Below are 115343 nucleotides of genomic sequence, written 5' to 3' on the forward strand. Positions count from 1 at the left end.
TCGCCGAGCATCTGCTCAAGCATTCTAAGAACACGGTGATGCTGTCGGGCGGCACGATCTACCGCGAACAGAACATCATCCTGTCGCCCTTCGACAATGACGTGACGCGCAATTTCTATGCGCGCCGCATGTTCATGGGCGCACAAGGGCTGGGCCCGCTCGGCCTGATGGAAGGCGACCCGCTCTTGATCCAGGCCGAGCAGAAGCTGATCGACCAGGCCGACGAATTGGTGGTGCTGGTCGATTCCTCGAAATTCCGCATGCGCTCCAGCCTGATCCTGTGCGGTCTCAAGCGCATCGCGACCGTGATCACCGACGAGGGCATCGAGGACCGCGAGGCCAACATGCTCGAAACAGCAGGGGTGGCGCTGATCGTCGCCCGCAAACAGTCGACCGACAAGGAAGAATCTTCACTGCAGGCCTGAGGGGCCGGCAGCGGCGATGGAAATGCAAACGCTCAAGGGAGGATTTCGATGAGCTTATTGAAGAAACTGCTGGTCACGGCGGCCTTTTCCGCCGCCATGTTCGTGAATGCCGCCTATGCCGAGAACGTCAAGATCGCGCTGGTGGTGAAGTCGCTCGGCAACGGCTTCTTCGACGCCGCCAACAAGGGCGCCGAGGAAGCGGCCAAGGAACTGGGCGATGTCGACGTCATCTACACCGGCCCGACCAAGGCCACCGCCGAAGCGCAGATCGAGGTGATCAATTCGCTGATCGCGCAGAAGGTCAACGCCATCGCCGTTTCGGCCAATGACGCCGACGCCCTGGTGCCGGTACTGAAGAAGGCGATGGAACGCGGCATCACCGTGATTTCATGGGATTCGGGCGTTGCCAAGGAAGGCCGCCAGCTTCACCTCAACCCGTCCGATACCGGCCTGATCGGCGAGACCATCATCAAGCTCGCCGCCGACTATCTGCCGGAAGGCGGCGACGTCGCCATCCTGTCGGCCTCCTCGACCGCGACCAACCAGAACGCCTGGATCGAAGCGGCCAAGAAGGTGCTGCCGGAGAAGTTCCCGAAGATCAAGCTGGTCGCCACCGTCTATGGCGATGACGACTCAGCCAAGAGCACCGACGAAGCCAAGGGCCTGTTGAAGTCCTATCCGAACCTCAAGGCGATCATCGCGCCGACCACGGTTGGTGTTGTAGCGGCTGCCCAGGTCGTCACCGACGAGAACCTGATCGGCAAGGTCAACGTCACCGGCCTCGCGCTGCCTTCGGAGTTCAAGAAGTTCATCGACAACGGCGCTTCGCAGGCCGTCGCACTGTGGAACCCGATCGACCTAGGCTACTCGGCGATCTATCTCGCCCATGATCTCGCGGTGAAGAAGGAAGAGGCCAAGCCCGGCGCCACGCTGTCGATCGGCCGCGTCGGCAAGGTGACGCTCGACGACACCAACTCGGCTGCAATGGCTCCGCCCTTCCAGTTCGACAAGACCAACATCGAGAAGTTCTCCAAGATCTATTGATCCTGGTCGACTCCAAGCTCATGCGGCGGGGCAATTGTCCCGCCGCATCTTCAAACGGACCTTCTCTCAGGGCCTGATACGGATATGGACACGACAGCCCAGCGCAAAATGGAGACGGAGCGGTCCGAACCTGCAGGCCCGTCCCAAAGCTCATCTCCCCGCCTGACACTCACGGGCATCTCCAAGAGCTTCCCCGGCGTGCGCGCGCTGCATGATGTCAGCCTGTCGCTCTATCCCGGACAGGTGACGGCGCTGATCGGCGAGAACGGCGCCGGCAAGTCGACGCTGGTCAAGATCATGACCGGCATCTACCAGCCCGATGCAGGCGAGATCGGCATCGACGGCCAGGCAACGACGCTGCCCAGCGCGCATGCCGCCTTCGGCCATGGCATCACCGCCATCCATCAGGAAACCGTGCTGTTCGACGATCTTTCGGTCGCCGAAAACATCTTTCTCGGCCATGCGCCGCGCACCCGTTTCGGCACCATCGACTGGCGCACCATGCGCAAGAACGCGCGCGAAGTGCTGGAGACGATGCGCGCCGGCCACATCGACGCCGATGCGCGGCTGAAGGACCTTGGCATCGCCAATAAGCATCTGGTCGCCGTCGCCCGCGCTATGTCGATCGATGCGCAGATCGTTATCATGGACGAGCCGACGGCGGCGTTGTCGATGAAGGAGATCGAGGAGCTCTTCCTGCTGATCGAATTCCTCAAGAGCGAAAGCAAGGCGGTGCTGTTCATCAGCCACAAGTTCGACGAGATCTACCGCATCGCCGACCGCTACACCGTCTTCCGCGACGGCGAGATGGTGGGCGAAGGCCTACTCAAGGACACAGGCCAGAACGAGATCGTGCGCATGATGGTCGGCCGCAATGTCGACCACATCTTTCCGCGGCGCGAGCCGAAGATCGGCGCGCCCGTGCTGTCGGTCTCCGGCCTGTCGCATCCGACCGAATTCGACGACATCGGCTTCGAATTGCGCAAGGGCGAGATCCTCGGCTTCTATGGGCTGGTCGGCGCCGGGCGCAGCGAGGTGATGCAGGCGATTGCCGGCATCACCCGCACCAGCCGAGGCTTAATTTCATTGGACGGCAAGACGATCGCGCCGAAATCGGCGGCGGATTCGATCGAGGCCGGCATCGTCTATGTGCCGGAAGAGCGCGGCAAGCAGGGCGTGGTCATCGGCCTGCCGATCTTCCAGAACGTGTCGCTGCCGTCGCTGGCGCGCACCTCGAAATCCGGCGTGCTCAAGCTTGCGGAAGAGTTCGCGCTCGCCCGCTCCTACACGGAGCGGCTCGACCTGCGCGCCTCTTCGCTCAGCCAGGATGTCGGCACGCTTTCCGGAGGCAACCAGCAGAAGGTGGTCATCGCCAAATGGCTGGCCACGACGCCGAAAGTGATCATCCTCGACGAGCCGACCAAGGGCATCGACATCGGCTCCAAGGCGGCCGTGCACGGCTTCATGGCCGAGTTGGTGGCGCAAGGCCTGTCGGTGATCATGGTGTCGTCGGAACTTCCGGAAATCCTCGGCATGTCGGACCGGGTCGTGGTCATGCGCGAAGGGCGCATCGCGGCGACCTATGACAACAAGGGGCTCGATGCCGAGACGCTTGTGCGGACAGCGGCGGGGATCGCGGCATGAAGAGTTTCCTCAAATATCGCGAGCTCTGGCTGCTAGCCGGCATCGTCGTTCTGATCGGGCTGATCTCGACGCGCTTTCCGGGCTTCGCCGACCCAGCCAATCTGCGCCAGGTGTTCAACGACACCTCGATCCTGATGATCCTGGCGCTGGGGCAGATGGTGGTGATCCTGACACGCTCGATCGACCTGTCGATGGCGTCCAATCTCTGCTTCACCGGCATGGTGGTGGCGATGCTCAATGCCGCGCATCCGGCGATCCCGATCCCGGTGCTGATCGTCATCGCTCTGCTCATCGGGCTGGTGCTCGGCGCCATCAACGGCTTACTGGTTTGGCGGCTGAACATCCCATCGATTGTGGTGACTTTGGGCACGCTCACCATCTATCGCGGCGCCACCTTCGTCGTCTCCGGCGGCGCCTGGGTCAATGCCGACCAGATGAGCCCCGACTTCATCAATTTCCAGCGCGCCGCCTTGCTCGGTCTGCCGGTTCTGTCCTGGATCGCCATTATCGTGATCTCGCTGTTCTTCCTGGTGATGACGCGCACGCAGATCGGCCGCTCCATCTACGCCATCGGCGTCAATCCGACCGCGTCGGTCTATGCCGGCATCGATGTCGGCCGCACCAAGTTCATCGTCTTCTGCATCTCCGGCATGATCGGCGGGCTTGCCGGCTATCTGTGGATCTCGCGCTATGTGATCGCCTCGGTCGAGGTCGCCAACGGCTATGAGCTCAACATCATCGCCGCCTGCGTCATCGGCGGCATCTCGATCGCCGGCGGCATCGGCTCGGTCGGCGGCGCGGTGCTCGGCGCGTTGTTCCTCGGCATCATCTCCAACGCGCTGCCGGTCATCAACATCTCGCCCTTCTGGCAGATGGCGATCTCGGGCAGCGCCATCATCCTGGCCGTGGTGCTCAACGCGCGCGGCGAGCGCCGGCAGGGCCGCATCATCCTGAGAAAGGCGGAAGCGGCATGACCGACACCCCTGCCCCGCGCCATATCCCCGACCGGCTCGACGAGCCGCTGTCCTCGGCGATCTTTTCCTGGGAGGCGCTGCTCGTCGTCATCGCGATCGCCATCTTCATCGTCAACAGCTTCGCCTCGCCCTATTTCCTCGATCCGTGGTCGCTGTCGGACCTCACCTTCAACTTCACCGAAAAGGGCCTGATTGCGCTCGCTATGGCGCTGCTGATCATCTCCGGCGAGATCGATCTCTCCGTCGCCGCGATCGTTGCTCTCGCCTCGACGATGATGGGCATGGCCGTGCAGGTCGGCGCCGGCACGCCGGTGCTGGTGGCGATCGGAATTGCCGTCGGGCTTGGTTGCGGCGCCTTCAACGGGCTGCTCGTCACAAGGCTCGGACTGCCTTCCATCGTCGTCACCATCGGCACGATGAGCCTGTTTCGCGGCATCGCCTTCATCATCCTCGGCGACCAGGCCTACAAAGGCTATCCGGAAAGTTTTGCTTTCTTCGGCCAGGGTTATGTCTGGTGGGTCTTCTCGTTCGAGCTGGCGCTGTTCCTCGTCGCGGCGGTGATCTACTGGTTCGTGCTGCATCGCACGAGCTTCGGCCGGCGCGTCTTTGCCATCGGCAACAATCCGGTCGCCTGCCAGTTCTCCGGCGTGCGCGTCGACCGCATCAAGTTCATCCTGTTCTGCCTGACCGGCCTGATGTCGGGCATCGCCTCGGTGCTGATCACCTCGCGGCTCGGCTCGACAAGGCCGTCGATCGCGCAGGGCTATGAGCTCGAAGCCATCACCATGGTGGTGCTGGGCGGTGTCTCCATCCTCGGCGGCGCGGGCAGCATCCTCGGCGTCGTGCTCGCCGCCTTCATCATGGGGTTGGTGACTTTCGGCCTCGGGTTGCTCAACGTGCCGGGCATAGTCATGTCGATCTTCATCGGCCTGCTTTTGATCATCGTCATCGCGCTGCCGATCGTCTGGCGGCGGCTGCGCGAAGGACGCTTCGCCTGATGGAAAAATACGCCTTCAAGATGAAGCTCAATCCGGGCATGAAGGCCGAATACAAGCGCCGCCATGACGAGATCTGGCCTGAGCTCGTGGCGTTGTTGAGAGAGGCCGGCGTCTCCGACTATTCGATCCATCTCGACGAGGAGACCAATATGCTGTTCGGCGTCTTATGGCGGCGGGACCACCACGGCATGGCCGACCTGCCGAAACGTCCGGTGATGCAGCGCTGGTGGGCGCATATGGCTGACGTTATGGAGACGAAGGCCGACAACGAGCCGGTGGCAGTGCCGCTGGAAACAATGTTCCATATGGCATGATTGTCGCCGTCATCGATATCGGCAAGACCAACGCCAAGGTGGCGCTGGTCGATCTCCCGACGCTGAGCGAGGTCGCGCTGCGCCGCACGGCGAACGCGCCGCTGCGGCTGGGACCCTATCCGCATCACGATGTCGATGCGCTGTGGACGTTCATCCTGAACAGTCTGGCAGAGCTCAACCGCGAACGCCGCATCGACGCGATCTCGATCACCACGCATGGGGCGACGGGCGTGTTGGTGGACGCCGCCGGCGAACTCGTGCTGCCGGTGCTCGATTATGAGTTCGACGGTCCCGACAGGCTTGCGGCCGACTACGATGCCGTCCGCCCGCCCTTCGCCGAGACCGGCACGCCGCGGCTGCCGATCGGCCTCAATCTCGGCGCGCAGTTCTTCTGGCAGCAGAAGCGGTTCCCGGCGGAATTTGCCAAAGCAGCCGAGATGCTGATGTACCCGCAATACTGGGCACTGCGGCTGACCGGCATCGTCGCCAACGAGGTGACATCGCTCGGCTGCCACACCGACCTATGGGACCCGTGGCAGGCCGATTTCTCGTCGATGGTCGACCGGCTGGGCTGGCGCAAGCTGATGGCGCCGGTGCGGCCGGCAAAAGACCGGCTGGGTGAAATCATGCCCGCGCTTGCGGCACAGACCGGCCTCGATCCGCAGACGCCGGTGTTCTGCGGCCTGCACGATTCCAACGCCTCGCTGCTGCCGCATCTGTTGGCCGACTCTCCGCCCTTCTCAGTCGTCTCGACCGGCACCTGGGTGGTGTCGATGGCGGTCGGCGGCCGGAAGGTCGAGCTCGACCCGGCGCGTGACACGCTGGTCAACGTCAACGCGTTGGGCAATCCCGTTCCCTCGGCGCGCTTCATGGGCGGGCGCGAGTTCTCGCTGCTCACCGACGGCCAACCGCTGGAATGGCGCGATGATGACGTTGCCGCCGTGCTGGTTCGCCGCGCGCTGCTTCTGCCTTCCACCCAACAAGGTTCGGGGCCGTTCCCGCATCACGCCGCGCAATGGATCGCTGCCGACGCCTTGACCCCGGGCCAGCGTTTCGTCGTCATCTCGTTCTATCTGGCGCTGATGACGGCGACCTGCCTTGATCTTATCGGCGGCGACGGGCCGACGACGGTCGAGGGGCCGTTCGCGCAGAACCGGCCCTTCATTCTCATGCTGGCGGCGGCGGCGGGACGGCCGGTCGTCGCATCGGAGGCGTCGACAGGCACCAGCATCGGCGCAGCGCTGCTGGCGGCGGACGGCGGCCTGGCGACGCACAAAGGGGAGCGGACCGAACCGCCACAGGATCTGGCCTGGAGCGGCTATGCCCGCGCATGGCGCAAGGCAGCCGAGCAAGGATAACTATCTGTTTTTGCGCAATTCCGGACGGAAAACCGCTACACACTTTTCCTGGAATTGCTCGGTCAAAGTATCCGCTTGCCGAAGGCGGACATGATGAAATTCACCATATCCGTCGCAAGCCTCGGCTCCAGTTCGGCCGTCAGGCCGGACACGCTCATCGACAACAGCCCGCCGGACAGTGCGATTGCCTCCATTGCCTGATGCGTCTCGCGCACGGTGATGCCACCGGAACCAGGCCCCCAGCCGGCAAATTCGGTGACCTGCGGCGCATAGGCGACATGAAACCCTTGCGTGCCCGAAGAGGCTATGTGGATCGCCTCACGCATGACGTCTCCCATGCCCATGGCGTCGATGTCGATCATGGTGAAGGCTGAGACGCGCGAATCCGCCAGCACCCTCGCCTCGGCCGGATCGGCATTGCGCAGCCCGACGATGACGACGTTTTCCGGCGAGAGCTGCGGCAGCAAGGCGCCGGGCTTGTGGTCGAGGCCGAGTATGCGCGCCAGCACCGAGGCTTCGGTGAGGTCGATGCCTTCGATTTGTTCCGGTATCAGCGCCGCGATGGAATCGATCCAGATCAGGCCGAAGGAGTGCGTCGCGCGCGCAGTCGCCGCGAGCGCCTTATGCGCGCTGCGGCGGTCGGCTCCCACGCCGAGCCGGATCAGGCCGGCCGGCGGCCGCTCGGCATCGGCAAGCTCCACCACATCGAAGTTCAATGCTTCCAGCCGCGCCCCGATCGCCTCGCGGGCAAGGATGCTGGCCGCCTCAGGTTGGGCCGAGATCGACACCATCCTGCGGCCGGAATAGTCGGCGACGTCGTGCATAGGGGCCTTCTCGACATACTCCGACGTCATCGCCATCAGCATGGCGCCATAGCCCATGCGGAAGGCGATGCGGTCGCCAACCTTGGGCCGCGGATCGGCGTCCTCAACGTCGAGCAGCAGATGATCGCTGGAGGCGCCGAGCACGCGCACGCCTTTGGCGATCGGCATCAGCCCTTCGACCAGCACGTCCTCGCGGCCGATATTGGCGATGGCGCGCAAACGGTCGCCCTCGTCGGGAAACACCGGCTGGTTGCCGAAGGCGTCGTAGCCGGACTGGCCGATCGGCCGCGAGGGCTTGAGCTTGACCTCGATGATGTCGGCGGTGAGCCGGCAGGCATCGAGCTCGAGCGCCTGCCAAGGCGGGTCGCGAAAAGTTTCCAACCCGCCCTGCAGGATCGCCTCGCCGACCCTCAGATTGTTGATGCCGGCGGGCAGCCGGCCTTCGAGCAGCAGCGGCAGCGAGGATGACGCGCCGCCTGATATCCAGTCGAGGCTCTTTCCGGAGAGACGCTCGGTCTTGTAGGCATGGGCGACGAGTTGGCCGAGATTTTCCTCCGTCGGCATGATGGCGCCGAAGCAGCCGAGATTGGTGCCGATGCCGGCGATACGCACGCCTCGCATCTCCAGGATCTGCTCGACCGTCGGCACCAGGTCGTTCGGCCAGATGCCTTCCCTCAGATCGCCGAGATCGATCATCAGCATGATGTCGTGGACGCGGCCCATGCGCTCGGCGATGCGCGCGATCTCGCGGATGATCGTCAGCTCCGACTGCAGGCTGATGTCGACGGTGCGCACGACCTCCTCGACGCGGGCAATCGGCGGGCTGCGCAGCAACATGACCGGCGCATTGATGCCGCTGTCGCGCAGGCGGCGGATGTTCTCGAAACGCGATTCGGCGATGCCGTGGACGCCGCCGCGCAGCATGGCGCGCGCCACCTGCGGCATGCCGCAGGCGCCCTTGGTGACACCGAAGACCTTGATGCCGGCCTCGGCGCAGCGCTCGACGACCGTGCGCGCGTTGCGCTCGATACGGCCAAGGTCGATGGCGACTTGCGGTCCGGACATCGTCTAGTTCCTGTAAATCAACCCCTGCGGATCGATCTGCGGCTTGCGGCCGGCGACGACGTCGGCGAGGAACTGGCCTGATCCGCAGGCCATGGTCCAGCCGACATGGCCGTGGCCGGTGTCGAGATAGAGGTTGCGGTATTTTGCCTGGCCGATCACCGGGACCGAATTCGGCATCATCGGCCGCAGGCCAGCCCAGAGTTCCGCCTTCTTCTCGTCGAAAGCGCCGGGAAACAGGTCCTTGCCGGTGTCGATGATGGTCCTGAAGTCGCGTGGCTTGAAGCTGCGGTCGAAGCCGGTGAATTCGGCGGTCGAGGACATGCGCAGGCGATTGCCGAGCCTGGAATAGCCGATCAGCCGGTCCTCGTCGGCGCCACCCATGGTCGGCCCCTTGCTCTCGTCGTCCAATGGGATCGTCGCGGTGTAGCCTTTCACCGGATAGACCGGAAGGTCGATGCCGTAGCGGCGGCCGAGCAACCCGCTTTCCGGTCCCATCGAAATGACGACGGCATCAGCCGCGATCGGTCCGGCCGAGGTCATGACCGTGCGCACGCGGTCGCCTTCGATATCGAGGCCTTCGACCGTCGTGCCGAACAGGAACTTTACCCCGAGCTTTTCGGTTGCATAGGCGACGAGACTATCGGTGAACTGCTTGGAATCGCCGGTCTGGTCGATCGGCGAATAGATGCCGCCGGCGATCTTTTCCTTCACCCCGGCAAGCCCCGGCTCCAGTTCGACCAGGCGCTCGCGGCCGACGATCTCGATCGGCAGGCCGTGCTCTGCCAGATAGCGGTAATTGTCGGTGCCGGTGTCGAGGCTTTTCTGCGAGCGGAAGAAGTAGAGGATGCCCTTCTTGCGCTCGTCGTAGTGGATGCCGGTCGCTTCCGAAAGCGCGTTGATGCATGTGCGGGAATGGAGCGCCAATCTCAGCTTGATATCGGTGTTGGCGCGCAGGCGCTTCACCGTGCATTCGCGCAGGAAGCGCAAGCTCCAGAGGTAGAAATAGGGATCGAGGCGCAGTCTCACCTTGATGCCGAGATCGTGGTTCCACAGCGCGCGCAGGAAGGTCTTCAGCGCCGCCGGCGAGGCCCAGGCGGTGGCGTCGCCTGGCGAGACAAGGCCGGCATTCGACCGGCTGGTGCCGCGCGCCGCAGCTTCATGGCGCTCGATCACCGTCACCTCGTGGCCGTCGCTTGCCAGATAATAGGCCGCCGCCGTACCGACGACGCCGGCGCCGAGAACCAGGATTTTCATGCCATCCCTCAAGCATCACCACGGCGCGCCTTGGCACGCCGCTGCATGAGGCCTCAATACCGCGTCTAAACGCGCCGGACGAGTCCTTGGCCCAACAGTCGGACTATTTGTTTTGACGCAATTCCGGACGGAAAACCGCTTCACACTTTTCCTGGAATTGCTCAGTTCCTGACGGAGTTCTTAGTTGTCAGAATGCGTTCCCAGGCCAGCGCATCGTTGACGATCAGGTCGAGATCGTCGCGCTGCGGCGTCCAGCCGAGCTCCTTGCGGGCAAGCTCGGAATTGGCGACCACGGCCGCCGCGTCACCCGGGCGGCGATCGCCCATGCGGACGTCGAAATCCCGGCCGAAGGCCCGGCGTACGCTTTCGATGACTTCCAGCACCGAATAGCCGTGGCTGTAGCCGCAATTGGCGACGAGGCTCTCGCCGCCGGCGCGCAGCCGCTGCAGCGCCAGCCGGTGCGCCGCGGCGAGGTCGCTGACATGGATGTAATCGCGCATGCAGGTGCCGTCCGGCGTCGGATAGTCGGTGCCGAAGACCTGCATGAACGGCCGTTTGCCGAGCGCCGTCTCGCAGGCGACCTTGATCAGATGCGTGGCGCCAGGGGTCGACTGGCCGGTACGACCCTTTGGATCGGCGCCGGCGACGTTGAAATAGCGCAACGCCGTATAGCGGATGTCGTGAGCCAGGCCGGCATCGCGCAGCATCCATTCGCTCATCAGCTTGGACAGGCCATAGGGCGATTCCGGCGCCAGGCGGGCATCCTCGCGCACCGGTTCCAGCCCGGCGCCGCCATAGACGGCGGCGGTGGAGGAGAAAATGAAATGCGGCACGCCTTCGCGCACGGCGGTCTCGATCAGTGTGCGGGTCTTCGAGGTGTTGTTCTCGTAATAGGCGAGCGGATCGGCAACCGATTCCGGCACGACGATCGAGCCGGCGAAGTGGATGATGGCGTCGACATGATTGTCGCGGATGATCTGGCCGACCAGGTCGCGGTCGGCGACATCGCCGACGACGAGCTTCGCTTCGGGCGCCACCGCCCATTCGAAACCGGTGGAAAGCCGGTCGAGAACCACCACGCTTTCGCCGGCGTCGAGGAGCTCCCAGACCATATGGCTGCCGATATAGCCGGCACCGCCTGTCACCAAAACCGTCATGTCGTGTCCTCGTTGATCAAGATTTATAGGAAACTGTCTCAACAGCTGCCTTGCTGGAAACCCCGTCGCAAGCCCACTACACCCTGAATGTTAAATCCGTAACAGTTCCTCCGCCCCGAGGCATTGTATCGAAACGAAGTTCGTTCATACGGCCGGGAATAGGCCACGATCCGGGATCGTTAGGAACAGGGCCGGGGCGTGGCATTTTGACCGGTTGGGCCCGGTGGACGCGGAATTTGGCTGTGACTATGATCCGCGGCAAAATTGGGAAGCCGATATGAACTATCAGCGGTTCTTCGAAGACGCGATCGACCAGCTCCATGCCGAGCGCCGCTACCGCGTTTTCGCCGACCTTGAGCGCATGGTGGGCAAGTTTCCGCGCGCCATCTGGCGTTCCAACGGTCGCGCCCAGGAAATCACCGTATGGTGCTCCAACGACTATCTCGGCATGGGCCAGAACCCCGACGTCATCGCCAGCTTCCAGAAGGCAGCCGGCAAGATGGGCTCGGGCGCAGGCGGTACCCGCAACATTTCCGGCACCTCCAATCCGCTGGTCGAGCTCGAGCATGAGTTGGCCGACCTGCACGACAAGGAAGCGGCGCTCGTCTTCACCTCCGGCTTCGTCTCCAATGAGGCCTCGATCTCGACCATCGCCAGGCTTCTGCCCAACTGCCTGATCATCTCGGACGAGCTCAACCACGCCTCGATGATCGAGGGCGTGCGGCGCTCGGGCGCCGAAAAGAAGATTTTCCGCCACAACGACGTCGCGCATCTGGAAAGCTTGCTGCAGGCCGCGGGGCGCGAGCGCGCCAAGCTGATCGTGTTCGAAAGCGTCTATTCGATGGACGGCGACATTGCCCCGATCAAGCAGATCGTCGAGCTCGCCGAGCGCTACAACGCCATGACCTATATCGACGAGGTCCATGCCGTCGGCATGTACGGGCCGCGCGGCGGCGGCATCACCGAGCGCGAAGGCCTGGCCGACCGCATCGACATCATCGAAGGCACGCTGGCCAAGGCCTTCGGCACGCTGGGCGGCTATATCACCGGTACAAGTGCCGTCATCGACGCCGTGCGCTCCTATGCGCCGGGCTTCATCTTCACCACCGCGCTGCCGCCGGCGATCGCCGCGGCCGCCACCACCTCGATCCGGCATCTGAAGCGCTCGCAGGCCGAGCGTGACGCGCAGCAGCGCCAGGCGGCCAAGACCAAGCAGATCCTGTCCGCCGCCGGCCTGCCGGTGATGGAATCGGCCACCCACATCGTGCCTGTGCTGGTCGGCGATCCCGAGCTCTGCAAGATGGCCAGCGACCGCCTGCTCGGCGTGCACGGCATCTACATACAGCCGATCAACTATCCGACCGTGCCGCGCGGCACCGAGCGGCTGCGCATCACGCCGACGCCGTTCCATTCGGACGTGCTGATCGCCGAATTGCAGGACGCGCTGGTCGAGACCTGGGACGCACTGGGCATTCCCTACGGCTCAACCGGACGACCAGCCGTGGCGAAGAGCGACCGGATCGTTCCGCTTCTGGTGCCGAAGTCAGGCGGCTGAAGCCCGGTTTAAACTCTATTCCGGCGGCCAACTGGCGCCGCTTTCTGCGCTTCCAGTGCTCACGAACCTGAATGTCCGCTGCGCTCCGGTTCTCGAAATCGACGCCAGTTGACTCGCCGGAGCGAGTTTCAATTCGGGCTTCGAGACGGCTGGGCTAGACCGTCTTCATCCATTTCGCCAGGCGATGCGCCGCTTGTTCGAGCTGATCGAGGCGGCGGTGGAAGCATAGTCTGAGGAAGGCTTCGCCGCCGGGGCCGAAGGCGGTGCCTGGCGCGAGACCGACATTGGCCTTGTCGACGATGTCGAAGGCGGCGCCGCGGGAATCGGTGATGCCGTCGACCCGGAAGAACAGATAGAACGCGCCTTGCGGCACGGTGAAGCGCGCCTTGCCCGTTGCGCCCAGTATATCGCAGACGAGGTCACGCGCGGCGTGGGCCCGCTCGACCTGCTCCGTGATGAAGCCGTCGCCTTCGTCGAGCGCGGCGACCGCGCCGCGCTGCATGAACTGGGCGACGCCCGAGTTCGAATACTGGATCAGGTTCTCGAAAACCTGCTGCAGGCTCGGATGCGTCTTGATCCAGCCGACGCGCCAGCCGGTCATCGCCCAGTTCTTGGAGAAGGAGTTGACGAAGAGGATGCGGTCTTCGGGCTCCGCGATATCGAGGAAGGACGGCGCGCGACCGTGGCCGTAGTGGAAGAGCGAATAGATCTCGTCGGCGATGATCCACAGGCCCTTTTTGCGGGCCAGGTCGAGGATCGCCTGCAACGTCTCCCTGTCGGCAGTCCAGCCGGTCGGGTTGGACGGCGTGTTGATGAACAACAGCTTGGTGCGCGGCGTGATCGCGGCGGCGATCTTCTCGACATCGCAGGACCAGCCATTGCCGGACTGGTCGAGCACGACCGGCACCGGCACGGCGCCCGCCACACCCACCGCGGCAGCGAAATTCGGCCAGGCCGGCGAGAGATAGATCAGCTCGTCGCCGGCGCCGGCGATGGCGTCGATGGCGAGTTGGATGGCGTGCATGCCGGATCCGGTGACGATGAACTCTTCTGCAGTGAAGCTCTTACCGAAATGCCTGGCGTAATAGCTGGAAAGCGCCTGCCTGAGCTCTGGAATGCCCTTCTGCCAAGTGTAAAAGGTCTCGCCATTGGACAACCCTTTGGCCGCCGCATCGCTGATGAAGGAAGGCGTTGGCAGGTCGCCCTCGCCGGCCCAGAGCGGGATCAGGCCTTCGCGCAGCCGGCCGTAATTGACAACGGCGACGATGCCGCTTTCAGGCGCGGCGCGGGCTTCGGAGCGGAGGGTTTCGATTATGGTCATGGGCAAATCCGGTTTCTTCTCGCCAGCGCTCTTATCAGATCGCAGAACGGAAAACCCCGGCCGCAGGCGGCCGGGGCTTTGGTCCAGAACACCTGATCTCATTACCTCTTGGCGAGCAAATCGCGAATTTCTGTGAGCAACGCGACATCAGCCGGCGGCGGGGCTGCAGGTGCAGCAGGCTTCTCTCTTTCCAGCCGCCTGCGCAGATTGTTCATGGCCTTGACCATAAGGAAAATGATGAAGGCTAGGATCAGAAAGTTGATCACCACGGTGATGAAACTTCCATACGCAAAAACAGGACCTTCCTTGCGCGCGTCGACCAGATTTGTGGCATGCACGTTGGATGAAAGCCCAAAAAAGTAGTTTGTAAAATCGGCACTTCCGAGTGATCCGACGATCGGCATGATGATGTCGTTCACGAGCGAATCGACGATCTTGCCGAAGGCCGCGCCGATGATGACGCCGACGGCCAAGTCCATCACATTTCCCTTGGAGATGAATTCCTGGAATTCTTTCAGCATTCGACCCTCCTTGACGAGCCGCGCTGCCGCCTCACCAGTGTCCTTCGGCGCCGGCCCCGTGCCACCATAACAAAAACCCCCAGTTGCAAAACCGGAAAATAGGCCAAGGCACTGCTTTGTGTTTACGCAGCGTCATCAAGCACATATGCCCCGAAAGCCGCGATGGACTTGGGCGCCGAGCTGTGGTTGCGTCTGGAGCGGCCCGGCGTCTGATTGAAATCGCCGAGCCGCTCCAGGTATCTGCTCTTGCGCAATTCCGAATGGAAAACCGCTTGGCACTTTTCCTGGAACTGCTTGACGGCCGGATGAAGAACCGGCCAGGGAGGAAGTGCGGACCGTGCTGGGCTGGTTCGTCGTCATCATCGCGATCGCCTATGTGACGCTGCTTTTCGCCATCGCCAGCGTCGGCGACCGGCGCGCGGCGGCGGCCGGGTTCGGCCGGGCGCGGCCGTTCATCTATGCGCTCAGCCTCGCCATCTACTGCACCTCCTGGACCTTCTTCGGCTCGGTCGGCCTTTCTTCCGAGCGCGGCCTCGAATTCCTCGGGATCTATACCGGGCCGGTGCTGGTCTTCGTGTTCGGCTTTCCACTGCTCAATCGGCTGGTCAGGCTGGCGAAAAGCGAGAAGATCACCTCGATCGCCGATCTTCTCGGCGCCCGCTACGGCAAGAGCTTCACCGTCGCGGCGATCGCAACGCTGATCGCGACGATCGGCGCGGTGCCCTATATCGCGCTGCAGCTCAAGGCGATCTCCGGCTCCGTCAGCCTGATGGTCGAGCACTATACCGGCTCGCCGCCGTCCTTCGATCCTTTCGTCAGCGACATCTCGCTGGTGGTGGCGATGCTTCTGGCGCTGTTTGCCGTTCTGTTCGGCACCCGCCATGCCGATGCGACCGAGCACCAGGACGGCCTGATGCTGGCGGTCTCGGTCGAAACGGTGGTCAAGCTAGCCGCTTTCCTCGCCATCGGCCTGATGGTGACTTTCCTGATCTTCGGCGGCCCCGGCGACATGTTCGCCAAGCTTTCCGCCAACGGCCAAGTGCGGCGGGCGATGACATACAACACCTCCCTGGCCACCTGGCTGGTGCTGACCGGCTTGAGCGGCTTTGCCATATTAATGCTGCCGCGCCAGTTCTACGTCACCATCGTCGAGAACCGCAGCGAGGCGGAGCTGCGCACCGCGACCTGGGTGTTCCCGCTCTATCTGGTGGCGATCAACCTGTTCGTGCTGCCGATCGCCTTTGCCGGCCTGTCGCTGGTCGGCGAAAAGACCAGCAGCGACCTGTACGTGCTGTCGCTGCCGCTGTTCAGCGGCCATGACGTGCTGGCGATGGCGGCCTTCATCGGCGGCCTGTCGGCGGCGACCGCCATGGTCATCGTCGAAAGCGTGGCTCTGTCGATCATGATCTCCAACGACCTCGTCATCCCGCTGTTCGTGCGTCGCGTGATCAAGACCAGCGCTTCGGAGAACGAGGATTGGTCGACGCTGATCCTCAACGTGCGCCGTGCCTCGATCTTCATCATGCTGTTCATCGCCTTCCTCTATTACCGCGAGAGCACCGACAGCGCGCGGCTGTCGTCGATCGGGCTGATGTCGTTCGCGGCGATCGCGCAATTCGCGCCGGCGCTGATCGGCGGGCTGATCTGGCGGCGCGCCAACGGCCGGGGCGCGGCACTAGGCATGGTCGCCGGCATCGCGGTCTGGAGCTACACGCTGCTGCTGCCTTCGCTGGTCGGCGCCAATGCCGATATCCTCGTGCATGGCCTGTTCGGCTTCGAGGCGCTGAGGCCGCAGGCGCTTTTCGGCACGGTCGGCGAGCCGCTGAACCACGGCGTGCTGTGGAGCCTGTCGGTCAATGCGCTGTTCTTCGTGCTCGGATCGCTGTCGCGCGCGGCGGTGCCGCTGGAGCGCATCCAGGCGGCGATCTTTGTGCCCCGCGAGGCAGGCCCGCTGCCCAGCCTACGTCGCTTCCGCACCGCCGTCACCGTCAACGACCTGAAAGACACCATCTCGCGCTATCTCGGCGTCGAGCGCACCGAGCGTTCGTTCCAGTCCTTCGAGAAGAACGCCAAGGTCTCGCTCCACGGCAAGGAGCAGGCCAGCATGGATGTCATCCGCTTCTCGGAGCAGTTGCTGGCAAGCGCCGTCGGCTCGTCCTCGGCCAGGCTCATCCTGTCGCTGCTGTTTCGCCGCAACGACCGCGATTCCAAGGATGCCTTCAAGCTGCTCGACGACGCCACCGAGGCGCTGCAGCACAACCGCGACCTCTTACAGATCGCGCTCGACCAGATGGAGCAAGGCATCACCGTCTTCGACCGCGACTTCCGGCTGATCTGCTGGAACCGGCAATACCGGTCGCTGTTCGACCTGCCGGACGAGATGGGTCAAGTCGGCGTCTCGCTGGACCAGATCCTGCGCCATCTCGCCGAGCGCGGCGACATTGCCACTGAACAGCGGGTGACGATGCTGAACCGTCTGACCAGCTTCGCCGGCCCCTGGCAGATGGAGCTCAAGACCAGCGGCCGTATCCTGGAGCTGCGCTCCAACCCGATGCCGGATGGCGGCATCGTCGCCACCTATGCCGATATTTCCGGCCGCGTCCAACAGGACCTTGCGCTGAAGCGGGCGAACGAGTCGCTGGAGCAGCGGGTCAAGACCCGCACCATCGAGCTCACCCGCGTCAACGAGGAACTGGCGCAGGCGCAGATGCTGGCCGAGGAGGCCAATCTCGGCAAGACGCGTTTCCTCGCCGCAGCCGGCCACGACATCCTGCAGCCCCTCAACGCCGCGCGGCTCTATTGCTCGTCGCTGATCGAGAAAGCCGGCAAAGGTCCGGCCGGCAAGGCGGCGGTCAACATCGAATCCTCGCTGGAATCGGTCGAGACCATCCTCGGCGCCGTGCTCGACATCTCGCGCCTCGATGCCGGCGCGATGAAGCCGGAGGACACCGCCTTCAATCTCGGCGGGCTGCTAGCCCAGATCGGCAACGATTTTCGCCCCTTGGCGGCCGAAAAGAAGCTAGAGCTGAGGATCATGCCGTCGTCGCTCGGCGTCATGACCGACCGCAATCTGTTGCGCCGGCTGATCCAGAACCTCGTCTCCAACGCCATCAAATACACGCGCGAGGGCAGGATCCTGGTCGGAGTCAGGCGGCGCGGCGAACTGGCCGAGATCCAGGTGATCGACACCGGCATCGGCATTGCCGGCGACAAGCTCAACACCGTCTTCCATGAATTCACCCGGCTCGACGAGGGCGCGCGTGAGGCCGAGGGGCTGGGCCTCGGCCTCTCGATCGTCGACCGCATCGCGCGGGTGCTGCGGCTCGAGATCCGCATCTATTCCAATCCGGGCAAGGGCACGCGTTTCTCGGTCCTGCTGCCGGTGGCGGCGGTCGCGGCGCCGCCACGCGAGACCGCCAAGACGCCGGCGCGGGCCGCCTCCTCGCTTGCCGGGCTCAATGTGCTGTGCATCGACAATGACGCGCGCATCCTCGACGGCATGCGCCTGCTCCTGGAAGGCTGGGGCTGCCATGTCGAGACGGCTGCGGGAGCCCGCGATCTCATGAAGCCGGGCGCGAGACGGCCGGACATCGTGCTTGCCGACTATCACCTGGACGGCGAAACCGGGTTAGAGGCCATCGAAGCGCTGCGCGCCGTTTACGGGCAGGATCTGCCTTGCGTGCTGGTCACCGCCGACCGCTCCAGCGAAGTCCGCGCCGCCGCAGGCAAGCTCGACATAGCGGTGATCAACAAGCCGCTGAAGCCAGCGGTGCTGCGCTCGACGATGGCGCGCGTCAGGCCGCTGGCATCGGCGGCGGAGTAAGTTTAAAGACCCGGGATCCATCCCACCGAACGGTTGGCATTGGAGCTAGCCTGCGGTCTGCAGCGGGTCGCCGCCGATCTTCGACAGCTGGATCACCGCTTGGGTCCGGCTGTCGACGCCGAGTTTTTGCAGCACAGCCGAGACATGCGCCTTGATGGTGGCCTCGGAGACGCCGAGTTCATAGGCGATCTGTTTGTTGAGCAGGCCTTCGGCCAGCATGCCGAGCACGCGGGTCTGCTGCGGCGTCAGCGCCTGCAGCCGCTTGATCAGGTCGGAAATCTCCGGATCGCGCTCGACGCCGAGGTCGATGCCGGTGGGAGCGGCGATATCGCCGGCGAGCACCGCCTGCACGGCCGAGCGGATTTCCTCCATACTGGCAGATTTGGAGATGAAACCGGAGGCGCCAAGATCGAGCGCGCGGCGGATGGTGACGGGGTCGTCATGCGCCGACACCACAACCAGCGGCACCGCCGGATGGATGCCGCGCAGCGCAATCAGGCCTGACAGGCCGCTGGCGCCCGGCATCGACAGGTCGAGCAGCACCATGTCGATGTCTTCATTGGCCAGCACCAGCGCCTTGGCGCTCTCGAAATCGCCGGCTTCATGGATGGCGGCGACGTCGCCGATGCCGCCCAGCGCCTCCTTCAAGGCGCCGCGGAAAAGCGGATGGTCGTCGGCAATGACGAAGCTGTGGCCCGACGGCAAATATCCCTCCCCGATCCCATCATGATTTTCTGCTTGTTGCGGGGATCAGAATGATTATGCGGCGGCGCGCGGCGCCTTTTCAAGCGGCAAAGGCAGCGCGCTGGGTTTTCCCCAAAACGGTCGATCCGGGTCAGGTCTTCTGCTGGTTCAGCTTGGCGCCGCCGTCGTCCTTGTCCATGTCCTTCACGATGTCCTTGAAGGTGCGGAAGAACTGCTCCATGTAGCCCATCGTCTTGTTGAAATCCTCCTGGCTGGGCAGTTGGGATTCCAGCCGGGCGGAGAGCGAGTTCTCGAGCTTGGCGACGCGCTCGTCGAGCGCCTTGACCGAATTGTCGAGACGGTCGATCTCGTCCTGATAGGCGGCGCGCTCGTCGGCCGCCATTTTGCAGACGAGTTGGCCGGAGCGCTCCTCGCAGATCGACATGGCGCCGGTCCTTGTGTCCATGCGGACATAGCCGTCGGCGGATTTTTCCAGCCGGTAATGGTCGGTCTCTTCCGAATAGGCGGAAGCGGCGACCAGCGAGCAGAGCGCCGCCGGGATCAGTATGTGCTGAAGACGCATGTTGTTGTCCTCCATCAGCCATTGCGCAAAGCAGTATCGCAGGTTTGCGCCGGAAATGGGGAAGATCAGCGCTTGCGCCTTCCCCATGCCTTCCGTTCGGACTATAGCGCGAGAATGTCTCAGATTATCTACAAGATTGCACCCGAGGCGCTTTGGCGCGATGCCGAGAAGAACGGCAGCTTCACCGGCGCGCCGATCGACATCGCCGACGGCTTCATTCATTTCTCGACCGCCGCCCAGGCCCGCGAGACGGCGGCCAAGCATTTCGCCGGGCAGACGGACCTGCTGCTGATAGCGATCGACGCGGCGAAACTGGGCCATGCGCTGAAATACGAGGTGTCGCGCGGCGGCGCGCTGTTCCCGCATCTCTATGCGCCGCTTGGCCTCGACGCGGTCCGTTGGGTGAAACCATTACCGCTCGGCGCCGATGGCCGCCACGAATTCCCTGCGCTGGAGGACGAATGAGCGTGCTCGACCGGATCGGCCAGAAACTGCTTTTCTCTTTCGATCCGGAAACCGCGCATGGCATGTCGATCGCGGCGCTGCGTTGCGGCTTGCCGGTCGGCGCGACCGCGAAGCGCGACGCGCGGCTCGAGACCAGCCTCTGCGGCCTCGATTTCCCGAACCCGCTCGGCATGGCCGCCGGCTACGACAAGAACGCCGAAGTGCCGGACGCGCTGCTCGGGCTTGGCTTCGGCTTCGCCGAGGTCGGCACCATCACGCCGCTGCCGCAGTCCGGCAATCCGAAGCCGCGTATCTTCCGGCTGACGGCGGATGAAGCGGTGATCAACCGGCTGGGCTTCAACAATGAAGGCCATGCGGCGGCCGAAAAGCGGCTTGCCGCGCGCAAGGGACGGCCCGGCATCGTCGGCGTCAACATCGGCGCCAACAAGGACAGCGCCGACCGCATCGGCGACTATGAGCGCGGCGTCACCCGTTTTGCGGCTCTTGCCAGCTATCTCACCGTCAACATCTCCTCGCCAAACACGCCGGGGCTGCGCAACATGCAGGCGCGCGAGCAGCTCAGCGAACTTCTGTCGCGCGTCATGGCAGCGCGTGCGGCAGCCCCGGCGCTGCCGCCGATCTTCCTCAAGATCGCGCCCGATCTCGTCGACGCGGAGCTGGAGGACATCGCCGCCGAGGTCGCCGAGAAAAAGATCGATGGCGTCATCGTATCCAACACGACACTCGCGCGGGCGGGCCTGCGCAGCGGCGGTGCGACCAATGAGACCGGCGGTCTCTCGGGCAAGCCGCTGTTCGAGCGCTCGACCGCGGTGCTCGCCCGGATGCGCAAACTGCTCGGGCCTAACATCGCGATCATCGGCGTCGGCGGCATCGACTCGGTCGAGACGGCGCTGGAGAAGATCCGCGCCGGCGCAGATCTGGTCCAGCTTTACACGGGCATGATCTATGGCGGACCGGCGCTGCCAGGACGAATCGTCGCCGGCATGGCGCGATTTGTAGAGCAGGAGCGGCTTGGCTCGATCCGGGATTTGCGCGACACGAGTTGCGAGCGCTGGGCGTCAAAGCCGATAATCAGCTGAATGCTGTCCGCACCCTGAGCCTGAGTACACCGAGCAGGCTCAAACCTCTTACCAGCAGGAAAACGTGCAGCGATGCCCACAGCCCGTTGTTGCCGAAGACAGGGGCCAGCGTGACGAGCGCGGCGCTGAAGGCGAGGAAAGATATGAGCATCATGTTGCGCATGTCGCGCGACCAGGTGGCGCCGATGAAGACGCCATCCATCTGGAAGGCGAGCACGCCGCTCAGCGCCGTGAAGGCCGCCCAGGGCAGATAGGTATCGGCGACCGCGCGCACATCCGCCGACGTCGTCACCAATGCCACCAGACTGGCGCCCGCCGTCAGCAATACAAGCGTAGCGAAAGCCGCGAGGCCGAACCCCCAGATCAGCGTGAGCTGCACGGCGCGGCGGAAGGGCGCTGCCGCATGCGCGCCGATGGCCCGGCCGGTGAGTTGCTCGGCGGCGGTGGCGAAGCCGTCGAGGAAATAGCCGGCGATGAGGAAGAAATTCATCAAGACGGCGTTGGCGGCGAGCGTCACCGTGCCGAACTGCGCGCCCTGCCGCGTGAACAGCGCGAAGGCGGCCAGCAGCGAGAAGGAGCGGATCATGATGTCGCGATTGAGCGACAGCATACGCTTGTAGGCCGGCAGGTCGAGGATGCGCCGGCGCGACGGCCGCTCCAGTTTGCGGAACCGCAGCACCACGATCGTCAGGCCAAGCAGCATGGCCAGGAATTCGCCTGTGACGGTTGCCCAGGCGACGCCGGCAACGCCCCAGCCAAGCTCCAGGCCGAGCAGGAAGCAGAGCGCGATGTTGATGCCGTTGAGCACCGCCTGCAGCATCAGGCCCAAGCCGCCCTCGCCGCGCCCCAGCACGTAGCCCAATATGGCGTAGTTGATCAGCGAGAAGGGTGCGGCCAGCAGCCTGATGCGGATATAGATCGACATCGCCGCGCTGACCCGGGGCTCCGCGCTCATGAACCACTGGCCGCCCACGGCAAGGAGCGGCGCAAGCGCGGCAAGGATGATGCCGGCGACGACCGCGATCAGCACGGCGCGCCACAGCACCGCCTGCTCCTCCAGCGCATCGCCGCGGCCGAAAGCCTGAGCGACTAGTCCGGTGGTGCCGGAGCGCAGGAAGTTGAAAGTGGTGAAGACGACATCGAATACGAGCGATCCGGCGGCGAGGCCGCCGAGCAAGGCCGCGTCGCCGAATTGGCCGACCACCGCGGTATCGACAATGCCGAGCAGCGGCGTCGTCAGATAGGCGAGCGTCATCGGAATGGCGATCGCCAACACCGAGCGGTTGGTGACGGCAAAGGACCTGGCATTGGCCCGAGTTCCGTCCAAGGGGGTCGCATCCAAGGGGTTGCTGCCTGGCTGTTGCTGCTTGATCGAAAAGCCGATGTGCCTCAGTTTGCCGGCGTCGTGCAACCACCATCCAATCAACTGCCAACCGAATCTCAAAGCTGGCGCAGACCGCCTCATACATGCCGCTGCAGATTGTCCATCACCCCGACTATGACGCCGGTTTCGCCGTCAACCACCGCTTCCCGATGAGCAAATACCCGCTGCTGATGGAAGCGTTGCGCGAGCGCGGGCTGGCCGTGTCTGAAGCGCTGTCGGTGCCTGAACCGGCGCCGGCGGCATGGCTGAAGCTGGCCCATGCGGCCGATTATGTCGACCAGGTGATTGCCTGCCGCGTCCCGGAGAAGATCGAGCGCGAGATCGGCTTTCCGGTCAGCCCACGCGTGTCGCTGAGGGCACAATTGGCGACAGCCGGCACGGTGCTGGCGGCACGGCTGGCGTTGAGACATGGCGTTGCCTGCAACGCCGCCGGCGGCAGCCATCATGCGCGGCGCGCGCAGGGAGCCGGCTTCTGCACCTTCAACGATGTCGCGGTCGCTTCGCTGGCGCTGCTTGGAGAGGGCGCCGTCGAAAACATTCTGGTCGTCGATCTCGACGTGCATCAGGGCGACGGCACCGCCGACATTTTGCACGATGAACCCCGCGCCTTTACCTTTTCCATGCATGGCGAGCGCAATTACCCCGTGCGCAAGATCGCGTCTGACCTCGATCTCGCACTACCGGATGGGACCAGCGATCAAGCCTATCTGGAACGGCTCGCGAGCATCCTGCCGGAGCTGTCCGGGCAACGGCGCTGGGACATCGTCTTTTACAATGCCGGCGTCGACGTCCATGCCGAGGACAGGCTTGGCCGGCTGGCGCTGAGCGATGACGGCATCCGCGCTCGCGACGAGATGGTCATCGGACATTTCCGGGCACGCGGCGTGCCGGTTTGCGGCGTCATCGGCGGCGGCTATTCGACAGACGTGCCAGCGCTGGCCGCGCGCCACGCCATCCTGTTCGAGGCGGCGGCCGGCTACACTTGAATCACTTCCGGTAACTGGCAATCCGAAGCAGGACGAACACCGGCACGACGATCGCGGCGCCGAGCAGGATATAGCCGAGGAACCGGTCGATGGCACGGAAGCCGAGATTCCACAGGTCGATGAAAAATTGGCGGATGCCGTAGAAGACATCCATCGGCGACCAGCCGAAGGCATGCATGACGAGGCCGACGAGGAAGGAGATCACCAGCAGCTTCAGGAATACCCTGAGCGGCGAGTCGCCGAGAAATCGCGTCAGTGCGGACAAGGCTTCTCTCCAGATACTGGCTGTCCGATTCGAACCGTTGGCTCAGAAATACGCAGTTGCCGGCCCCGCTTCAAGCTTGGCCTGCAAGCTCGAGCCAAAGCCGAGCCGCCTAGTTCCGACTTTGCCACACACTGGCTTGACACATATGTTGCAGTGCAGCAAACTCAAGCCGTCATTCGTGGAGATCGGCAAACAAGACTCAATCGTATCAGCCGGACACCTCCGGCACTTTCGCTGCGATCTCCATCACGTTGTCCCAGTCGCCGCGCAGGCGCCGCCAGATGTTGTCGGTGAGTTTATTGGAATGAATTACAGGCGTGACATCGACGGCCTCAGGGCTGTCGCCGTTCTTCCGGTCGTGCTCTTTCACTTTGGCGTGTCGGCCCTGCCGGGCGGCTTTACCGGCGTGGATATCTTCTTCGTCATATCGGGCTACCTGATCACGGGAAGCCTGTTGGACGATATCGAGCGGGGCGAGTTTTCGATCGCCAGGTTCTACTGGCGCCGTTGCCGGCGCATCCTGCCGGCGCTGTTCTTTGTCGTGCTCCTCACATGCATCGCTGCCTGGTTCATCCTGCTGCCGTCGGACTTCGATGATTTCAGCCTGAGCGTGATAGCGGCCTCGACGTTCTGGTCGAACATCTATTTCTGGAAAACGACAAACTACTTCTCCATCGACGCAGAACTGCGACCCCTCCTGCATACGTGGTCGCTCTCGGTCGAAGAGCAGTACTATATCTTCTTCCCGATCCTGGTGTTCCTGATCCATCGCTATTTCTCGAAGCGATGGTTGACGGTGCTGGTGCCGATCATGCTTGCCAGCTTCGTGCTGGCGGTGTTGGCGACATCGATGGCGCCGACCGCGGGCTTCTACCTGCTGCCGACACGGTTGTGGGAACTCATGCTGGGCGCCGTGCTCATGCTGAAGAAACCGCCAGCCCTGAACAACGCATGGGCGATGGAACTGGTCGGCCTGGCCGGCTTCGGTTTGATCGCCTTCGGATTCCTCGGGCTATCCGAGAGCGATCCATTCCCGGGCTACAATGCTTTGTTTCCGTGCCTAGGAACCGCCCTTCTGATCTACGCAGGGCAGCCGGCGGCGACGAGACAAGCGACTACGAGGCGGGCTACCCTTGCCACACGCATACTCCAAGTTGGCCCGCTCGTCTGGATCGGCCTGATTTCATACTCGCTCTATCTCGTTCACTGGCCGATCAATTCGTTTGCCCACTATCTTTCGCTGCAGGCCATCGCCCCGTCGACGGCTTTCGCACTGGTGGTTGCCAGCATCGTGCTGGCGGCATTCTCCTGGAAATATGTCGAACAGCCCTTTCGACAGAAGCGATCGTTCACCGCTCCGCTGCCGATCTTCGCCTTTTCGGGCGCAGCGATTGCCCTGGCTTGTGCTTTCGGCCTGGCCGGAGCCATGGGCAACGGCTTTGCGCATCGATTCCCGGACTTCCGGCAGCAGCGCATCAGCGTCGGCGACTGGCGCAATGGCGTTTGTTTCAACGAGGGCGCGAGCCGGATAGAGGATTGGAATCTGGCCGATTGCACCCGCACGCATGGCTTTGCCACCAATGTCTTGCTGTGGGGGGATTCGTTTGCCGCGCACTATGTTTCCGGGCTCGATGCCAACATAGGCAGGATCCAGGCGAACGTCATTGAATACACCTATGCGGGCTGTCCCCCGGATCTCACCTACTTTTCCTATGCCCGCCCCAATTGCACGCGCTTCAACGAGCGGGCCTTGCAACTCATCCACGATGCGGGAATCAAATCGGTGATCCTGAGCGGCCGATGGACCGACTACGAGGTCAGAGGCTTCGACGGTCTGCAGAAGACGATCGACCGCCTTCGCGAGTTGGGTGTGCGGGTCTATGTGATCGGGCAATCTCCGGAATTCATAGCCGACGTTCAGAAGATCGCCTTCTTCGCCAGGCGCGGGAACGTCGAACATACATCCTGGCCCATGGCCATGGACCCCAAGATCAACGAACGGGTCATTTTGTTCACCAAAGGCGCAACGTTCATCGATCCGCTGGCGTTCCTGTGCGACGCCAAGGGCTGTTCCTACGCCGATGCCGGCAGCGGCAAGTTCCTCTACTTCGACTATGGTCATTTCTCGACCGCGGGGGCAGAGCTGGCAATTTCCAAATATTGGCCGCGTTTTACCGCCACCGATGCGGTTGCGACGGCGAAGTGACGATTGGATCGGCATGACGTTTCGTTGAAACCATCCGCCCCTGCCTCAGTTCAGGCTCCGAATCGCGACCGCCTTGCGATTGGCCGGCATTTCCGCGCTCCGAGACTGTCACAATGCGGGGCGGTCGCTTCAGGGCGTGGATATCGACCTGCGGAGGCCACGCAGATCACCGCCCGGCTTTGCCGATTGCTTGAGGGCGCGCCATCATGGTAACGAGGGTTCGCGCGGGTATGATGTAATGGTAGCCTGTCAGCTTCCCAAGCTGAACGCGCGGGTTCGATTCCCGCTACCCGCTCCAGCCTACGGCGAAATTCTGAGCTTCGGTTTTCGGCAATGCTGCGGTTGACATCGCATCCTGCGCGTCGACGGCTTTGAGCCGATCGCAGCTTGCGGTTGTTGGATTGGCCGCGGATGGATAAAAGGCGAAACATGCCGCGCGCTTTATCGAAATACACCGTCCGCGAATGGTTCAGACTACGGCCGTTGGTCGATCGCAAGAACCATGCTCGCTATCAAGTCAGGGAGCGGATCTCATTGGCCAGGAACGCCCGTCCGGTGCTTCTTCCTGCTATCCGCGACCGGAAAGCCCTGATCACGATCAGCTTCAACGACGTCGAGGTTATCGACTGGCAGACCAAGCTTGTCGCAATCAATGTTCCCGGCGCCGTCCACCTCATCGCTGACAACTCTACCGATCCGACAGCAAGGGCCGCCATCCGCGATATCTGCGCGTCGGCCGGTGTGACCTACGTCCCGCTCCCGTCCAACCCGTGGGCCGGGCGAAAAGTCGACGGAAGCAAATCGCATGGCTTCGCCCTTAACTGGGCCTGGGCAAACATTGTTCTTGCAAATCGTCCTTCTATGGTCGGATTTCTCGATCATGATATATTCCCTACGGAGAAGGCTGACCCATTTCGCCTGCTGGAGCGTGCCATCGTGGCCGGGGCGGTAAGAACAGCACCTGATGGGCGGTGGTATTTGTGGCCCGGCTTCGCCTTTTTCCATCTCGGCAAGCTGACGACTGACCGGCTCAATTTTGGCAAGGACTGGCTTGATGGTTTCGACACGGGCGGGTTGAATTGGGGACGTCTCTATCGATATCTCAATGACGTCGACCTTTGCGCGGCCAGTCATGAGCGATTGCCCATTGCGGACGATATAACTATCGACGACGCTCTTTCCGAGCGCATCGACAATTGGCTTCACGAAAGCTGCTATTCAACCACGGTCCACATGGACCCTGCACGCAGGCAACATCTGCTTGCGCTGAAACGAAACGGCACTCTCGAAACGCTACAAAAGTTTGACGGTATAGCTTTCCCGCCCCGTCTATCCCTGGGAAGCGATACAGATCCTGTCGAATTTTAGGGGCAAAGAGATCGCCAGATATGCCGCCGGCGCCGGATGCGACATCCCGAAGGCGAAAAACTGATCTCATGCATCGGGTCTTGCGCCTCGCAAGACCCGATGTAGAAAATGCTTTATTTACAGCCAGATGTTGATCCAGAAGCGCTCGCGCCAGCAGCGGCGGTGCCAGCGGCCATGACGCCAGTAACGACGGCACACACGCCTCCAGCCACGGCGACGGCGACGCCGACGGCGCCAATGTCCGTGGTAATGAGAGACCTGCTCGACTTCGGCCGGTTCGTCGCCATCGAAGACCGCATTGTCAGGCTTGTCGAGCTCGTCCAGGATTCCGTTGCCGGCGGGAATTCCGGCAACGGCCTTGCCAGGCCCGGCCAGGCTTGCAAGTGCGGCTGCCCCCGCAACGCCAAGCATTCCAGTCAGAAATAACCGACGTTCCATCAAAACCTCCCGAGCTGTTGAGCATCGGCGGCTCTTCCCTCACCCGCAACAGGCTCCAGCGAGCCGCCGATCGGTTTGAACGTACAAGTAGCATTCTCGTTCCATTACCCCACTTCGCGCAAGATGAAGTCGTGCAGCATTTTGGCTGCCGGGGAGAGGACACGGTTCTTTATGGTTATCAAACTGTAAGGCCGCACCTCGATGTCGAACTCGGTCTGCACCACGTCGATGGCGCCGGCCAGGCCGTCGGGACCCTGAATGAACTTCGCCACCTGGATCGAAACCGGCGCGATGGCGTCCGACTGCGCCACCATCACCAGGGTCAAAAGCAGCGAGGACGTGTTGAGGATACGGTCCGGCAGCGGGATGTTGCGGTTCAGAAAATTGCTTTCCATCGCCTGGCGCAGCGGCGAGCCGCCGGACTGGAAGACCCAGTCATAGGCCGCGGTGTCTTCCAGCCCGACCGCCTTGCCGCTCGCCAGCGGATGGCCGCGACGCACGATGAGGCAGGCTTTTTCGACGCCGATGACGCGCGATTCGAACAGCCGCGGATTGAGGTCGTCGGGGATGCGGGCGATGATGAAATCGTGACGCGACGCGATCAGCTCGCGGGCAAGCACGTTCGAGGTCTCGACCTGCATGTTGATCTCGATGCGCGGATAGATGCGACGTATTTCGCGGATCGCCGGCACCGCCAGCTCGATCGCCGGCGCCGTGACCGAGCCGAGGAAGACCGAGCCGCCCTTGCCGGCCTTCAGCTCGGAAATCTCGCGGTCGGCCTCGCGCATCTCGAGCAGGATCGAGCGGGCGCGCCTGGCGAGCGCCTGGCCGTAAGGGTTGAGTGTTACGCCGCGCGGCAGGCGCTCGCACAACTTCACGTCGAGCACCGCCTCCATCTCGGCGATCATGCGCGAGGCGGCCGGCTGCGAGATGTTCATGACCTGCGCCGCCGCGCTCACCCGTCCGTGATCGTCGAGAGCGGCGATCATACGCATATGGCGCAGGCTGAGGCCGCTGCGCAGCAGTGTTTCGCCGTCGCCCGGAAGTTTTTCGTAACCGCCTGAAATCGCTTCAGGATCACGCAATGCCGCCATGATTTCGAGCCCGCTCCGCCAGCCTGTTTTCGTATCGTAAACTATATCAGCTTCGGTATAGCAACCAGCAAAGATCGCATTTGACAGTTATGTCAAAGCGACCCACCCTTCGCCCGTTCCAAGGCGCAGGGGTCGACTACGAGTAAAATCGTATCGATTGAAACTGCGTCGTGGGGCCGATTGGGAGGATACCGGAGATCGATAAGGTCGACAGCAGCGCGCCAGCGCTTCTGCTCGACCGCGCGGCCCGCGAAGCCCCGAGGTGTCGCGTCCATCAACCAGGGAGAGTAATGTGAAAATCATCAAGACGCTGGCCGCCGTGGCGGCCCTTGGCATCGCCGCCATGTCCTATTCGGCGCATGCCGCCGACAAGGGCCTCATCGGCGTGCTGATGCCGACCAAGACCTCGCAGCGCTGGATTAACGACGGCGACGCCGTCAAGTCCCAGCTCGAGAAGCTCGGCTACACCGTCGACCTGCAATATGCGCAGGACGATATCCCGAACCAGCTCAGCCAGCTGGAAAACGAAATCACCAAGGGCCCGAAGGCGCTGATCATCGCTTCGATCGACGGCACCACCATGGCCGATGCGCTGCAGAAGGCCAATGACGCCGGCGTCGTCGTCGTCGCCTATGACCGCCTGATCAAGAAGACCGGCAATGTCGACTACTACACCACCTTCGACAATTTCGGCGTCGGCGTTATCCAGGCGAATTCGCTGGTCAAGGGGCTCAAGGAGCGCTTCCCGAACACCAAGCCGTGGAACGTCGAACTGTTCGGCGGCTCGCCGGACGACAACAACGCCTTCTTCTTCTACAACGGCGCCATGTCGGTGCTGCAGCCGCTGATCGACGACGGCTCGATCAAGATCAAGTCCGGCCAGATGGGCATGGACAAGGTCGGCACGCTGCGCTGGCTCGCCGCCACTGCGCAGGCCCGCATGGACAACCTTCTGTCGGCCAACTACTCGGACGGCAGCCGCGTCGACGGCGTTCTGTCGCCCTATGACGGCCTGTCGCGCGGCATCACCGCCTCGCTGCGCGCCGTCGGTTACGGCACCGACGCTCAGCCCTGGCCGATCGTAACCGGTCAGGACGCCGAGACCGCCTCGGTCAAGCTGATCATCTCGGGCGAGCAGTACTCGACTGTGTTCAAGGACACGCGCGACCTGGCCAAGGCCACCGTCGAGCTGGTCGACAAGGTGCTCTCCGGCGGCAAGCCGGACGGCCTCGACACCAAGACCTACAACAACGACGTCAAGGTCGTTCCCTCGATCCTTTTGACGCCGCATGAGGTCGACAAGTCGAACTACCAGAAGCTGGTCGTCGACTCCGGTTACATCAAGGCCGAAGACCTGAAGTAATCCAGTCTTAAAGGAAGGGGTCCTGCGCAACGCAGGACCCCTTTTCGTTCGGTAGCGAGCCCGGTATTGTTTTGCCGGCTTCTGCAGCGCCACGCGTCGATTGAAGAACGCGAAAACCGCCGCAGTATGTTGATTTCGCGCATGAGCATTTCCCGGAATCGATGCCGATTTGGGAGCCATGCGCCAGGGAGCGGAACCCGATGGCCTCGACGATTTTGGAGATGCGCGACATCACCAAGACGTTTCCCGGCGTGAAGGCGTTGTCGAACGTCAACCTCAGCGTCGAGGAAGGCGAGATCCACGCCATCGTCGGCGAGAACGGCGCCGGCAAGTCGACGCTGATGAAGGTGCTGTCGGGCGTCTATCCGGCCGGCACCTATGAAGGCCAGATCGTCTTCCGCGGCCAGGAATGCCACTTCAAGGGCATCCACGACAGCGAGCATATCGGCATCGTCATCATCCATCAGGAGCTTGCCCTGGTGCCGATGCTGTCGATTGCGGAAAACATCTTCCTCGGCAACGAGCATGCCAGCTACGGCGTCATCGACTGGAATGCCAACGAGACGCGAACGGCTACCCTGCTCAAGAAGGTCGGGCTGAAGGAAGACCCCAAGACGCTGATCACCAACATCGGCGTCGGCAAGCAGCAACTGGTCGAGATCGCCAAGGCGCTCAGCAAGGAAGTGAAGCTGCTGATCCTCGACGAGCCGACGGCCTCGCTCAGCGAGAAGGACAGCCAGGCGCTGCTCGACCTCCTGCTCGAGTTCAAGCGCCAGGGCATGACCTCGATCCTGATCTCGCACAAGCTGAACGAGGTGAACCGCGTCGCCGACAAGGTGACGGTGATCCGCGACGGACGCACCATCGAGACCTTGCCGCGCAAGGACATTTCGGAAGACCGCATCATCACCTCGATGGTCGGCCGCTCGCTCGACGACCGCTATCCGCCGCGCGAGCCGCAGATCGGCGACGTCGTGCTGGAAGTGAAGAACTGGTCGGTCTACCACCCGATCCATGCCGAGCGGCAGGTGATCAAGAACATCAGCCTCAATGTGCGCAAGGGCGAGGTGGTCGGCATCGCCGGGCTGATGGGCGCCGGCCGCACCGAGTTCGCGATGAGCCTTTTCGGCCGCTCCTATGGCCGGCGCATCAGCGGCGAAGTGCTGCTGAGAGGCAAGCCGCTCGATCTTTCGACGGTGAGCAAGGCGGTGGAAAACCGCATCGCCTATGTCACCGAGGACCGCAAGACCTACGGCCTCAACCTGATCGACCACATCAAGCACAATGTGACGCTCGCCAATCTCGGCGGCGTTTCCAGCCACGGCGTCATCGACGACATGCGCGAGATGAGCGTCGCCAACGACTATCGCAAGAAGACCAACATCCGCGCCTCCAGCGTCTACCAGCTGACCGGCAATCTGTCGGGCGGCAACCAGCAGAAGGTGGTGCTGTCGAAATGGCTGTTCGCCGATCCGGAAGTCTTGATCCTCGACGAGCCGACGCGCGGCATCGATGTCGGCGCCAAATACGAAATCTATACGATCATCGCCCGGCTCGCTGCCGAAGGTAAGGCGGTTATCGTCATCTCGTCGGAAATGCCGGAACTGCTCGGCATCACCGACCGCATCTATGTCATGAACGAAGGGCGCATCGTCGGCGAGATGGCGGCGAGTGACGCCAGCCAGGAGAAGATCATGCGCGCCATCGTTCGGGGAGAAGGAAAAGCATCATGAGCACAGACAGCGCTCCCGCACCGCAAAGCGGCGCTGCCGAGGACGTCAAGCAGCAGGGTCCGCGCATCGCCGTCTCGGCGCTGACGACGAACCTGCGCGAATACGGCCTGATCATCGCGCTGATCGTGATCATGCTGTTCTTCCAGTACACGACGTCGGGCACGCTGTTCAAACCGGTCAACCTGTCGAACCTGGTGCAGCAGAACTCGTTCATCATCGTGATGGCGCTGGGCATGCTGCTGGTCATCGTCTCCGGCTATATCGACCTCAGCGTCGGCTCGGTCGCGGGCTTCATCGGCGCGCTGGCGGCGATGATGATGGTGATCTGGCCGCTCGGCATATTCTCCAATCCGCTGGTGGTCTCGATCATCTGCCTGATCGTCGGGGCGCTCATCGGCGCGGCGCAAGGCTACTGGATCGCCTATCACAAGATACCGAGCTTTATCGTGACGCTCGCCGGCATGCTGATCTTCCGCGGCATCTGCCAGGCGCTGCTCGGCGGCGGCTCGTCGGTCGGCCCGCTGCCCGACAGCTTCAAGGCGCTGAGCTCGGGCTTCATCCCGGATGTGATCGGGCCGCTGACGCTGATCCCGCCGACCGTGAATGCCGCCGGCAAGACCATTCTCGGCAGCGGCTTAACGCTGCACATGACGACCATCGTGCTCGGCCTCGTCGCGGTGCTCGCCTATGCCTATTTCGGCTTCAGGACGCGTCGCAAGCGCGAACAGCATGGCTACGAGGCCGAGCCCTTCGTGCTGTTCGTCATCAAGACGCTGGTCGGCAGCGCGCTGGCGCTGTTCCTGGTCTTCCAGTTCGCCAGCTACCGCGGCCTGCCGGTCGTGCTGCTGGTCATGGGCGTGCTGATCTCGCTGTTCGTCTTCGTCACCAAGCGCATGACCATCGGCCGCCGCATCTATGCCATGGGCGGCAACGCCAAGGCGGCGCAGCTGTCGGGCATCAACACCGAACGGCTGACGCTGTGGGTGTTCATCAATATGGGCGTGCTCTCGGCGCTTGGCGGGCTGATCATCGCGGCGCGCCTCGGCCAGGCCGTGCCGGCCGCCGGGCTGGGCTCGGAGCTCGACGTCATCGCCGCCGTCTTCATCGGCGGCGCCTCGGCGATGGGCGGCGTCGGCCAGGTCATCGGCGCCGTGGTCGGTGGCTTCATCATGGGCGTGATGAACAACGGCATGTCGATCATGGGCGTCAACGTCGATTGGCAGCAGGTTGTGAAAGGCCTGGTGCTGCTCGGCGCCGTCATCTTCGACGTCTACAACAAGAACAAGGCCTAGGGCATGGTCCCGAAAAGTGGGAACCGGTTTTCGGAAAAGATCATGCTCCAGCTAGGCGCCGGGAGCGAGGTTCAGGAGGCATACGGGTTCTAGATCGCGACGCTGCCGGCAACCCGTCGGCGCCAAGAAGTCCAGGCAAGGACCAGGCTCGCGAGCGCAATCCGGACGAAGAGTTTCAACCGCGGCGGGGATCGATCCACGCCGCGCCGGTCAAGGCTTGCCCGCGGGCGGCCGGTAAAATGAGAGAGGGTTCGACATGCTGATCTCCCAGATCCTCGATGACGCCGAGACGATCCGCGTCGTTGCCCGCAATGGCGGCGGCAAGACCAGGATCATCAACGGCGCGCGCAGCGTCTATTCGCTGGCCATGGAAGCCGCGCGCACCGGCACAGGCCTCGAGGCACTGATCGAGCGCAAGGGCTATGGCGAGACGATCGATCTCGACGCCGTCTACAAGAAGGGCCGGCTGGTGTCGCCGATCAACCATCCCGACCCGGCGCATCTGCATCTTACCGGCACCGGCCTCACGCATCTCGGCTCCGCCGCGACGCGCGATTCCATGCACAAGAAGCTCAATGACGGCGAGGAGCAGCTCACCGATTCCATGAAGATGTTCCGCATGGGGCTGGAAGGCGGCAAGCCGGCCAAGGGCCAGGTCGGCGTCCAGCCGGAATGGTTTTACAAAGGCAACGGCACGATGGCGGTGGCGCCGGGCGCCCCCTTGATGTCGCCGGCCTTCGCGCAGGACGGCGGCGAGGAGCCTGAGATCGCCGGCATCTATGTGATCGGCGACGACGGCGCGCCGTTCCGCGTCGGCTTCACGCTGTCCAACGAGTTCTCCGACCATGTAACGGAGCGCGTGAACTATCTGTTCCTCGCCCACTCCAAGCTGCGCAACGCCTCGTTCGGCCCGGAGATCCTGATTGGCGACCTGCCGGCTGACATCCGCGGCGCATCGCGCATCTGGCGCGACGGCAAGCTCCTTTGGGAAAAGCCCTTCCTGTCGGGCGAAGCGAACATGTCGCACACCATCGCCAATCTCGAGCACCACCACTTCAAATATTCGGCCTTCCGCCAGCCGGGCGACGTGCACGTGCATATGTTCGGCACCGCGACTTTGTCCTTCGCCGACGGCATCAGGACCGAAGCCGGCGACACGTTCGAGATCGAGGCGCAGGATTTCGGCCTGCCGCTGCGCAATCCGCTGGAGATCGAAAAGCCGGTGAAGGTGGCGGTGAAGGCTCTGTGAGGTAACGCCAAGCCCGGGAGGATGAATGAAGCGGATCGGCACTGTGTTGATGGGCTTCGTGCTTGTCCTCGCCTGCATGTCCTCCGCGGCTTACAGTGCCGGGAAATGCAGCCCGAACTCCTATAGCCAGGCCCGATCGGCGATGACGGGCCGGCTTCTGGCTACCGGTTATTCGAAGACGCAGGTGAGCTTTCTGATGCGCAATGCGGATCGCATGACATCCGCGCTGCGCGCCGGGCAGCTGAACGATAAAGCCAAGGCCTGCGGCATCGACTCCGCGCGCGCCTATGTCTTTGGATGCCTCGACAAGCAATTGTTCCCCTTGCAGTCCGGCACACGCGCCTCGCTGGACAACGAGAAACAAACCAAAGGCTTTTGGGGCAGGAAACGCCTGACCGTGCGCGAGCTGGTCTTCATCAGCGATTTCCACGTCTGCCTTGGCGCGGCGAAGGAATATCTCTTTCGTGGCTAACGCCAAACGAGGATCAGCGCGCTGCTCTAAAATGCTTGGAGAGTTTTAGGCCCTGCGCCTGATAGTTCGAGCCGAGATCCGAGCCATAAAGCGCCTGCGGGCGTTTCAGCATGTGCTCGTAGACCAGGCGGCCGACGATCTGGCCGTGGTCGAGGATGAAGGGCACCTCGTGGCTGCGCACTTCGAGCACGGCGCGGCTGCCGCTGCCGCCGGCGGCGGAGTGGCCGAAGCCCGGGTCAAAGAAGCCGGCATAGTGGACGCGGAACTCGCCGACCAGCGGATCGAAGGGCGTCATCTCGGCGGCATAGAGCGGCGGCACATGCACCGCTTCGCGGCTGACCAGGATGTAGAATTCGTCGGGATCGAGCACCAATTCGCCGGCGCCGCTCTTATAAAGCGGCTCCCAGAAGTCGACGACATCCTGCGCGGCGCGCTTGTCGACATCGACGAGGCCGGTGTGGTGCTTGCCGCGATAGCCGATCAGGCCGTCCTTGTCGCCATCGAGGTCGATCGACAGCGCGATGCCCCCGCCGGAAATGTTGGGCGGCTCGGTGGCGACCAGCATCTCGGCGCGGTGGAGATCGCGCAGTTCGTTTTCCGACAGCACGGCCTGGCCGGTGCGGAAGCGGATCTGCGACAGGCGCGAGCCGGCGCGCACCACGATCGGGAAGGTGCGCGGGCTGACTTCGAGATAGAGCGGCCCGTGATAGCCGGCGGCGATCTTGTCGAACTCGTGACCGCGGTCGGTCATGACGCGGGTGAAGATGTCCAAACGCCCGGTCGAGCTCTTCGGATTGGCGGAAGCCGACACGTTGGCGGGCAGCGCCAGGCTTTCGAGCAGCGGCACGATGTAGACGCAGCCCGTTTCCAGCACCGCGCCCTCGGCGAGATTGACCTCGTGCAGCTTCAGCCGGTCGAGCTTGTCGGCGACGAGATGATCGGGCCCGGGCAGGAAGGAGGCGCGCACGCGATAGGCCTTGTCGCCAAGCCTGAGATCGAGGCTGGCCGGCTGGATCTGGTCGGCATCCAGCACGCGCGGCGACTTCAGCGCGCCGGACTGGAACAGCGCGGAAATATCCTGATCGGGAAGAATGCCTGTGTGCCGCAAAGCTCCGCTCCTGGGCCGCTGGTACAAACCTCTTAATGAAGCCGGCAATTGACGCAAGCGCGGCGCTCATTTAAAGGGTCGTTATCCCGTGGTGATTTGGCCGGTCGGCTTGCAGCCACGTTAAACAAGTCGCTAAAGGACCGTCGGGCCGCAAGGCCGTATGGACCGGTTGCGACTGTTCGCGGCCGGTTTTTTTGTGTCTGGAAGTAGAGCGATGACCAAGAAGCGTAACTGGAAGCCTCAAACGGCACTCGTGCATGGCGGAACGCTGCGTTCCGGTTTCGGCGAGACCGCCGAAGCAATGTATCTCACACAAGGCTATGTCTACGAGACCGCCCAGGCCGCGGAAGCCCGCTTCAAGGGCGAGGAGCCCGGCTTCATCTATTCGCGCTACGCCAATCCGACCGTCGACATGTTCGAAAAGCGCATGTGCGCGCTGGAAGGCGCCGAAGACGCGCGCGCCACCGCGTCCGGCATGGCCGCGGTCTCGGCCGCTCTTTTGTGCAGCGTCAAGGCCGGCGACCATATCGTGGCGGCGCGCGCGCTGTTCGGCTCCTGCCGCTGGGTGGTCGAGACGCTGGCGCCGCGCTACGGCATCGAGGCGACGCTGGTCGACGGCACCGACATCGCCAATTGGGAAAAGGCGGTGAAGAAGAACACCAAGCTGTTCTTCCTCGAAAGCCCGACCAATCCGACGCTGGAGGTGGTCGACATCGCCGCCGTCGCCAAGCTCGCGAATTCGATCGGCGCGCGCGTCATCGTCGACAATGTCTTCGCCACGCCGCTGCAGCAGAAGCCGCTTCAGCTCGGCGCCCACATCGTGGTCTATTCGGCGACCAAGCATATCGACGGCCAGGGCCGTTGCCTCGGCGGCGTCATCCTGTCGGACAAGAAGTGGATCGACGAGAACCTGCACGACTATTTCCGCCACACCGGGCCTAGCCTCTCGCCCTTCAATGCCTGGACGCTGCTCAAGGGGCTGGAGACGCTGCCGCTGCGCGTGCGCCAGCAGACGGAGAGCGCCGGCAAGATCGCCGACTTCCTCGCCGGACGGCCGGAGATCGCGCGCGTCATCTATCCCGGCCGCGCCGACCATCCGCAGGCCGATATCGTCAAGAAGCAGATGTCCGGCGGCTCGACGCTGATCTGCCTCGACGTCAAGGGCGGCAAGCAGGCGGCCTTCGCCTTGCAGAACGCGCTCGACATCGTGCTGATCTCCAACAATCTCGGCGACGCCAAGAGCCTGATCACCCATCCGGCGACGACGACGCACAAGAACCTCAGCGACGAGGCGCGGGCCGAGCTCGGCATCGGGCCGGGCACGCTCAGGCTGTCGGTGGGGCTGGAGGATGCGGACGACCTCCTAGAGGACATCGAACAGGCGCTGAAGGCCGCCAAGTAAGCTCGCGGGCGGACCAGATCGCTCGAGACGGCTCAGGCGATCTCCTCGAGTTCCGTCATCTCACGGGTGCGGATGGTCATGGCATTGCCGCGCCATTCGACCGAGCCGCCGAACCAGGCGCGCGCCCAGATGGCGGGCAGCATGGCGTCGCGCACGAGCATCGCGGTGATGCTGCGCGGCGACATGTACCAGCCTTTCGACCACGCCAGCAGGCATTCCGGCAGATAGGCAGCCGCAAGCACGCAGAGCGCCGTGGTCGGCAGGCTGATGCCGGCCAGTGCGGCGGTGATCAGCCCAAGAAGCAGCGGCATCGCAGCGCCGGTCAGGATCTCCGGCGCGAAGAACATTGGGAAGGTGACGCGGCGCAGCCGCGCCCAGCGCGTCTGGCGCGACCAGATTTCAGCGAACGTGCGTTGTCCGAGCGGCTGCTCGAAAGGCGAGGCGACGAGATTGACCTTGAGCCCCAGCCCGTTGACCAGCTTTGTGGCGGCGGCGTCCTCGGCGATCTCGGCGGCCAAGGCCTGGATGCCGCCATTGGCGTCGAGCATCGGCTTGTTCCACAGCATGCTCTTGCCCTGAGCAAAACCCAGGCCGAGCGCCTCGCCGGCATATTGCCAGCGCGCCTGCAGCGTATTGAGGAAAGCGCATTCGACCTCGGCCCAGAAACCGTCCGGAAGCGAGCCGGTCGGCGTCGAGCAGACCAGACCGGTATCCCGCCGCCATGCCGCCATCAGGTGCTGGATATAGTCCATCGGCATCAGCACGTTGGAATCGGCGAGGATGACCCAATCATGCCTGGCCGCCTGCCAACCCTTGACGCAGTTGTTCAGTTTCGGATTGGCGCTGATGCGGTCGTCGCCGATCAGGAGGCGCGCCGGGACTTTCGGGTTGCGCACGATCGCCGCGTCGATGAGTCTGACCACCGGGTCTTCGGCATGGGCGACGCAGAAGACCAGCTCATAACGCGGCCAGTCGAGCGAGAAGGCGCGCTGCAGGGTTTGTTCGGTGAAAGGCTCGACGCCGCGCGCGGGAACGACGATCGAAACCGGCGGCCGCGGGCCGGCAGGCGGCGGAATGACGCGCCTCGGCTTCAGCCGCGAGGCCGCCAGCGCGATGCTGGTCAGGTTGGACAGAACAAGGGCTGACGAGGCGAAGGCCGCTGCGATCGTGAGTTCCATCGAAATCCGGTCACTCCCGACACTTTTCCTGAAATTGAGCGCCCGAGTCGCCCGGCAGGTTTGTGCACACCAACATTGTCATGTGTCACTTAAATGACATTGTTTTTCGGCACCTGCGCTTAAGGTTGGCGGGTCGGCTCGCTTTTCATTGATAAAGGCGCGGTCGGCGACAATATTTCGTGCCCTCAGTGCCGGAGTCGTTCATGTATCGCGCCGTGACGCGCAATATCGAAGTGCTGGTAAGGCCGTTCTACCTGGAAGATCGCTCCGATCCTGCCGAGAACCGGTATGTCTGGGGCTATCAGGTGACGATCGACAATCGCTCCGACGATTTCGTGCAGTTGTTGTCGCGCTACTGGCACATCACCGACGGCCAGGGCCGCGTCGAGGAAGTGCGCGGCGCTGGCGTCGTCGGCGACCAGCCGGAACTCAACCCCGGCGACAGCTATCAGTATACATCAGGCTGCCCGCTCTCGACACCATCGGGGATCATGGTCGGCCACTACACGATGCGCAACGGCCGTGGCGAGACGTTCGACGTCGCCATTCCGGCGTTCTCGCTCGACCTGCCAGGGACAAGGCGGACAGTGAATTAGGCGACAGCGTCTTTCTCCCCGTTTCACGGGGAGAAATGTCCGGCAGGACAATGAGGGGCAGCGCCGGCTTCCCGAGATTCCGATGGAGCTCGACGACCGCTTCGCCAGCGCGGCGCTATGACCGCCAACGTTGGCGCCGCCCCTCATCCGCCCTTCGGGCACCTTCTCCCGGTGGAACGGGGAGAAGGAAAAAGGGCTTACTTCGCGAACTCGGCCGGATCGAAGTCGTATTGCGTGGAGCAGAATTCGCAGGCGACGTGGATGCCGCCGTCCTCGGTCGAATCCTTGATCTCCTCGGCCGAAAAGCCTGCGAGAATGCCGTGGATCTTGTCGCGCGAGCAGGAGCACTGGTCGTCGACCGGCACGCTGCGGAAGACGCGCACGCCGTGCTCGTGGAACAGGCGATAGAGCAGCCGCTCAGCGCCGACGGTCGGGTCGATCAATTCCGTCGGCTCGATGGTGCCGAGCAGCGCCAAAAGTTCCTGCCAGCTATTGTCGGCCGGCTGGTCCGTCAGCTCGCGATCGTCGCCATCGCCGCCCGAAATATCGGGAACGCGCATGCGCTCCGGCGCCTGCGGCAGGAACTGCGCCAGGATGCCGCCGGCGCGCCACTGCTCGCGCGCGCCGGCCGGGCCGGGCGTGACCAGCTTGGCGACCGACATCTTGATCTCGGTCGGTATCTGCTCCGACTGGCGGAAATAGGTGCGCGCGGCGTCCTCCAGCGAGGTGCCGTCGAGCTGGACAATGCCCTGATAGCGCTGCGTATGCGCGCCCTGATCGATGGTCAGCGCCAGCACGCCGTTGCCGAGCAGCGTCTGCTGCGAGGTCTCGCCGGCGGCGGTCAGCGCCTGCAGCCGGTCGGCGTCGAAGCGCGCATAGGCGCGTAGCGCATGCGGGGTGGTGAAATCGGCCACCAACATGTCGACCGGACCGTCAGTGCGGGTCTGCAGGATGAACTTGCCCTCGAACTTCAGCGAGGTGCCGAGAAGCACGGTGAGCACGCAGGCTTCCGCCAGCAGGCGCGCGACCGGCTCGGGATAATTGTGGCGGCTCAAAATAGCGTCGAGCATCGGCCCGAGCTGCACGGTGCGGCCGCGCACGTCGAGCGGCGCGACCTCGTAAGGCACGACATGATCGTCGCCGGCGAAGCCGAATTCACCGAGTTGAGGTTTGTGTTCAGCCAAAGTCTGGGTTTCCAACATGACAATACTCCGGGGCGCAGCCATGCCGCCCTGTGAGCCGCATGCGTCGAAGCGCGTTCAATTTACGTGATGGCCCGCAAATAGGCATCACATATCCCGGGATCAAGTCGACATATCCCCTTGAGTCGTGTGGGACTAAGCGCCCAGGCACCATGCCAGCACCGCCTTCTGGGCGTGCAGCCGGTTCTCGGCCTCGTCGAAGACCACCGAATGCGGTCCGTCGATCACCTCGTCGGTGACCTCCTCGCCGCGATGCGCCGGCAGGCAGTGCATGAACAACGCGTCCGACTTGGCCTTGGACATCAGCGCCGCGTTGACCTGATAGGGCAGGAAGACGTTGTGGCCGCGGGCGCGATGCTCCTGGCCCATCGACACCCAGCTGTCGGTGACGACGCAGTCGGCTTGGTCGACGGCCTCCTCAGCAGACCTGGAAAACCGAACCTTGCCGCCATGGGCTTTCGACCAGTCGACATACTTCTCGAACGGCTCGCTGCCTTCCGGCACCGCGACATTCACGTTGAAGCGGAAGCGCGCCGAGGCTTCGAGCAGCGAATGCAGCACGTTGTTGCCGTCGCCGGTCCAGGCGAAGGTCTTGCCGGCAACCGGGCCGCGATGCTCCTCATAGGTCATGATGTCGGCCATCAGCTGGCACGGATGGGTGTCGTCGGTCAGGCCGTTGATGACCGGAACGGTGGCGTTCTCGGTCAGTTCGAGCAGCCGGTCATGCGAGGTGGTGCGGATCATGATGGCGTCGACATAGCGCGACAGTACTTTCGCCGTGTCGGCGATGGTTTCGGAGCGGCCGAGCTGCATCTCGGTGCCGGTCAGCATGATGGTCTCGCCGCCGAGTTGGCGCATGCCGACATCGAAGGAGACGCGGGTGCGGGTCGACGGCTTGTCGAAGATCATCGCCAGCACCTTGCCGTCGAGCGGTTTCGAGCGCTCGCCGGCCTTCAGCCTGGTCTTTCGTGCCACCGCGTCGTCCAGCATGACGCGCAGGTCGCCGGCGGAAACGGCGGATAGATCGGTGAAGTGGCGGACACTCATCGGCGGGTTCCAGAAATTACTTGGCGGCTTCGGCCGCGATCGCGTCGGTCAGGCCCTTGGCGCCGCCTCGGATGCGCTGCAGCGCATCGCCGATCTCCTCGTCGGTGACGGTGAGCGGCGGCAGGAGGCGGATGACGTTGTCGCCGGCTGGCACCGCCAGCAGATGCTGGTCGCGCAGCGCCATGTTGACCTTGGTGTTGGGCATGGCACATTTGAGGCCCAGCATCAGGCCGGTTCCCCTTATGCCCTCGATGACCTCGGGGAATTCGTCGGCGACCCCGGCCAAACCCTGCTTCAGGAGCAGCGCCTTGCGCTGCACGTCTTCGAGGAAGCCGTCGGCCAGCACCACGTCGAGCACGGCATTGCCGACCGCCATCGCCAGCGGGTTGCCGCCGAAGGTGGTGCCGTGCACGCCGGCGGTCATGCCTGTTGCCGCCTCATCGGTGGCGAGGCAGGCGCCCATCGGGAAGCCGCCGCCGATGCCTTTGGCGATCGCCATGATGTCGGGCGCCACACCGGTCCATTCATGCGCAAACAGCTTGCCTGTGCGGCCGATGCCGCACTGGACCTCGTCGAAGATCAACAGCAGGCCGTGCTGGTCGCAAAGCTGGCGCAGGCGCTTCAAGGATTGCGTCGGCACCGGGCGGATGCCGCCCTCGCCCTGCACCGGCTCGATCAGGATCGCCGCCGTCTCCGGCGTGATCGCTTTTTCGGCGGCGTCGATGTCGTCATAGCCGACCTGGTCGAAGCCCTCGACCTTCGGGCCGAAGCCTTCGAGATATTTGTACTGGCCACCGGCGGCGATCGTCGCAAGCGTGCGGCCGTGGAAGGCGCCCTCGAACGTGATGATGCGGAAACGCTCGGGATGATCCTTGACGAAGTGATAGCGCCTGGCCGTCTTGATCGCGCATTCCAGCGCCTCGGCGCCGGAATTGGTGAAGAACACCTTGTCGGCGAAGGTGGCGTCGACCAGCCGCTCGCCCAGCCGGCGCTGCTCGGGGATCTCATAGAGATTGGAGACGTGCCAGAGCTTGGCGGCCTGCTCGGTCAGCGCGGCAACCAGGTGCGGGTGGCTGTGGCCCAGCGAATTGACCGCGATGCCGCCGGCGAAATCGAGATATCGCTCGCCCTTGTCGGTGACCAGCCAGGTCCCCTCCCCGTGGTCGAAGGCCAGGGGTGCGCGAGCAAAGGTCTCGTAAAGCGCCGAACCGCTCATTATATGCGTCTCCGGTACCGGAAATCAAAAAAGCCGCCAATGCGGCGGCCTTTGCGGCTTATCATGTTTTTCGGCCATGAAGTCAACGAAAACGTCGCGCAGAAGCGCGCGGCAAGCCTCCGACGCCACGCCGGCTCATCAGTGGACCGGCAAGTTGGGGAAAACCGAAAAAACCGAATCGTGTTGCCCTGGGGACTCTTGTCACCGAGTCAGCGCATAAGGTATTTGTAGTCGAGAAATAACTAGATTTCGTGCGGCGGACCTAAATCACCCGGTATATGTGGTGTTGTTTGCCCGGCGAGAGCCGGGTCGGGGACGGATTCTGACTGCCGCACGCTTCATAGGAGCGCGGTCTCATGAACTGGACTGACGAGCGGGTAGAACTTCTCAGGAAACTGTGGTCGGAGGGTCTGAGCGCAAGCCAGATCGCCGCGCAGCTTGGCGGAGTGAGCCGCAACGCCGTCATCGGCAAGGTGCATCGCCTGAAACTGTCGGGCCGCGGCCGCGCAACCGCCGCCCCGGCACGGCAGAAAAAGACGGTGCAGGGCGCCTCGATGCAGAAATCGGTGGCCCGCGCCGCGAGCGCGACACGCCATGTGACGGTCGGCGCCACCGCGCTGCAGGTGCAGTTCGACGCCGAGCCGGTGGCGCGCCACTACATCCGCCCAGTCGAGAACGTCGTCGTGCCGATCTCGCGCAACCTGCAGCTCGTCGAGCTGACCGAGCGCACCTGCAAATGGCCGAACGGCGACCCGCTGTCGGAAGATTTCAGCTTCTGCGGCACCGAGTCCGCCGAGACCGGGCCGTATTGCAAATACCACTCGCGCGTGGCGTTCCAGCCGGCGGCGGAGCGGCGCAGGGCACGCTGAGCGGGGTGAGTCAGTAGTCAATAGTCAACGAGGATGCCTACCATCCTCACTAATCACTACTGACTATTCACTACTCACCTACTCACAGCCATCCATTCTTCTTGAACCGCCAGTACAAGAACGAACAGACCATCGCGATCGCCACCAGCACCATCGGATAGCCATACGGCAGTTTCAGCTCCGGCATATTGTCGAAATTCATGCCGTAGATGCCGGCGAGCGCCGTCGGCACCGCCAAAATGGCGGCCCATGAGGCGAGCTTCTTGGAGATCGCCGTTTCCTGGCTCTGGCCGACAAGCAGGCTGGCTTCGAAGGCAAAGGCCAGAACCTCGCGCAAACTGTCGATCTTTTCCTGCACGGTGCGGATGTGGTCGGTCACGTCGCGGAACAGCGGATGCATGGCAGAGTGGATTTGCGGCAGCTCGGCACTGGTGAGCCGTCGGCAGACCTCGACCAGCGGCAGCGCGGCGTTGCGCAGCCTGAGAAGGTCGCGCCGCAGCATATACAACCGCTCGATGTCGGCGCCGGTCATAGGCTTCAAAAGCACCTTGTCCTCGATCGCCTCGACCTCGTCCTCGATCTGCTCCAGCACCGGCATGTAATTGTCGACGATGAAATCGAGGATAGCGTACAGGACGAAATCCTCGCCCTTGGCCAGCGAATGCGGGCAGCTTTCCCAGTGCTGGCGCACGGCGGCATAGGAGGTCGACGGGCCGTGGCGGACGCTGACGATGTAGCCGGTGCCAACGAAGAGATGCGTCTCGCCGAAGGTGACGCGGCCGTCGATCAACTGCGCGGTGCGCGCGACTATGAACAGCGCATCGCCATATTGCTCGATCTTGGGGCGGGCATGCGGATGTTCGGCGTCCTCGATCGCTAGGTCATGCAGATGGAATTGCGCCTGGACCCTGAGCAAAAGATTGCGGTCGGGCTCGAGCAGGCCGATCCAGACGACATGGCCGGGCTTGGCCGCCCATTCGCCGGCCTCTTCGACCGGGATATCGGCGACGCGTTTGCCGCCGGCATAGACGCTCGAAGCGATGATGCCCGATGTCGGCTGCGGAGCCGGGGTCAGGTTCCGAACTTGTTCCATCGCAAACCTCCCGAGACTGCGACTGACAAATCGCTGTGTCTGGAAGAGCTTAACCTAAATTAGAAAGCCGTTCGAGAGGCGCCTGTTCACTTAACCGGCGCCATGCCGGGGAGCACGACCTTGTCGGTCTTGTCGCTTTTCGGCCGATCGGCCGGCATCTGGTCGCCGGTGACGATGTAATAGATGGTCTCGGCGATGTTGGTCGCATGGTCGCCGATGCGCTCGATGTTCTTGGCGCAGAACAGAAGATGCGTGCAGGGGGTGATGTTGCGCGGATCTTCCATCATGTAGGTCAACAGCTCGCGGAACAGCGAGGTGTACATGGCGTCGATCTGGTCGTCGCGATCGCGCACGAAGCCGATCCTGTCGACCGAGCGCGAAGCGTAGACGTCGAGCACTTCCTTGAGCTGCGTCAGCGCCAGATTGGCCAGCGCCTCGAGGCCGCGGAACAGGCTGTTGGGCTGGCGGCCGTCGACAGAGGCGACGCGCTTGGCGACATTCTTGCCGAGATCGCCGACGCGCTCGATGTCGGCCGAGATGCGGATGGCGCCGACGATCTCGCGCAGATCCGTCGCCATCGGCTGGCGCCTGGCGATGATGACGATCGCCCTGTCGTCGATCTCGCGCTGTCCCTCGTCGAGGACGAGATCGTCCTGGATGACCTTCTGGGCAAGGCCATGGTCGGCGTTGACCAGAGCGGCAACCGCCTGCTCCACCATTCGTTCGGCATGCCCGCCCATTGCGGCGATGCGTTTGGAGAGGAACTTCAGTTCCTCGTCATAGGCACTCATGATGTGCACGGACTGCATGGACATGCCTTCCCGGTTCGCACCGGCTTGTTCGTTTCCTCAATCCGTCGCTGATACGCGAACCGCATGACAGAAAGACGAAAATGCCGGTTGGTAACCCATACAGGATCAGCGAGCCGGCAAATGAACCGTAAACGCCGCACCCTTGCCGACTTCCGACCTGATCGACAATCTTGCATTATGACGGGTCAATATATGCTTGACGATGGAAAGGCCAAGGCCCGTGCCTTTCTGGGTGCGGCTGCTCTCGACATCGACGCGGTAGAACCGTTCGGTGATGCGCGGGATATGCTCTTCGGCAATGCCCGGACCGAAATCCCTGATAGTGACGTCGACACCCTCCTCCCGGCCGCCCTCGCCGCCGGCAATCGAGACGGTGACATGCCCGCCCGACTGGCCATATTTGCAGGCGTTTTCCAGAAGGTTCTCGAAAACCTGGAACAGTTCGTCGCGGTCGCCGGGAACGACAAGCGGCCCGTCGGCGAAATCGCGCTCGATGACGACGCCGTTCTCATTGGCCAGCGGCGCAAGCGAGTCGATGACGCTGTCGATGGTCTGGCGAAGGTCCACCTCGGTGCCGGGCCGCAGATAAGGTTTCATCTCCAGCCGCGACAGCGAAAGCAGGTCGTCGATCAGGCGCGCCATGCGGCCGGTCTGATTCTGCATGATCTGCAGGAACTGGTCGCGCGCCGCCGGATCGTTGCGGGCCGGCCCGCGCAAGGTCTCGATGAAGCCGGCGATCGAGGCGAGCGGCGTGCGCAATTCGTGGCTGGCATTGGCGATGAAGTCGGCGCGCATGCGGTCGATGCGGCGCGTCTCGCTCTGATCCTTGAACACCAGCACGTAAAGGCCGGTGGCATGGCCGACCGTGGAGGCGCTGACCCGATATGTCCGCTCCACCGGCAGCTTTTCGGTGTAGTCGACGGCGTCAGAAGCCACCTCTCCCGCCAAGATGCCGTCGAGCAGCGCCTGCATTTCCGGAGCGCGGAACTTGAGTGACAGCGACATGCCCGGCGCCAGACCGCCAAAGGCCGCGAAGGCGGCGGCATTGGCGTGAACGATATTGGCCGACTGGTCGAAGATGATCAGGGGGTCGGCGACGGCTGCCGCCAGATATTCGCCGGAGAGCCGCTGCAGCCCGCTCGCCTCGATCGCGGCGGCGTCATTGGCCGACTGACGTTCGGCATCGACGGGAAGCATCGTGACGGCGGCCAGCACGGCGAGCGCCAGCAGCGGCACATAGATCGAGGCGCCCGCAAAAAAATACACGCCAAGGATCGCAACGGCGCCGATGGCCAGCAGCCAGCGGCTGCGCCATAGCCGCGCCGCCAGGGCCTGCCCTGTGCCGTTTTGTTCCGCGCTCGCCTCTGCCATACCCCGCATCCCGTCGGCTGGCCAGCGATAGACTGGACAGGCCCGGCGCACAGGCCCCTGAAAATCAGGATCGATTTTCGCAGGAGTTCATGCGCAAAATCAAAATGCTACGGCGACTTTGCTTCCGAAAGGGCGCATGTCGCTGCAGAGGCTCCATAGCATGAGTCCGCAAACTGGAAAGGTTCGTCTGGATGAAAAATGCCAAGCAAACGGCGGAGGCGGCGCCGGCCACGGGACCGATCAAGATCAAGATCGGCGGCAAGGAACGCGCCTTCGACATCGACGATCCGGTGCTGCCAGACTGGATCGATGACAACAAGCTGACCGCCGGCGGCTATCCTTACGACAAGAAGATGAAGAGCGAGGACTACGAGAAGGAGCTCGAGCACCTGCAGATCGAGCTGGTCAAGGCGCAAGCCTGGCTGCAGAAGACCGGCGGCCGGCTGATGGCGCTTTTCGAGGGCCGTGACGCCGCCGGTAAGGGCGGCACGATCTTCGTGCTGCGGCAATTCATGAACCCGCGCACCGCGCGCAACGTAGCGCTGACCAAGCCGACGCCGACCGAGACCGGGCAATGGTACTACCAGCGCTATGTCGATCATTTCCCGACCTCGGGCGAGTTCGTCACCTTCGATCGGTCTTGGTACAACCGCGCCGGCGTCGAGCCGGTCATGGGCTTCTGCACGCCGGAGCAGCATGAGAAATTCCTCGACGAAACGCCGCATTTCGAGCGCATGATCGTCAATGAGGGCATCCATTTCTTCAAGTTCTGGCTCAACATCGGCCGCGAAACGCAGCTCGAGCGGTTCCATGACCGCCGCTGGTCGCCGCTGAAGAGTTGGAAGTTCTCGCCGATCGACATCGCCGGCATCAACAAGTGGGACGACTACACCAAGGCGCGCGACCAGATGGTTGAGCGCACCCACAAGGAATTCGCACCGTGGATCATCGTGCGCGCCAACGACAAGCGACGAGCCCGGCTAGCTGTGATCCAGCGCATCCTTTTGTCGCTGCCTTACGATGGACGCGACCTCGACGTCATCGGCAAGCCCGACAAGAAGATCATCGGCGAAGGGCCGGATTTCTTGAAGGATTAGAAATATTACAGCGCCGCGCGCCTTCCGGCTTGCGCGGCGCTGAGTTTTTCATTGCCGGGCGATCAGGCCGCCAGGCGGGCGATCCGCTGCAGCCGCTTCAAGGTCGTGTCGTCCTGAAGCGCCTGCTGGAACAGCGTGATCTCATGGTCGATGCGGTCGCACAGCACGTCAGTGTCGCCCTTGAGCAGGCTGCGTGTCTGCAGCAATGCGGCGACCGGCTTCTTGGCGAGATGCTTCGCTCTCGCCAAGGTCGCCTCCTCCGCGCTGCCTTCCGTCACGATCTCGCCCACCAGCCCGAGCGCCTTGGCATCGTCTACGCCGAGCGTGTCGCCCAGGCAGAAGAAGCGGAAGGCGCCGGCATAGCCGAGCTTCTGGGGCGCCAGGATGCTGGTCGCCGCGTCCGGCACCAGGCCGAAATCGACGAACGGCACCCTGAAGGTGCTGCCCCTGGAAGCGATCACCATGTCGCAGTGGAACAGTATGGTGCAGCCGACGCCGACGGCATCGCCGTCGACGCAGGCAAGCACCGGCTTGGGGAAGGTCGCCAGCATGCGGAACATGTCGGTGACGGCGGCGATCAGTTCCCGGTGCTTGGTGGCGTCGAGGAACTCCGAGAAATCGCCGCCGAGGCAGAAGCAGCCGGCAAGGCCGCGAAGCATGACGACGCGGACCTCGTCGTTGACGGCTGCGTCGTGCAAGGTCATGGCAAGGCTCGCATAGGCGTGCCGGTCGAGCACCGGCCTTCCGTCATGCGAGGACACCGTGACGACCAGCGTGTGGCCGCGCAGTTCGGGTTCGGGATGAAAGCTCATGGCCGCCTCCATCACGATGCTTGCTTCAAGCCGAGCTGACCGGGATAACCCCGGGTCAACACCGGCAGATGGTGGTTGCGGCGCTGGCGCACGATATCGAGCGTATGCTCGGTGAAGGTGAGCAGCGTCGCCACGACCTGCTGGTTGCCGTAAGTGCGCTGGTAGCCGAGGGGCTTGGCCAGGAAATGCAGCTGCAGAGCCCGCAGCACCCACATCGGCTCGAACTCGATGATCACCTGGTTGACGTTGCGCTTCAGCCCCCATTCGACGAAGCCGGCGATAAGTTCGGTACCGACCGTCGAGACGCCGCGTTTGCCGTCACGAAAGCCGGGGGCCACCGCGTAGCGGGTCAGTTCCCAGACATTCGGTCCCGAGGGGGACGGCCCCTCGCAGAGGTCGAACAGCACGTCGCTCAGAAGATGCGGCCGCGTCGTCGGCAGCATGCGCTGGTAGCCGGCAAGCTCGCCATTGCGGATGACGAGGTGATGTTCGGCCTCGTCATGGTCGAACTGATCGATCTCGAGCTGGTCCGGACGATCGAGATCGGTCCATCCCATCTCCTCGACGAAGATCCTGTAGCGCAGCCGATGAACGGCCTCCCAGAGGTCGGGACGTTCCATAAGTTCCTGAGTGGTAAGGGCAAAAAGCATTAGCCGTCTCCTGGGCTTAGAGGAAGATACGGCCGTGATGTCCCTTAAAATATTGCGCGAACGCGCAGGCAAGAATTTCTAGGTCGGCACGGCCGACCTAGCTAATATAGCCGCGCCTAATGGCCTCCGCGACAGCTTGCACGCGGTTGGCCGCGCCCAGTTTGCTCTTGGCGTTAAGAAGATGTTTCTCGGAAGTATGTTCCGAGATGCCTAAAATTTGAGATATCTCCCATTCGGACTTGCCGACAGCTGCCCATTGCAGGCATTCCCGCTCGCGAGCCGTCAATTCTATGTGATCGATAAGCTTGTCGGCCTTAGTGTGCAGCTGCATGGCGCGGCCGATGGCATAGGTCGACGCTAGCGAAACCATGCCGAATTCCGCGTCCGACAATTCGACGGATTCGCCGCCGAGCGAAACCATGACGATCTGGCCGTCGAGCGTGACCAGCGGGAATGCCAGTCCGTCGCGCAGTTTGAACTCGCGCGCGTCGCCCATCACCTCGTCGCTGTCCTTGTCGATGACGATGTGCTGGGACGCTTCTCGCCACTGGAACGGCGCCTGCAACTGCTTCATGTGGCTGACGACCGGATCGTGGTCGACATAGTTGCGCGCCACGTAGCGCTCCAGCCAGTCGCCCGGCCAGTCGCACAGCAGCACATGTTGTTTCTGCTGGCCGCGCGGCGTGCCCGGTTGCGGCACGGTCCCAGCCATCAGCGCCGTTAGACCGAAATTGGAGGTGATACCCAGCAAGCGCTCGCACACCGCGGCCGCGGTGCCCGCTTGTTGCAATTGATCGATGTATTCCAGCGTTCTGTCGAACATGCCCATCGCAACATCTACCCCATGTTGCTTGTTTTTCTCGTTACCGATGGTAGATGACCGAACCGCCCTTCGCCATCAACCCCGGATTGCAGGCCGTTCATGCGCCGGTAAGCTTCCCCCTCCCGGCGCAAGCGAAATCACCTGCAAACTTTACAAATCATACGCTCAATTTGGCCGGATGAAATCAAAAACCGTTGTGCCGGCATCATTTTCATACGAAAAACCGTGCGGCAGGGATTGGCGGAGCCTCAAGTGACAATCCGGTGGATAGTTCTGACCATGCTGTCGCTCTTGGCCGGCGCACTGCCGTTTGCCGGCGCGACTCGGGCCGCCGAACCGCAGGTGCCGGTGCTGTGGGACGCCAAGGAGAGGCTGCCCAAGCCCGACCTCTCGGCGCTGCCGCGTCTCAGATTCCTCACCACAACCGATTTTCCGCCCTTCAACTTCCTCGACGGCTCGGGGCGGCTGTCGGGTTTCCACATCGATCTGGCGCGGGCGATCTGCGCCGAGCTCGACATCGTCGAAAAGTGCCAGATCCAGGCGCTGCCGTGGAACGAGCTGGACGCCGCGCTCGATAAAGGCGAAGGCGAAGCGATCATCGCAGGCATCGCCGCGACCCCGGAGAGCCGGGAGAAATATGCCTTCTCGCGCTCCTATCTGCAGTTTCCGGCGCGCTTCATCATGCCGAAGGCGAAGGCCTTCGCCGAACCGATCCTCGACAAGTTGCGCAGCAAGCGGGTCGGCGTCGTCGCCGGCTCGGCGCATGAGAAGATGCTGCGCGACTATTTCGGCACCCTCCAGGTCGTGCCCTTCGACAAGCCCGAGGATCTCTATGCCGACCTCAAGGCCGGCAAGGTAGACGCCGCCTTCGGCGACGGCATGCGCTTCGCCTTCTGGCTGGGCGGCTCGGACGCGGCCGGCTGCTGCCGCTTCGCCGGCGGCCCCTATCTGGCGCCGGAATATCTGGGCTCGGGCATGGCGATCGCCACGCGCAAAGGCGATACGGCGCTGGCAGCGGCCTTCGACTACGCGCTGCAGGAGATCTCGATCAAGGGCACTTTCGCCGAATTCTACCTGCGCTATTTCCCGGTGAGCTTCTTTTAGGTCAGCGTGCGCAGGCGCGCCTTGGCCGCGCGGGCGATCGCCGCGACGGTCAGCGTGTCGAGATCGAGCTTGAGGCGGATGAGCTGCAACACCCTGACCTCCTCCATGCGCATTTCGAGATCGACGGCGGCGACTTCGAAGGCAGCGGCATAGGCCGTGTCACCCAGCCGCTCGGGCAGCGATGCGGCAATGTTTGCCAGCACCCCATCCAGCCCATCCTTGTCGTGCAGCGCCTTCTGGCAGGCCTGCGCCACCTCAACCAGCCGGTCCCGGTTGAAATCGACGAAGACCGGCCACGTGCGGACGACGTCGCCGATCCGCGCCAGCTCGACATCGGTCATGTCGCGATCGGAGGCCGAGGTGATCACCATCAGGTGGATCAAGGCTTCATGCGGCGTCAGCAAAGGCATTCAAAACTCCTTGGTAATGGGCCTCGAAAGTAGGAAGGCCATTGTGGCATCGCAAGGAAAACCGCCGCAAATCGTTGACGCTCCGGTCTCGCGCGCCTAGAGACCGGTCGACAAATCCTTATCCGCCGCAAAGACGGCACATGACTGGAACTTCGACATGACGGGATCAAACATCATCGATCTCAATCCCGAGATGCTTGCGGCGGCGGCCGAGAGCAAGGCGTGGCCGTTCGAGGAAGCCAAAAAGATCGTCGCGCGCTACAAGGGCAAGGATTTCCCTGAAACCGTGCTGTTCGAGACCGGCTACGGCCCGTCCGGCCTGCCGCATATCGGCACGTTCGGCGAGGTGGCGCGCACGACGATGGTGCGCCACGCCTTCCGCGTGCTGACGCAGGACAAGGTCAAGACCAAGCTTCTGTGCTTCTCCGACGACATGGACGGCATGCGCAAGATCCCGGAAAACGTGCCGGACCGCGCCGCGCTGGAGCCCTATCTGCATATGCCGCTGACCGCGGTGCCCAATCCGTTCGGCGGCGACTATGCGAGCTTCGCCGACCACAACAACGCGATGCTGTGCCGCTTCCTCGACACGTTCGGCTTCGACTACGAGTTCGCCAGCGCGACCCAATACTACAAGTCCGGCCGCTTCGACGAAGTGCTGTTGCGCGCCGCCGAGCGCTATGACCAGATCATGGCGGTGATGCTGCCGACGCTCGGGCCGGAGCGTCAGGCGACCTACAGCCCGTTCCTGCCGATCTCCCCGAAAAGCGGCCGCGTGCTCTATGTGCCGATGAAAAAGGTCGACGCCAAGGCCGGCACCATCACCTTCGACGACGAAGGCACCGAGACGACGCTGCCAGTCACCGGCGGGCATGTGAAGCTGCAGTGGAAGCCGGATTTCGGCATGCGCTGGGCAGCACTCGGCGTCGATTTCGAGATGTTCGGCAAGGACCACCAGACCAATGCCGGGATCTACGACCGGATCTGCAACATCCTCGGCGGCCGCGCGCCGGAGCATTTCGTCTATGAGCTGTTCCTCGACGAGGAGGGCCAGAAGATCTCGAAGTCGAAAGGCAATGGTTTGACCATCGACGAATGGCTGACCTATGCGCCGACCGAGAGCCTCGGCCTCTATATGTACCAGCGGCCGCGGCAGGCGAAGAAACTCTATTTCGACGTCATCCCGAAGGCGGTGGACGAATATTACGCCTTCCTCGGCGCCTACCCGCGGCAGGACTGGAAGGAGCGGCTCGGCAATCCGGTCTGGCACATGCATGACGGCAATCCATCGGCAATCGACCTGCCGGTGCCTTTCGCGCTGCTGCTCAATCTGGTCAGCGCCTCCAACGCGCATGACAAGTCGGTGCTGTGGGGTTTCATCTCGCGCCATGCGCCGGGCGTGACGCCGAAGACGCATCCGGAGCTCGACCGGCTGACCGGCTACGCCATCCGCTATTTCGACGACTTCGTGAAGCCGACCAAGGTTTTCCGCGCCGCCGACGAGGTCGAGCGCGAGGCGTTGGCCAAGCTTTCGGACGCGCTCGGCGCATTGCCGCAGGGCGCCGACGGCGAAGCGATCCAGAACGCGGCGCTCAACGTCGCGCGCCGTATCGAGCGCTACCAGGACCATTCCAAGCAGAGCCCGGAAGGCGGGCCCGGCGTGTCGGTCGCCTTCTTCCAGATGATCTACCAGGTGCTGATCGGCCAGGAGCGCGGACCGCGCTTCGGCTCCTTCGCGGCGCTCTACGGCATCGCCGAGACGCGCGCGCTCATTGAGCGGGCGCTGGCTGGTCAGCTGGCGGCGTAACGGCGCCGTCGTCAGCCGGCAGGATGGAGTCCGGCGCGACCGGCGCCGGTTGCGGTGCTGCCGGCAGCGCCGACAGGCCGCCAAGGTTGGGCGCCGATCCGAAAATGCCCTTCTTTGCCGTGCGGGCCTTGTTCTCGGCCTCGACATAGGGACCGCCCTCGGCGGCGCGCGCCCAGCCGTTTTCGACCAGCCACTGGCCGACGTCCAGATTGCCGACATGGCACTCGGCGGAAATGGTGTCGCGCCCGCCTTCCGGCGGCAGCTTGCAGGCGACGGCACGGCCGCGCAGGAAAGCGCGGAACGCCGTCCTGGCGCGCGCGCCGCAGGCCCAGTCCTTGCCTTCGTCGCCGCAGGTTTCGTCCGCCTTGACGACATCGATACCGGTGATGGCGACCGCGTAGCCCTTCGCCTCGATCAGACCGGCGGCGGTGGCGACGGGCTGGAACAGCTTGGTGCCGTTCCAGTCGCCCGGCATCCTGGTCTTGGGCGGCTTGGGCGGGCCGGCCAGCGCCAGATCGCTGAGCGGCGCGCGCGGCTCGACGCGCTGCAGTTCATCCTCCGGGAGGTCCGGCGGGGCCACCATTTCGGGGTCGATCGCACGGGAATGCACAGCCGGCTTCTGCGGCTGCGGCTCCGATATGGCCGAGGTGGCCGACTCATGCGGCGGGGTGTCGGCTCCGGAAACGGGAGCCGTATCGCCACCGGCGAGCGTGTCGGCAACCGGATCGATCTGATCGACCGTGACGACGCTCTCGTGACCTTTCAGCGTGCGCCCCCCGGCCACCACAAGTGCGGCCATAACCGGGACCGCCAGCACCGCCAGGGTGAGTTGAAGAAAGCGCACCGGTCCGGACCTACTGGCTTGCCCAGACGATGCGCGCCACCCATTCGATCTCGCGCGCCGGGATATCTCGATCCGGATGGGCGGGATTGAGCGACACCAGAACGATCGATTTCACCGTCTGGCGGTCGAGCACCTTGGCCATCACCTCGCCGGCCGTCGTCTTGACGACGACACGGTCGCCTTTCCTGGTTGGCGCTCCGGGCTCGACGATCAGCACGTCGCCGTTGCGGTAGAGCGGCAGCATGGAATCGCCCTGCACCTGCAGCGCATAGGACGTCTCGGTCGCCCGCGCGGGAAGCTCGACAAGGTCCCAGCCCTGCCCTGCCGGGTAACCGGCATCGTCGAAGAAGCCGCCGGCGCCGGCCTGGGCGAAACCGAGCAGGGGCACGGCGCTGCGCTGTTGGGCCAACAGGGAGCCGCGTCCCTCGACCAGCCCGGTGAACTCCTCCAGCGAGGCGCCGGTAGCCTCGATGATCTTGGCCAGCGATTCGGTGGACGGCCAGCGCGGCCGGCCATCGGAGGACAGACGCTTCGATTTGTTGAAGGCGGTCGAGTCAAGCCCGGCGCGCCTTGCGAGGCCCGAGGCCGACAGCGAATAGCGTTCGGCGAGAGCATCGATGGCGGCCCATACGCGGTCGTGTGAGAGCAATGCCGCGCTCCTTCGAAACAGGAAAAAATGCCTCTGCCTGTCTAGCGCGCGACCGTCCCATTGTCCACCGGCGTCCGGCGGCTCATGACGCAGCCGTTCGTAAAATTAGCGCCCCGGCGTGGGGCCTATCCGATCCCGGCCAGCGCCCTGGGCAGGCCCTTCTTCAGTTCCTCGGCATTCATGACCGGCACGAAATCCACGGCGGCATTGAAGGCGAGGAAGAAGCGCTCGCCATAATAGGGCATGTCGGAACTGTCCTTGACGTCGACGAACAGATAGGCTGTGCGCTGCCCCTTCTCGGCGGTGAAATAGGCCGCCTCCGGTTTCAGCTCGGACAGGCTGTGTTCGATGAACTTGCCCATGCTGCCGTCCTTGAGCGCCTTGTTGCCTTCCACGGTTGGAACGGTGATTTTCAGCATCATGCGCATGATAGTCGCTCCCTCCAGCTCTTTTGTTAGCAATTGCTAATTTAACATCCGCACCCATCGCAATGAAGCCGACGCCGCCATGCTCTCGAAAGCGTGATCAAGCCAGCATCCGGATTGACCTTGGCGGCGGATTGATCTTATCGTCCGCGCGCGGTGCAGGCCGCATCCGGGTCCGCGGGAAGGGTTGAACCCACTTGCATCGATGAGCTGACAGCCAAACCTTTGTGCAGCCGGATTTGCGGACCTTCGGCGAAGAACGCACGGAGGTTTTCATGAGACAACTCCCCAATCGTCCCGATCTCGAGCTTCTGAAGAAGCAGGCCAAGGAACTGCTCGCCGCCTACAGGCGCGGCGCGCCGGATGCGCTCGCGCGCTTTCGCGAAGGGCTGCCATCGGCGGCGGGCAAAGACGACAAGGCGATCGCGGCGCTCGGCCTGCGCCTGCATGACGCGCAATCCTGCCTGGCGCGCGAGTACGGATTTCCGTCCTGGCGCGATCTGAGCAGTTTCGTTGCCGCGCGGCGTGCCTACGGCGCCGACCGCGCCTCCGCGATGCGCAACTGGGCCGGGCTCGTCTATGCCGGAGACATTAGCGGCAGCACCAACCGGGCGAGCCCGGATGCCGCCGCGCGCATGATCGAAGAACATCCCGAGCTGATCCAGGGCGACGCGTATCTGGCCTGCGCGGTCGGCGACTCGGCAATGTTGCGGGAGGCGACCAGCCGCGATGCCGGCTGGGTCAACCGCCCTGGCGGGCCGCTCAACCTGCCGCCGCTGGTCGCGGTGACCCATTCGAGCCTGGTGCGGCTGCCGCGCTTTAGCGGCGCGCTTCACGCCTCGGCAAAATTGCTGCTGGACGCTGGCGCCGATCCCAACCAGGCGGCCGGCAGCCGCTGGCCGCCGGCATCGCTGGAAAAACCTTCGGACGAATACCCACTCTCGGCGCTCTATGGAGCGGCCGGCCAGAACCATGATCCGGTGATGACGAAACTGCTGCTCGACGCTGGCGCTGATCCGAATGACGGCGAGTCGCTCTACCATTCGCTCGAGAACCCGGCCTGCACACGGCTGCTGCTCGCAGCCGGCGCTCGTGTCACCGGGTCCAACGCACTCTACCGGGTTCTCGATCTCGACAGCGCGGAGGCATTGAAGCTGCTGCTTGCGGCGCCTGACGCCGATCCCAACGAACCGGCCGGCAGCCAGCCGACCGCCGATTGGGGCAGGCCGCTGCTGTGGGCGATCCGCCGGCGGCGCTCGCCGGCGCATATCGAAGCGCTGCTAGCGGCCGGCGCCGACCCTTCGGCGCGGACGCCCGAGGGCCTGAGCGCCTATCAGGTCGCGCTGCGCTTCGGCCTGCCGGATGTCGCCGTGCTGCTGCGCCAGGTCGGAGACGACGACCCGCTTCCCGACGAGGAACAATTCGTCGCCGCCTGCGCGGCCGCCGAAAGGGCGACGGCGCAAGCGATCAAGACCCGCCGGCCCGACCTGCCGGCCTCGCTGTCGGAGCAGCAGTTGCGGTTGCTGCCGGAGCTTGCAGCGGAGGGCTGCGGCGACGCAGTGAAGGTGATGGTCGCAATGGGTTGGCCGATCGCCGTTCGCGGCGGCGACTGGGATGCCTCGGCGCTAAACCACGCCGTGTTTCGCGGCGATGTCGACCTCACCAGCTTCCTGCTGAAGCACGGCGCCGACTGGCGCGAGCGGCACGGCTTCGGCGGCGATGTGCGCGGAACGCTGGGCTGGGCATCGGTCAATGAGCCCGAACCGGAGGGCGATTGGTTGGGTTGCGCCGAGGCGCTTGTAGCGTATGGGATGCCGACCGGACGGCCGGCCCCCCAAGGCAGGCGGGCCGCCGTCGCCTTCGATGATGGGCTGCAGATCTTTTCCGACGAGGTGACCGATTTTCTGCTTGGCGTATCAGCCTGACGCAGCCGTACCGGATGCGCGTGATCGAGCCGTCCTGGCTTCGGCGACGCAGTCGATCTGGACAAAACCTTCCGCGCCGAGCATTGAAGCAGCCTGCCAGTGAATCGGCTTGATTGTCAGGCCGCCTTGGCCAGTTCGCGCAGGTTGCGGTGCGAGAGCATGAACGCCCGTTCGGCCTCTGTCGGCGGGCGCGGCGTGGCGGAGTGGCCAAGCGCCGCGACGACCTCGTCGATGTCGAGGAAGCGGCGGTTGCCGCGGTCATAGACGCCGCCGGTGGTCATGATCAGCGCCGCCGTCTCGCCATTGTCGAGGACGAAGCGATGCCTGCCGATGACGGAAGTGCCTTCCCAGGTCTCGATCGACGACGCCACCTCGAAGCGCCGCCACAGCCTGATCTCGCGCACATAGGCGACTTGCAGCCCGCCGATCATCGGTGCCCAACCCTTTTTGCGCGCCAATGCGATGAGGCCGATGCGCAGGAAGATGTCGATGCGGCCGAGATCGGCCAGCATCATGTAGCGCGCATTGTTGAGATGCAGGTTGAAATCGATGTCGATCGGCAGGCAGCGGAAGGCCAGCCGGCTCTCGTCGCCGACAAGATAAGGGCCACGGCTCGACGCCGTGGCCATCGTGCGCGCCATGCGCCCCCAGACATACATATCCGGTTCTTCAGGCGGCCTGCTTCACTTCGCCCTTCTGGTAGGGGTCGAAGCGCTGGTAGAAGGTCTCGTCCTTCTCGGCCATGTCGAGCAGGAGCTTCGGCGCCTTGAATTCGGCGCCGTATTTCTTCTGCAGGCCCTTGGCGATCTTGACGAAACGCTTGGCGCCGATGCCGTCGATATAGGACAAGGCACCACCGGTGAAGGGCGCGAAGCCGAAGGCCAGGATCGAGCCGACATCGGCCTCGCGCGGATCGGTGACGATGCCCTCTTCCATCACCCGCACCGCTTCCAGCGCGATGGTGACCAGCAGGCGCTGTTTCAGCTCCTCATAGTCGACCTTGTCGGGGTTCAGCTGCGGATAGAGGTCCTTGAGGCCCGGCCACAGCTTCTTCTTCGCGGGCTTGGCCGGATAGTCGTAAAAGCCCTTGCCGTTCTTGCGGCCGAAGCGGCCATGCGTGTCGACCATGGTGTTGATCAGCGCCATCTGCTTTGGATCGACGGCCTTTTCGCCGAGATCGCGAATGGTCTGCTTCATGATCTTCTGGGCAAGGTCGACCGCGGTCTCGTCGGTCAGCGCCAGCGGGCCGACCGGCATGCCGGCAGCCTTGGCGGCATTCTCGATCATCGGCGCCGGAACCCCTTCGATCAACATCTTGTAGGCTTCCGACATGTAGCGCAGCACGCAGCGGTTGACGTAGAAGCCGCGCGTGTCGTTGACGACGATCGGCGTCTTCTTGATGGCGCGCACGAAGTCGAAGGCGACGGCAAGAGCCTTGTCGCCGGTCTTCTTGCCGAGGATGATCTCGACCAGCATCATCTTGTCGACCGGCGAGAAGAAGTGGATGCCGATGAAATTCTTCGCCCGCGTCGAATTCTTCGCCAGCGCCGTGATCGGAATGGTCGAGGTGTTGGAAGCGAAGATCGCCGACGACTTCAGCACCGCTTCGGCCTTCTCGGTCGCATCCTTCTTGACGCCGGAATCCTCGAACACCGCTTCGACGACGAGGTCGCAGCCCGCGAGATCGGCATAGTCGGCCGTCGGCGTGATCAGCGACAAGAGCTTGTCCTTGTCCTCCGGCCTGGCGCGGCCCTTCTTGACCTGGTCGGCCATCAGGCTCTCGGAATGCGCCTTGCCCTTCTCGGCCGAGGCCATGTCGCGGTCGAGCAGAACGACCGGAATGCCGGCGCGTGCCGTGACATAGCCGATGCCGGCGCCCATGAAGCCGCCGCCGCCGAGGATGCCGATCTTCTTGAACTTGGTGTCCGGCACGCCGGCCGGGCGGCGGGCGCCCTTGTTCAATTCCTGCAGCGAGACGAACAGCGAGCGGATCATCGCCGCCGCTTCCTTGCCCTGCATGATCTCGGTGAAGTAGCGCTGTTCGATCTTCAGCGCCGTGTCGAACGGCACCAGCAGGCCTTCATAGACGCATTTCAGGATCGCCGCAGCGGCCGGATAATTGCCGTAGGTCTCGCGGCGCAGGATGGCGATGGCCGGCGGCCAGAGATTGGCGCCGGCAGCCGAATAGACCGGGCCGCCGGGCAGCTTGAAGCCCTTCTCGTCCCAGGGTGCGACTGGCTTCAGGCCGTTCTTGATCATCGCCTTGGCGGTCTCGACGAGCTTCGTCGGCTCGGCGATCTCGTGGATCAGACCCATCTGCTTCGCCTTTTGCGGCGTCAGGTTCTGGCCGGTGGTCAGCATCTGCAGCGCCTGCTGCTGGTCGGTCAGGCGCGGCACGCGCTGGGTGCCGCCGGCGCCCGGGAAGATGCCGATCTTCACCTCGGGAAGCGCCATCTTCACCTTGTCGCTGTCGGCGGCGACGCGGCCATGGCAGGCGAGCGACATCTCGAAAGCACCGCCCATGCAGGTGCCGTTGATGGCGGAGACCCACGGCTTGCCGCACGTCTCGATCTTGCGGAACAGGCCGTTCATGGCGCCGGCATTGTCGAACAGCGTCTTGATCGCCTTGTCCGGATCCTTGCCGTTCTCAGCGGCGAAGGCGGCCAGCATCTTTTGCAGCATGGTGATGTCGGCGCCGCCCGAGAAGGTGTCCTTGCCGGAGGTGATGACCGCGCCCTTGATGGCGGCGTCGGCCACGACCTGATCGACGATGGCGTTGAGCTCGCGCATCGCCTCTTCGGTGAAGACGTTCATCGAACGCTCCGGCATGTCCCATGTGATCAGCGCGATGCCGTCGGCGTCGGTGTCGAGGGTGAAATTGGTGTAGCTCATCTTTTCTCTCCCCGTCAGACGCGTTCGATGATGGTGGCGGTGCCCATGCCGGCGCCGATGCAGAGCGTGACCAACGCGGTGTTCAGGTCGCGGCGCTCGAGTTCGTCGAGCACCGTGCCGAAGATCATCGCGCCGGTGGCGCCCAGCGGATGGCCCATGGCGATTGCGCCGCCATTGACGTTGATCTTGTCGTGCGGGATCTCGAAAGCCTGCATGTAGCGCAGCACGACGGAGGCGAACGCCTCGTTGAGCTCGAACAAATCGATGTCCGACAGCTTCATCTTGGCGCGCTTCAACAGCTTTTCGGTGACATCGACCGGACCGGTCAGCATCAGCACCGGCTCGGAGCCGATATTGGCGAAGGAACGAATGCGCGCGCGCGGCTTCAGCCCCATGGCCTTGCCGGCCTTCTTCGAGCCAAGCAGAACGGCGGCGGCGCCGTCGACGATGCCCGACGAGTTGCCGGCATGGTGGACGTGGTTGACCTCCTCGACTTCCGGGTGCTTCTGCACGGCAACCGCGTCGAAGCCGCCCATCTCGCCCGGCATGACGAAGGACGGGTTGAGCGAAGCCAGCGACTGCATGTCGGTCGAAGGCCGCATGTGCTCGTCATGGTCGAGGATCGTCAGCCCGTTCTGGTCCTTGATCGGGATGACCGAATTCTTGAAGCGGCCATCGGCCCAGGATTTGGCGGCGCGCTTCTGGCTCTCGACCGCATAGGCGTCGACGTCGTCACGGGAAAAGCCGTATTTCGTGGCGATCAGGTCGGCCGAGATGCCCTGCGGCACGAACCAGCCGGGCAGGCCGACGGAGGGATCCATGAACCAGGCGCCGCCCGACATGCCCATGCCGACGCGCGACATGGATTCGACGCCGCCGGCGATGACGATGTCGTCGGCGCCCTGCGCGATCTTGGCGGCGCCGAAATTGATGGCGTCGAGGCCGGAGGCACAGAAGCGCGAGATCTGCATGCCGGGCGCCTTGGTGTCGTAGCCGGCCTCGAAGGCGGCCGCGCGCGGAATGACCGAGCCCGCCTCGCCGACCGGATCGACGCAGCCGAAGATGATGTCGTCGACAGTGCCGGTGTCGAGGCCGTTGCGGTCGCGCAGCGCCTCCAGTGTCCTGGCGGCGAGCCGCACCGCCGGCACTTCGTGCAGCGATCCGTCCTTCTTGCCCTTGCCGCGCGGCGTGCGCACGGCGTCATAGACGTAAGCTTCAGCCATTTTCGTGCTCCTTGGCTTTGCCGGCCGTCGCGCTTAGAGAGAGCGCCCGATCAGCAATTTCATGATTTCGTTGGTGCCGCCATAGATGCGCTGGACGCGAGCGTCGCGATACATGCGGGCGATCGGATATTCATTCATGTAGCCATAGCCGCCATGCAATTGAAGGCATTCGTCGACGACTTTGCCCTGTAGGTCGCTCAGCCAGTATTTGGCCATCGAAGCGGTGACCGGATCGAGGCCGCCGTCGATGTGGCGGGCGACGCAGTCATTGTAGAAGACGCGGCCGATGGTGGCTTCGGTCTTCAGCTCGGCCAGCTTGAACTGGGTGTTCTGGAAATCGATGACGGCCTTGCCGAAGGCCTTGCGCTCCTTGACGTAGTCGATGGTCAAGGCCAGCGCCCTTTCGATCATGGCAATGGCGCCGGTGCCGATCTGCAGCCGCTCCTGCGGCAATTGCTGCATCAGTTGGACGAAGCCCTTGCCCTCTTCATGGCCGAGCAGGTTCGACGTCGGCACGCGCACGTCGTTGAAGAACAGCTCCGACGTATCGTTGGCCTTCAGCCCTATCTTGTCGAGGTTGCGGCCGCGCTGAAAGCCTTCGACCTCGTCGGTCTCGACGACGATCAGCGAGGTGCCCTTGGCGCCCTTTTCGGGATCGGTCTTGGTGACGACGATGATGAAGTTGGCGAGCTGGCCGTTGGTGATGAAGGTCTTGGAGCCGTTGATCTTGTACTGGTTGCCGTCCTTCTCGGCGCGGGTCTTGACGCCTTGCAGATCGGAGCCGGCGCCGGGCTCGGTCATGGCGATGGCGCCGATTAGTTCGCCGGTCGCCAGCTTCGGCAGCCACTTCTGCTTCTGCTCCTCGGAGCCGTAATGCAGGATGTAGGGCGCGACGATCGAATTGTGCAGGCCGATGCCGAAACCGTCGACACCGACATGGCCGATCGCCTCGATGATGGCGCTCTCATGCGCGAAGCTGCCGCCGGAGCCGCCGTATTTCTCCGGCATGGAGGCGCAGAGCAGGCCGGCGGCGCCCGCCTTCAGCCAGCTCTCGCGGTCGACCATCTCGTTCTTCTCGAACTCGTCGTAGCGCGGTGCGATCTCTTCCGACATGAAGCGCTGCGCCATGTCGTAGAGCATGCCGACCTCGTCCGCCGCCCAGGCGGGCTTCGGCAGGCCAAGAATTTCGGCTGGATTTGTCGCCACGATTTCCTCCGCGTTCCGACAAGTGTGGGCCGGTGCTGCCGGCCCGCCAAACCTAGAACGCTTCCGCCGGCAGTGCCATTAGCGTGTCCGCGCCACTGGAAATGCGGGCAAGCCGGATCGCGGTCTCCGGCATGATGCGCTCCATGAAGAAGCGCGCCGTCGTCAGCTTGGTGTCGTAGAAGGACGCCGAGCCGTTGGCGCCTTCCGCAAGCTTGGCTTCAGCGGATTTGGCCATCTGCGCCCACATGTAACCCAGCGCGACCAGGCCGAAGAGATGCATGTAGTCGGTCGAGGCCGCACCGCCATTGTCGGGCTTGGCCATGGCGTTCTGCAGCAGCCACATGGTGGCCGCCTGCAGGTCATTGAGGCCTTTCTTCAGCGCCTTGGTGAAGGGCGCCATCTTGTCGTCGGCGCGGTTTTCCTCGCAGAATTCACCGACCTCCTTGAAGAAGGCCTGAACGGCGCGGCCGCCATTCTGCGCCAGCTTGCGGCCGACGAGATCAAGCGCCTGGATGCCGTTGGCGCCCTCATAGATCATGGCGATGCGGGCATCGCGCACGAACTGGCTCATGCCGTGCTCTTCGATATAGCCGTGGCCGCCGAACACCTGCTGCGCCATCACGGCGTGGTCGAAGCCCTTGTCGGTCAGCACGCCCTTGACCACCGGCGTCATCAGACCGGTGTAGTCGTCGGCCGCCTGGCGGTCCTTGTCGTCGCCCGAGCGGTGCGCGACGTCCGACTTGATGGCCGTCCACAGCGCCAGCGCGCGGCCGGCCTCGTTGAAGGCCTTCATGGTCATCAGCGAGCGGCGGATGTCGGGATGGACGATGATCGGATCGGCTTTCTTGTCCGGTGCCTTGGCACCCGACAGCGAACGGCCCTGGAGCCGGTCCTTGGCGTAGGAGACGGCGTTCTGGTAGGCGATCTCGGACACCGAGAGCCCCTGCAGGCCGACGCCCAGGCGAGCCTCGTTCATCATAGTGAACATGGCCTTGAGGCCGCCGTTCAACTCGCCGAGCAGCGTGCCCTCGGCCTCGTCATAATTCATGACGCAGGTCGAGTTGCCGTGAATGCCCATCTTCTCCTCGATCGAGCCGCAGGAGAGCGTGTTCTTCTCGCCGGGATTGCCGGAAGCGTCGAGCTTGAACTTCGGCACGATGAACAGTGAGATGCCCTTGACGCCTTCCGGCGCGCCCTCGGCGCGGGCGAGCACCAGATGGACGATGTTGTCCGACATGTCGTGCTCGCCGGCCGAGATGAAGATCTTCTGGCCGGAAATCCTGTAGGTGCCGTTGCCGTTGGGAACGGCCTTGGTGCGCAGCAGGCCGAGATCGGTGCCGCAATGCGGCTCGGTCAGGTTCATGGTGCCGGTCCAGATGCCGTCGATCATCCTGGGCAGCCAGGTTGTCTTCTGCTCGTCGCTGCCATGGGTGACGATGGCCGCAATCGCGCCTTGCGTCAGGCCCGGATACATCATCAGAGCCATGTTGGCGGAGATCATATATTCGGAGACCGCGGTGTGGACGGCGTAAGGCAGGCCCTGGCCGCCGAACTCGGCAGGCGCGGCAAGCCCCATCCAGCCGCCTTCGCGATACTGGTCATAGGCGTCCTTGAAGCCCTTCGGGGTCGTCACCGAGCCGTCGTCATGGCGCACGCAGCCTTCCATGTCGCCAACGCGGTTCAGCGGATGCATGACGTTCTCGGCGAACTTGGCGCCTTCGGCGAGGATCGCCTCGAGCACGTCGGGCGTGGCGTCGGAGAAACCCGGAAGATTCGAATAGCGCTGGTAGCCCAGCACGTCGTTGAGAACGAAGAGCGTATCCTGGACCGGCGCCCTGTAGACCGTCATGGCTTCCTCCACCCTTTTTTGTCTCGGCCGGCCAGCAAGTTCCCATCCACTCCTGAAGGGGGCCGGGCCAATCTCCGATGCCCCGATAACAAATATTGACGTTTGCGTAAACGTCAACAAGGTCGCAGGCAGAAAAAATTTGGCGCGCGGCCGGATAGTGGCGACAAAAAAGCCGCGCGGCTACTGCCACGCGGCTTTCATTTCCGGGGCCGTCCTCGATGGCGGCGCGATCAGCCGGCGGCGCTTGCCTGCGGTTGCGCGCTGCGCTCGCTCAGCATCTGGCGGACCGCCGTCATCGAGGTGCTGAGCTCATTGATGGCGTCGTCGATCAGCGCCCGCTGCTTCTGCAGGCGGGCAAGCTGCTTCTCCGACTTGTCGAGCGCGAGCCGCAACTGCTTGGTGTTGGAGCCGCTCGGATCGTAGAGGTCCATCATCTGCTTGACGTCGCGCAGCGAGAAACCGACCTTGCGGCCGAGCAGGATCAGCTTCAGCCGAGCCTTGTCACGGCGCGTGTAGAGACGGGTCGAGCCGTCGCGCTGCGGATTGAGCAGGCCCTTGTCTTCATAAAAACGCAGCGTGCGCAGGGTCACGCCGTACTTCTTGGCCATTTCGCCGATGCGGGCGAGTTCCTCGCCGGCCTCGGCCGGAATGCTATTGGTATTGGCCGCGGCTTCGCCGGGCGAAACAAGTTTCATGGTCACTGGCTTTCCCCTGGTGGCGTCGCGGTCGAAGACCAAGCGTCGCTTGAGTGGAAGCGGGGGCGTGCTTCCAATCGTGGTTGCAACAAGTCAATCACAAAAGGCACGGCTTCGCACCTTTTACGTTTACGTCAATCCTATACCGAGAGCCGCAGGGTGACGCAAGGGCGTTGTCGAAACGGAGCTTTATGCCGCACCCGGTTGCCCGGGGTGTCAGGCGGTTCACGATTTATGCGCGACTTCTTAAGCTTGGTTAACGCCTTGTTTACCACGTTGGGCGAATTGTGCGCATGTCGGTCACCCGTGGTTATCCTGTAGCGAATTTTTCACGGTTTTTCGAAGCGCGGGTGAAAACCCTGGAAGCTCGTCTTCCTCCGCGGCAAAACCGCTCGCTCCGCTTCGTTCCCGGCAGGCTACTGGGAAACCGGCCATCGGCCGGCCATTCAGAACACGGGCGCATCGATGAACAGCAAGCGGTCCTATCTCGATACACTCAACGCCGGCCGGCAGCGTCGGCCGCATGCCTCGCTCGAAGAACTGAACCGCTCGCTGGAAACGCTGGAGCAGCGGCTGGACCAGACGCGCGCCGACATGCCCGAGCGCCCCGATCCGCGGCGGCCGGCTGTCGAACCGCGCTATGCCGCGGCGCAGCCTTACGCCCAGCCGCGCTGGTATGAGGACCCTTACGCCGCGCAACGGCCGCAAAATCCGGCCCAGCCGAATCCAGTGCCGCAAAGCCGCGCGCCGCAGAGCCCGGCGCCCGCCGCTTCCGCCTTCGGCCAGAACTACCAGGCGATCGCCCGCGACATCGACCGCGTGCGCGGCCAGGAAGACAGCGTCGCCATGGTCGGCAAGATCGCCGTCGAACTGCGCGGGTTGCGCGAGGAACTGCGCCACCAGATGACCGCCGGGCTGCAGCGCGAATTCGAAACGTTCCGCCAGGATATCGACCGCGCCATGCAGGCCAACAGCCAGCGCGGCGCCGTCCCGGGCGCCCTGCCGGACAAGAGCAGCGCCGAGCTCGGCCTCGAATTCGAGCGCCTCTCCGGCGCCATCCAGACGCTTGCCGAAAAGAGCGACGACCGCAGCGTAAACCTGCTGCGGCTCGAGCTGGAGCAGGTGAAGGGCGCGCTCGACACGTTGGCGCGCGAGGAGAGCCTGCAGAAGGTCGACCGCCGCTGGGACGATTTCGACCGCCGCTGGAGCGCCTTCGAGGACCGCGTCGACGCCGACCAGCGCCAGCGCGCCGAAGGCCCTGGACTTTCGGTGCTGACGGACCGGCTCGAACAGATCGGCAATGCCGTCAACAACCTGCCGGAATCGTTATCGCTGCGCTCGCTGGAAGAGAAGGTGCGCACGCTGGCCGGCGCGGTCGACCGTTTCGCCGGTCAGCAGACCGCGCGCGGCGGCGAGACACTCGCCATGATCGACGAGCGGCTGGACGAGATTTCGCGCGCCATCGTCGCCTCGACGGTGGCCGCGCAGGCCAATGCCTTCGACCCCGAGAGCTTCGGCCGGATCGAGAAGCGCATCGCCTCGCTGGCGGTGCAGATCGAGGAGGTCGCGCAGGCACGGCCCGGCGCCGAGGTCATCGACCGCCTCAACCTTCTCTCTAGCCGTGTCGACGAGCTCGCCGGCCGCGCCCACCTGCCGGAACAGGCGATGGAGCGGCTGGGCAAGCAGATCGCCTCGATCACCGACAAGATGGACCGCGCGCCGGCGATGCCGGACGCCGACCAGATTTTCCATGGCCTTGAGCAACGCTTCGACGCGCTGTCGATGCTGTTCGAGCGCCGCCAGGGCGACGCGATCGAACAGGGTAACATGCTGTTCCGCGATCTCGAAAAGCGTCTGGACGAAGTCGCCGACCGGCTCGACCAGCGCATGCGGCAGGACGACAGCGCCGGCATCATGGAAGCGATCGACGCCCGCTTCACGGCTTTGGCCAAGCGCATCGAGACGCGCACGCCCGATCCCGCCAACGAAATGGCGATCCGCGGCCTGGAAAGCCGGCTCGAGGACATTTCCAGCCGATTGGAGACGTCGGCGCGGCAGGTCGCCGGCATCGACCCGGCGCTGATCCGCAGCCTGGAAGCCCAGGTCGCCGGCCTGTCGGAACATCTTTCCAAGCCGAGCACGCCGCTGCCGGACTTCGAGGACATCAGCCCGCGCCTCAACGAGATAGAGAAGTCGCTGGCCGGCACGCGCGATTCCATCCTGACCGTAGCGCGCGAGGCGGCCGAGAGCGCGGTCAAGTCGCTGGCCGGGTCTAGCTCCGACACGGACCAGTCGAACGCGACCGCCGTCGCCAGCCTCGCCCAGGACCTGAAGACGCTCGAAGCGCTCACCCGCCGCTCCGACGAGCGCAATTCGCGGACCTTCGAAGCGATCCACGACACGCTGCTCAAGATCGTCGACCGGCTGGGTTCGCTGGAAACAAGCGAAACCAGCGAAGCGGTCAGCGAACTGGTGGATCCGGCGCCGGCCGGCATGCGCGGCGGCCGCAAGATCGCGGTGCAGGACGCGCCGTCGATGGACATCGACCAGCCGCTGCCGCTCAGCGGAGACATGGCCGACCTGGAAGGTCGCGCCGCCGCCATCATGCGCGACGAACCCGTCCAGCCGCGCACGCCGGCCGAGGCCGCGGCGGCGGCCGCCATGGCGGCGCTCGGACCCGATGCGATCGCCGAGAAGGGCGACAAGGGCCGCAGGAAATCGATGTTTTCCGGGCTGACCCGGGCCTTCAAGGGCAAGAAGGACGCCGAGACGCCAGCGCTTGCCGGCTCGGCGCCGTCGGCAGACATTCCAAGCGTCGACATCGACGAGCCGCTCGACCCCAAGGCGGCCAATAGGCCGCTGGAGCCGGGATCGGGCGCGCCGGACCTCAACGCCATCATGAAGCGCGTGCGCGACGAGCGCGGCGGCCAGCCGGCCAAGCGCCCCGAGACCGACGCCGCAAAGTCCGACTTCATCGCAGCAGCGCGCCGCGCCGCGCAGGCCGCGGCCGCCGAAGCCGATGCGCTGAAGCGGCAATCGACGATGAAGGGGCCGGTGAAGGCGCTCCGAATAGGCGACCTGCTCAAGGCCCGCCGCAAACCGATCCTGATGGCCGCCGCGGCGATCATGATGGCGCTGGCCGGCCTGCAGCTCGGCAAGGCGTTCCTGGCCGATCCGGCGCCTGTCGCCAGCAATGACGAGGCGCCGGTCATCTCCACGCCGGCGGTCGAAACCGCCTCGCTCAACGCCAACAGCGCGCCGAAGATGGACGCGGATGCCGCCCAGCCGGACAGCGCACCGGCGCGCGTGGTTCGCCAGGCTGAACCCAGCAAGGATAGCGCGCCACCACAGGCCGCGGCTGAACCGTCAATTCCCGAGGCACCGGCCACCATGGCGCCCGCTGCACCGGCGTCCGCGCCGGTGGCGCTTGCGGCCCCTTCAGAGCCGGCACCAGCGCCGATGGCCTCGGCGACGGCGTCCGAACCCATGGCAGCGACCGCGACCGATATGGATGGCGACGCCCAGCCGATCGCCAAGGAACCGGCAGCAGTAACTCCCGCGGCAGCCGCCACGCCGGCAGGCACGGGCGCCGAGACCACCGGCACGGTACCGCCGGCGGACAACCAGGCCGCGACCGCCGCTGGAGCCAAGATCGACATTCCTTCCGAAATCGGCCCGATCGCGCTGCGCGACGCTGCCGCCGGCGGCGACGCCAAGGCGCTGTTCGAGATCGGCTCGCGCTACGCGGAATCGCGCGGCGTCAAGGAAGACATGAAGGCGGCGGCCAAATGGTATGAGCAGTCGGCCGAGCTCGGCTTCGCGCCGGCCGAATACCGCATCGGCAATTTCTACGAGAAGGGCATCGGCGTCGCGCGCGACATCAAGAAGGCCAAGAACTACTACCAGCTCGCCGCCGAGCAGGGCAACGCCAGCGCCATGCACAATCTGGCGGTGCTGTTTGCCATGGCGGCGGACGGCGTGACCGACAATGAGTCCGCCACGCGCTGGTTCCAGGAAGCCGCCGATCTCGGCGTCAAGGACAGCCAGTTCAATCTCGGCATCATGGCCGCCAAGGGCGTCGGCATGAAGCAGAACCTGGAAGAGTCCTACAAGTGGTTCGCGCTGGTCGCCAAGACCGGCGACAAGGACGCCGCCGCCAAGCGCGACGAGATCGCCAATGCGCTGCGGCCCGAGCAGCTCGAGCGGGCGCGCGCCGCGACCGAGTTGTGGAAGGCCAAGCCGCTCAACGCCGCCGCCAACTCGGCGGACGTGCCGGAATCCTGGCAGGACAGCGCGCCGCAGACCACCGCCAGCATCGACATGAAGAAGGCGATCAAGAACATCCAGCTGATCCTCAACAAGAACGGCTACGATGCCGGCGGCGCCGACGGTGTGATGGGCGGCAAGACCAAGACCGCCATCATGGCCTTCCAGACCGACAACAAGATGAAGCCGACCGGCGAGATCGACGCGCCGCTCGTCAAGGCGCTGTTGGCGAAGAAATAACGGCAGGCGCGTCGCATCCACGACGCCCTGCCACACATTTGCCTGTTAACTGATTGAGATGGTTTTTGTTTCGACGCGGCGGCGGGCTCTGAACCGCCGCCGCATCGACGCAAGAAAAAATTGGCTTTTCGGTGCGACACTGCTGGGGACGGCGGCATGCGCCGATACGCAAACTGATCGAGACAGACGGGTGGGCATCTATCTCCCGATCGCGGAAATTTCCGTCAATGTCTTCGTGCTGCTGGCGATGGGCGCGGCGGTGGGTTTCCTGTCGGGTATGTTCGGGGTCGGCGGCGGCTTCCTAATCACGCCGCTGTTGATCTTCTACAACATTCCGCCGGCGATCGCGGTCGCCACCGGCGCCAACCAGGTCATCGCCTCCTCCTTCTCGGGCGCGCTGTCGCACTTCAAGCGCGGCACGCTCGACTTCAAGCTGGGCGGCGTGCTGCTGGCCGGCGGCATCGTCGGCTCGACCGCCGGCATCTATGTGTTCGCGGTGTTGCGCCGGGTCGGCCAGCTCGATCTCTTCATCTCGCTGCTCTACGTCGTGCTGCTCGGCACCGTCGGGGGGTTGATGCTGGTCGAGAGCATCAATGCGCTGCGCGCCTCGCGTAGCGGCGCCGCACCCGTCCTGAAGAAATCCGGCCAGCACAACTGGATCCACCGGCTGCCGTTCAAGATGCGTTTTCGAGCCTCGAAGCTGTTCGTCAGTGTCATCCCGGTGCTCGGCCTGGGTGCCGGCATCGGCTTCCTGTCGTCGATCATGGGCGTCGGCGGCGGCTTCATCATGGTGCCGGCGCTGATCTATCTGCTCAAAGTGCCGACCAATGTCGTTATCGGAACCTCGCTGTTCCAGATCATCTTCACCTCGGCCTATACGACGCTGGTGCACGCCACGACCAACCAGACGGTCGACGTGATCCTCGCCTTCCTGTTGATGGCCGGCGGCGTCGCCGGCGCGCAATACGGCGCCAAGGCCGGCCAGAGGCTGCGCGGCGAACAGCTGCGGGCGCTGCTGGCGATGCTGGTGCTGGCCGTCGCCATCCGCCTTGCCATCGATCTCTTCGTGACGCCGCCCAATCGCTATTCGCTGACCGCCGCGGGCCTCAACTGATGGCGGCACGACAAGCATTTGCGGCCGCCCTATCGCTGTCGATGCTCCTTGCCCTTTCCCCGGCGACAGCGCAGACGCCGCCCGTGGAGAGCATCCAGATCGGCCTGTCGACCGACGCCATTTCGATCACGGCCGGTTTCTCCGGCGCCGACCTGACCATTTTCGGATCGCTGGAAAACCCCGACCCGCTGGTGGCGCGCCAGGGACGCTACGACGTCATCGTCGTGCTAGAAGGCCCGCCGCGCCCGGTCGTCGTGCGGCGCAAGGACCGGGTGCTCGGCGTCTGGATCAACCTGGAGTCGGAGACCTTCGAGAACGTGCCGGTCTCCTATTCGGTCGCAACCACACGGCCGCTGCAGGACATCGCCGAACCGGCCAAATACAAACAGCTCTCGCTCGGCGCCCAGAACCTCTACATGAAACCCGTCGACGAAGCCGACGCCCCGGCGACCATCGAGGAATTCACCGCGGCACTGCGCGACCGCAAGGCGGCGACCGGGCTCTACAGCGAGAATGTCGGCGGCGTGCAGTTCCTGTCGCAGAACCTGTTCCGCGCGACCGTGCGGCTGGCGCCGAACGTGCCCGTAGGAACCCACAAGGCCCGCGCCTTCCTGTTCAAGAGCGGCCTTTTCATCAAGGAAAGCTCGGCGCAGCTCGAAATTCGCAAATCCGGCTTCGAGCAGTCGATCTTCCGCGTCGCGCATGATTATTCCTTCCTCTATGGCGTGTTCGCCATATCGCTCGCCATGCTGACGGGCTGGCTTGGACGGCTCATCTTCCGCAAGGATTGATGCTGCTGGGAAAAATTGGGGTTCCCCTTTTCCCGGTTTTGCGATAAATCGCCGCCTCCCAACCTCAGGGCCTAGCAGACAATCAATTCGGCAGAACGTTCCGGCCATCCGGATCACGGCGCGCCATGCGTTTGCCCTGCCGCCACGAAGCAATCATAGGAGGCTGCGATGCAGACAGCATTCGGCGGCATCGATTTCGGCACGTCCAATTCCACGGTGGGCGTGATCCGCAACGAGCGCGCGCGACTGGTGGCGCTGGAAGGCGAGCAACCGACCTTGCCGAGCGCCGTGTTCTTCAACTTCGAGGATGGCCACACCTATTTCGGCCGGCGCGCAATTGCCGACTACACCGACGCCATCGAAGGCCGGCTGATGCGGTCGCTGAAGAGCGTGCTCGGCAGTTCGCTCGCACACGAGAAGACGCGCATCAAGGCGCGCCAGATCGGCTTCATCGACATTGTCGGCATGTTCGTCGGCCATCTGAAGAAGCGGCTCGAGGAAGACGCCGGCACTCCGGTGGAGAACGTCGTGCTCGGGCGTCCGGTGCAGTTCGTCGACGACGACGCGGCCGCCGATGCCAAGGCGCAGGGCGAATTGGAGAAGGCCGCCCATGCGCAAGGCTTCAAGCACATCGCCTTCCAGTTCGAGCCGATCGCGGCGGCGCTCGATTACGAGCAGAATGTTGCCCAAGAGGAGCTGGCGCTGATCGTCGACATGGGCGGCGGCACGTCCGACTTCTCGATCGTGCGCGTCTCGCCGGAGCGCGCCCGCTCGAGCGACCGCAAGGCCGACATCCTCGCCAATCGCGGCATCCATATCGGCGGTACCGACTTCGACCGGCTGCTTAGCATTGCCCATGTCATGCCCGAACTCGGCTATCTGACGCGGACCAAGGATCACAAGCGCAACCTGCCGGCCGCGTATTTCATCGACCTCGCGACCTGGCAGCGCATCAATCTTGTCTACACCGCCAAGGCGATGACGGACCTGAGGCAAATCCGCTACGAGGCCGAGCGGGCCGACCTTGTCGACCGCTTCATCCATGTCGTCGAGCATCGCTACGGACATGCGATGGCGGGACTTGTCGAAAGGGCCAAGATCGCGCTGACCGACCAGGCCTCGGCCGATGTGAAAGTGTCGCTGCCCGGCGCCCGCTTCGCCGCCGAGATCACGCGCGCCGGGCTGGAGGAGACGATCCATGGCGACATCGACCGGGTGACAGCGACGGTGCGGCAGACGATCGCCGACGCGGGCATCGATGCCTCCGCCATCACCGCGGTGTTCCTCACCGGCGGCTCGACCGCCATCCCGCTGGCGAAGCGCGAAATCCTTTCGCTGGTGCCCCAGGCCTCGGTCATCGAAGGCGACATGTTCGGCTCGGTCGGCCTTGGCCTTGCGCTCGACGCGCGGCGCAAGTTCGCGTGAGCGCAAGTTAGCTGGGAGTGAGCGCATCCAGCAGTAGGCGGTATGCCCAGGAGATTGGCCGAAACGCCCGTTACTTCGTCATCCACGGGCGGAGCAAGGAGCGAAGCGACGCGCGCAGACCCGAGGATCCATGCCGTGACGTCCGAGCGCTGCTGCGATGCAGAATTCTGCTCCGCTGCATTCTACGGCCAAGGTCACGGAATGGATCCTCGGGTCTGCGCTCCGCTTCGCGTCGCTCCGCCCGTGGATGACGAAGGTCGGAGGCCTCGGCTAATCGCGAACGTTTGCGATGATCAGTGTTCCAACAACATAGTCCGGCTGCCCTCTGAGGTCAGCCCGCCTTCTCCACCAGATGCGCCTTCAGCGCCATCTGCGCCAGGCTCGCCTGGCGGTCGCGGTGCGTGATCATGGCGAAGTCGCGCTTCGGCAAGTCGACCGGAACGGACCGCAAGCTGCCTTCCGTCAGGGAGCGCGCGACGACGAGCTCCGAAATGATGGTGGCGCCGGCGCCGGCCTCCACCGCCTGACGCACAGCTTCGTTGCTGGGCAGCACCAGGAATATCTGCAGCTCCGCCGGGGGCACACCCTCTTTACGCGCGAAATCCTCCAGCGCCTCGCGCGTGCCCGAACCGCCCTCGCGGATGATCCAGCGCAAGGCGCCGATGTCGAGGTGACCGTCCCGCGTATGCGGGATCTCGGGATGCGCTTTGGCCACCACCAGCATCATGCGATCCTCGTCGACCCTGGCGCGGCGCAGGAGATCGGATTCGGTGCGCCCCTCGACCAGCCCGAAATCGGCCCGGCCGTCCAGCACATTGGTCTCAACCTGGCGGGTGTTGCCGATGGTGACGCTGAGCCGTACCGCCGGATAAGCCTCGTGGAACGATGCCAGGCGGCGCGGCAGCCAGTAGCTGGCGATGGTCTGGCTGGCCGCGATCGACAGGCTGCCGGTGACGGTCTGCGAGACATCCTCCAGCATGCCGCGCGCCGCCGCCGCGCGGTCCAGCACCGCCTTCGCCTCAGGCAGGAAGCGGTGGCCGGTCTGCGCCAGTTCGATGTTGCGGCCGACGCGGTTGAACAGCCGCACGCCGTGCTGGCTTTCGAGCGCGCGGATGGCGGCCGAAGCGGCGGACTGCGAAATGCCGAGGCGTTCGGCGGCCTTGGTCATGTGGCCGAGCTCGGCGACCGCGACGAAGATGCGCAACTGATCGAGTGTCATACGACAACTAAGAAGCAAAATCGATCGGAATTACAAGAGCAGCTTGTTAGACGCATCAATTGCTTCGTTCTAAGTTTTTGCCGGAAGTTGGAAAAATTTGGCTGCCTTGCCGCCAAGGTTTGAAATGATCGGGCGCTTCAAATCCCTGTTCGCGCATTGGAACCGTCGCCTGAAGCGGCAGTTCGCCGGCGAGCGCTATCATCCCGAACTGCACTATATGCGCGGTCCAGGTCCGAAGACGAAGGCCAAGCTGGCAAACGGCAAGAGCGTTCGCCAATCATGAGCAAAGCCGCGCCGCGCGGCGCCAATTCCGCACCCTCGCAGCGGCCATTGGCTGACAGCCGGGCGCCGCATGAAGGCGACGGCGTCGAAACCTCGCCCCATGTCTCCGACCGCATCGCCAAGACCACCTGCTATATGTGCGCCTGCCGCTGCGGGATCGACGTCCACATCAAGGACGGCAAGGTCCGCTACATCAACGGCAACAAAGACCATCCGGTGAACCGGGGCGTGATCTGCGGCAAGGGCAGCTCCGGCATCATGCAGCATTACAGCCCGGCCCGGCTGCGTAAGCCATTGCTGCGCACGGGCCCGCGCGGCTCGGGCGAGTTCCGCGAGATCGAGTGGGAAGAGGCGCTGACCATCGCCACGGAACGGCTTTCGGCGATACGCCATGGCGATCCCAAAAAACTCGCCTTCTTCACCGGGCGCGATCAGTCGCAGTCGCTGACCGGCTGGTGGGCTTCGAAATTCGGCACGCCCAACTTCGCCGCGCATGGCGGCTTCTGCTCGGTCAACATGGCAGCCGGCGGGCTCTACACGATCGGCGGCTCGTTCTGGGAGTTCGGCGAGCCCGACTGGGACAATACGAAATACTTCATGCTGTTCGGCGTTGCCGAGGACCATGATTCCAACCCGATCAAGATCGGGCTGGGCAAGCTCAAGGCGCGCGGCGCCAAGGTTCTTTCGATCAATCCTTGCCGTACCGGTTACAACGCGATCGCCGACGACTGGATCGGCATCCGGCCAGGCACCGACGGGCTGTTCGTGCTGGCGCTGGTCCACGAATTGCTCAAGGCCGGCCGCGTCGATCTCGACTATCTCCTGCGCTACACCAACGCGCCGGTGCTGGTCGTGCAGGAGCCGGGCGCTGCCGATGACGGGTTGTTTGTGCGCGACATCGACGGCAATCCGCTGGCATGGGACAGGGTGGCGAATACGCCGGTCAAGGCGGCCGACCCGCAAGCGAAGCCGGCGCTGACGGGCAGCTATTATGTCGGCGGCCGGCGCTGCGTGCCGGTGTTCCAGCTCATTGCCGAGCGCTACCTGGACGAAAGCTATTCGCCGGATGCCGTCGCCAAGCGCTGCGGCGTCGACGCCGCCACCATCCGCCGCATCGCCGCGGAACTGGCGCATGTCGCCTTCGAACAGACGATCGAGCTGCCGGTCGCCTGGACCGATTGGGCGGGCCGCCGGCACGAGACGATCAAGGGCCGGCCGGTCTCGATGCATGCGATGCGCGGCATCTCGGCCCATTCCAACGGTTTCCACACCTGCCGCGCCATCCATCTCTTGCAAGTGCTGCTCGGCACCGTGGACGTTCCCGGCGGCTTCCGCTTCAAGCCGCCCTACCCTCGCCAGGCGCCCCCCGGACCGAAGCCGGCCGGCAGGAATGTTCAGCCGATGACGCCTCTGGACGGCATGCCGCTGGGCTTCGTTTGCGGCCCGGACGATCTGCTCGTCGACGAGGCCGGTACGCCGCTGCGCATCGACAAGGCCTATTCCTGGGAAGCGCCCCTCGCCGCGCACGGCCTGATGCACACGGTCATCCGCAACGCCTGGGCCGGCGATCCTTATCCGATCGACACGCTGATGATGTACATGTCGAACATGGCATGGAACTCCTCGATGAACACGGTCGAGACGATCCGCATGCTGACCGACAAGGATGCGTCGGGCGCCTACAAGATCCCCTTCATAATCTATTCCGACGCCTATTATTCCGAGACGGTGGCCTTCGCCGACCTGGTGCTGCCCGACACCACCTATCTGGAGCGTCACGACTGCATCAGCCTGCTCGACCGGCCGATCAGCCATGCCGACGGCCCAGGCGACGCCATCCGCCATCCTGTCGTCCAGCCGGACCGCGACGTGCGGCCGTTCCAGTCGGTGCTGATCGAGCTCGGCGCGCGGCTCGGCCTGCCCTGCTTCGTCGACACGGACGGCTCGGCGAAATACCGCGACTATGCCGACTATATCGTCAACCACGAGCGCTCGCCCGGCATCGGCCCGCTGGCCGGCTGGCGCGGCAAGAATGGTGGATCGACCGGCAGAGGCGACGTCAATCCGGACCAGCTGCAGCGCTACATCGACAATGGCGGCTTCTGGCACCACGATTTCGCGGCCGACCAGCGCTACTACAAGATGGGCAATCGCTCCTATCTCGATTTCGCCGTCGAGATGGGTTTTGTCCCGAATGCCGAACCGATCTTCTTCCAGCTTTATTCCGAACCGATGCAGCGTTTTCGGCTCGCCGCGCGCGGCCACGGCAAGGTGCGACCGCCGGAGGCCGAGCGGAGCCGCATCGAAGCCTATATGGACCCCTTGCCGTTCTGGTACGCGCCCTTCGAGGACGACGCCGTCGATCTCGAAAGATATCCGCTGCACGCGCTGACCCAGCGGCCGATGCATATGTACCATTCCTGGGGCTCGCAGAATGCCTGGCTCAGGCAGATCACCAGCCAGAACCGGTTGTTCGTGCATCACCAGACCGCCGCCAAGCTTGGCCTTGCTGACGACGACTGGGTGTGGATCGAGAGCATCAACGGCCGGGTTAAGGGGCAGATCAAGCTGATCGACGGCGTGAACCCGGACACGGTGTGGACCTGGAACGCGATCGGCAAGCGGCGCGGCAGCTGGGGCCTGAAAGACGACGCGGCGGAGAGCAATCGCGGCTTCCTGCTCAACCACATCATCGGCGACCAGACATCGGCCGACGCCAACGGCAAGCGCTATTCCAACTCCGATCCGGTCACCGGACAGGCAGCATGGTTCGACGTGCGCATGCGTATCGTGAAATGCGCTCCCCAAGAAGCCGGTTTCACCGAGCCGCAGTTCGAGCGTTTCAGGCAGCCGCCGCATTTTCCAGCTCCGCCCGAGGTGCTGCGCTTTGGCGCGGAGTTTCATGCAAAGAGGGAAGCCACCGAATGACCTGCCTTCCCGCCCGGACCGAGAAGAAGCTCGGCCTCGTCATCGACCTCGACACCTGCGTCGGCTGCCAGGCCTGCGTCACCGCCTGCAAGGAGTGGAACACCGGCGGCCATATGGCGCCGCTGACCGACATCGACCCCTATGGCGGGCATGTCGACGGCGTCTGGTTCAACCGTGTGCACGCTTACGAGCACACGACGGAACTGGGCGGCCGGACAGTCAACTTCCCGCGCTCCTGCCTGCATTGCGAGACGCCCGCCTGCGTCACCGTCTGCCCGACCGGCGCTTCCTACAAGCGCGCATCGGACGGCATCGTGCTGGTCGATGAGAGCAAGTGCATCGGCTGCAAATTGTGCAGTTGGGCATGCCCCTATGGCGCGCGCGAGTTCGACAGCGATGTCGGCGTGATGAAGAAGTGCACGCTCTGCGTCGACCGCATCTACAACGACAATCTGGCGGCGGAGGACCGCGTGCCGGCCTGCGTCGCCGCCTGCCCGACCAGCGCCCGGCATTTCGGCGATCTCGGCGATCCGGCCTCGGCGATCTCGCAACTGGTCGAGGAGCGCGGTGGCGTCGCGCTGATGCCTGAACTCGGCTACAAGCCGACCAATCGCTATCTGCCGCCACGCGCGCGCAGCGAACGCGCCGCGAAGGTCGACGCGCTGGCGCTGGAGCCCATCAAGGCGGAGGGCGGTTTCCTCGGCTGGATCGATCGCATGCTTTCGAGCTAGCAATCATGCATCCCGCCTTTTCCGTCGTCTTCTTCACCACAGCGACCGGCGCCGGCTACGGCCTGCTGGCGCTGCTCGGCATGCTGGGCGGGTTCAGCTTGATCCCGGCCGATTTCTGGCTCGGCCTCGTCGGCATGGCGCTTGCGCTCGGCCTGATCGCGGCGGGTCTTTTGTCCTCGACAGGCCATCTCGGCCGGCCCGAACGGGCCTGGCGCGCCTTCTCGCAATGGCGCAGTTCCTGGCTGTCGCGCGAAGGCGTGGCCTCGGTCGCGACTTTCATACCGGCTTGCATCTTCGGCATCGGCTGGGTGTTTCTCGGCCGCAGCGGCGGTTGGGTGGCCATCGCCGGCCTGCTGGCAGCTATAGGCGCGGCGGTAACGGTCTGCACGACCGGCATGATCTACGCCTCGCTGAAGCCGATCGCGCAATGGCACAGCCGCTATACGTTGCCGGCCTATCTGATCTTCGCGGCGATGACCGGCAGCGTTCTGGGGAATGCCCTTCTGCAAGGCTTCAACGTCGGTTCGAATGCGATGCTGATCTTGGCGCTACTTGCCACGCTTGCCGGCTGGGGCTGGAAGCTGGCGACCTGGCGATACAATGACCGCCTGGAGATCTCGACCACCGCAAACACGGCGACGGGCCTTGCCGGCGGCCTTGTCCGGTCGATCGAATGGCCGCATACGGAAGAAAACTATCTGCTCAAGGAAATGGGCTTTCGCATCGCGCGCAAGCACAGCGCCAAGCTGCGGCTGATCGCGCAGGCGCTGGCTTTCGTTGTGCCTCTTGTCCTGCTTGTCCTCGTCTTCGTGGCGCCATGGCCTTTGGCGGCATTGTCGTCCGCGCTGGCGGCGATCGTGCAATTCGCCGGCGTGCTGGTCGAGCGCTGGCTGTTCTTCGCCGAGGCGAAGCACACGGTCACGCTCTACTATGGACTGGAGTAGCGCCTCAGCCCGGCCGCAGCATCGATCCTGAGATGGCGAAGATGCGCTCGGCGCCGAGCATATAGGCAACCAGCGTTTCCAGCCGGAACAAGCCGGCATAGGCGCGGTCGAGCACATTAAGCGAGCCGGTATAGGCGCCGAAGGCCGGCATGATCATGCGGCCGCCATCTGCCGCGAAGCAGCGCCGCCTGACCGAGCGGCCGCGCTGGACGATGCGCGCGCAAGGGTGGAGATGCCCCGATATCTCGCCTTCGATGCGTATCTTCGACGGTTCATGGCGGAAGACCAGGGAGCCGATGGCAAGTTCCTTCACCGTGTCGCCGGGCAGATCGGCAGGAGCGTCGGGATCGTGGTTGCCGGCGACCCAGAACCAGTCGCGGGCGGCCATCATCGCTTCCAGCTGTTCGCGGAAACTCTGATGCATGCGCTCGGCGCCGCCGCCATCGTGAAAGGAATCGCCCAGGCTGACGACGATGCGCGGCTGGTAATCGGTTATGACCGACTGCAATTGCAGCAAGGTCGCGCCGGTGTCGTAGGGCGGGATCAGCGCGCCGCGCCTGGCGAAGGACGAGCCTTTTTCCAGATGCAGGTCGGACACCGCCAGCAGGCGCAGATCGGGGAAATAGAGCACGCCGCGCCGGTCGCACACCGCGCGCTCGCCGGCGATGCCGACAAGGTCGGCCTCGGCGACCAGCGTTGCGCGCGACAGCGAAAAATTCATCCCCTCTGCACTCTCAGCTCGTCTAACTTCGGCCCATCGCTTCTTCGACCAGGTCGGCGGCTTCCATCAACAGCGTGTCGTTGGCGCCGCCATTGACCGATTCCTTGCCGATCTCCAGCATCACCGGCACCGCCAGCGGCGAGATCTGGTCGAGATGCTTATGCATGATTCGACCGCGCACACGCGAGAGCATCTCGCCAAGTCTGCTGACATCGAGCAGGCCGGCCGAGGCGTCGGTGCGTGTCGCCTGCAGCAGGATATGGTCCGGCTCGTGGCTGCGCAGCACGTCATAGATCAGGTCGGCCGAGACGGTGACCTGCCGCCCGCTTTTCTCCTGGCCCGGAAAACGTTTCTCGATCAATCCGGCGATGACGGCGCAGGTGCGAAACGTGCGCTTCAGCATCCAGCTCTCGTTCAGCCAGTCCTCCAGATCGTCGCCCAGCATGTCCTCGTCGAAGAGCTGGCCAAGCGAGGGCTTCCTGGCCTTGAACAGCGCCGCCATATCGTCGAGCGCCCAGACGGCCAGAGAATAGTCGGTGGCGACGAAGCCGAGCGGCCTGGCATGAGCGCGCTCCAGCCGGCGTGTCAGGAGCATGCCCAGCGTCTGATGCGCCAGCCGGCCCTCGAAAGGGTAGGCGACCATGTAATGGCGGTTGCCGCGCGGAAAGGTCTCGACCAGAAGCTCGCCGCGCTTCGGCAGCACCGACTTGTCTTCCTGGATGCGAAGCCAGTCGGCCACCTGCTCCGGCAGGAGCTTCCAGCGGTCGCTGTCGGCTAGCATGCCGCGCACCTGCTCGGCTAGGTAAGTCGACAGCGGGAATTTGCCGCCGGCATAGGACGGCACGATGATGTTGGCGCCGGCGCCGTTGGAGACGACGCATTCATTCTCGCGGATGCCTTCGAAGCGCAGCACCTTGCCGGCAAACAGGAAATTGTCACCCGGGCGCAGCGTCTCGGCGAAATACTCCTCGATCTTGCCGAGCACCGGCCCGCCGCGGCCGGCCATGCCCCGCCCCTGCCGGACATAGCGGACGTTCAATTCCGGCATCTCGACGATGGTGCCGACATTCAACCGATATTGCTGGGCGACGCTCGGATGCGAGATGCGCCAGAGCCCGTCCTTGTTGCGGCGGATGCGGGCATAGCGCTCGTAATTCCGCAGCGCGTAGCCGCCGGTGGCGACGAAATCGATGACGCGGTCGAAGGTCTCGCGGTCGAGGCCTGCGTAAGGGGCAGCGCGGCGCACTTCCTCAAACAGAAGATCCGCGTCGAACGGCCCGCCACAAGCGACGCCCAGCACATGCTGCGACAGCACGTCAAGCGCGCCCTTGATCAGCGGCGGCGTGTCCTGCGCGCCGAGATAGTTGGCGTCGAGCGCGGCGCGGCATTCCAGCACCTCGAAGCGGTTGGCCGGGATGAGGATCGCCTTCGACGGCTCGTCCATGCGGTGGTTGGCGCGGCCGATGCGCTGCGCCAGCCGGCTGGCGCCCTTCGGCGCGCCGACATGCACGACCAGGTCGACATCGCCCCAGTCGATGCCGAGATCGAGCGTCGAGGTGGCGACGATGGCGCGCAGCGCATTGTCGGCCATCGCCTTCTCGACACGCCGGCGCTGGCCGACATCGAGCGAGCCGTGATGCAGCGCGATCGGCAGCGAGTCCTCGTTGGCCCGCCACAGTTCCTGGAACAAAAGCTCGGCCTGACTGCGGGTGTTGACGAAAAGCAGCGTCGTGCGGTGCTTCCTGATCGCCTCATAGATCTCGGGAATGGCGTAACGGGCCGAATGTCCCGACCACGGCACGCGCTCCTGCGAATCGAGGATGGAGATGTCGGGCTTGGCGCCGCCGACGACCGTGATCAGCCCGGCCATATCAGGGCTTTTTGAACCTTCGGGCTGGTTCTGCTCGACCAGCCAGCGCCGCAATTCGTCGGGCTCGGCCACGGTGGCCGACAGGCCGATGGTCTGCAGGTCCGGAACGAAGGCGCGCAGCCGCGCCAGGCCGAGCGCCAAGAGATGCCCGCGCTTGGAGATGACCAGCGAATGCAGTTCGTCGAGCACGACATAGCGCAGATCCTCGAAGAAGCGCTTCGCGTCGTTCGAGGCGATCAGCAGCGCAAGCTGCTCGGGCGTGGTGAGCAGGATGTCGGGCGGCGCCAGCTTCTGGCGCTGGCGCTTGTGCGAAGGCGTGTCGCCGGTGCGCGTCTCGATGGTCAACGGCAGGCCGATCTCCTCGACCGGCTTGCCGAGATTGCGCTCGATGTCGACAGCCAGCGCTTTCAGCGGCGAGATGTAGAGCGTGTGGATGCCGCGATGCGCCTGCCCCGGCTTGCGCTTGGGTCGGTTGGCCAGTTCGGTAAGCGATGGCAGGAAGCCGGCCAGCGTCTTGCCGGCGCCGGTCGGCGCGATCAGCAGCACGGATTGGCCGGCTCGAGCCTTGGCCAGAAGATCGAGCTGATGGGCGCGCGGCGACCAGCCTTTCGCGGCGAACCATCTGACGAATGGTTCGGGCAGCAGGACGGCGGCATTTTCCTCGGCAAGGCGCGGCTGCTCGGTCACCCGCAAGAGGTAGCGCGGCGGCGCGCAATCGCCAAGGAAAATCGGAACAAAAGGGGATCGCTCTTCCCTTCTCCCCTTGTGGGAGAAGGTGGATCGGCGCGCAGCGCCGAGACGGATGAGGGGTGTTCCAGCTTGGCGCCAAGCTACCCCTCACCCGGATTGCCATCCGATTTGTGAAGAACAAATCGGGGCAATCCGACCTCTCCCACAAGGGGAGAGGTAGGGGGCGCTACGGCCTCCGAAACCCCGTCGGCCCACCGTAGAGATACCCTATACGTTCGACCGCCTCTTTCAGCCCTTCGCGCGAGACCAGCATGGTGTGGCCGTTGGCGTGGATCATCTCGTGGGCGTCGGTCATGATGGCGACATGGCCCTTCCAGAAGACGAGGTCACCGCGCCGCAGGCCGGAATAGTCAGGACCCGGCTCGAGCGGCGCTCCGATGCTCGCCGCCTGCATGTCGGAATCGCGCAGCACATCCTTGCCGGTCATGCGCATCGCCAATTGCACCAGGCCGGAGCAGTCGATGCCGAAGCCGGAGTTTCCACCCCAGAGATAGGGCGTTCCGAGGAAGCTTTCCGCGACCGTGACGTAGTCGTCGGCCAATTCGGCGACTGGCCGCAGATGGCCGGCGATGATCGCCTGGCCGGAGGGTAGCAGCGCATAATGTGTGCCGCGCGTTTCGGCCGAGCCGGTGACCGTTACCGTCGAGCCCATCGACAGCTGCCCGACGATCGGAAAGCGCAGGTCGGGTCCCGGATAGAGGAAGGTGCGCGGCACCGAGACGATGTGGGTGGGCGCGTGCTCCCTTGCGCTCAGCAGATTGTCGGCGACATAGCCGACATAGCCGTCGCGTTCGGCCTGCACCCAGGCCCAGCCCTCGGCATCCTCGAATACCAGCACGTCGTCGCCGAACAGCGCCTGCGTGTTGACGCCGGCATCGGGGCGCGGCGCCTTGCGCAGGTCGGCGACGGAAGTGGTGATGCGCGCCGGACGGCCGGCAACGAAACGCTCGGCCGTCACCTCGCCCTTCAGCCTGGCGTCGGCGAGGTCGGAACGGAAGGCGTGAAGGCGGGCATCCCTGGCGGTCAAATCGAAAATCCAGTTGTTGGCAGTCGGTCAGATGGGCAGGTCATGCGCCCGGGCAACGATACCATCGCCGAAGCGCTCGACAAAGAGCGCGCCTTCGACCGTGCGTCTGATGAGCACGTTGCGCTTGTCGAGCTCGTCGCGGTGGCGCGAGACCAGCTTCAGCGCGCCCATCGTGTCGAGCGCGCGGGTGATGACCGGCTTGGTGACGTTGAGCTTGGCCGCCAGCCCGCGCACCGTGTGCGGCGGCGGGTCGAGATAGATTGTGAACAGGATCGTCGTCTGGCGCATGGTGAGATCGGGCGCGCCGTCGCGCACCTGGCTCAGCATCACCTGCTGCCACAGTCGCAAGGCCTGGCTCGGTCGCATCGAGATCGACATGCGCATAAGCATGCCGGCAAATTGTTTCGGTTCCGTTTCAGTGGCGAGGTTTGGCCGCTATGCGCCGAAACGCCCCGCGATAACTCGTTCCAGCGCACGGATGCCTTGCGCCTCGCCGCCGGTCGGGCCGTAAGGACGGTCGGCGGGGTTCCAGGCGAAGATGTCGAAATGCGCCCAGCCAGGGGTCTTCTCGACGAAGCGTTTGAGGAAAAGCGCGGCGGTAATCGATCCGGCAAAGCCGTCGGTGGTGACGTTGTTGATCTCGGCGACCTTGGAGGAGAGCTTCGCGTCGTAAGGGTGCCACAACGGCATGCGCCACAACGGGTCCTCTACCGCAACGGAAGCGGTCGCCAGTTCGGACGCCAGCGCCTCGTCGTTCGTGTAAAAGGGCGGCAGGTCGGGACCCAGCGCAACGCGGGCGGCGCCGGTTAGCGTCGCCATGTCGATGAGCAGCGCCGGCTGTTCCTCGTCCGCCAGCGCCAGCGCGTCGGCGAGGATCAGCCGCCCTTCGGCGTCGGTGTTGCCTATCTCGACGGTGATGCCCTTGCGGCTTCTCAGCACATCGCCCGGACGGAAGGCATTGCCGGCGATCGAGTTCTCGACTGCAGGGATCAGCACGCGCAGCCGGACATTCGATTTCGCGGCCATGATCATCGAGGCGAGGCCCAGCACATTGGCGGCGCCGCCCATGTCCTTCTTCATCAACAGCATGCCCGACGACGGCTTGATGTCGAGACCGCCGGTGTCGAAGCAGACGCCCTTACCGACCAGCGTCACTTTCGGCGCATCGGCCGGCCCCCAGTTGATGTCGACCAGCCGCGGCGCGTCGGTGGAGGCGCGGCCGACCGCGTGGATCATCGGGAAATTACGCGCCAGGAGATCGTCGCCGCGGATCACCGAGATATCGGCATCGTGCGCGGCGGAAAGTTTCCGGGCTGCTTCCTCCAGTTCGTCCGGCCCCATGTCGTTGGTCGGCGTGTTGACGAGATCGCGAACCAGGAAGACCCCGTCGGCGATTCGGCCGACATGGGCGCCGTCGGCGCCTTCCGGAAGCGCGAAGCGCAAGACCTTGCCGGGCTTCTTGCCGTATCGAGTGAAGACATAACCGCCGAGCACCAGCGCGAGCGCCGCAAGGTCGGGCTGCCGCGCCTCGGAGGCGAAATGCCAGTCGCCTTCCGGCAAAGCCCTTGCGAGAGTGCCCGTGCCGAGAACGCCGTCGCCATCGCCGATGCCGAACAAAGCGCCGGCGATCGCGCCATTGTCGCCTGGCAGCAGCAGCGTGCGTCCGGCTTCGCCCGAAAACCCATTGGCGGTCGCCCACCCCATTGCGGTCGATGAAAGGGGGAGACCGTTCAGGCCGTCCTTTCCCACAAGGTAGACCGGCAAGGCGGCTTGCGGCTTCTGTTCAACGAGTTCCACAGGCATTCGATGGTCTCCAGCCGAGCTTCGAGTCGGCGCTTCTTAACGGTCCGTTAGGGTTAACAGAATATTTCTGCGGGAGGGAAGACGGCCAGCCAATGGCCGCGCAGGAATGGAGACCGGTTGCGATGCCGTCCAAAGCTTTGACCTTCACGAGCAAGCGTCTGATCACCACGGCTTTTATAGCGGCACTTGCCGCCAGTGTCGCGGGCTGCGGCAGTACCAGCAGCATGACCACCGGTTCCATCTCCCGCTCCGACAGCAGGCCGCTGGAGACGATGTCGGCCACCGAGCTGCACACCGCCACGACGAGGCTCGGAGAGTCCTACGCCAGGAACCCCAACGACAAGCGGCTGGCGATGAATTTCGCGGCGGCGCTGCAGATGGATGGCGATGCCGACCAGTCGCTCGCCGTGATGCGCAAGCTGGCGATCGCTTATCCGAAGGATCGCGACGTGCTTGCCGCCTATGGCAAGGCGCTTGCCGCCAACGGCCAGTTCGAGCCGGCGCTGGACGCCGTGCGCCGCGCGCAGACGCCGGAGTATCCGGACTGGAGGCTGGTGTCGGCGGAAGCCGCGATCCTCGACCAGATGGGGCAGAAGGACGAGGCACGCCAGGACTACCGCAAGGCGCTGGAGCTCAAGCCGAACGAACCCTCGGTGCTGTCCAATCTTGGCATGTCCTATGTGCTCGAGGGCGATCTGCGCACCGCCGAGACCTATATGCGCACCGCCGTGCAGCAACCCAATGCCGACAGCCGCGTGCGGCAGAACCTGGCTCTGGTCGTCGGCCTGCAGGGCCGGTTCGACGAGGCCGAGAAGATCGCCGCGCAGGAGCTTTCGCCCGAGCAGGCGCAGGCCAATGTCGCCTATCTGCGCCAGATGCTTGCCCAGCAGAACGCCTGGAACCAGCTCAAGGATCAGGACAAGAGCAAGGCGAAGACCGCGACCAACTGAGCGAGACGATCGAATTCCAACGAACCAGAAAGCCGCGCGGCCGTCGCCGCGCGGCTTTAATCTTTGCTTTGATGCATCTCGTTGTCCTAGAACCGCTACACACTTCTGGGCGACATGCATTGGTTTGATGCGGACAGGGCCGCCTATTGGCTCGACGAACTGTGCTGATCGCCGAAGATGCCGCGCTGGCTGACCTGGATGCCGGCCGGGCCAAGGATGATGGCGAACAGGACCGGCAGGAAGAACAGGATCATCGGCACGGTGAGCTTCGGCGGCAACGCGGCGGCCTTCTTCTCGGCCGCGTTCATGCGCATGTCGCGGCTTTCCGAGGCGAGCACGCGCAGCGCATGCGCCACCGGCGTGCCGTAGCGCTCGGCCTGGACCAGCGCCTGGGATACCGACCGCACCGATTCCAGGCCGGTGCGGCTCGCCAGGTTTTCATAGGCGACCTTGCGGTCCTGCAGGTAGGAGAGCTCGGCGTTGGTGAGCACGAACTCTTCCGCGAGCGCCACCGACTGCGCGCCGATCTCGTCGGCGACCCTGCGAAGTGCCGCTTCCACCGACATGCCGGATTCGACGCAGATCAGCATCAGGTCTAGCGCATCCGGCCATGCCATCTGGATCGATTGCTTACGCTTGGACGCGCGGTTGTTGACGTAGATGATCGGCGCGTAGAAGCCGCCATAGGCGACGACGACGCAGACGAAGAGCTTGACGAAGGCCGGCTGCAGCGGCAGGCCGCCGAGCAGGAACAGATAGACGGCCGCGAGCGCAAAGCCAACGAATGGCAGGATCAGGCGGAAGAACAGGAAACGCGTCAGCGGATTCTGACCGCGGAAACCGGCCACCTTGAGCTTTTGCAGCGTGCTTTCATCGGCAAGCGCACGCCTCAGATCCAGACGATCGACGATGTTGCGCATGCCGACCGACTGCTGCTCGCGCAGACCCCTGCGCCGATTGTCGGCCTCGTTGGCCAAACGTTGACGCTGCTTGGCGCGCAGCTCGTCGCGCTCCAGCGCCACGCTTTTCATGCGCGCCTTGAGCGAATCGCCGCCGAGCGCCGGCATGACCGTGAAAACGGTCGCGAACACAGCGATGCCGACCAGAAGCGCGATCAGAAAGGAAGGGTCGGTGAGGGTTTTGATGACCTGGTCTGTCATTGGTTCCGCGCCCTAGACTTCGAAGTTCATCATCTTGCGCATCACCAGGATGCCAATCGACATCCAGACGCCAGCGCAGCCGAGGATCAGGTTGCCGACGTTGGTGGTGAACAGCGGCATGATGTAGTTCGGACTGGACAGATAGACCAGGAAGGCGACGACGAAAGGCAAGGCGCCGATGATGATGGCGGATGCCTTGGCTTCCATCGACAGCGCCGCCACCTTGGCCTTCATCTTCTTGCGGTCGCGCAGCACGCGCGACAGGTTGCCCAGAGCCTCCGACAGATTGCCGCCGGCCTGCGACTGGATCTGGATGACGATGCCGAAGAAGCCGGCCTCCGTGCATGGCATGGTCTCGGACATGCGCATGGCGGCGTCGGGTACCGACATGCCGAGTTGCTGGGAATCGACGATGCGGCGGAACTCGGACCGGACCGGCTCCGGCGATTCATTGGCGATCAGGCGGATCGCGTCGTTCAGAGGCAGGCCGGACTTGACCGCGCGCACGATGATATCGAGCGCATTCGGAAACTCTTCCAGGAACGCCTTCACCCGGCGTTTGCGGCGAAACGAGACGAACCAGCGCGGCACGCCGAGCCCGCCCACCAACAGGGCGCCCGGCAGAACCCACAAGGGCGCCTTGACGAAATAGAGAAGAAACGTCAGCACGATGCCGCAGACAGCCGAATAGATGTAGAACCGCTCGATCGAAACTTGCATACCGGCCTGGCGGATCTGAACCTTCAGCGGCGGTTTGCGCATGTTGCGGTCGGTGTTCTTCTGCTTCTCGTCGAGCTGCTTCAACGAGTCCTGGACGTTCTTGCGCCGCTTTACCGCTTCTGCGGCGCGGTCGCGCGTGGCCTTGACCACCGACCGGTCGGTCTCGGCCGTCTTGACGGTCTGGAGCCGCTTGCCGGCCTGCTTTTCGTTGTCGATACGATTGAACAGGAAAGCATAGGCCACCGCGCCGGCGCTGAAGCCGGCCAGCACGACAAAAGCCAGTACGGTGGTTTCAATTCCGAACATCGACCGGTGCCCCTGCGTCAGTCAGCGCGCTTCTCCATGGCTTCGAGCGCGTTGGCAAGGCGCTGCTCCTCGCCATAGTAGCGGGCGCGGTCCCAGAAGTGCGGTCGGCCGATGCCTGTCGACACATGCTCGCCGACCAGCCGGCCGCCCGCGTCCTCGCCCTTGATGTTGTAGAGGACGAGGTCCTGGGTGATGATCACGTCGCCTTCCATGCCGATCACCTCGGTGATGTGGGTGATGCGGCGCGATCCGTCGCGCAGGCGGGCGGCCTGGATGATCACGTCGATCGAGCCGACGATGATTTCGCGCACCGTGCGCTGCGGCAACGAATAGCCGCCCATGGCGATCATCGATTCCATACGGTTGAGGCATTCGCGCGGGCTGTTCGAGTGGATCGTGCCCATCGAGCCGTCATGGCCGGTGTTCATCGCCTGCAACAGGTCGAACACCTCGGGTCCGCGCACTTCGCCGACGATGATCCGCTCGGGCCGCATGCGCAGGCAGTTCTTGACCAGGTCGCGCATGGTGACCTCGCCCTCGCCCTCGAGATTGGGCGGCCGGGTTTCGAGACGGACCACATGCGGCTGCTGCAATTGCAGTTCCGCCGAGTCCTCGCAGGTGATGATGCGCTCCTCGCGGTCGATGTAGTTGGTCAGGCAGTTGAGCAGCGTCGTCTTGCCGGAGCCGGTGCCGCCCGAGATGACGATATTGCAGCGGACGCGACCGATGATCTTGAGAATGTCGGCGCCCTGCGTCGAGATGGCGCCGAATTTGACCAGCTGATCGAGCGTCAGCTTGTCCTTCTTGAACTTGCGGATGGTGAGCGCGGTGCCGTCGATGGAAAGCGGCGGCGCGATGACGTTGACGCGCGAGCCGTCGGGAAGGCGCGCATCGCAGATTGGGCTCGATTCATCGACGCGGCGGCCGACCTGGCTGACGATGCGCTGGCAGATGTTGAGCAGTTGCTGGTTGTCGCGGAAACGGATGCCGGTCTGTTCGACCTTGCCGTTGACTTCGATGTAGACGTTCTTGGAGCCGTTGACCATGATGTCGGCGATATCGTCGCGGGCGAGCAAAGGCTCCAGCGGCCCGTAGCCGAGCACGTCGTTGCAGATATCCTCGAGCAGTTCCTCCTGCTCGGAAATCGACATCGCGAAATTCTTAATCGCGATGATGTCGTTGACGATGTCGCGGATTTCCTCGCGCGCGCTCTCGGGATCGAGCTTTGCAAGCTGCGACAGGTCGATCGTGTCGATGAGCGCCGAAAAGACCTGGCTCTTGGTGTCGTAGTAGGTCTCCGAGCGTTCGCGCTGAACCCTTCTCGGCGGTTCGGGCGCCATGGGCGGCGCCTCGACCGGACGACGGGCCGGCGGCGCGGCGGCAGGCGCGCCGGGCGATGGCGTGGCGGGCCGCTCGGGCGCGATCGTCGCGGCGGCGGGAGCGGATGCTGGCGGACGGAATTCGGGCGTTGCCCGGTTGCCGTCGTCGGTGCCTCTTCTACCAAACATGATCGACTACCCGATGCCGCTCGATCAGCGTCATTTCTTGTTGCGTGAGAGCTTGCCGAGGATCGAGCCCAGGCCTGCTTTTTTCTTAGCCTTGATCTCGCTGCGCCCGGTCAGCACATGCGCAATCTCGTTGATGGTGGCGACGACCGGGTTCTTGGCATCCATTTCGCTGAGCATGCGGCCGTTGTTGGCCGCATTGCCGAACAGCAGCGGTTCGAAGTTGATCACCGCCATCGGCGTGATGCCGAGCGGCTCGGCGAAATCCGAAGACGCGATCTCGGGCCGTTTCGGCACGCCGGCCTGGTTGATGACCAGCTTCGGCGGCGGGTCGTTCGGACGCAGCCGCTTCAGCATATCGACCATGTTCTTGGTGTTGCGAAGATTGGCTAGCTCGGGCGTGGCCGTGATGACGACCTCGTCGGCCTTGATCAGCGTGCTCTTGGTCCATCCGCTCCAGACATGCGGCACATCGAGCACGAGCAGGGGCGCGCTGCGCTGCGCCGTCTCGATGATCTGCGAGAAGGCCTCGGAGTCGAAATCATAGACCCGCTCCAGCGTCGAGGGCGCGGCAAGCAGCGACAGGTGCTCGGCGCATTGCGCCAGCAACCGGTCGAGATAGACCTCGTCGACCCGCTCAGGCGAAAACACCGCTTCGGCGATGCCTTGCGCCGGGTCCTGGTCGAAATTGATGTTGGCGGTGCCGAAAGCGAGGTCGAGATCGGCGATGACGACCTCGGACTTGAACAGCGAAGACATCGCCCAGGCAACGTTGTGAGCGATGGTCGAAGAACCGACGCCGCCCTTGGCGCCGATGAAGGCGATGGAGCGGCCGATCGGCTCCGATTCCGGATCGACGAAGATCGACGACACGACGCTGACGATGTCGGTCATCGAGACCGGGGCAATGACATACTCGGAAATGCCGGAACGGATAAGCTCGCGGTACAGGCCGACGTCATTGTAGTGGCCGATGACCACCACTTTGGAGGACGGATCGCAATATTCCGACAGCTGAGTAAGCTGTTCAAGCAACTGCTTCGGCTCGCTGCGCGATTCCAGCAGGATCAGGTTCGGTGTCGGCGCGGTCTGGTAGAACTCGATCGCCGTCGGGATGCCGCCCATATGTACCTTGAGATGCGCCTTAGCCATGCGGCGGTCCTCGCCGGCGCGCTCGACAGGATTGGCGACGCCCTCGGTCTCGCAGAAGGCCTGGATCGAAATGCGCGGCACCGGACGCAGCGCCTGCATGGCGGCAATGTCCTGCTGCGATATCTCGCCGGTATCCGCAGGCGTGTCGTAGGCAAGATTGCTCATCGTCATGCTCTTCCCGTGACCCTTGTTTCCCTCATTCGACGCGGCTTCAGTAAGTCACTTCCGAATTGCCGAGGAACTCGTTCGAAATGCCCCTTGCACGGTAGACGTCGATCACCGCGCCGCGATTCTCGGCGTCGATCTCGGACTGCTTGCGCGGCCCGATCAGATCGTTCGGATTGGCCACCTGAGCCGCAAGGTTGTTCTGATAGGAGCAGCCGAAGTCGGCATAGTGCTTGTTCTCCGACGTGTCGGTCAGATCATCGGGCCAACGCCCGCATTTGTCGGTCTGGGCGCGCACCGCGACAAAGGCGACGCGCACCGGCGCGGACGCCTCGGGCACGGCCGACTGATAGGACGTCATGACGATACGGTTGCGCTTGACGCCGGCGGCCATGGCGAGCCTGGCGAAATCACGACCCGCGGCCCGGGCGGCCGCTTCGTTGGCCGATCCGGCCGGCATCGCAATCGTCAAAGCAGGCGCGGCGCTCTTGTCATAGCCGTCGAGAAAGCCGAGCAGCGCATCGCGCTGGGCGCCGGTCATGCCGCGGTCGCCGGCGCCGACCGGCAGATCGATCTTCTGATTCTTTTCGGCAATGACGATCGGATGGGTCGTGCGGTAGTCGTCCGGGACCGATCCGACGGTGATGCTGTCGCGATTCGCGCAACCGGCGAGCAAGGCCGTGACGGCGATCGCCAGTACCGGAACCGCAGACCGGCGGATCCTTGCGATGCCGGCTGGAGCCCGGACCGTCATGTGCTTCGATGGAGACTTGGACATATCCGGATTCCCGCTCACTTGTAGATGAAGCCGACGACGCCGTGGTAGCGACCGGCCGGCTTGTCGGTCTGCATGGTGCCGTAGACGCGATTGACCTTGCCGAGGAACATGCCGGCGCCGTCGCTCGCAGGATTGAAGTTGTCGTCCGGCTTGGCCAGGTCGTTGCGCGCCACCGGCCGCGTCAGATAGGGCGTGATGATGATGACGAGCTCGCTCTCGTTGCGCACGAAATCGCGGCTTCGGAACAGCGTGCCGAGCACGGGGATCTTGGTCAGGCCGGGCAAGCCCGCGACAGCCTGTCTGACATCGTCGCGAACCAGGCCGGCGATCATCATGGAACCACCCGAGGGCAGTTCGACCGTGGTGTCCGCAAGGCGTTTGCGCAGCGACAGGACATTGGTACCGGGGCTCGTTACGCCAGAGGAAAGCGACACGGATCCTTCGGTTGTCGGCTCGGAAACCGCGGTTCTGACCTTCAGGCTGATGCGTCCCGGCGACAGCACCACCGGCTGGAACTCCAGGCCGATGCCATACTCGATCTTGTCGACGGTAAAGGTCTTCTGACCCGTCTGGTTGTCGGTCGACACGTTGCTGGTGACGCCGCTGACCAGGTTGTATTCGCCGCCTACCTTGAACGTGGCCTTCTCGCCGGAAACGGCGGTCAGGGTCGGTTCGGCCAGCGTCTTCATGACCCCGGACTCTTCCATTGCGTTGATGTAGGCCGTCAGGGATGAGTTGCCGATGTTCAGGCCTGAATTCGACAGCTGTTTGCCCAGCCCCGTGAAATTGTCGCTGATCGCGCCATAGCTGATGCCGTTGCTGCCGCCGTTGCCAACCATGTTGACGCCGAGCTGCTTCATTACCGAACGGCTGACTTCGGCTACGGTCACCTTGAGTGTAACCTGGTCGTCGCCAATGATCTGCAAGAGGTTGACGATCTTGGAGGTGCGGCGTTCCTGGTCGGGGTTGTTGATGTCGACGCCGCCATTTACCGAACCGCCGGCCGCAGTCTGCGAGTACTGGCCCGTCGTCGCTTCACCGCCGGACACGAAGATGGTCGCGAGGTCGACGGCGCGCTTGGCATCGAGCGGCGTGTCGACCGTGCCTGTCAGGACAACGTTGTCGTTGAGCAGCTCGACCTTGATCTCAGAGGACGGGATGTAGCGCTTCAAATAATCTTCCAGCCCGGCGACGTCGCGTTCGACCGCCAGGTCCAGGCTGACGATCTGTTCGCCATTGGGGCCAAAAACGAAGATGTTGGTCTCGCCGACCGCCTTGCCGAACAGATAGATGCGCCTTGCCGTCCTGGTGACCGCATCGGCGACCGCCGGATTGGCGACAAGGATGTCATAGGCGTCGCTCGGCAGGTCGATGACCACCGACTTGTTAAGGCCGAGCTTGACGCGCTGCGAGGCAACGGAAGCCGAAACGCCCGCGCTTGCCGCCTTGGCCTCAACAGGGCCAGGCGCGTCGGCGCCGATCAGGAACAGGCCGATCGCCGCGGCCGCCAGGAAGGCCAGTTTACCGTTCAGCCTCATTTCCTTGCTCCCACCTCGGAAACCTCGCCCGACTTGATCAACCGCACCGTGCCGCGGCGACCGTTGCCGCTGACCAGATAGTCGGCCTCGCCGAGATTCTTCTCATGAATGTCCGTGATCGGCCGCAGGGCCAGCGTCAGGCGGTCCGCCATCTGCTGCGCCACGGTGATGATTTCGGCCTGCTGCGGCGTCAGCTCCAGCGTCGCCGTCTGGCCGACCCTGGTCTTCTTGCCTTCCTCGTCTTCCTGGATGGTCTGGTCGATGGCCAGGACGCGGATATTCTTGAGGATGGTCTCGGTGTTGAAGCCGCTGCCGCCGTTGCCGGTGTCGGCGCGCCGGGTCATGATGACGTCGACGAAATCGTTGGGCAGGATGAATCCGCCGGCGGAAGTGTCGGCCGAGATCGCGGTGGCGACGGCGCGCATTCCCGAAGGCAGGATCGACGACATGAAGCTCTGCCCTTCGCCGACCAGCTTGGAGCGCCGCAACGGCTCGCCGGTGTACATCGCAACGCGCGCCACGGAGCCCTTGAGCTTTTCGACCGCGTCGGGCTCTGCGGCACGGGTGATGAAATTGGCGTTGACCCCCTCGGCCGGCCATTGCTCCCAACTGATGTTGGAGCCCAGCTGACTGCCCATCGGCACGTCGCCGGAAAGCACCAGCACGTCCTGCAGGGCGATTGCCGGCTGCGCGGGCGCATTGACGACCACCTGGGGTGGCGGCGCCACGACCATGTTCTTCGCAACATAGCCTGCGCCGCCCGCCGCGACCGCAGCCACGCTTAGAATGATCAATCGGGATGCTGGCATTCGTCCGAAACCCTTCGCCTCGTGGCAAACCACCTCGCCAGGCCGGACTTTGCAGCTGCAATCGTCAAAACAAGGTTAATGCAATGCTTACGATCGTGATTAATTTAAGGTTTACTCAAATTCGATGGAACGGCCCGCTGCCAACGAAAAAGGCGGCACCGCCGCCTTGCAGGACCGCCAGATAGGATATTGCCGTGCGCTAGGCGGCGAGCCGTTCCAGCGCCCAGATCATCAGCGGCGAATCCGGAAAGGTGATCAGTCCGCCGAGCCCGAGCGCTATGCCATAGGGGACGCCGACCTTCTCGTCGGCAAAATGGCGCAGGAAGCGGCTGTGGCCGGTGTAAACCGACAGCGGCGATTTCCTGTAAACAAGAATTGCAAGGGTGAGCATGCCGCCGATGAAGGTCGACATCACCAGATATCCGAGAAGGTTGACGTTGAGACCCATCCAGACGGCCGTGGCGGCCAGAAGCTTGGCATCGCCGCCGCCCATGCCGCCCAGCGCAAAAAGGCCGAATGTCACGGCAAGCACAAGACCGCCGGCCGCGAAGTGCCAGCCGTAGCTCCCCCAATCCATGCCGGTAAGCGGGGCGACCACGGCAAAGGTCGCCAGCAACAGTACGGGCACGCGGTTGGCGATCGTCATCGAAAGCGTGTCGGAGATAGCCGCATACAGCATGCAGAAAGGGAAGACGACGAAGATGACAGCTTCGATCATGGACGCGGCGCCTGCGATAAAATCCGGCCGTCAGATTAGCCAGGTTCGATTAACGATTGATGAGGTTGGTCGCCGTTGACGGAATGGACCCCGGGAAACATTCTACCGCTTTGGAGATGCGTCCGTCCGGCTCCGTCCAAAATACAGAAGGGCCGCTCGATGGCGGCCCTTCATTGTTTAAATAGGCGACTTGCCTACCGCGCTTAGCCGCCAGCGCCGTTGAGGGTATTGGCAATGTTCTGGAACTTGGCGTTCAGGGCAGTGCCGAGCGCGCTGGCGCCGACCATGATGGCGAGCGCGATGAGAGCGGCGATCAGACCGTATTCGATGGCGGTCGCGCCGGATTCGTCCTTCACGAAACGTGCAACGAGATTAGACATTCGAGAGCTCCTACTCCACGTGTTACAGCACTTCCGTCAACTTCTCTTGCGGTTGATCGGAATACAGCCAATCTAGGGAGAAGCCGTTTCAATCGGCTTAATAAACAGCCTTACCGATTCCTTTCCCGTGGCGAACCCTTTGCGTGGTTAACTACCGCCTAAATGCCGACGATTGGGCAGGAAACCCGGGAAACCGCCGCATCGTGCAATATTGCTAAAATGGCATGTGCGCTGACGAATGACGCGCGAGGCGAGACAGATCCTTATCGAGGCTACGTATGGCTTAACCGTTGGTTCACCAATCTCGTTCATGTTCCGTTGAAGAATCTGCCGTCCGGAGCGCCTCAATGACCCTGTCGAGATTTCCAGTTGCCATGCTGCTGGCGACCGCTGCCCTCGTCATGCCAGCCAAGGCCGGCGCGGGCATCGAAGTCACCATGAATCAGGCAAAGATCGTCAAATTGTCACGCGCGGCCGACACGGTCGTCGTCGGCAATCCGGCCATCGCCGACGCTTCGGTGCAGGATGCCTCGACGATCGTTCTTACCGGAAAGGGCTTTGGCGTCACCAATCTGGTGGTGCTCGACACGGACGGCAGCCCGATCATCGACGAACAGGTGACCGTGGTACGACAGGCGGCGTCTTCCATTCGCATCTACAGGCGCGCCGACGTCCAGACGATGTCCTGCACGCCCTATTGCGAAAGCGCGTACAAGACCGAAGCCGAGAAAGCGTCCGAAACCGAAATGAACACTTCCCACTAGATCGGGATCGCGCCCTGGTGCATGTCGCTCGGAAGTGCGCAGCTGTTCCGAACCCGCTTCAACACGACGCGCTTCGAGCAAAACACGCTGCCAATCCTGCGGGTGTTAAAGACAGGTTAAATGACGTTCGACGAATTTAACGATCATCCAAACCGGAACTCAATTGGTTTTCGCTAACGTTGCCGCCGGTACTGCAAAGCGATCGGCAGGAACGCAAAATGAGCATGGACCCGACATCCGGCGAAGGCATAGGCAACAGGGCACCCCTGAAACCCCGCCCTGGCTTCTTCAGCGACAAACGCGGCGGCACGGCTATTGAATTCGGGTTGCTGGCCATCCCGTTCGCGCTGCTCGTATTCGCCATCCTCGAAAGCTGCATCTCGTTTGCAGGCCAGGAGGTGATGGCCAATGCGACCGATGACGTGGCCCGTCAGTTGCGGACCGGGCAGCTCCAGCAGAACAACGTCAATATGGACTCGATCAAAACGGCGATCTGCAACCGCCTGCAGATCATAGTCGCCAATGGCTGTCCCGGTCTGTTCGTCGATTTGCGCGAGTATACGAGTTTTGCCGACGCCGCCACCGCAGGCTTCACGATTGTGGGCAACAATATCCAGTTGACGCAAGGTGGGAGCAACATGACCTTCCAGGCCAAACCAGGGTTGGCGGAATCCATCAACATGCTGAGGGTGTTCTACAAGTGGCCGGTGATGACGAACATCCTGGAAAAGCAGATGCAGAGTTTCCCGGACGGTACCACGCTGCATTTTGCCTCCGTGACCTGGCAGAGCGAACCATTCAACGACAATTGATACCGGTGGACGGCCGCGACAGCGGCCCGGAGGATTAGGATGTATCGTGCGGGGGCACATTCGGGATTTTCGGCCATTGTCGCGAGAGCGCGGCGATTTGGCCACGATCGCCGCGGCGTCGCGGCCATCGAGTTTGCGTTCATCGTGCCTGTGCTGCTCGTCATGTATTTCATCACGATGGAAGCCTCGCAGGCCATCGAAACAAGCAAGAAGGTCAGCCGAATCGGCAGCATGGTGGCCGACCTGGTCACGCAACAGCAGACCGTCGTGAAGGCGAACCTCGAAGCGATGATGAAGATCGGGTCCACGACGCTTCTGCCCTACAACCGCTCGACGCCGAAGATCATCATCACCGCGATTCAGATCACGGACGAGACGGCGCCGAGAGTTCTGGTCGCATGGTCGCGCAAGCTGGTGGGCAGCACCTACAGCGTCGATGCCGCGGCCGGCACCACGACAACCGTTCCGTCGACGCTCAACATTCGCAACACTTTCCTGATCCGCGTGGAAAGCGACCTTGCCTACACGCCGGTCATCGCCTGGGACGGGCAGTCCAACCAGCAGAAAGCGCTTGGATTGCTGTCGACCTTCAGCAACATATCGATGAGCGAGACTTATTATCTCAGGCCTCGCCGTAGCACGACGATACCCTGTAGCGACTGCTGACGGTCATTCCCGGGTGGTGAAATTCGCCGCCTCACGGAAACGGCGAACTGACACAACCACCGACGGAAAACCACTCACACTTTTCTTGGAATTGCCTTAGCCGCCAGATGCGCGCTGAACAATGGCAAGGGCCATGGCGTAATCGCTGGGCGCGGCCGGCACAAAGCCTCCGGAATGCGCCGCCTCCAGCAGATCGTAGACGTCAGGCGTCTGGGATTTGAGATTGGTCAGGAAGACGGTCAACCGGCGCTTTGCCTCGGGATCGAGATCGCTGCGGACAGCATGCGGGCCGTAGCGCAGCAGGCCCGAGGTCCATAGCACGCGCAGCGACGTGTTCGGGATGCCGAAAGCTTCCAACCTTGCGATGGTGCCACCCGAACCAGTTGGCTGACCATCCGCATTGGCGGGTTCCCAGCCGAACAGAGCGTCGGCCTCGCCGTCGCCCAGCATCGTCTCGGCTGCGGTGGCGGTGGCGGCGCGCGCCAGGAACGGCGATCCTTCCGCTATCTTGACGCCTTCGGCCGACAGCCCGGTGAGCGGCAGCAGCGCCCCGCCGACATTCTCGACGGGGGCGATCGCGATCCGATGTGCGGCCATGGCGCCAAGGTCCGGCAGCCTGCCGTCGCGGGTCACCAGCACGGAGCGGATGCCGACGGCGCCGTCGGCATCGACCGGCGCGACCAGCGGCTCGACGCAACCGCAGCGTTCCAAGGCCGTCGCATAAGCGAGCGCCGTATAGATCGCATATTGCACGCGGCCGCTCGCCTGCGCCTCGATCAATGTCGCATAGTCGCGGGCAACGACGAATTCGACCTTCATGCCGAGCGCGTTGGTATAGGCCTCCGTCAGGCGCGCCAGACCCGGGACCGTGTTGCCGCCGCCCGGCTCCGCAACGATGCCGATGCGGAAGACGCCGATGTCTTCGCGCCAGTCGGCACGCGCCGGCCAGCATGCCGCCAGGACGGCGAGCGCCGCCGCGCAACCCTTTACTGCCGCGGTTTTGCCGCGTCCCGCCATCCGTCGCTCCAGCCAAGATCGGTTGCGGCCCAATATGAAGCCAAGCCGTTGCGGTTTGGTTTCCGATTTGCCAATGCCGCCGGCGAACCTTATGTCTGGCTCTCCAGACTGGCAACGATGACACAAAATGGCGCGCGCTTTCCTGTTCGTTCTCGATTCCTTCGGCATCGGCGGCGCGGCCGATGCCGAGCGTTACGGCGATGCCGGAGCCGACACTTTCGGGCACATCCTGCGAGCCTGCGCCGAGGGACGCGCCGATCGGGAGGGCCTGCGCGAAGGACCGCTTGCCGTGCCCAACATGATGTCGCTCGGGCTTGGCCGGGCGTCGCAGGCTGCAACAGGATCGAAGCCCGACATCGATGCGCCGTTGCTCGCTTCTTCCTTCCAAGGCGCGGCCCAGGAAGTGTCGAGCGGCAAGGATACGCCTTCCGGCCACTGGGAGATCGCTGGCCTGCCGGTGCGTTTCGACTGGGGCTATTTTCCCGACACGGTGCCGGCCTTCCCCGCCGACCTGACGCAAGCGATCATCCGCCAAGGCAAGGTGCCGGGCATCCTCGGCGATTGCCACGCGCCGGGAACCGAGATCATCGAGCGCTTCGGCGAGGAGCATATCCTGACAGGCAAGCCGATCTGCTATACGTCGGTCGATTCCGTGCTGCAGATCGCCGCGCATGAAACGCATTTCGGGCTGGAGCGGCTTTACGAGCTCTGCCTGACGGTGCGCCGGCTGGTCGACCCGCTGAAAATCGGGCGGGTGATCGCACGGCCCTTCGTCGGCGAGACGCTGCCCACATTCCAGCGCACCCACAACCGCCGCGACTACGCCGTGCCGCCGCCGGAGCCGACCCTGCTCGACCGGCTGACGGAACGCGGCAGCAAGGTGATCGCCGTCGGCAAGATCGGCGACATATTCGCCCATCGCGGCATCTCGGAAGTCCGCAAGGCGGGCGGCAACATGGCGATGTTCGACAAGGCGCTCGGCGCCATGGACGATGCCGGCGAAGGCGACCTGGTCTTTGCCAATTTCGTCGATTTCGACACCGAATTCGGCCACCGGCGCGATGTCGCCGGTTACGCGGCGGCGCTGGAAGAATTCGACCGGCGGCTGCCGGAGGCGCTTGCCCGCCTCCGGCCGGGCGACCTTCTGATGCTCACCGCCGACCACGGCAACGATCCAACCTGGCGCGGCACCGACCACACGCGCGAGCGCGTTCCGATCATCGGCATCGCGCCCGGCCTGAGGGGCGGCGACATCGGGCTGCGTCCGACTTTCGCGGATATGGGGGAAACGGTCGCCGAACATCTCGGGCTGGCGCCCGGCCGCAACGGCGCCTCCTTCCTTACAGCTATAGGTGGCCTTGCGACGATAGGTGACCATGCCTGAATTGCCCGAAGTCGAGACGGTCCGACGCGGACTGCAGCCGGTCCTGGAAGGCGCGCGACTGGTCCATGTCGAGGCGCGCCGGCCCGACCTGCGCTTTCCCTTTCCGGAACGCTTTGCGAAGCGCCTGACCGGCCGGACCGTAACGGCGCTCGGGCGGCGGGCAAAATACCTGACCATGCATATGGATGAAGGCCCGGTATTGATCTGCCATCTCGGCATGTCGGGTTCTTTCCGCATCGAGACCGCCGATGCCGACGACGTGCCCGGCGCTTTCCATCACGAGCGTTCGAAAAGCGCGGCGCACGACCATGTCGTGTTCGACGTCGTCTCGGCCAAGGGCGAACGCGCCCGCGTCGTCTTCAACGACCCGCGCCGCTTCGGTTTCATGCTGTTTGCCGAAGGCGCGCCGGACACGCATCCGATGCTTGCCGGGCTCGGCGTCGAACCGACCGGCAATGCGCTTGACGGGGCCATGCTCGCTTCGCTGCTCAAGGACCGTAGATCGCCGCTCAAGGCCGCCCTACTCGACCAGCGGCTCATCGCCGGGCTCGGCAACATCTATGTCTCGGAGGCGCTGTGGCGCGCCGGCCTGTCACCGCTACGCGAGGCCGGCACCATTGCCGGCTCGACCAAAAAGGCGAAGCAGCAAAGCGAAGATCTGGCGCAAGCGATTCGCTCGGTGATCGCCGACGCGATCGCCGCCGGCGGATCCTCGCTGCGCGACTATGTCCATACCGACGGATCGCTCGGCTATTTCCAGCATTCCTTCGCGGTCTATGATCGCGAGGGCGAGTCCTGCCCGAAGCCCGGCTGTCGCGGCCATATCGAACGCATCGTGCAATCGGGCCGCTCGACCTTCTATTGCCGGACCTGTCAGCGGTGAGTTAGACCGATCTCCTCAATCGGAACGAGGAGACGCAGCCATGGCCTATGAAACCATCATCGTCGAGACGCGTGGCAAGGTCGGCCTGATCACGCTGAACCGGCCGCAGGCGCTCAATGCGCTGAATTCGCAGGTGATGGCGGAAGTCGTGGCCGCGGTGAACGCTTTCAGCGCCGATCCCGGCATCGGCGCAATGGTGCTTACCGGCTCGGAAAAGGCGTTTGCCGCCGGCGCCGACATCAAGCAAATGCAGGCGATCGCCTTTGTGGATGCCTATACGCAGGACTTCTTCGTCGGCTGGGAGGAACTCACCCGCGCGCGCAAGCCCATCATCGCCGCCGTGGCGGGCTATGCGCTCGGCGGCGGCTGCGAACTGGCGATGATGTGCGACTTCATCATCGCCGCCGACAGCGCCAAATTCGGCCAGCCTGAAATCACGCTCGGCGTCATGCCGGGTATGGGCGGGTCGCAGCGGCTGACGCGTTTCGTCGGCAAGTCGAAAGCCATGGACATGTGCCTGACCGGCCGGATGATGGATGCAGCCGAAGCCGAGCGCTGCGGGCTCGTTTCGCGGGTGGTGCCTGCCGCGGATTTGGTCGAGGAAGCGCTGAAGGCGGCGGCGAAGATCGCGGCGTTCTCGCTGCCATCGGTCATGATGACCAAGGAAGCGGTGAACCGTGCTTACGAGACAACGCTTGCAGAGGGATTGCGGTTCGAGCGCCGGCTATTCCACTCGCTGTTCGCCCTCGACGACCAGAAGGAAGGCATGGCCGCCTTTGTCGAGAAGCGGAAGCCGAATTTCAGCAATCGCTGAAATGCCTTGCGCGGATACATATAGCGGCAACGCATTTCAGCCTTTTTTATTGATGCACAATTTTGGGCGACATCCATTGGAGCCTTTCAAAAAGACGACCAAGTGGCGTTGACGCGCCGGAAAAGCTGAACTATAAGCCGCACCAACCGAGGCGGCCCTGTGGCTGCCCGTTTGTTTTTTGCGCCTAGCAGCAACCGCTGGCGCCCACCAGATCAGAAGAGAGGCATCATGGCCAATACTTCCTCGGCCAAAAAGGCAACGCGCAAGATCGCCCGCCGCGCCGCGGTCAACAAGAATCGCCGCTCGCGCGTCCGCACCTATGTCCGCAAGGTCGAAGAGGCGCTGGCCGCCGGCGACAAGGCCGCTGCGGTCGAAGCCTTCAAGGCTGCCGAGCCGGAATTGATGCGCGCCGCCAGCAAGGGCGTGGTCCACAAGAACACGGCGTCGCGCAAGGTTTCGCGGCTCGCCCAGAGGGTCAAGACTCTGTCGGCCTGATCGACTTAAGGCCTTCCGCAATCTTCTTCGAACCCGGCCGAATAGGCCGGGTTTTTTCGTTTGCCGGCAAGCACTTAAAAGAATGCCTCCAAACCTCTCTTGCGGCTGGATTTCAGAGCTGCGAATATTTTGCCGGCACATACGCGCTCACTAATGTCGAAGCGCCCGCGATGCGGCGAAGGCCTTAATCTAGCCTGTCACAAATTCCCTATATATTTCAGCTGCTTACAGCCGGTCATCCACAGCTTGTTCAACTCACGGACGAGCAATGGGGGAGAAGTAGCTGTCAAGAGAATTATTTCAGAATATTTCGTTTCGGGCGGCCTTTTTCATATTCGCCGGAAAAGGTTTTGAATCACAATGGCTTTGTCAAAACGTGCCGCTGCGGCACCCGATTTCAGGCCCTGTTCGGTAACCAGATTCGTTAAAAATCCGTTAGAGGTGGCCTTGCCCTATCCACAGCGATTTCGGTAATGTCCACTCATCGAAGGGACGGGCACTTGCCCCTGACCCAGCCTGGATCGGCCAGCACAAAATGGCAGAATTCATGACGCGGAGCAATTCCGCGCACGGCTTGGTTTGTCTCTTCGGTGCGGGTAGGGGACTGGCGTAATTGTACATGGCAGTCGACGTCGCGCCGGCGATTTCGCCGGACGGTATCGTATTGTCCTGACCTTGTCAGCAAGCTGGCTTGTGGGAGCCAGTGTTGGTCCCTTGCGCGACGTTGTCAGCCACCGCGGCGGTGGCGAAGCAACGAACGGGATCGTCGGACCAAGGGTGCAGGAGGCGCACCCCCGGCGGAAAGAAGGGTACGAGAGCGAAGGACTCGATATGCAAAGCGGCATTGAACGGGAGCTAACGGGCGAACTGCCATTTCCAGCAACTTTTGTCGGGGGGAACGACATGGTGGCATCCAACGACGCGGAACAGAAGTTCGAGCGGGTCAAGACCCAGCTGAAGGCGCGTCTAGGGGCCGAGGTCTATTCAAGCTGGTTCGGCCGCATGAAGGTGGCCGAGGCCTCTCGCGGCATTGTCCGTATCTCCGTGCCCACGGCGTTCCTGCGGTCGTGGATCAACGGCCACTATCTCGACCTGATTGCCGAGCTGTGGAAGCATGAGGATCCGGACGTCCTCAAGATCGAGATTGTCGTACGCACCGCGACCCGGCAGGGCCGCAATGCTGTCGAGCCGGAGATCGCGCCGGCACGCAAGATGACCAAGCAGACGCAGACCGCCCTGGCCGCCGGCACCGTGGCCGCCGGGCGGGTGGAACGGGCGCCGACGCCCCGCCAGGGCGTGCCCGCGGAGCCGGAGTTCCGCCACAACGTGCTCGGCTCGCCACTCGACCCGCGCTACACGTTCAACTCCTTCATCGAAGGTCCGTCGAACCGGGTCGCCTTCGCGGCAGCGAGAGCTGTGGCGGAATCGCAGTCGAGCGCGGTGCGCTTCAACCCGCTGTTCCTTCACGCGACCGTCGGGCTCGGCAAGACGCATCTGTTGCAGGCCATCGCCGCGGAATCGCTGCGGCACAACCCGAAGTCGCGCGTCGTCTATCTGACGGCGGAATATTTCATGTGGCGCTTCGCTACCGCGATCCGCGACAACAATGCGCTGACGCTAAAGGAGCAGCTGCGCGACATCGACCTCTTGATCATCGACGACATGCAGTTCCTGCAGGGTAAGTCGATCCAGCACGAGTTCTGCCATCTCATCAACATGCTGCTCGACAGCGCCAAACAGGTGGTGGTCGCCGCCGACCGGCCGCCGTCGGAACTGGAATCGCTGGAGCCGCGCGTTCGCTCGCGCCTCAATGGCGGCGTGGCGCTGGAAATGTCGGCGCCGGACTTCGCCATGCGGCTCGGCATGCTCAAGCTGCGACGCGCCACCGCCAAGAATGATGACGCCTCGCTCGACATCTCCGACGAGATCCTCGACCATGTGGCGCGCACAGTGACGGGCAGCGGGCGCGAACTCGAAGGCGCCTTCAACCAGCTACTGTTCCGCCAGTCGTTCGAGCCGCAGATCACCATCGACCGCATCGACGAGATCCTCGGCCATATCTACCGCTCCGGCGAGCCGAAGCGGGTGCGCATCGAAGACATCCAGCGCATCGTGGCGCGCCACTACAACGTGTCGAAGACGGAGCTTCTGTCCAACCGGCGCACGCGCACCATCGTCAAGCCGCGGCAGGTGGCGATGTATCTGTCGAAGGTGATGACGCCGCGCTCGCTGCCTGAGATCGGGCGGCGTTTCGGCGGCCGGGACCACACGACCGTATTGCACGCCGTGCGCAAAATCGAAGATCTCTCGGGGGCCGACAACACGCTGGCGCAGGAGTTGGAGCTGCTCAGAAGGCTGATCAACGACCAGGCCTGAGGCGGCACGAAAACGGCCGGCGGCGCGCTTCGCCGGCTTTATCCCCAGAAAGCCCGCGCTGCCGGCCGGAACCGGTGCCGCGGGCTTGCGTTTGCGGGCTTTTTACTGTCAGCTTGCAGAGATTCTGAAGCCTTTCAGAGCTTTCGCGGGAGTGCCGCCTCTTGGTGACCCGCTCATTCATTGAAGCGAGCCTGTTTCGTCATGCGTGTTATCCTGGAACGGTCAAATCTCCTGAAGTCCCTCAACCACGTCCATCGCGTGGTCGAGCGGCGCAACACCATACCGATCCTGTCCAACGTGCTGCTCAGCGCCGAGGGCGCCAGCCTCGAGATGAAGGCCACCGACCTCGACCTCGAAGTGACGGAGGCCACGCCCGCCAAGGTCGAGCGCGGCGGCGCCACGACAGTGCCGGCGCATCTGCTCTACGACATCGTGCGCAAGCTTTCCGACGGCGCCGAGGTGATGCTGAAGACCGACGAGGACGGCAACGCCATGACCGTCACCTCCGGCCGCTCCAGCTTCCGGCTGCAATGCCTGCCGCAGTCCGACTTCCCGGAGCTTTCGGCCGGCTCGTTCTCGCATATTTTCCGGCTGGAATCGGCGGCTCTCAAGGGATTGATCGACAAGACCCAGTTCGCCATCTCGACCGAAGAGACGCGCTACTATCTCAACGGCATCTTCCTGCACACGCATGAAGCCGGCGGCAAGCTCAAGCTGCGCTCGGTGGCGACCGACGGACATCGCCTGGCGCGCGCCGAGATCGACGCGCCGGCGGGCTCCGAAGGCATGCCCGGCATCATCATTCCGCGCAAGACGGTGAGCGAGCTGCAGAAGCTCGTCGACGATCCGGATGTGGCGGTGACGACGGAACTGTCCGACACCAAGATCCGCTTCACCATCGGCAGCGTGGTTTTGACCTCGAAGCTGATTGACGGCACCTTCCCCGACTATCAGCGCGTCATTCCGACCGGCAACGACAAGAAGCTGATCATCGACCGCCAAACTTTTGCCGCGGCCGTCGACCGCGTGTCGACCATTTCGTCGGAGCGCGGCCGGGCGGTCAAGCTTTCGATCAATGACGGCCAGCTTACGCTTGCCGTCAACAATCCGGATTCGGGCAGCGCCACCGAGGAACTGGCGGCGGATTATTCGTCGGACCCGATCGAGATCGGCTTCAACGCGAAATACCTGCTCGATGTCGCAGCGCAACTCACCGGCACGGAAGCCAAGTTCATGCTGGCCGACGCCGGATCGCCGACGCTGATCCACGATATGGCCGACGAGACCGCGCTCTACGTGCTGATGCCGATGCGCGTCTAGGCCTGAGCAGGCTGCCATGTCGCCGTGATCGAGGATGCCAAACAGCTTCGGCAGCAAAGCCACATAAGTAAGCTGACACTTACCAATTTCCGCAACTATGCGGCGTTGTCGCTCGACCTTGCGCCTGGCGCGGTCGTTCTGTCAGGCGACAATGGCGCCGGCAAGACCAATCTCCTGGAAGCGATTTCATTGCTGACGCCGGGCCGCGGCCTGCGCCGCGCGCCCTATGGCGACGTGGCCCGCGAGGGCGGCGACGGCGGCTTTGCGCTGCATGCCCGGATCGAGGGGCCGGAAGGCGAAGTCGAGATCGGCACCGGCATTTCCGGCGGCGATGTGGCCGGCGAAGGCGGCAGGCGCGTGCGCATCAATGGTGCTGCGGCGCGATCGGCCGAAGAGATGCTGGAATGGCTGCGTGTCGTGTGGCTGACGCCGACGATGGACGGGCTGTTTCCCGGCCCGGCCGCCGACCGCCGCCGCTTCCTGGACCGGTTGGTGCTGGCGATCGACCCCGGCCATGGCCAACGCGCACTCGACTATGAGAAGGCGATGCGCGGCCGTAACCGTTTGCTTACCGAAGGCTCGCGCGATGGCGCCTGGTTCGATGCGATCGAGACTCAGATGGCCGAGACCGGTGTCGCGATCGCCGCGGCGCGGGCCGAACTGGTGCGGCTGCTTGCCGCGATGATCGACAGGCTGCCCGGCAGCGGCCCGTTCCCGCAGGCCGACATCAGCCTTTCCGGCGATCTGGAAAGCGCGGTAGCTCAAGCGCCAGCCGTCGATGTCGAGGAGCGCTTCCGGGCGATGCTTGCCAATGGCCGCGAGCGCGACCGCGCCGCCGGCCGCACGCTGGACGGCCCGCACCGCTCCGATCTGGTGGTGCGGCACCGACCGAAGTCGATGCCGGCGGAACTGTGCTCGACCGGCGAACAGAAAGCGCTGCTGGTCGGGATCGTGGTGTCGCATGCGAGGCTGACCGGCGAGATGTCGGGCCTGACGCCGATCCTGCTGCTCGACGAGATTGCCGCACATCTCGACGCCGGCCGCCGCGCTGCGCTGTTCTCCATCCTCGAGGAGCTGAATTGCCAGGCGTTCATGACCGGCACGGACGCGGCGCTGTTTTCCAGCCTCGAGGGCCGCGCGCAGTTCCTGACGGTCGATCACGGCAGCGTCGGGCCGACCGGCTGACAACGCCTTGCGCCAGCGATAAGGTCTCGGCCATGACCAATGCCGCCCTCTCCGACGAAGAGCTCGAACGCTATGCGCGCCATATCGTGCTGCCGGAGGTCGGCGGCGCCGGCCAGCAGAAGCTGAAGCGGGCGCGTGTGCTGGTCATCGGCGCCGGCGGGCTCGGCGCCCCGGTGCTCGAATATCTCGCCGCGGCCGGCGTCGGCACGCTCGGCATCGTCGACGACGACACGGTGTCGCTTTCCAACCTGCAGCGGCAGGTCATCCACGGCACGGACGCGATCGGCATGGCCAAGACCGACAGCGCCGCGGCGGCTATCAGGCGCATCAACCCCAATGTCGCGGTCGAGCTGCACCATTTCAGGCTGACGGCCGAAAGCGCCCCTACCCTCGTCGCGCGCTACGATGTCGTCGTCGACGGCTCGGACAATTTCGACACGCGTTATGCCGTGGCCGATGCCTGCGCGGCGGAGCGAAAGCCGCTGGTGCATGCCGCTGTCGGCCGTTTCGACGGCTCGCTCACCGTGCTGAAGCCGTTCGAGACAGGCGCCGACGGCAAGCGCAATCCAAGCTATCGCGACCTTTTCCCGGAAGCGCCGCCGGAAGGCCTGGTGCCGTCCTGCGCGGTGGCCGGCATCGTCGGCGCGCTGACTGGCGTCATCGGCACATTGCAGGCCATGGAAACGATCAAGCTGATCGCCGGCATCGGCGAACCGCTGATCGGCCGGCTGCTGCTCTACGATGCGCTGACAGCGCGCTTCGAGACCATTCGCTACAGGGCAGCGTGAGCGCATGGATCAGCGGGTGGACATCTTCATCACCAGGATCGCGCCGGACTTTGCCCGATGGGACGAATTGCTGGCACTGATCATGCGCGCCTTCGCCTCTATGGACGGCGTCATCGATCCGCCCTCCTCGGCGCATCTTTTGACGGCCAAGACGCTGAGCGAGAAGGCGAAGCGCGAGACGGCTTTCCTCGCCATCGAGAACGGCCGCATCATCGGGTGCGTGTTCGCCCTGGGGAGAGCCCGAGATTTCTATGTCGGCAAATTGGCCGTCGACCCGGAGCGCCAGCGCCAGGGCATCGGATCCCGCTTGATGCAAGCTGTGGAACGGCTTGCCCGTGAGGGCGGCAAGGAGGCCATCGAGTTGCAGACCCGCATCGAGCTCACTGCAAACCATGCGGCCTTTGCACGTTTCGGCTTTCGCGAGACCGAACGTACGGCGCATGAGGGCTACGACCGGCCGACCTCTATCACCATGCGCAAGGTGCTGACATGAGCCTCGTACTCAGCCCGGAAGAACAGGCGATCGCCGCCGGCCATGACGGCGCGGCGATGGCGATGCGCATCGTCGCCGAAAGCGCCCGACTGCTCGGCGCGCCGCGGCTGATCCCGATCGCTTCCACCCATATCGACGGCGCGCTCTATCACGGCGATTCCGGTACTTTGTTCGCCGAGCGGCTGGTCGAGGGCGGTGCCAAGGTCGCGGTGCGCTCGACATTGAATGTCGGCGCGCTCGACCTGATGGGCTGCTCGCGCATACGCCTGGAAGAGCCGCAGCGCGGCATGGCCCGGCGGATGATGGAGGCCTATCGCAAGCTGGGCTGCGAGCAGAGCTGGACCTGTGCGCCCTATCAGGCCGGGCACCGGCCGGAGCAAGGCAGCGACGTCGCCTGGGGCGAGTCCAACGCCGTGGTGTTCTGCAATTCGGTGCTGGGCGCGCGCACCAACCGCTATGGCGACTTTCTCGACATCGCCTGCGCCATTGTCGGCCGCGCGCCCGACTATGGCCTGCATCGGCCCGAGAACCGCCGCGCGTGGCTTGTCTTCGACGTGTCAGGCCTATCGGCGTCCTTCCTTGCCTCGGAGATCGCCTGGCCGGTTCTGGGCAGCCTCTATGGCCGCGAGGTCGGCAACGCGATCGGCGTCGTCACCGGCATCGCCAACCATCCCGGCGAGGACGCGTTGAAGGCGTTCGGCGCCGCCGCCGCTTCATCCGGCGCGGTCGGCCTGTTCCATATCGCCGGCGTCACGCCCGAAGCCCCCGACGCCGAGACCATCCTGTCCGGGCATGCACCGGAAACGGTGATCCGCGTCACGCCGCAGATGGCCGCGAAAGCCCGCGCCGGCCTGTCGACGGCCACGGACCACGCAAGCATCGATGCGGTCGCCATCGGCAGCCCGCATCTGTCGGATGACGAGTTCGACCTTTTGGAGCGCTCGATCGCGGGGCGGCGGCTTGCCGTGCCGATCTATGCCTGCACCGGCCGCCATGCGCTTGCCGCGCTGGAGCGGAACGGCCGGCGCAAAGCGCTGGAGGCAAGCGGTGTCGTCATCGTTGCCGACACCTGCGTGGTGGTGACGCCGATCATGCCGCAGCTTTCAGGCGGCGTGCTGATGACCAATTCCGGCAAATTCGCGCATTACGCGCCCGGCAACACCGGCTATGCGGTGCTCTACGCCTCGCTCGCCGACTGCGTCGAAAGCGCCGTGCTCGGCAAGCCCGTCTTCACGGATATCGCCGCATGAACGCCGCCGAAATCCTGGTGCCGGGCAAGACCGGCGAAGGCGAAGCGCTGGTGCTGACGGCGCCGATCAGCTTCTGGGGCGGTGTCGATCCGAAAACCGGCCGCATCACCGACGTGCGCCACCCTCAGCATGGGCAGAGCATATCAGGGCGCGTGCTGTTCCTGCCGGGCACGATAGGATCGTCTTCCGCGTCGGCGGTGCTGATGGAGTTGGTGCATAACGGCCGGGCGCCGGCCGCACTTGTCCTGCATGAACCAGATGCGATCCTCCTGCTCGGCCTGATCGTCGCCAGGGAAATGGGCTGGCAGACACCTATGGCGGTGCGGCTGGGCAGTGACAAGTTCGATTCCATTCGGGGCAAGCTGGCCGTCGTCAATGCGGACGGGTCGATCGTCTTGCGCATCAGCAAAGAAGACAGTGCATCATGAGCATCACGACCATTCGCCCGGCGTCGAGGAACGACGCGCTGCATGTCGCCGCCATCGTCGATATCGCCGGGCATGGCATCGAGCTGGAAAACTGGCAGCGGGACAGCGGAGAGGACCATGCTCTAATGGAAGCTGCGCGCAGGGCAGCATCCGCCGACGCCGGCTCGCCTTATCATCTTTCCAAGGCAAGTCTCGTCGAGGTCGACGGTATGGTCGCAGGCGGACTGGTTGGCGAGTTGCTTGCACAAAACGAGGACCACGCTGAGCAGGTCCCGCCGGCCATCCTGCCGCTCGTCAGTTTGGAAAAGCGAGCCGTCGGCTACTGGTCGATCTCGGCGATAGCGACCTATACCGAGTTTCGCGGCAAGGGGCTGGCGAAGCGACTACTTTTGCACGCCGCCGAACTGGCCCTCGCAGCCGGAGCGAAGGGGCTGTGCCTGATCGCCGAGGACACCAATCTCCCCGCCATCTCGGTCTACCAAAAGGCTGGGTTTCTCGTCGCGGACAGGCTTCCATGGGTCGCCTACGGCGGCAGGAGCGGCCCGCGCGAATGGGTGATGATGAAGCGGGACCTTTAGCCAGCGCCTTTCAAGTCTTCAGCGGCAGTACACGGTCCGGCGGGCGGTGACCGTCGAAGAAGGCGCGGATGTTGATGATCACCTTCTCGCCCATGTCGATGCGGCCTTCGAGCGTGGCCGATCCCATATGCGGCAAAAGCACCACCTTGCCCTTGGCGGCGAGCTTCAACAGCTTGTTGTTCAGCGCCGGCTCGTGCTCGTAGACGTCGAGGCCGGCGCCGGCGATCTTGCCGTCCTGGATGAGCTTGACCAGCGATTCCTCGTCGATGATGTCGCCGCGCGCGGTGTTGACGAGATAGGCCGTCGGCTGCATCAGCGCCAGCCGCCGCGCCGACAACAGATGGAAGGTCGCCGGCGTCGACGGGCAGTTGACCGAGATGATGTCCATGCGGGCGAGCATCTGGTCGAGGCTTTCCCAGTAGGTCGCCTCCAATTCGTCCTCGACCGCCGGCAGTACGCGATGGCGGTTGTGATAGTGGATCGACAGGCCGAAGGCCTTGGCGCGCCTGGCGACGGCCGTGCCGATGCGGCCCATGCCGACAATGCCCAGACGCTTGCCCCAGATGCGCCGGCCGAGCATCCAGGTCGGCGACCAGCCGGGCCAGCTCTTGTCGCCGGTCAGCACATTGGCGCCTTCGGCGAGCCTGCGCGGTACGGCCAACATCAGCGCCATGGTCATGTCGGCCGTATCTTCGGTCAGCACGTTCGGCGTGTTGGTGACGGTGATGCCTTTCTTGGCGGCGGCGGCGACGTCGATCTTGTCGACGCCATTGCCGAAATTGGCGATGAGCTTCAGGTTCTCGCCGGCCTGGGCGATCAGCGCGGCATCGATATGGTCGGTGATGGTCGGGACCAGAACGTCGGCTTCCTTGACCGCCGCGACCAACTCGGGCTGCGTCATCGGCCGGTCTTCGACATTCAGCCTAGCGTCGAACAGTTCGCGCATGCGGGTTTCGACCGGATCGGGCAGCTTGCGCGTGATGACGACGAGGGGCCGTTTTTTGCCTGCCATGTTATCCCCGAAGCTTGCTCGATCAGGACGACGTTTCGTCGAATCGTCACCCTGATCCTACTCTTTGTTGGAGCGTGATCTTTCCCGAAAACCGGCTCCCACTTTTCGGGATCATGCTCTCGAAATCGATCTCGTTGAGACCTCTTTAACCAAGACCGGCGAAACTTGTAACCGGTCGCGGCATCAGCCCACTCCTGTAACAAGCGGTGCCGCCGAAGACAAAGAAAAAGGGGCGCCCATCCGGACGGACCGGCGCCGAAAGGAACGAAAGTGTCTGGTTTCGCGTCGCTTCGCCTGGCTCTCAGCGCAGCCTTTCTCGGCGCCTTGCTTTGCGCGCCGCAGGCTCAGGCGCAAAGCGCCGCGGCACCCGCCCAGACCATAACGCTCGGACCCAGCGGCCTGCCGCTGCCGCGTTTCGTCAGCCTAAAGCCGGCTCGCGTTAACTCGCGCGTCGGACCCGGCGCCAACTATTCCGTCAACTGGATGTACCTGAAGGCCGGGCTGCCGATGGAGGTGATCCAGGAATTCGACACCTGGCGGCGCGTACGCGACGCCGACGGGTCGGAAGGCTGGATCAACCAGTCGCTGCTGTCCGGCCGCCGCACCGCGATCGTCGCGCCCTGGCAGCGCGGCAAGGGCGGACAAATCAACCTGCTCAACGAGCCGGAAAAGGATGCCGGCGTCGTCGCGATCATCGAGCCGGGCGTGATCGGCTCGATCAAGAAATGCGACGGCCAATGGTGCGAGATGACCTTCGACGGCCATACCGGCTGGATGGCCCAGTCGCAGGTCTGGGGCGCATATCCCGGCGAGAAGTTCAAGAACTAGGGCATGTCGATGTTCAGGTGATGCCGGCCTGACCTGAATATCGACACAGCCTAACCGGCCGCGTGATTGCGATCGTGGCCGATGCGGCCGAGATGCGTGTCCTGAAAACCCGTCGGCAGCTTGAGGCCGTAGCCAAGCGCACGATCGATGGCGATATGCGCGATCCAGATCAGCGCCACGGCGGTCGTGACCCGGCCGGCTAGCAACGCGCCCGCGACCAGAAGGACGAGCGGGGCAATCAGGACATGCAGGGCGTTGTAGGTGACGGCTCCGACACGCGGCCCGGCGAGGTAGCCCAGCATCGACAGATCAGGCGCCAGGATGAGCAGCACGAACAGCCACCAGGAAAAGCCGGACATCGCATAGCAAATGATGGCCAACGCGGCGACTGTCACCCATTCAAACCGGACAATCAGGTCGACTTGCCGCATCGCGGGCGGTTCAGACGCCGCGCTTGGGGCGCAGCCTCACCACGATGTCGACATTGGCGATCTCCATGCCTTCCGGAGGCTCCGGCAGGTTGGAGACGGTCACCGGGCCGCTCTCGATATCGAAGATGCGGTTCTCGCCTTCGATGTAGAAATGGTGGTGGTCGGAGGTGTTGGTGTCGAAATAGGTCTTCGAGCCTTCGACCGCGAGGATGCGCAGCAGGCCGGCCTGGGTGAACTGGTGCAGCGCGTTGTAGACCGTCGCCAGCGACACCGGCACGCCGGCAGCGACCGCCTCTTCGTGCAGTTCCTCGGCCGAAAGGTGGCGGTCGCCCTTGGCGAAAAGCAGGTCGGCCAGCGCAATGCGCTGACGCGTCGGCCTCAGGCCGGCTTCGCGAACCCGCTTGTCCACAGCGACATTTTCCTTCCGGTAGCCCGAATCCATCTTCGCTTCGAAGCTTGTTGCCCAGCCCATCAACAGGTCCAGAATGGCAAAAAGACGTCAAAAGCCAAAACCGGACATCGATCGACATATATTCCGTAGTCCGAATGCGATCAATAGCGCGCATTGACCCGGGCAGGCGCACGGGTTAAGCGCAAACGCCGGTTTCCGGCCGCAAACAGAGTGTGTTAGGAAACCAACGACAAGGGCGCGCTGGCGCCCGCGAAGAACACGGGGACGGAAATTTGATGGCGGATCAAAAGTCCAGCTACGATTACGAGGAACTGCTCGCCTGCGCCCGCGGCGACCTGTTCGGGCCAGGCAATGCCCAGCTGCCCTACCCGCCGATGCTGATGTTCGACCGCATCACCGAGATCAGCGAGACGGGCGGCGCCTTCGACAAGGGCTTCATCCGCGCCGAATTCGACATCAAGCCGGACCTTTGGTTCTTCGCCTGCCATTTCATCGGCAATCCGATCATGCCGGGCTGCCTCGGCCTCGACGCCATGTGGCAGTTGACCGGCTTCTTCCTCGGCTGGCTCGGCGAGCCCGGCAAGGGCATGGCGCTGTCGACCGGCGAGGTGAAGTTCAAGGGCATGGTGACGCCCTCGGTCAAGAAGGTCGAATACGGCATCGATTTCAAGCGCGTGATGCGTGGCCGCCTGGTGCTCGGCATCGCCGATGGCTGGCTCAAGGCGGACGGCGAACCCATATACGCGGCGACGGATCTGAAGGTCGGCCTGTCCAAACAGTCGGCCGCCTGACCGTTTTTCGCCACGGCGCCTGCGTATCCGACGGGCGCTTGAGCAGTTGATTTGCGTTATGATCCCGGGCCGAAACCAACCACGGTCCTCGGGCAAGACGCCGGAAGGAGTTGCGAATGAGACGGGTCGTAGTGACAGGCCTCGGCATTGTGTCGTCGATCGGCAACAACGCCAACGAGGTGCAGAGTTCGCTATACGATGCCAAATCCGGCATCAGCTTTTCCAACTCCTTCGCCGAGCACGGTTTCCGCTGCCAGGTCTGGGGCGCGCCGACGCTCGATCCGACGGCCATGATCGACCGCCGCGCCATGCGTTTCCTCAGCCAGGGCGCGGCCTGGAACCATGTCGCCATGGATCAGGCGATCGCGGATGCCGGTCTGGGCGAGAACGACATCACCAACGAGCGGACCGGCATCGTCATGGGATCCGGCGGCCCGTCGACTCGGACCATCGTCGAGGCCGCCGAAACGACGCTGAAGAACAACAGCCCGAAGCGCATCGGCCCGTTCGCGGTGCCGAAGGCGATGTCGTCGACGGCCTCGGCCACCTTGGCCACCTGGTTCAAGATCCACGGCGTCAATTATTCGATCTCGTCGGCCTGCTCGACCTCCGCGCACTGCATCGGCAACGCCTATGAGCTTATCCAGTGGGGCAAGCAGGACGTGGTGTTCGCCGGCGGCCATGAGGACCTCGACTGGACGATGTCGGACCTGTTCGACGCCATGGGCGCGATGTCGTCGAAGTATAACGACAGAGCTTCGGCCGCTTCCCGTGCCTATGACGTCAACCGCGACGGCTTCGTCATCGCCGGCGGCGCAGGAGTGCTGATCCTGGAGGAGCTGGAGCACGCCAAGGCGCGTGGGGCCAAGATCTATGCCGAGATCGTCGGCTATGGCGCGACCTCCGACGGCTACGACATGGTGGCGCCGTCGGGCGAAGGCGCGGTGCGCTGCATGCGCCAGGCTTTAGCGACCGTGACCTCGCCGGTCGACTACATCAACACCCATGGAACCTCGACGCCGGTTGGCGATTCCAAGGAAATGGGCGCCATCCGTGAGGTGTTCGGCGACAAGATGCCTTA

At 63.9% G+C, this 115343-nt stretch carries 104 protein-coding genes, 1 tRNA gene and 1 riboswitch (2 of these 106 only partly in view); of the genes, 54 read left to right on the forward strand and 51 right to left on the reverse strand.

The genetic code is table 11. From position 1 onward, the window contains the following. The 7 genes from FJ988_RS00575 to FJ988_RS00605 form a co-directional block, all read left to right on the forward strand. A protein-coding gene (locus FJ988_RS00575) for a DeoR/GlpR family DNA-binding transcription regulator (RefSeq protein WP_140814715.1) crosses the window boundary here: on the forward strand, window positions 1-425 show its 3' portion. Its footprint begins 385 nt before the window's first position; the window shows 425 of its 810 coding nt (coding positions 386-810); its start codon lies off the left edge, out of view; the stop codon is at window positions 423-425. A gap of 48 nt (window positions 426-473) precedes the next feature. Then, a complete protein-coding gene (gene rhaS / locus FJ988_RS00580) occupies window positions 474-1469 on the forward strand; it encodes a rhamnose ABC transporter substrate-binding protein (protein ID WP_140814717.1) in 996 nt (331 codons plus the stop codon). A gap of 84 nt (window positions 1470-1553) precedes the next feature. Continuing rightward, window positions 1554-3113 (forward strand): sugar ABC transporter ATP-binding protein, encoded by a 1560-nt coding sequence (locus FJ988_RS00585; RefSeq protein ID WP_140814719.1) that lies wholly within the window; start codon window positions 1554-1556, stop codon window positions 3111-3113. Continuing rightward, complete coding sequence (locus FJ988_RS00590) at window positions 3110-4087, forward strand: ABC transporter permease (protein WP_140814721.1); 978 nt, start codon at window positions 3110-3112, stop codon at window positions 4085-4087. The genes FJ988_RS00585 and FJ988_RS00590 overlap by 4 nt, the downstream gene beginning before the upstream one ends. After that, window positions 4084-5085 (forward strand): ABC transporter permease, encoded by a 1002-nt coding sequence (locus tag FJ988_RS00595; protein WP_140814722.1) that lies wholly within the window; start codon window positions 4084-4086, stop codon window positions 5083-5085. The genes FJ988_RS00590 and FJ988_RS00595 overlap by 4 nt, the downstream gene beginning before the upstream one ends. Next, entirely contained in the window at window positions 5085-5399 is a 315-nt protein-coding gene (rhaM, locus tag FJ988_RS00600; RefSeq protein WP_181183383.1) for an L-rhamnose mutarotase, read from the forward strand. Before FJ988_RS00595 ends, rhaM begins: the two co-directional genes overlap by 1 nt. Continuing rightward, window positions 5396-6757, forward strand: a complete 1362-nt coding sequence (locus FJ988_RS00605; RefSeq protein WP_140814725.1) for an FGGY-family carbohydrate kinase — start codon at window positions 5396-5398, stop codon at window positions 6755-6757. The genes rhaM and FJ988_RS00605 overlap by 4 nt, the downstream gene beginning before the upstream one ends. Window positions 6758-6819: 62 nt before the next feature. On the opposite strand, the gene FJ988_RS00610 is transcribed toward FJ988_RS00605, so the two are convergent. The 3 genes from FJ988_RS00610 to galE form a co-directional block, all read right to left on the reverse strand. Further along, window positions 6820-8646 (reverse strand): alanine racemase, encoded by a 1827-nt coding sequence (locus FJ988_RS00610; RefSeq protein ID WP_140814727.1) that lies wholly within the window; start codon window positions 8644-8646, stop codon window positions 6820-6822. Window positions 8647-8649: 3 nt separating this feature from the next. Continuing rightward, on the reverse strand, window positions 8650-9900 hold the full coding sequence (locus tag FJ988_RS00615; protein WP_140814729.1) for a D-amino acid dehydrogenase: 1251 nt from the start codon (window positions 9898-9900) through the stop codon (window positions 8650-8652). Window positions 9901-10061: 161 nt separating this feature from the next. Beyond that, window positions 10062-11057, reverse strand: coding sequence for a UDP-glucose 4-epimerase GalE (gene galE, locus FJ988_RS00620; RefSeq protein ID WP_140814731.1), 996 nt, complete (start codon window positions 11055-11057; stop codon window positions 10062-10064). A gap of 277 nt (window positions 11058-11334) precedes the next feature. On the opposite strand from galE, the gene hemA reads away from it, so the two are divergent. Further along, the gene (gene hemA / locus FJ988_RS00625) at window positions 11335-12612 is read left to right on the forward strand and encodes a 5-aminolevulinate synthase (RefSeq protein WP_140814733.1); all 1278 of its coding nucleotides are present in this window, start codon (window positions 11335-11337) and stop codon (window positions 12610-12612) included. Window positions 12613-12766: 154 nt separating this feature from the next. Here hemA and FJ988_RS00630 read toward each other — a convergent pair whose 3' ends face one another. After that, a complete protein-coding gene (locus FJ988_RS00630; protein ID WP_140814735.1) occupies window positions 12767-13933 on the reverse strand; it encodes a pyridoxal phosphate-dependent aminotransferase in 1167 nt (388 codons plus the stop codon). A 101-nt stretch (window positions 13934-14034) separates the two neighbouring features. Continuing rightward, window positions 14035-14454 (reverse strand): large conductance mechanosensitive channel protein MscL, encoded by a 420-nt coding sequence (mscL, locus tag FJ988_RS00635; RefSeq protein ID WP_140814736.1) that lies wholly within the window; start codon window positions 14452-14454, stop codon window positions 14035-14037. A 337-nt stretch (window positions 14455-14791) separates the two neighbouring features. Between mscL and FJ988_RS00640 the strand changes: the two genes are divergently transcribed. Continuing rightward, window positions 14792-18277: a PAS domain-containing hybrid sensor histidine kinase/response regulator gene (locus FJ988_RS00640; protein ID WP_140814738.1), complete on the forward strand. Its 3486-nt coding sequence runs from the start codon at window positions 14792-14794 to the stop codon at window positions 18275-18277. Window positions 18278-18322: 45 nt separating this feature from the next. Here the strand turns inward: FJ988_RS00640 and FJ988_RS00645 are convergent, their stop codons facing one another. Together FJ988_RS00645 and FJ988_RS00650 are read right to left on the reverse strand one after the other, a co-directional pair. Next, window positions 18323-18982 (reverse strand): response regulator transcription factor, encoded by a 660-nt coding sequence (locus FJ988_RS00645; protein WP_140814740.1) that lies wholly within the window; start codon window positions 18980-18982, stop codon window positions 18323-18325. Between the two features lie 130 nt (window positions 18983-19112). Further along, complete coding sequence (locus FJ988_RS00650) at window positions 19113-19544, reverse strand: hypothetical protein (protein WP_140815319.1); 432 nt, start codon at window positions 19542-19544, stop codon at window positions 19113-19115. Between the two features lie 114 nt (window positions 19545-19658). Here FJ988_RS00650 and FJ988_RS00655 point away from each other — a divergent pair, with 114 nt between their 5' ends. Then, window positions 19659-20009, forward strand: a complete 351-nt coding sequence (locus FJ988_RS00655; RefSeq protein ID WP_140814741.1) for a DUF952 domain-containing protein — start codon at window positions 19659-19661, stop codon at window positions 20007-20009. Further along, a complete protein-coding gene (locus FJ988_RS00660) occupies window positions 20006-21088 on the forward strand; it encodes a quinone-dependent dihydroorotate dehydrogenase (protein WP_140814743.1) in 1083 nt (360 codons plus the stop codon). The genes FJ988_RS00655 and FJ988_RS00660 overlap by 4 nt, the downstream gene beginning before the upstream one ends. Here FJ988_RS00660 and FJ988_RS00665 read toward each other — a convergent pair. Further along, window positions 21081-22415, reverse strand: a complete 1335-nt coding sequence (locus FJ988_RS00665) for an MATE family efflux transporter (RefSeq protein ID WP_407067691.1) — start codon at window positions 22413-22415, stop codon at window positions 21081-21083. The genes FJ988_RS00660 and FJ988_RS00665 overlap by 8 nt on opposite strands. A 140-nt stretch (window positions 22416-22555) precedes the next feature. On the opposite strand from FJ988_RS00665, the gene FJ988_RS00670 reads away from it, so the two are divergent. Further along, window positions 22556-23458, forward strand: a complete 903-nt coding sequence (locus tag FJ988_RS00670) for a histone deacetylase (RefSeq protein ID WP_140814747.1) — start codon at window positions 22556-22558, stop codon at window positions 23456-23458. A gap of 1 nt (window position 23459) precedes the next feature. On the opposite strand, the gene FJ988_RS00675 is transcribed toward FJ988_RS00670, so the two are convergent. Then, entirely contained in the window at window positions 23460-23723 is a 264-nt protein-coding gene (locus FJ988_RS00675; protein WP_140814748.1) for a DUF6460 domain-containing protein, read from the reverse strand. A gap of 304 nt (window positions 23724-24027) precedes the next feature. On the opposite strand from FJ988_RS00675, the gene FJ988_RS00680 reads away from it, so the two are divergent. The 3 genes from FJ988_RS00680 to FJ988_RS00690 all read left to right on the forward strand — a co-directional run bounded on the left by FJ988_RS00680 (window position 24028) and on the right by FJ988_RS00690 (window position 27297). Beyond that, window positions 24028-25929 (forward strand): acyltransferase family protein, encoded by a 1902-nt coding sequence (locus FJ988_RS00680; protein ID WP_140814750.1) that lies wholly within the window; start codon window positions 24028-24030, stop codon window positions 25927-25929. 224 nt (window positions 25930-26153) lie between these two features. Next, window positions 26154-26227 (forward strand) — tRNA-Gly (locus tag FJ988_RS00685). 113 nt (window positions 26228-26340) lie between these two features. Further along, the gene (locus FJ988_RS00690) at window positions 26341-27297 is read left to right on the forward strand and encodes a hypothetical protein (protein WP_140814752.1); all 957 of its coding nucleotides are present in this window, start codon (window positions 26341-26343) and stop codon (window positions 27295-27297) included. A 117-nt stretch (window positions 27298-27414) separates the two neighbouring features. Here the strand turns inward: FJ988_RS00690 and FJ988_RS00695 are convergent, their stop codons facing one another. Continuing rightward, entirely contained in the window at window positions 27415-27735 is a 321-nt protein-coding gene (locus FJ988_RS00695; protein ID WP_140814754.1) for a protamine-2 (modular protein), read from the reverse strand. A 104-nt stretch (window positions 27736-27839) separates the two neighbouring features. Beyond that, entirely contained in the window at window positions 27840-28829 is a 990-nt protein-coding gene (locus FJ988_RS00700; protein ID WP_140814756.1) for a LysR family transcriptional regulator, read from the reverse strand. Window positions 28830-29121: 292 nt separating this feature from the next. Here FJ988_RS00700 and chvE point away from each other — a divergent pair, with 292 nt between their 5' ends. From chvE to FJ988_RS00725, 5 genes are all read left to right on the forward strand, one after another. Then, window positions 29122-30192, forward strand: coding sequence for a multiple monosaccharide ABC transporter substrate-binding protein (gene chvE, locus FJ988_RS00705; RefSeq protein ID WP_140814758.1), 1071 nt, complete (start codon window positions 29122-29124; stop codon window positions 30190-30192). Between the two features lie 200 nt (window positions 30193-30392). Next, window positions 30393-31925, forward strand: coding sequence for a multiple monosaccharide ABC transporter ATP-binding protein (gene mmsA / locus FJ988_RS00710; RefSeq protein WP_140814760.1), 1533 nt, complete (start codon window positions 30393-30395; stop codon window positions 31923-31925). Beyond that, a complete protein-coding gene (mmsB, locus tag FJ988_RS00715) occupies window positions 31922-33217 on the forward strand; it encodes a multiple monosaccharide ABC transporter permease (protein WP_140814761.1) in 1296 nt (431 codons plus the stop codon). Before mmsA ends, mmsB begins: the two co-directional genes overlap by 4 nt. 256 nt (window positions 33218-33473) lie before the next feature. After that, window positions 33474-34466 (forward strand): AraD1 family protein, encoded by a 993-nt coding sequence (araD1, locus tag FJ988_RS00720; RefSeq protein ID WP_140814763.1) that lies wholly within the window; start codon window positions 33474-33476, stop codon window positions 34464-34466. 25 nt (window positions 34467-34491) lie between these two features. Next, window positions 34492-34938 carry a hypothetical protein gene (locus tag FJ988_RS00725; RefSeq protein ID WP_140814764.1) on the forward strand — a complete coding sequence of 149 codons (447 nt, stop codon included), beginning with the start codon at window positions 34492-34494 and terminating at the stop codon, window positions 34936-34938. A gap of 13 nt (window positions 34939-34951) precedes the next feature. Here the strand turns inward: FJ988_RS00725 and FJ988_RS00730 are convergent, their stop codons facing one another. Then, window positions 34952-36046 carry a 2'-deoxycytidine 5'-triphosphate deaminase gene (locus tag FJ988_RS00730; protein ID WP_140814766.1) on the reverse strand — a complete coding sequence of 365 codons (1095 nt, stop codon included), beginning with the start codon at window positions 36044-36046 and terminating at the stop codon, window positions 34952-34954. A gap of 78 nt (window positions 36047-36124) precedes the next feature. Next, window positions 36125-36202: riboswitch (SAM riboswitch) on the forward strand. Window positions 36203-36260: 58 nt separating this feature from the next. On the opposite strand from FJ988_RS00730, the gene FJ988_RS00735 reads away from it, so the two are divergent. Next, window positions 36261-37448: an O-succinylhomoserine sulfhydrylase gene (locus FJ988_RS00735; RefSeq protein WP_140814769.1), complete on the forward strand. Its 1188-nt coding sequence runs from the start codon at window positions 36261-36263 to the stop codon at window positions 37446-37448. 32 nt (window positions 37449-37480) lie between these two features. Here FJ988_RS00735 and FJ988_RS00740 read toward each other — a convergent pair whose 3' ends face one another. Then, window positions 37481-38626: a ceramide glucosyltransferase gene (locus tag FJ988_RS00740; protein ID WP_140814771.1), complete on the reverse strand. Its 1146-nt coding sequence runs from the start codon at window positions 38624-38626 to the stop codon at window positions 37481-37483. Window positions 38627-38829: 203 nt separating this feature from the next. Here FJ988_RS00740 and apaG point away from each other — a divergent pair, with 203 nt between their 5' ends. Next, window positions 38830-39222, forward strand: coding sequence for a Co2+/Mg2+ efflux protein ApaG (gene apaG / locus FJ988_RS00745; RefSeq protein ID WP_140814773.1), 393 nt, complete (start codon window positions 38830-38832; stop codon window positions 39220-39222). Window positions 39223-39419: 197 nt separating this feature from the next. Here the strand turns inward: apaG and FJ988_RS00750 are convergent, their stop codons facing one another. From FJ988_RS00750 to FJ988_RS00760, 3 genes are all read right to left on the reverse strand, one after another. Continuing rightward, window positions 39420-40448: an Hsp33 family molecular chaperone gene (locus tag FJ988_RS00750; RefSeq protein ID WP_140814775.1), complete on the reverse strand. Its 1029-nt coding sequence runs from the start codon at window positions 40446-40448 to the stop codon at window positions 39420-39422. Window positions 40449-40559: 111 nt separating this feature from the next. Beyond that, on the reverse strand, window positions 40560-41471 hold the full coding sequence (gene argF, locus FJ988_RS00755; RefSeq protein WP_140814777.1) for an ornithine carbamoyltransferase: 912 nt from the start codon (window positions 41469-41471) through the stop codon (window positions 40560-40562). A gap of 16 nt (window positions 41472-41487) precedes the next feature. Continuing rightward, window positions 41488-42687: an aspartate aminotransferase family protein gene (locus FJ988_RS00760; protein WP_140814779.1), complete on the reverse strand. Its 1200-nt coding sequence runs from the start codon at window positions 42685-42687 to the stop codon at window positions 41488-41490. A 356-nt stretch (window positions 42688-43043) separates the two neighbouring features. Between FJ988_RS00760 and FJ988_RS00765 the strand changes: the two genes are divergently transcribed. Then, window positions 43044-43556, forward strand: coding sequence for a GcrA family cell cycle regulator (locus FJ988_RS00765; RefSeq protein WP_140814780.1), 513 nt, complete (start codon window positions 43044-43046; stop codon window positions 43554-43556). 82 nt (window positions 43557-43638) lie between these two features. Here the strand turns inward: FJ988_RS00765 and FJ988_RS00770 are convergent, their stop codons facing one another. The 3 genes from FJ988_RS00770 to FJ988_RS00780 all read right to left on the reverse strand — a co-directional run bounded on the left by FJ988_RS00770 (window position 43639) and on the right by FJ988_RS00780 (window position 46832). Then, window positions 43639-44649: a magnesium and cobalt transport protein CorA gene (locus tag FJ988_RS00770; RefSeq protein ID WP_140814782.1), complete on the reverse strand. Its 1011-nt coding sequence runs from the start codon at window positions 44647-44649 to the stop codon at window positions 43639-43641. Window positions 44650-44735: 86 nt separating this feature from the next. Continuing rightward, complete coding sequence (phoU, locus tag FJ988_RS00775; RefSeq protein WP_140815320.1) at window positions 44736-45458, reverse strand: phosphate signaling complex protein PhoU; 723 nt, start codon at window positions 45456-45458, stop codon at window positions 44736-44738. Between the two features lie 108 nt (window positions 45459-45566). Next, complete coding sequence (locus FJ988_RS00780) at window positions 45567-46832, reverse strand: cell wall metabolism sensor histidine kinase WalK (protein ID WP_181183384.1); 1266 nt, start codon at window positions 46830-46832, stop codon at window positions 45567-45569. 191 nt (window positions 46833-47023) lie between these two features. Here FJ988_RS00780 and ppk2 point away from each other — a divergent pair, with 191 nt between their 5' ends. After that, window positions 47024-47929, forward strand: a complete 906-nt coding sequence (gene ppk2 / locus FJ988_RS00785; RefSeq protein ID WP_140814785.1) for a polyphosphate kinase 2 — start codon at window positions 47024-47026, stop codon at window positions 47927-47929. A gap of 62 nt (window positions 47930-47991) precedes the next feature. Here ppk2 and FJ988_RS00790 read toward each other — a convergent pair whose 3' ends face one another. The 3 genes from FJ988_RS00790 to FJ988_RS00800 form a co-directional block, all read right to left on the reverse strand. Next, window positions 47992-48741: an enoyl-CoA hydratase-related protein gene (locus FJ988_RS00790; RefSeq protein ID WP_140814787.1), complete on the reverse strand. Its 750-nt coding sequence runs from the start codon at window positions 48739-48741 to the stop codon at window positions 47992-47994. An 11-nt stretch (window positions 48742-48752) separates the two neighbouring features. Beyond that, entirely contained in the window at window positions 48753-49391 is a 639-nt protein-coding gene (locus tag FJ988_RS00795) for an acyl-homoserine-lactone synthase (protein WP_140814789.1), read from the reverse strand. 97 nt (window positions 49392-49488) lie between these two features. Continuing rightward, window positions 49489-50220: a LuxR family transcriptional regulator gene (locus FJ988_RS00800; RefSeq protein ID WP_140814791.1), complete on the reverse strand. Its 732-nt coding sequence runs from the start codon at window positions 50218-50220 to the stop codon at window positions 49489-49491. Between the two features lie 273 nt (window positions 50221-50493). On the opposite strand from FJ988_RS00800, the gene FJ988_RS00805 reads away from it, so the two are divergent. Then, on the forward strand, window positions 50494-51318 hold the full coding sequence (locus FJ988_RS00805) for a transporter substrate-binding domain-containing protein (RefSeq protein ID WP_140814793.1): 825 nt from the start codon (window positions 50494-50496) through the stop codon (window positions 51316-51318). On the opposite strand, the gene FJ988_RS00810 is transcribed toward FJ988_RS00805, so the two are convergent. Beyond that, window positions 51315-51728 (reverse strand): tellurite resistance TerB family protein, encoded by a 414-nt coding sequence (locus FJ988_RS00810; protein WP_140814794.1) that lies wholly within the window; start codon window positions 51726-51728, stop codon window positions 51315-51317. The two genes, FJ988_RS00805 and FJ988_RS00810, sit on opposite strands and share 4 nt — an antisense overlap. Window positions 51729-51885: 157 nt before the next feature. Between FJ988_RS00810 and FJ988_RS00815 the strand changes: the two genes are divergently transcribed. Then, on the forward strand, window positions 51886-53535 hold the full coding sequence (locus FJ988_RS00815; RefSeq protein WP_140814796.1) for a lysine--tRNA ligase: 1650 nt from the start codon (window positions 51886-51888) through the stop codon (window positions 53533-53535). Here FJ988_RS00815 and FJ988_RS00820 read toward each other — a convergent pair. The 3 genes from FJ988_RS00820 to FJ988_RS00830 form a co-directional block, all read right to left on the reverse strand. After that, the gene (locus FJ988_RS00820) at window positions 53498-54379 is read right to left on the reverse strand and encodes a thermonuclease family protein (RefSeq protein WP_246688401.1); all 882 of its coding nucleotides are present in this window, start codon (window positions 54377-54379) and stop codon (window positions 53498-53500) included. The genes FJ988_RS00815 and FJ988_RS00820 overlap by 38 nt on opposite strands. Before the next feature lie 10 nt (window positions 54380-54389). Continuing rightward, window positions 54390-55028, reverse strand: coding sequence for a helix-turn-helix transcriptional regulator (locus FJ988_RS00825; RefSeq protein ID WP_140814797.1), 639 nt, complete (start codon window positions 55026-55028; stop codon window positions 54390-54392). A gap of 125 nt (window positions 55029-55153) precedes the next feature. Further along, entirely contained in the window at window positions 55154-55456 is a 303-nt protein-coding gene (locus tag FJ988_RS00830) for a hypothetical protein (protein ID WP_140814799.1), read from the reverse strand. Window positions 55457-55728: 272 nt separating this feature from the next. On the opposite strand from FJ988_RS00830, the gene FJ988_RS00835 reads away from it, so the two are divergent. Continuing rightward, window positions 55729-57378, forward strand: a complete 1650-nt coding sequence (locus tag FJ988_RS00835; RefSeq protein ID WP_140814801.1) for an ankyrin repeat domain-containing protein — start codon at window positions 55729-55731, stop codon at window positions 57376-57378. A gap of 116 nt (window positions 57379-57494) precedes the next feature. Here the strand turns inward: FJ988_RS00835 and FJ988_RS00840 are convergent, their stop codons facing one another. The 6 genes from FJ988_RS00840 to FJ988_RS00865 all read right to left on the reverse strand — a co-directional run bounded on the left by FJ988_RS00840 (window position 57495) and on the right by FJ988_RS00865 (window position 65243). Further along, window positions 57495-58037 carry a thioesterase family protein gene (locus FJ988_RS00840; protein ID WP_140814802.1) on the reverse strand — a complete coding sequence of 181 codons (543 nt, stop codon included), beginning with the start codon at window positions 58035-58037 and terminating at the stop codon, window positions 57495-57497. Between the two features lie 10 nt (window positions 58038-58047). Beyond that, window positions 58048-60270, reverse strand: a complete 2223-nt coding sequence (locus FJ988_RS00845; protein ID WP_140814804.1) for a 3-hydroxyacyl-CoA dehydrogenase NAD-binding domain-containing protein — start codon at window positions 60268-60270, stop codon at window positions 58048-58050. Between the two features lie 14 nt (window positions 60271-60284). Next, entirely contained in the window at window positions 60285-61493 is a 1209-nt protein-coding gene (locus FJ988_RS00850) for an acetyl-CoA C-acetyltransferase (protein WP_140814805.1), read from the reverse strand. A gap of 33 nt (window positions 61494-61526) precedes the next feature. Continuing rightward, window positions 61527-62699 (reverse strand): acyl-CoA dehydrogenase family protein, encoded by a 1173-nt coding sequence (locus FJ988_RS00855; protein WP_140814807.1) that lies wholly within the window; start codon window positions 62697-62699, stop codon window positions 61527-61529. Window positions 62700-62751: 52 nt separating this feature from the next. Further along, on the reverse strand, window positions 62752-64548 hold the full coding sequence (locus FJ988_RS00860) for an acyl-CoA dehydrogenase (protein WP_140814808.1): 1797 nt from the start codon (window positions 64546-64548) through the stop codon (window positions 62752-62754). Window positions 64549-64778: 230 nt separating this feature from the next. After that, window positions 64779-65243 carry a MerR family DNA-binding transcriptional regulator gene (locus FJ988_RS00865; protein WP_140815322.1) on the reverse strand — a complete coding sequence of 155 codons (465 nt, stop codon included), beginning with the start codon at window positions 65241-65243 and terminating at the stop codon, window positions 64779-64781. Window positions 65244-65708: 465 nt separating this feature from the next. Here FJ988_RS00865 and FJ988_RS00870 point away from each other — a divergent pair, with 465 nt between their 5' ends. The 4 genes from FJ988_RS00870 (at window position 65709) to FJ988_RS00885 (ending at window position 73079) form a co-directional block, all read left to right on the forward strand. After that, window positions 65709-69749 carry an SEL1-like repeat protein gene (locus tag FJ988_RS00870; RefSeq protein ID WP_140814810.1) on the forward strand — a complete coding sequence of 1347 codons (4041 nt, stop codon included), beginning with the start codon at window positions 65709-65711 and terminating at the stop codon, window positions 69747-69749. Window positions 69750-69939: 190 nt separating this feature from the next. Then, window positions 69940-70863, forward strand: a complete 924-nt coding sequence (locus FJ988_RS00875) for a sulfite exporter TauE/SafE family protein (RefSeq protein WP_140814811.1) — start codon at window positions 69940-69942, stop codon at window positions 70861-70863. Then, window positions 70863-71654, forward strand: a complete 792-nt coding sequence (locus FJ988_RS00880) for a TIGR02186 family protein (protein ID WP_140814813.1) — start codon at window positions 70863-70865, stop codon at window positions 71652-71654. Before FJ988_RS00875 ends, FJ988_RS00880 begins: the two co-directional genes overlap by 1 nt. Before the next feature lie 168 nt (window positions 71655-71822). Continuing rightward, entirely contained in the window at window positions 71823-73079 is a 1257-nt protein-coding gene (locus FJ988_RS00885) for an Hsp70 family protein (RefSeq protein WP_140814814.1), read from the forward strand. Between the two features lie 331 nt (window positions 73080-73410). Here FJ988_RS00885 and FJ988_RS00890 read toward each other — a convergent pair whose 3' ends face one another. Beyond that, complete coding sequence (locus FJ988_RS00890; protein ID WP_140814816.1) at window positions 73411-74298, reverse strand: LysR family transcriptional regulator; 888 nt, start codon at window positions 74296-74298, stop codon at window positions 73411-73413. Window positions 74299-74422: 124 nt separating this feature from the next. Here FJ988_RS00890 and FJ988_RS30715 point away from each other — a divergent pair, with 124 nt between their 5' ends. From FJ988_RS30715 to FJ988_RS00905, 4 genes are read left to right on the forward strand one after another with little or no spacing between them, the layout of a single operon-like run. Further along, complete coding sequence (locus FJ988_RS30715; RefSeq protein ID WP_181183385.1) at window positions 74423-74581, forward strand: hypothetical protein; 159 nt, start codon at window positions 74423-74425, stop codon at window positions 74579-74581. Continuing rightward, window positions 74578-77508 carry a molybdopterin oxidoreductase family protein gene (locus FJ988_RS00895; RefSeq protein ID WP_140814818.1) on the forward strand — a complete coding sequence of 977 codons (2931 nt, stop codon included), beginning with the start codon at window positions 74578-74580 and terminating at the stop codon, window positions 77506-77508. The genes FJ988_RS30715 and FJ988_RS00895 overlap by 4 nt, the downstream gene beginning before the upstream one ends. After that, window positions 77505-78239 carry a 4Fe-4S dicluster domain-containing protein gene (locus tag FJ988_RS00900; protein ID WP_140814819.1) on the forward strand — a complete coding sequence of 245 codons (735 nt, stop codon included), beginning with the start codon at window positions 77505-77507 and terminating at the stop codon, window positions 78237-78239. The genes FJ988_RS00895 and FJ988_RS00900 overlap by 4 nt, the downstream gene beginning before the upstream one ends. Before the next feature lie 5 nt (window positions 78240-78244). After that, a complete protein-coding gene (locus FJ988_RS00905; RefSeq protein WP_140814821.1) occupies window positions 78245-79183 on the forward strand; it encodes a DmsC/YnfH family molybdoenzyme membrane anchor subunit in 939 nt (312 codons plus the stop codon). A 4-nt stretch (window positions 79184-79187) separates the two neighbouring features. On the opposite strand, the gene pdeM is transcribed toward FJ988_RS00905, so the two are convergent. From pdeM to FJ988_RS00930, 5 genes are all read right to left on the reverse strand, one after another. Further along, on the reverse strand, window positions 79188-79904 hold the full coding sequence (gene pdeM, locus FJ988_RS00910; RefSeq protein ID WP_140814823.1) for a ligase-associated DNA damage response endonuclease PdeM: 717 nt from the start codon (window positions 79902-79904) through the stop codon (window positions 79188-79190). Window positions 79905-79926: 22 nt separating this feature from the next. Continuing rightward, window positions 79927-82461, reverse strand: a complete 2535-nt coding sequence (locus tag FJ988_RS00915) for a ligase-associated DNA damage response DEXH box helicase (RefSeq protein WP_140815323.1) — start codon at window positions 82459-82461, stop codon at window positions 79927-79929. 229 nt (window positions 82462-82690) lie between these two features. Then, window positions 82691-83551: an NlpC/P60 family protein gene (locus FJ988_RS00920; RefSeq protein WP_140814824.1), complete on the reverse strand. Its 861-nt coding sequence runs from the start codon at window positions 83549-83551 to the stop codon at window positions 82691-82693. 27 nt (window positions 83552-83578) lie between these two features. Further along, on the reverse strand, window positions 83579-83929 hold the full coding sequence (locus FJ988_RS00925; RefSeq protein ID WP_140815324.1) for a MarR family winged helix-turn-helix transcriptional regulator: 351 nt from the start codon (window positions 83927-83929) through the stop codon (window positions 83579-83581). A gap of 57 nt (window positions 83930-83986) precedes the next feature. Beyond that, the gene (locus FJ988_RS00930) at window positions 83987-85354 is read right to left on the reverse strand and encodes a M17 family metallopeptidase (protein WP_140814826.1); all 1368 of its coding nucleotides are present in this window, start codon (window positions 85352-85354) and stop codon (window positions 83987-83989) included. Between the two features lie 122 nt (window positions 85355-85476). Between FJ988_RS00930 and FJ988_RS00935 the strand changes: the two genes are divergently transcribed. Then, window positions 85477-86304 carry a tetratricopeptide repeat protein gene (locus FJ988_RS00935; RefSeq protein WP_140814828.1) on the forward strand — a complete coding sequence of 276 codons (828 nt, stop codon included), beginning with the start codon at window positions 85477-85479 and terminating at the stop codon, window positions 86302-86304. Window positions 86305-86447: 143 nt separating this feature from the next. On the opposite strand, the gene FJ988_RS00940 is transcribed toward FJ988_RS00935, so the two are convergent. The 9 genes from FJ988_RS00940 to FJ988_RS00980 form a co-directional block, all read right to left on the reverse strand. Continuing rightward, entirely contained in the window at window positions 86448-87464 is a 1017-nt protein-coding gene (locus tag FJ988_RS00940; RefSeq protein ID WP_140814830.1) for a type II secretion system F family protein, read from the reverse strand. 12 nt (window positions 87465-87476) lie between these two features. After that, on the reverse strand, window positions 87477-88490 hold the full coding sequence (locus tag FJ988_RS00945; protein WP_140814832.1) for a type II secretion system F family protein: 1014 nt from the start codon (window positions 88488-88490) through the stop codon (window positions 87477-87479). Window positions 88491-88507: 17 nt separating this feature from the next. Continuing rightward, entirely contained in the window at window positions 88508-89998 is a 1491-nt protein-coding gene (locus FJ988_RS00950) for a CpaF family protein (RefSeq protein WP_140814834.1), read from the reverse strand. A 30-nt stretch (window positions 89999-90028) separates the two neighbouring features. Beyond that, window positions 90029-91312 (reverse strand): CpaE family protein, encoded by a 1284-nt coding sequence (locus tag FJ988_RS00955; RefSeq protein ID WP_181183386.1) that lies wholly within the window; start codon window positions 91310-91312, stop codon window positions 90029-90031. Window positions 91313-91358: 46 nt separating this feature from the next. Further along, window positions 91359-92090 (reverse strand): CpaD family pilus assembly protein, encoded by a 732-nt coding sequence (locus FJ988_RS00960; protein ID WP_140814837.1) that lies wholly within the window; start codon window positions 92088-92090, stop codon window positions 91359-91361. 14 nt (window positions 92091-92104) lie between these two features. Further along, on the reverse strand, window positions 92105-93628 hold the full coding sequence (locus FJ988_RS00965; RefSeq protein ID WP_140814839.1) for a type II and III secretion system protein family protein: 1524 nt from the start codon (window positions 93626-93628) through the stop codon (window positions 92105-92107). After that, window positions 93625-94437 carry a Flp pilus assembly protein CpaB gene (gene cpaB / locus FJ988_RS00970; protein WP_140814840.1) on the reverse strand — a complete coding sequence of 271 codons (813 nt, stop codon included), beginning with the start codon at window positions 94435-94437 and terminating at the stop codon, window positions 93625-93627. Before cpaB ends, FJ988_RS00965 begins: the two co-directional genes overlap by 4 nt. Window positions 94438-94636: 199 nt before the next feature. Further along, window positions 94637-95155 carry a prepilin peptidase gene (locus tag FJ988_RS00975; RefSeq protein WP_140814842.1) on the reverse strand — a complete coding sequence of 173 codons (519 nt, stop codon included), beginning with the start codon at window positions 95153-95155 and terminating at the stop codon, window positions 94637-94639. Window positions 95156-95358: 203 nt separating this feature from the next. After that, a complete protein-coding gene (locus tag FJ988_RS00980; RefSeq protein ID WP_140814844.1) occupies window positions 95359-95535 on the reverse strand; it encodes a Flp family type IVb pilin in 177 nt (58 codons plus the stop codon). A 347-nt stretch (window positions 95536-95882) separates the two neighbouring features. Between FJ988_RS00980 and FJ988_RS00985 the strand changes: the two genes are divergently transcribed. The 3 genes from FJ988_RS00985 (at window position 95883) to FJ988_RS00995 (ending at window position 97777) form a co-directional block, all read left to right on the forward strand. After that, complete coding sequence (locus tag FJ988_RS00985) at window positions 95883-96299, forward strand: pilus assembly protein N-terminal domain-containing protein (RefSeq protein ID WP_140814845.1); 417 nt, start codon at window positions 95883-95885, stop codon at window positions 96297-96299. 224 nt (window positions 96300-96523) lie between these two features. Then, complete coding sequence (locus FJ988_RS00990; protein ID WP_407067758.1) at window positions 96524-97111, forward strand: TadE/TadG family type IV pilus assembly protein; 588 nt, start codon at window positions 96524-96526, stop codon at window positions 97109-97111. Window positions 97112-97150: 39 nt separating this feature from the next. Then, window positions 97151-97777 carry a TadE/TadG family type IV pilus assembly protein gene (locus FJ988_RS00995; protein WP_140814849.1) on the forward strand — a complete coding sequence of 209 codons (627 nt, stop codon included), beginning with the start codon at window positions 97151-97153 and terminating at the stop codon, window positions 97775-97777. Between the two features lie 96 nt (window positions 97778-97873). Here FJ988_RS00995 and FJ988_RS01000 read toward each other — a convergent pair whose 3' ends face one another. Then, window positions 97874-98794 (reverse strand): phosphate/phosphite/phosphonate ABC transporter substrate-binding protein, encoded by a 921-nt coding sequence (locus tag FJ988_RS01000; RefSeq protein WP_140814851.1) that lies wholly within the window; start codon window positions 98792-98794, stop codon window positions 97874-97876. Between the two features lie 127 nt (window positions 98795-98921). Between FJ988_RS01000 and FJ988_RS01005 the strand changes: the two genes are divergently transcribed. From FJ988_RS01005 to FJ988_RS01060, 12 genes are all read left to right on the forward strand, one after another. Continuing rightward, window positions 98922-100178, forward strand: coding sequence for a phosphopentomutase (locus FJ988_RS01005; RefSeq protein WP_140814853.1), 1257 nt, complete (start codon window positions 98922-98924; stop codon window positions 100176-100178). Then, window positions 100171-101061 carry a bifunctional DNA-formamidopyrimidine glycosylase/DNA-(apurinic or apyrimidinic site) lyase gene (gene mutM / locus FJ988_RS01010; RefSeq protein WP_140814854.1) on the forward strand — a complete coding sequence of 297 codons (891 nt, stop codon included), beginning with the start codon at window positions 100171-100173 and terminating at the stop codon, window positions 101059-101061. Before FJ988_RS01005 ends, mutM begins: the two co-directional genes overlap by 8 nt. 40 nt (window positions 101062-101101) lie before the next feature. After that, a complete protein-coding gene (locus tag FJ988_RS01015) occupies window positions 101102-101875 on the forward strand; it encodes an enoyl-CoA hydratase (RefSeq protein WP_140814856.1) in 774 nt (257 codons plus the stop codon). A 228-nt stretch (window positions 101876-102103) separates the two neighbouring features. Further along, on the forward strand, window positions 102104-102370 hold the full coding sequence (gene rpsT, locus FJ988_RS01020) for a 30S ribosomal protein S20 (protein WP_127252223.1): 267 nt from the start codon (window positions 102104-102106) through the stop codon (window positions 102368-102370). Between the two features lie 831 nt (window positions 102371-103201). Next, a complete protein-coding gene (gene dnaA, locus FJ988_RS01025) occupies window positions 103202-104746 on the forward strand; it encodes a chromosomal replication initiator protein DnaA (protein WP_140814858.1) in 1545 nt (514 codons plus the stop codon). A gap of 201 nt (window positions 104747-104947) precedes the next feature. After that, window positions 104948-106066 (forward strand): DNA polymerase III subunit beta, encoded by a 1119-nt coding sequence (gene dnaN, locus FJ988_RS01030; RefSeq protein WP_140814860.1) that lies wholly within the window; start codon window positions 104948-104950, stop codon window positions 106064-106066. Between the two features lie 27 nt (window positions 106067-106093). After that, window positions 106094-107251, forward strand: coding sequence for a DNA replication/repair protein RecF (gene recF, locus FJ988_RS01035; RefSeq protein WP_140815325.1), 1158 nt, complete (start codon window positions 106094-106096; stop codon window positions 107249-107251). Between the two features lie 32 nt (window positions 107252-107283). Next, window positions 107284-108039 (forward strand): molybdopterin-synthase adenylyltransferase MoeB, encoded by a 756-nt coding sequence (locus tag FJ988_RS01040; RefSeq protein ID WP_140814862.1) that lies wholly within the window; start codon window positions 107284-107286, stop codon window positions 108037-108039. A 4-nt stretch (window positions 108040-108043) separates the two neighbouring features. Further along, window positions 108044-108532 (forward strand): GNAT family N-acetyltransferase, encoded by a 489-nt coding sequence (locus FJ988_RS01045; RefSeq protein WP_140814863.1) that lies wholly within the window; start codon window positions 108044-108046, stop codon window positions 108530-108532. Continuing rightward, on the forward strand, window positions 108529-109782 hold the full coding sequence (locus FJ988_RS01050; protein ID WP_140814865.1) for an aconitase X catalytic domain-containing protein: 1254 nt from the start codon (window positions 108529-108531) through the stop codon (window positions 109780-109782). Before FJ988_RS01045 ends, FJ988_RS01050 begins: the two co-directional genes overlap by 4 nt. Continuing rightward, window positions 109779-110210, forward strand: a complete 432-nt coding sequence (locus FJ988_RS01055) for an aconitase X swivel domain-containing protein (RefSeq protein WP_140814866.1) — start codon at window positions 109779-109781, stop codon at window positions 110208-110210. The genes FJ988_RS01050 and FJ988_RS01055 overlap by 4 nt, the downstream gene beginning before the upstream one ends. Next, window positions 110207-110788, forward strand: coding sequence for a GNAT family N-acetyltransferase (locus FJ988_RS01060; RefSeq protein WP_140814868.1), 582 nt, complete (start codon window positions 110207-110209; stop codon window positions 110786-110788). Before FJ988_RS01055 ends, FJ988_RS01060 begins: the two co-directional genes overlap by 4 nt. 10 nt (window positions 110789-110798) lie before the next feature. On the opposite strand, the gene FJ988_RS01065 is transcribed toward FJ988_RS01060, so the two are convergent. Further along, entirely contained in the window at window positions 110799-111800 is a 1002-nt protein-coding gene (locus FJ988_RS01065; RefSeq protein ID WP_140814870.1) for a D-glycerate dehydrogenase, read from the reverse strand. A 270-nt stretch (window positions 111801-112070) separates the two neighbouring features. Here FJ988_RS01065 and FJ988_RS01070 point away from each other — a divergent pair, with 270 nt between their 5' ends. Continuing rightward, window positions 112071-112628 carry an SH3 domain-containing protein gene (locus FJ988_RS01070; RefSeq protein WP_140814872.1) on the forward strand — a complete coding sequence of 186 codons (558 nt, stop codon included), beginning with the start codon at window positions 112071-112073 and terminating at the stop codon, window positions 112626-112628. 50 nt (window positions 112629-112678) lie between these two features. Here the strand turns inward: FJ988_RS01070 and FJ988_RS01075 are convergent, their stop codons facing one another. Continuing rightward, window positions 112679-113059: a DUF4260 domain-containing protein gene (locus tag FJ988_RS01075; protein ID WP_140814873.1), complete on the reverse strand. Its 381-nt coding sequence runs from the start codon at window positions 113057-113059 to the stop codon at window positions 112679-112681. Window positions 113060-113069: 10 nt separating this feature from the next. Further along, the gene (irrA, locus tag FJ988_RS01080; protein WP_140815326.1) at window positions 113070-113501 is read right to left on the reverse strand and encodes an iron response transcriptional regulator IrrA; all 432 of its coding nucleotides are present in this window, start codon (window positions 113499-113501) and stop codon (window positions 113070-113072) included. A 245-nt stretch (window positions 113502-113746) separates the two neighbouring features. On the opposite strand from irrA, the gene fabA reads away from it, so the two are divergent. Both fabA and fabB read left to right on the forward strand, forming a co-directional pair. Further along, entirely contained in the window at window positions 113747-114262 is a 516-nt protein-coding gene (gene fabA / locus FJ988_RS01085; protein ID WP_140814875.1) for a 3-hydroxyacyl-[acyl-carrier-protein] dehydratase FabA, read from the forward strand. 116 nt (window positions 114263-114378) lie between these two features. Next, window positions 114379-115343, forward strand: partial view of a beta-ketoacyl-ACP synthase I gene (gene fabB / locus FJ988_RS01090; protein ID WP_140814877.1) — the 5' portion only. Its footprint extends 256 nt past the window's final position; only the first 965 of its 1221 coding nucleotides appear in the window; it begins with the start codon at window positions 114379-114381; the stop codon falls past the right edge of the window.

This window comes from Mesorhizobium sp. CU3, assembly GCF_006442965.1.
Classification (GTDB): domain Bacteria; phylum Pseudomonadota; class Alphaproteobacteria; order Rhizobiales; family Rhizobiaceae; genus Mesorhizobium.

Coding starts and splice junctions, on each gene's coding strand:
- rhaS (WP_140814717.1), top strand. CDS start 474: ATGAGCTTATTGAAGAAACTGCTGGTCACGGCGGCCTTTTCCGCCGCC.
- FJ988_RS00585 (WP_140814719.1), top strand. CDS start 1,554: ATGGACACGACAGCCCAGCGCAAAATGGAGACGGAGCGGTCCGAACCT.
- FJ988_RS00590 (WP_140814721.1), top strand. CDS start 3,110: ATGAAGAGTTTCCTCAAATATCGCGAGCTCTGGCTGCTAGCCGGCATC.
- FJ988_RS00595 (WP_140814722.1), top strand. CDS start 4,084: ATGACCGACACCCCTGCCCCGCGCCATATCCCCGACCGGCTCGACGAG.
- rhaM (WP_181183383.1), top strand. CDS start 5,085: ATGGAAAAATACGCCTTCAAGATGAAGCTCAATCCGGGCATGAAGGCC.
- FJ988_RS00605 (WP_140814725.1), top strand. CDS start 5,396: ATGATTGTCGCCGTCATCGATATCGGCAAGACCAACGCCAAGGTGGCG.
- FJ988_RS00610 (WP_140814727.1), bottom strand. CDS start 8,646: ATGTCCGGACCGCAAGTCGCCATCGACCTTGGCCGTATCGAGCGCAAC.
- FJ988_RS00615 (WP_140814729.1), bottom strand. CDS start 9,900: ATGAAAATCCTGGTTCTCGGCGCCGGCGTCGTCGGTACGGCGGCGGCC.
- galE (WP_140814731.1), bottom strand. CDS start 11,057: ATGACGGTTTTGGTGACAGGCGGTGCCGGCTATATCGGCAGCCATATG.
- hemA (WP_140814733.1), top strand. CDS start 11,335: ATGAACTATCAGCGGTTCTTCGAAGACGCGATCGACCAGCTCCATGCC.
- FJ988_RS00630 (WP_140814735.1), bottom strand. CDS start 13,933: ATGACCATAATCGAAACCCTCCGCTCCGAAGCCCGCGCCGCGCCTGAA.
- mscL (WP_140814736.1), bottom strand. CDS start 14,454: ATGCTGAAAGAATTCCAGGAATTCATCTCCAAGGGAAATGTGATGGAC.
- FJ988_RS00650 (WP_140815319.1), bottom strand. CDS start 19,544: ATGCGTCTTCAGCACATACTGATCCCGGCGGCGCTCTGCTCGCTGGTC.
- FJ988_RS00655 (WP_140814741.1), top strand. CDS start 19,659: ATGTCTCAGATTATCTACAAGATTGCACCCGAGGCGCTTTGGCGCGAT.
- FJ988_RS00660 (WP_140814743.1), top strand. CDS start 20,006: ATGAGCGTGCTCGACCGGATCGGCCAGAAACTGCTTTTCTCTTTCGAT.
- FJ988_RS00670 (WP_140814747.1), top strand. CDS start 22,556: ATGCCGCTGCAGATTGTCCATCACCCCGACTATGACGCCGGTTTCGCC.
- FJ988_RS00680 (WP_140814750.1), top strand. CDS start 24,028: ATGAATTACAGGCGTGACATCGACGGCCTCAGGGCTGTCGCCGTTCTT.
- FJ988_RS00690 (WP_140814752.1), top strand. CDS start 26,341: ATGGATAAAAGGCGAAACATGCCGCGCGCTTTATCGAAATACACCGTC.
- FJ988_RS00695 (WP_140814754.1), bottom strand. CDS start 27,735: ATGGAACGTCGGTTATTTCTGACTGGAATGCTTGGCGTTGCGGGGGCA.
- FJ988_RS00700 (WP_140814756.1), bottom strand. CDS start 28,829: ATGGCGGCATTGCGTGATCCTGAAGCGATTTCAGGCGGTTACGAAAAA.
- mmsA (WP_140814760.1), top strand. CDS start 30,393: ATGGCCTCGACGATTTTGGAGATGCGCGACATCACCAAGACGTTTCCC.
- mmsB (WP_140814761.1), top strand. CDS start 31,922: ATGAGCACAGACAGCGCTCCCGCACCGCAAAGCGGCGCTGCCGAGGAC.
- araD1 (WP_140814763.1), top strand. CDS start 33,474: ATGCTGATCTCCCAGATCCTCGATGACGCCGAGACGATCCGCGTCGTT.
- FJ988_RS00725 (WP_140814764.1), top strand. CDS start 34,492: ATGAAGCGGATCGGCACTGTGTTGATGGGCTTCGTGCTTGTCCTCGCC.
- FJ988_RS00735 (WP_140814769.1), top strand. CDS start 36,261: ATGACCAAGAAGCGTAACTGGAAGCCTCAAACGGCACTCGTGCATGGC.
- FJ988_RS00740 (WP_140814771.1), bottom strand. CDS start 38,626: ATGGAACTCACGATCGCAGCGGCCTTCGCCTCGTCAGCCCTTGTTCTG.
- apaG (WP_140814773.1), top strand. CDS start 38,830: ATGTATCGCGCCGTGACGCGCAATATCGAAGTGCTGGTAAGGCCGTTC.
- FJ988_RS00750 (WP_140814775.1), bottom strand. CDS start 40,448: ATGGCTGCGCCCCGGAGTATTGTCATGTTGGAAACCCAGACTTTGGCT.
- argF (WP_140814777.1), bottom strand. CDS start 41,471: ATGAGTGTCCGCCACTTCACCGATCTATCCGCCGTTTCCGCCGGCGAC.
- FJ988_RS00760 (WP_140814779.1), bottom strand. CDS start 42,687: ATGAGCGGTTCGGCGCTTTACGAGACCTTTGCTCGCGCACCCCTGGCC.
- FJ988_RS00765 (WP_140814780.1), top strand. CDS start 43,044: ATGAACTGGACTGACGAGCGGGTAGAACTTCTCAGGAAACTGTGGTCG.
- FJ988_RS00770 (WP_140814782.1), bottom strand. CDS start 44,649: ATGGAACAAGTTCGGAACCTGACCCCGGCTCCGCAGCCGACATCGGGC.
- phoU (WP_140815320.1), bottom strand. CDS start 45,458: ATGCAGTCCGTGCACATCATGAGTGCCTATGACGAGGAACTGAAGTTC.
- FJ988_RS00780 (WP_181183384.1), bottom strand. CDS start 46,832: ATGGCAGAGGCGAGCGCGGAACAAAACGGCACAGGGCAGGCCCTGGCG.
- ppk2 (WP_140814785.1), top strand. CDS start 47,024: ATGAAAAATGCCAAGCAAACGGCGGAGGCGGCGCCGGCCACGGGACCG.
- FJ988_RS00790 (WP_140814787.1), bottom strand. CDS start 48,741: ATGAGCTTTCATCCCGAACCCGAACTGCGCGGCCACACGCTGGTCGTC.
- FJ988_RS00795 (WP_140814789.1), bottom strand. CDS start 49,391: ATGCTTTTTGCCCTTACCACTCAGGAACTTATGGAACGTCCCGACCTC.
- FJ988_RS00800 (WP_140814791.1), bottom strand. CDS start 50,220: ATGGGCATGTTCGACAGAACGCTGGAATACATCGATCAATTGCAACAA.
- FJ988_RS00805 (WP_140814793.1), top strand. CDS start 50,494: ATGCTGTCGCTCTTGGCCGGCGCACTGCCGTTTGCCGGCGCGACTCGG.
- FJ988_RS00810 (WP_140814794.1), bottom strand. CDS start 51,728: ATGCCTTTGCTGACGCCGCATGAAGCCTTGATCCACCTGATGGTGATC.
- FJ988_RS00815 (WP_140814796.1), top strand. CDS start 51,886: ATGACGGGATCAAACATCATCGATCTCAATCCCGAGATGCTTGCGGCG.
- FJ988_RS00830 (WP_140814799.1), bottom strand. CDS start 55,456: ATGCGCATGATGCTGAAAATCACCGTTCCAACCGTGGAAGGCAACAAG.
- FJ988_RS00835 (WP_140814801.1), top strand. CDS start 55,729: ATGAGACAACTCCCCAATCGTCCCGATCTCGAGCTTCTGAAGAAGCAG.
- FJ988_RS00840 (WP_140814802.1), bottom strand. CDS start 58,037: ATGTATGTCTGGGGGCGCATGGCGCGCACGATGGCCACGGCGTCGAGC.
- FJ988_RS00845 (WP_140814804.1), bottom strand. CDS start 60,270: ATGAGCTACACCAATTTCACCCTCGACACCGACGCCGACGGCATCGCG.
- FJ988_RS00850 (WP_140814805.1), bottom strand. CDS start 61,493: ATGGCTGAAGCTTACGTCTATGACGCCGTGCGCACGCCGCGCGGCAAG.
- FJ988_RS00860 (WP_140814808.1), bottom strand. CDS start 64,548: ATGACGGTCTACAGGGCGCCGGTCCAGGATACGCTCTTCGTTCTCAAC.
- FJ988_RS00865 (WP_140815322.1), bottom strand. CDS start 65,243: ATGAAACTTGTTTCGCCCGGCGAAGCCGCGGCCAATACCAATAGCATT.
- FJ988_RS00870 (WP_140814810.1), top strand. CDS start 65,709: ATGAACAGCAAGCGGTCCTATCTCGATACACTCAACGCCGGCCGGCAG.
- FJ988_RS00880 (WP_140814813.1), top strand. CDS start 70,863: ATGGCGGCACGACAAGCATTTGCGGCCGCCCTATCGCTGTCGATGCTC.
- FJ988_RS00885 (WP_140814814.1), top strand. CDS start 71,823: ATGCAGACAGCATTCGGCGGCATCGATTTCGGCACGTCCAATTCCACG.
- FJ988_RS00890 (WP_140814816.1), bottom strand. CDS start 74,298: ATGACACTCGATCAGTTGCGCATCTTCGTCGCGGTCGCCGAGCTCGGC.
- FJ988_RS30715 (WP_181183385.1), top strand. CDS start 74,423: ATGATCGGGCGCTTCAAATCCCTGTTCGCGCATTGGAACCGTCGCCTG.
- FJ988_RS00895 (WP_140814818.1), top strand. CDS start 74,578: ATGAGCAAAGCCGCGCCGCGCGGCGCCAATTCCGCACCCTCGCAGCGG.
- FJ988_RS00900 (WP_140814819.1), top strand. CDS start 77,505: ATGACCTGCCTTCCCGCCCGGACCGAGAAGAAGCTCGGCCTCGTCATC.
- FJ988_RS00905 (WP_140814821.1), top strand. CDS start 78,245: ATGCATCCCGCCTTTTCCGTCGTCTTCTTCACCACAGCGACCGGCGCC.
- pdeM (WP_140814823.1), bottom strand. CDS start 79,904: ATGAATTTTTCGCTGTCGCGCGCAACGCTGGTCGCCGAGGCCGACCTT.
- FJ988_RS00925 (WP_140815324.1), bottom strand. CDS start 83,929: ATGTCGATCTCGATGCGACCGAGCCAGGCCTTGCGACTGTGGCAGCAG.
- FJ988_RS00930 (WP_140814826.1), bottom strand. CDS start 85,354: ATGCCTGTGGAACTCGTTGAACAGAAGCCGCAAGCCGCCTTGCCGGTC.
- FJ988_RS00935 (WP_140814828.1), top strand. CDS start 85,477: ATGCCGTCCAAAGCTTTGACCTTCACGAGCAAGCGTCTGATCACCACG.
- FJ988_RS00940 (WP_140814830.1), bottom strand. CDS start 87,464: ATGACAGACCAGGTCATCAAAACCCTCACCGACCCTTCCTTTCTGATC.
- FJ988_RS00945 (WP_140814832.1), bottom strand. CDS start 88,490: ATGTTCGGAATTGAAACCACCGTACTGGCTTTTGTCGTGCTGGCCGGC.
- FJ988_RS00950 (WP_140814834.1), bottom strand. CDS start 89,998: ATGTTTGGTAGAAGAGGCACCGACGACGGCAACCGGGCAACGCCCGAA.
- FJ988_RS00955 (WP_181183386.1), bottom strand. CDS start 91,312: ATGAGCAATCTTGCCTACGACACGCCTGCGGATACCGGCGAGATATCG.
- FJ988_RS00960 (WP_140814837.1), bottom strand. CDS start 92,090: ATGTCCAAGTCTCCATCGAAGCACATGACGGTCCGGGCTCCAGCCGGC.
- FJ988_RS00965 (WP_140814839.1), bottom strand. CDS start 93,628: ATGAGGCTGAACGGTAAACTGGCCTTCCTGGCGGCCGCGGCGATCGGC.
- cpaB (WP_140814840.1), bottom strand. CDS start 94,437: ATGCCAGCATCCCGATTGATCATTCTAAGCGTGGCTGCGGTCGCGGCG.
- FJ988_RS00975 (WP_140814842.1), bottom strand. CDS start 95,155: ATGATCGAAGCTGTCATCTTCGTCGTCTTCCCTTTCTGCATGCTGTAT.
- FJ988_RS00980 (WP_140814844.1), bottom strand. CDS start 95,535: ATGTCTAATCTCGTTGCACGTTTCGTGAAGGACGAATCCGGCGCGACC.
- FJ988_RS00985 (WP_140814845.1), top strand. CDS start 95,883: ATGACCCTGTCGAGATTTCCAGTTGCCATGCTGCTGGCGACCGCTGCC.
- FJ988_RS00990 (WP_407067758.1), top strand. CDS start 96,524: ATGGACCCGACATCCGGCGAAGGCATAGGCAACAGGGCACCCCTGAAA.
- FJ988_RS00995 (WP_140814849.1), top strand. CDS start 97,151: ATGTATCGTGCGGGGGCACATTCGGGATTTTCGGCCATTGTCGCGAGA.
- FJ988_RS01000 (WP_140814851.1), bottom strand. CDS start 98,794: ATGGCGGGACGCGGCAAAACCGCGGCAGTAAAGGGTTGCGCGGCGGCG.
- FJ988_RS01005 (WP_140814853.1), top strand. CDS start 98,922: ATGGCGCGCGCTTTCCTGTTCGTTCTCGATTCCTTCGGCATCGGCGGC.
- mutM (WP_140814854.1), top strand. CDS start 100,171: ATGCCTGAATTGCCCGAAGTCGAGACGGTCCGACGCGGACTGCAGCCG.
- FJ988_RS01015 (WP_140814856.1), top strand. CDS start 101,102: ATGGCCTATGAAACCATCATCGTCGAGACGCGTGGCAAGGTCGGCCTG.
- rpsT (WP_127252223.1), top strand. CDS start 102,104: ATGGCCAATACTTCCTCGGCCAAAAAGGCAACGCGCAAGATCGCCCGC.
- dnaA (WP_140814858.1), top strand. CDS start 103,202: ATGCAAAGCGGCATTGAACGGGAGCTAACGGGCGAACTGCCATTTCCA.
- dnaN (WP_140814860.1), top strand. CDS start 104,948: ATGCGTGTTATCCTGGAACGGTCAAATCTCCTGAAGTCCCTCAACCAC.
- FJ988_RS01040 (WP_140814862.1), top strand. CDS start 107,284: ATGACCAATGCCGCCCTCTCCGACGAAGAGCTCGAACGCTATGCGCGC.
- FJ988_RS01045 (WP_140814863.1), top strand. CDS start 108,044: ATGGATCAGCGGGTGGACATCTTCATCACCAGGATCGCGCCGGACTTT.
- FJ988_RS01050 (WP_140814865.1), top strand. CDS start 108,529: ATGAGCCTCGTACTCAGCCCGGAAGAACAGGCGATCGCCGCCGGCCAT.
- FJ988_RS01055 (WP_140814866.1), top strand. CDS start 109,779: ATGAACGCCGCCGAAATCCTGGTGCCGGGCAAGACCGGCGAAGGCGAA.
- FJ988_RS01060 (WP_140814868.1), top strand. CDS start 110,207: ATGAGCATCACGACCATTCGCCCGGCGTCGAGGAACGACGCGCTGCAT.
- FJ988_RS01065 (WP_140814870.1), bottom strand. CDS start 111,800: ATGGCAGGCAAAAAACGGCCCCTCGTCGTCATCACGCGCAAGCTGCCC.
- FJ988_RS01075 (WP_140814873.1), bottom strand. CDS start 113,059: ATGCGGCAAGTCGACCTGATTGTCCGGTTTGAATGGGTGACAGTCGCC.
- irrA (WP_140815326.1), bottom strand. CDS start 113,501: ATGGATTCGGGCTACCGGAAGGAAAATGTCGCTGTGGACAAGCGGGTT.
- fabA (WP_140814875.1), top strand. CDS start 113,747: ATGGCGGATCAAAAGTCCAGCTACGATTACGAGGAACTGCTCGCCTGC.